At 56.5% G+C, this 115,343-nt stretch carries 106 protein-coding genes and 1 pseudogene (1 of these 107 running past the window's edge); 41 read left to right on the forward strand and 66 right to left on the reverse strand.

The genetic code is table 11. The annotated features are described in order from the left end of the window. The 22 genes from LRM19_RS15155 to LRM19_RS15260 all read right to left on the reverse strand — a co-directional run. On the reverse strand, nt 1-237 hold a 237-nt coding region (locus LRM19_RS15155; protein ID WP_271369258.1), incomplete at its 3' end, for a contractile injection system protein, VgrG/Pvc8 family. 65 nt (nt 238-302) lie between these two features. Then, nucleotides 303-1,721 carry a serine/threonine protein kinase gene (locus LRM19_RS15160; protein WP_271369259.1) on the reverse strand — a complete coding sequence of 473 codons (1,419 nt, stop codon included), beginning with the start codon at nt 1,719-1,721 and terminating at the stop codon, nt 303-305. A gap of 24 nt (nt 1,722-1,745) precedes the next feature. Then, the gene (gene tssH, locus LRM19_RS15165; RefSeq protein ID WP_271369260.1) at nt 1,746-4,361 is read right to left on the reverse strand and encodes a type VI secretion system ATPase TssH; all 2,616 of its coding nucleotides are present in this window, start codon (nt 4,359-4,361) and stop codon (nt 1,746-1,748) included. Nucleotides 4,362-4,399: 38 nt separating this feature from the next. Then, nucleotides 4,400-5,443 (reverse strand): type VI secretion system baseplate subunit TssG, encoded by a 1,044-nt coding sequence (tssG, locus tag LRM19_RS15170; RefSeq protein WP_271369261.1) that lies wholly within the window; start codon nt 5,441-5,443, stop codon nt 4,400-4,402. Next, nucleotides 5,440-7,311: a type VI secretion system baseplate subunit TssF gene (gene tssF, locus LRM19_RS15175; RefSeq protein ID WP_271369262.1), complete on the reverse strand. Its 1,872-nt coding sequence runs from the start codon at nt 7,309-7,311 to the stop codon at nt 5,440-5,442. The genes tssG and tssF overlap by 4 nt, the downstream gene beginning before the upstream one ends. Nucleotides 7,312-7,313: 2 nt before the next feature. After that, nucleotides 7,314-7,877, reverse strand: a complete 564-nt coding sequence (gene tssE / locus LRM19_RS15180) for a type VI secretion system baseplate subunit TssE (protein ID WP_271369263.1) — start codon at nt 7,875-7,877, stop codon at nt 7,314-7,316. Then, nucleotides 7,870-8,682, reverse strand: a complete 813-nt coding sequence (locus tag LRM19_RS15185; RefSeq protein WP_136195751.1) for a type VI secretion system accessory protein TagJ — start codon at nt 8,680-8,682, stop codon at nt 7,870-7,872. Before LRM19_RS15185 ends, tssE begins: the two co-directional genes overlap by 8 nt. Before the next feature lie 9 nt (nt 8,683-8,691). Further along, the gene (locus LRM19_RS15190) at nt 8,692-9,690 is read right to left on the reverse strand and encodes a hypothetical protein (protein WP_133294650.1); all 999 of its coding nucleotides are present in this window, start codon (nt 9,688-9,690) and stop codon (nt 8,692-8,694) included. A 16-nt stretch (nt 9,691-9,706) separates the two neighbouring features. Continuing rightward, entirely contained in the window at nt 9,707-10,504 is a 798-nt protein-coding gene (locus tag LRM19_RS15195) for a PP2C family protein-serine/threonine phosphatase (RefSeq protein WP_014884226.1), read from the reverse strand. Next, the gene (gene tagH / locus LRM19_RS15200) at nt 10,501-12,264 is read right to left on the reverse strand and encodes a type VI secretion system-associated FHA domain protein TagH (RefSeq protein ID WP_271369264.1); all 1,764 of its coding nucleotides are present in this window, start codon (nt 12,262-12,264) and stop codon (nt 10,501-10,503) included. Before tagH ends, LRM19_RS15195 begins: the two co-directional genes overlap by 4 nt. Before the next feature lie 81 nt (nt 12,265-12,345). Next, on the reverse strand, nt 12,346-12,753 hold the full coding sequence (locus LRM19_RS15205) for a putative T6SS immunity periplasmic lipoprotein (protein WP_111964764.1): 408 nt from the start codon (nt 12,751-12,753) through the stop codon (nt 12,346-12,348). Then, nucleotides 12,744-13,286, reverse strand: a complete 543-nt coding sequence (locus tag LRM19_RS15210; protein ID WP_021240381.1) for a hypothetical protein — start codon at nt 13,284-13,286, stop codon at nt 12,744-12,746. The genes LRM19_RS15205 and LRM19_RS15210 overlap by 10 nt, the downstream gene beginning before the upstream one ends. Before the next feature lie 56 nt (nt 13,287-13,342). Next, complete coding sequence (locus LRM19_RS15215) at nt 13,343-13,825, reverse strand: Hcp family type VI secretion system effector (protein ID WP_008502640.1); 483 nt, start codon at nt 13,823-13,825, stop codon at nt 13,343-13,345. Nucleotides 13,826-14,185: 360 nt separating this feature from the next. Continuing rightward, nucleotides 14,186-15,685, reverse strand: coding sequence for a type VI secretion system contractile sheath large subunit (gene tssC, locus LRM19_RS15220; protein WP_014884232.1), 1,500 nt, complete (start codon nt 15,683-15,685; stop codon nt 14,186-14,188). Between the two features lie 3 nt (nt 15,686-15,688). Further along, on the reverse strand, nt 15,689-16,213 hold the full coding sequence (tssB, locus tag LRM19_RS15225; protein ID WP_008502644.1) for a type VI secretion system contractile sheath small subunit: 525 nt from the start codon (nt 16,211-16,213) through the stop codon (nt 15,689-15,691). 75 nt (nt 16,214-16,288) lie between these two features. Next, nucleotides 16,289-17,305 (reverse strand): type VI secretion system protein TssA, encoded by a 1,017-nt coding sequence (gene tssA / locus LRM19_RS15230; RefSeq protein ID WP_271369268.1) that lies wholly within the window; start codon nt 17,303-17,305, stop codon nt 16,289-16,291. A gap of 11 nt (nt 17,306-17,316) precedes the next feature. Beyond that, nucleotides 17,317-18,033: a type VI secretion system-associated protein TagF gene (tagF, locus tag LRM19_RS15235; protein ID WP_029740102.1), complete on the reverse strand. Its 717-nt coding sequence runs from the start codon at nt 18,031-18,033 to the stop codon at nt 17,317-17,319. A gap of 16 nt (nt 18,034-18,049) precedes the next feature. Then, on the reverse strand, nt 18,050-21,670 hold the full coding sequence (tssM, locus tag LRM19_RS15240; RefSeq protein ID WP_271369269.1) for a type VI secretion system membrane subunit TssM: 3,621 nt from the start codon (nt 21,668-21,670) through the stop codon (nt 18,050-18,052). 3 nt (nt 21,671-21,673) lie between these two features. Then, nucleotides 21,674-22,912, reverse strand: a complete 1,239-nt coding sequence (locus LRM19_RS15245) for a DotU family type VI secretion system protein (protein WP_045404313.1) — start codon at nt 22,910-22,912, stop codon at nt 21,674-21,676. A gap of 17 nt (nt 22,913-22,929) precedes the next feature. After that, entirely contained in the window at nt 22,930-24,273 is a 1,344-nt protein-coding gene (gene tssK, locus LRM19_RS15250) for a type VI secretion system baseplate subunit TssK (RefSeq protein ID WP_271369270.1), read from the reverse strand. A gap of 28 nt (nt 24,274-24,301) precedes the next feature. Then, on the reverse strand, nt 24,302-24,805 hold the full coding sequence (gene tssJ, locus LRM19_RS15255; RefSeq protein ID WP_249576199.1) for a type VI secretion system lipoprotein TssJ: 504 nt from the start codon (nt 24,803-24,805) through the stop codon (nt 24,302-24,304). A 23-nt stretch (nt 24,806-24,828) separates the two neighbouring features. Then, entirely contained in the window at nt 24,829-25,323 is a 495-nt protein-coding gene (locus LRM19_RS15260) for an SH3 domain-containing protein (protein ID WP_111964770.1), read from the reverse strand. 1,001 nt (nt 25,324-26,324) lie between these two features. Here LRM19_RS15260 and LRM19_RS15265 point away from each other — a divergent pair. Then, nucleotides 26,325-28,613: an FdhF/YdeP family oxidoreductase gene (locus tag LRM19_RS15265; protein ID WP_271369271.1), complete on the forward strand. Its 2,289-nt coding sequence runs from the start codon at nt 26,325-26,327 to the stop codon at nt 28,611-28,613. A gap of 22 nt (nt 28,614-28,635) precedes the next feature. Then, complete coding sequence (locus tag LRM19_RS15270) at nt 28,636-29,532, forward strand: LysR family transcriptional regulator (RefSeq protein ID WP_127731385.1); 897 nt, start codon at nt 28,636-28,638, stop codon at nt 29,530-29,532. On the opposite strand, the gene LRM19_RS15275 is transcribed toward LRM19_RS15270, so the two are convergent. After that, entirely contained in the window at nt 29,511-30,269 is a 759-nt protein-coding gene (locus tag LRM19_RS15275) for a phosphate/phosphite/phosphonate ABC transporter substrate-binding protein (protein ID WP_271369272.1), read from the reverse strand. The two genes, LRM19_RS15270 and LRM19_RS15275, sit on opposite strands and share 22 nt — an antisense overlap. Then, on the reverse strand, nt 30,262-31,233 hold the full coding sequence (locus tag LRM19_RS15280) for a fatty acid desaturase (protein WP_271369273.1): 972 nt from the start codon (nt 31,231-31,233) through the stop codon (nt 30,262-30,264). Before LRM19_RS15280 ends, LRM19_RS15275 begins: the two co-directional genes overlap by 8 nt. 149 nt (nt 31,234-31,382) lie before the next feature. Here LRM19_RS15280 and LRM19_RS15285 point away from each other — a divergent pair, with 149 nt between their 5' ends. Together LRM19_RS15285 and gap are read left to right on the forward strand one after the other, a co-directional pair. Further along, nucleotides 31,383-32,363 carry a GlxA family transcriptional regulator gene (locus LRM19_RS15285; RefSeq protein WP_271369274.1) on the forward strand — a complete coding sequence of 327 codons (981 nt, stop codon included), beginning with the start codon at nt 31,383-31,385 and terminating at the stop codon, nt 32,361-32,363. Nucleotides 32,364-32,441: 78 nt separating this feature from the next. Continuing rightward, a complete protein-coding gene (gap, locus tag LRM19_RS15290) occupies nt 32,442-33,452 on the forward strand; it encodes a type I glyceraldehyde-3-phosphate dehydrogenase (protein ID WP_271369275.1) in 1,011 nt (336 codons plus the stop codon). Between the two features lie 41 nt (nt 33,453-33,493). Here the strand turns inward: gap and LRM19_RS15295 are convergent, their stop codons facing one another. Continuing rightward, nucleotides 33,494-34,681: an MFS transporter gene (locus LRM19_RS15295; RefSeq protein ID WP_271369276.1), complete on the reverse strand. Its 1,188-nt coding sequence runs from the start codon at nt 34,679-34,681 to the stop codon at nt 33,494-33,496. A gap of 115 nt (nt 34,682-34,796) precedes the next feature. On the opposite strand from LRM19_RS15295, the gene LRM19_RS15300 reads away from it, so the two are divergent. After that, nucleotides 34,797-35,753: an AraC family transcriptional regulator gene (locus LRM19_RS15300; protein ID WP_111964777.1), complete on the forward strand. Its 957-nt coding sequence runs from the start codon at nt 34,797-34,799 to the stop codon at nt 35,751-35,753. Nucleotides 35,754-35,855: 102 nt separating this feature from the next. Beyond that, on the forward strand, nt 35,856-37,541 hold the full coding sequence (locus tag LRM19_RS15305; protein ID WP_271369277.1) for an alpha,alpha-trehalase: 1,686 nt from the start codon (nt 35,856-35,858) through the stop codon (nt 37,539-37,541). Between the two features lie 63 nt (nt 37,542-37,604). On the opposite strand, the gene LRM19_RS15310 is transcribed toward LRM19_RS15305, so the two are convergent. Further along, on the reverse strand, nt 37,605-39,707 hold the full coding sequence (locus LRM19_RS15310; protein ID WP_271369278.1) for a TonB-dependent siderophore receptor: 2,103 nt from the start codon (nt 39,705-39,707) through the stop codon (nt 37,605-37,607). A gap of 112 nt (nt 39,708-39,819) precedes the next feature. Beyond that, entirely contained in the window at nt 39,820-40,074 is a 255-nt protein-coding gene (locus LRM19_RS15315) for a GlsB/YeaQ/YmgE family stress response membrane protein (RefSeq protein ID WP_008502662.1), read from the reverse strand. A gap of 208 nt (nt 40,075-40,282) precedes the next feature. On the opposite strand from LRM19_RS15315, the gene ycgR reads away from it, so the two are divergent. Beyond that, nucleotides 40,283-41,014, forward strand: a complete 732-nt coding sequence (gene ycgR, locus LRM19_RS15320; RefSeq protein ID WP_271369279.1) for a flagellar brake protein YcgR — start codon at nt 40,283-40,285, stop codon at nt 41,012-41,014. 37 nt (nt 41,015-41,051) lie between these two features. On the opposite strand, the gene emtA is transcribed toward ycgR, so the two are convergent. Further along, on the reverse strand, nt 41,052-41,663 hold the full coding sequence (gene emtA, locus LRM19_RS15325; RefSeq protein WP_024909815.1) for a membrane-bound lytic murein transglycosylase EmtA: 612 nt from the start codon (nt 41,661-41,663) through the stop codon (nt 41,052-41,054). 106 nt (nt 41,664-41,769) lie between these two features. Between emtA and ldcA the strand changes: the two genes are divergently transcribed. After that, complete coding sequence (ldcA, locus tag LRM19_RS15330) at nt 41,770-42,684, forward strand: muramoyltetrapeptide carboxypeptidase (protein WP_149366598.1); 915 nt, start codon at nt 41,770-41,772, stop codon at nt 42,682-42,684. A 97-nt stretch (nt 42,685-42,781) separates the two neighbouring features. Further along, on the forward strand, nt 42,782-44,515 hold the full coding sequence (locus LRM19_RS15335; RefSeq protein WP_111964781.1) for a potassium/proton antiporter: 1,734 nt from the start codon (nt 42,782-42,784) through the stop codon (nt 44,513-44,515). A gap of 47 nt (nt 44,516-44,562) precedes the next feature. On the opposite strand, the gene dadX is transcribed toward LRM19_RS15335, so the two are convergent. Together dadX and LRM19_RS15345 are read right to left on the reverse strand one after the other, a co-directional pair. Next, complete coding sequence (gene dadX / locus LRM19_RS15340) at nt 44,563-45,633, reverse strand: catabolic alanine racemase DadX (protein WP_271369282.1); 1,071 nt, start codon at nt 45,631-45,633, stop codon at nt 44,563-44,565. Nucleotides 45,634-45,642: 9 nt separating this feature from the next. After that, complete coding sequence (locus LRM19_RS15345) at nt 45,643-46,941, reverse strand: D-amino acid dehydrogenase (RefSeq protein WP_271369283.1); 1,299 nt, start codon at nt 46,939-46,941, stop codon at nt 45,643-45,645. Nucleotides 46,942-47,262: 321 nt separating this feature from the next. On the opposite strand from LRM19_RS15345, the gene LRM19_RS15350 reads away from it, so the two are divergent. Then, on the forward strand, nt 47,263-48,795 hold the full coding sequence (locus LRM19_RS15350) for a SpoVR family protein (protein ID WP_023293929.1): 1,533 nt from the start codon (nt 47,263-47,265) through the stop codon (nt 48,793-48,795). A gap of 44 nt (nt 48,796-48,839) precedes the next feature. Here the strand turns inward: LRM19_RS15350 and fadR are convergent, their stop codons facing one another. Then, nucleotides 48,840-49,559, reverse strand: a complete 720-nt coding sequence (gene fadR / locus LRM19_RS15355; RefSeq protein WP_023336056.1) for a fatty acid metabolism transcriptional regulator FadR — start codon at nt 49,557-49,559, stop codon at nt 48,840-48,842. A gap of 200 nt (nt 49,560-49,759) precedes the next feature. On the opposite strand from fadR, the gene nhaB reads away from it, so the two are divergent. After that, a complete protein-coding gene (gene nhaB / locus LRM19_RS15360) occupies nt 49,760-51,298 on the forward strand; it encodes a Na(+)/H(+) antiporter NhaB (RefSeq protein WP_111964783.1) in 1,539 nt (512 codons plus the stop codon). A gap of 143 nt (nt 51,299-51,441) precedes the next feature. Beyond that, the gene (dsbB, locus tag LRM19_RS15365) at nt 51,442-51,972 is read left to right on the forward strand and encodes a disulfide bond formation protein DsbB (RefSeq protein WP_063408593.1); all 531 of its coding nucleotides are present in this window, start codon (nt 51,442-51,444) and stop codon (nt 51,970-51,972) included. A gap of 115 nt (nt 51,973-52,087) precedes the next feature. Here dsbB and LRM19_RS15370 read toward each other — a convergent pair whose 3' ends face one another. The 3 genes from LRM19_RS15370 to LRM19_RS15380 all read right to left on the reverse strand — a co-directional run bounded on the left by LRM19_RS15370 (nt 52,088) and on the right by LRM19_RS15380 (nt 53,604). Next, entirely contained in the window at nt 52,088-52,528 is a 441-nt protein-coding gene (locus tag LRM19_RS15370; protein WP_024909872.1) for a YcgN family cysteine cluster protein, read from the reverse strand. 93 nt (nt 52,529-52,621) lie between these two features. Then, complete coding sequence (locus tag LRM19_RS15375) at nt 52,622-53,281, reverse strand: fumarylacetoacetate hydrolase family protein (RefSeq protein WP_024909871.1); 660 nt, start codon at nt 53,279-53,281, stop codon at nt 52,622-52,624. 47 nt (nt 53,282-53,328) lie between these two features. Next, nucleotides 53,329-53,604: a YcgL domain-containing protein gene (locus tag LRM19_RS15380; protein ID WP_029742143.1), complete on the reverse strand. Its 276-nt coding sequence runs from the start codon at nt 53,602-53,604 to the stop codon at nt 53,329-53,331. A 123-nt stretch (nt 53,605-53,727) separates the two neighbouring features. On the opposite strand from LRM19_RS15380, the gene minC reads away from it, so the two are divergent. Genes minC through minE form a run of 3 tightly spaced genes read left to right on the forward strand, consistent with a single transcriptional unit; the run spans nt 53,728 to nt 55,544 of the window. Continuing rightward, a complete protein-coding gene (minC, locus tag LRM19_RS15385) occupies nt 53,728-54,435 on the forward strand; it encodes a septum site-determining protein MinC (RefSeq protein WP_248174908.1) in 708 nt (235 codons plus the stop codon). A gap of 23 nt (nt 54,436-54,458) precedes the next feature. Then, nucleotides 54,459-55,271: a septum site-determining protein MinD gene (gene minD, locus LRM19_RS15390; protein WP_023312187.1), complete on the forward strand. Its 813-nt coding sequence runs from the start codon at nt 54,459-54,461 to the stop codon at nt 55,269-55,271. A gap of 3 nt (nt 55,272-55,274) precedes the next feature. Next, complete coding sequence (gene minE, locus LRM19_RS15395) at nt 55,275-55,544, forward strand: cell division topological specificity factor MinE (RefSeq protein WP_008500504.1); 270 nt, start codon at nt 55,275-55,277, stop codon at nt 55,542-55,544. A 74-nt stretch (nt 55,545-55,618) separates the two neighbouring features. On the opposite strand, the gene rnd is transcribed toward minE, so the two are convergent. The 5 genes from rnd to LRM19_RS15420 form a co-directional block, all read right to left on the reverse strand. After that, a complete protein-coding gene (gene rnd / locus LRM19_RS15400; RefSeq protein ID WP_127732801.1) occupies nt 55,619-56,746 on the reverse strand; it encodes a ribonuclease D in 1,128 nt (375 codons plus the stop codon). Nucleotides 56,747-56,817: 71 nt separating this feature from the next. Next, nucleotides 56,818-58,503, reverse strand: a complete 1,686-nt coding sequence (gene fadD / locus LRM19_RS15405) for a long-chain-fatty-acid--CoA ligase FadD (RefSeq protein WP_072253790.1) — start codon at nt 58,501-58,503, stop codon at nt 56,818-56,820. A gap of 202 nt (nt 58,504-58,705) precedes the next feature. Continuing rightward, the gene (locus LRM19_RS15410; protein ID WP_111964786.1) at nt 58,706-59,287 is read right to left on the reverse strand and encodes a Slp family lipoprotein; all 582 of its coding nucleotides are present in this window, start codon (nt 59,285-59,287) and stop codon (nt 58,706-58,708) included. 37 nt (nt 59,288-59,324) lie between these two features. After that, on the reverse strand, nt 59,325-60,020 hold the full coding sequence (tsaB, locus tag LRM19_RS15415; RefSeq protein WP_271369286.1) for a tRNA (adenosine(37)-N6)-threonylcarbamoyltransferase complex dimerization subunit type 1 TsaB: 696 nt from the start codon (nt 60,018-60,020) through the stop codon (nt 59,325-59,327). A gap of 66 nt (nt 60,021-60,086) precedes the next feature. Continuing rightward, nucleotides 60,087-61,997 carry an ATP-dependent DNA helicase gene (locus tag LRM19_RS15420; RefSeq protein WP_023293935.1) on the reverse strand — a complete coding sequence of 637 codons (1,911 nt, stop codon included), beginning with the start codon at nt 61,995-61,997 and terminating at the stop codon, nt 60,087-60,089. Nucleotides 61,998-62,130: 133 nt separating this feature from the next. Between LRM19_RS15420 and LRM19_RS15425 the strand changes: the two genes are divergently transcribed. Continuing rightward, on the forward strand, nt 62,131-62,475 hold the full coding sequence (locus LRM19_RS15425; RefSeq protein ID WP_008500498.1) for a RidA family protein: 345 nt from the start codon (nt 62,131-62,133) through the stop codon (nt 62,473-62,475). 6 nt (nt 62,476-62,481) lie between these two features. On the opposite strand, the gene LRM19_RS15430 is transcribed toward LRM19_RS15425, so the two are convergent. Continuing rightward, nucleotides 62,482-62,664, reverse strand: coding sequence for a YoaH family protein (locus LRM19_RS15430; RefSeq protein ID WP_008500497.1), 183 nt, complete (start codon nt 62,662-62,664; stop codon nt 62,482-62,484). Nucleotides 62,665-62,725: 61 nt separating this feature from the next. Here LRM19_RS15430 and pabB point away from each other — a divergent pair, with 61 nt between their 5' ends. The 4 genes from pabB (at nt 62,726) to LRM19_RS15450 (ending at nt 67,914) form a co-directional block, all read left to right on the forward strand. Continuing rightward, nucleotides 62,726-64,051 (forward strand): aminodeoxychorismate synthase component 1, encoded by a 1,326-nt coding sequence (gene pabB, locus LRM19_RS15435; protein WP_271369462.1) that lies wholly within the window; start codon nt 62,726-62,728, stop codon nt 64,049-64,051. 6 nt (nt 64,052-64,057) lie between these two features. Beyond that, nucleotides 64,058-64,636 carry a CoA pyrophosphatase gene (locus tag LRM19_RS15440; protein ID WP_111964789.1) on the forward strand — a complete coding sequence of 193 codons (579 nt, stop codon included), beginning with the start codon at nt 64,058-64,060 and terminating at the stop codon, nt 64,634-64,636. A 184-nt stretch (nt 64,637-64,820) separates the two neighbouring features. After that, a complete protein-coding gene (sdaA, locus tag LRM19_RS15445) occupies nt 64,821-66,185 on the forward strand; it encodes an L-serine ammonia-lyase (protein WP_023312197.1) in 1,365 nt (454 codons plus the stop codon). A 130-nt stretch (nt 66,186-66,315) separates the two neighbouring features. Continuing rightward, entirely contained in the window at nt 66,316-67,914 is a 1,599-nt protein-coding gene (locus LRM19_RS15450; RefSeq protein ID WP_271369287.1) for a cyclic diguanylate phosphodiesterase, read from the forward strand. Nucleotides 67,915-67,920: 6 nt separating this feature from the next. Here LRM19_RS15450 and yoaE read toward each other — a convergent pair whose 3' ends face one another. Both yoaE and LRM19_RS21230 read right to left on the reverse strand, forming a co-directional pair. Continuing rightward, nucleotides 67,921-69,480: a CNNM family cation transport protein YoaE gene (gene yoaE / locus LRM19_RS15455; protein WP_111964792.1), complete on the reverse strand. Its 1,560-nt coding sequence runs from the start codon at nt 69,478-69,480 to the stop codon at nt 67,921-67,923. Further along, a complete protein-coding gene (locus LRM19_RS21230) occupies nt 69,468-69,677 on the reverse strand; it encodes a protein YoaL (RefSeq protein WP_072015543.1) in 210 nt (69 codons plus the stop codon). Before LRM19_RS21230 ends, yoaE begins: the two co-directional genes overlap by 13 nt. A gap of 266 nt (nt 69,678-69,943) precedes the next feature. Here LRM19_RS21230 and manX point away from each other — a divergent pair, with 266 nt between their 5' ends. From manX to mntP, 5 genes are all read left to right on the forward strand, one after another. After that, on the forward strand, nt 69,944-70,909 hold the full coding sequence (manX, locus tag LRM19_RS15460; RefSeq protein ID WP_271369288.1) for a PTS mannose transporter subunit IIAB: 966 nt from the start codon (nt 69,944-69,946) through the stop codon (nt 70,907-70,909). A 47-nt stretch (nt 70,910-70,956) separates the two neighbouring features. Further along, the gene (gene manY / locus LRM19_RS15465; RefSeq protein ID WP_008500490.1) at nt 70,957-71,757 is read left to right on the forward strand and encodes a PTS mannose transporter subunit IIC; all 801 of its coding nucleotides are present in this window, start codon (nt 70,957-70,959) and stop codon (nt 71,755-71,757) included. A gap of 12 nt (nt 71,758-71,769) precedes the next feature. Then, nucleotides 71,770-72,621, forward strand: a complete 852-nt coding sequence (locus LRM19_RS15470; RefSeq protein WP_028018668.1) for a PTS mannose transporter subunit IID — start codon at nt 71,770-71,772, stop codon at nt 72,619-72,621. A gap of 55 nt (nt 72,622-72,676) precedes the next feature. After that, nucleotides 72,677-73,135, forward strand: a complete 459-nt coding sequence (locus tag LRM19_RS15475; protein WP_111964794.1) for a DUF986 family protein — start codon at nt 72,677-72,679, stop codon at nt 73,133-73,135. Between the two features lie 398 nt (nt 73,136-73,533). Beyond that, nucleotides 73,534-74,100, forward strand: a complete 567-nt coding sequence (gene mntP / locus LRM19_RS15480) for a manganese efflux pump MntP (RefSeq protein WP_047074362.1) — start codon at nt 73,534-73,536, stop codon at nt 74,098-74,100. Here the strand turns inward: mntP and rlmA are convergent. The 7 genes and pseudogenes from rlmA to mgrB all read right to left on the reverse strand — a co-directional run bounded on the left by rlmA (nt 74,097) and on the right by mgrB (nt 79,330). Next, nucleotides 74,097-74,912, reverse strand: a complete 816-nt coding sequence (rlmA, locus tag LRM19_RS15485; protein WP_271369291.1) for a 23S rRNA (guanine(745)-N(1))-methyltransferase — start codon at nt 74,910-74,912, stop codon at nt 74,097-74,099. The two genes, mntP and rlmA, sit on opposite strands and share 4 nt — an antisense overlap. 65 nt (nt 74,913-74,977) lie before the next feature. Next, a complete protein-coding gene (gene ftsI / locus LRM19_RS15490) occupies nt 74,978-76,684 on the reverse strand; it encodes a peptidoglycan glycosyltransferase FtsI (protein ID WP_115875570.1) in 1,707 nt (568 codons plus the stop codon). Between the two features lie 231 nt (nt 76,685-76,915). Further along, the gene (gene cspE, locus LRM19_RS15495) at nt 76,916-77,125 is read right to left on the reverse strand and encodes a transcription antiterminator/RNA stability regulator CspE (RefSeq protein ID WP_001062678.1); all 210 of its coding nucleotides are present in this window, start codon (nt 77,123-77,125) and stop codon (nt 76,916-76,918) included. 13 nt (nt 77,126-77,138) lie between these two features. After that, nucleotides 77,139-77,283 (reverse strand): annotated as a pseudogene (locus LRM19_RS15500) (DUF2627 domain-containing protein). Nucleotides 77,284-77,808: 525 nt separating this feature from the next. After that, nucleotides 77,809-78,798 (reverse strand): MBL fold metallo-hydrolase, encoded by a 990-nt coding sequence (locus LRM19_RS15505; protein ID WP_271369293.1) that lies wholly within the window; start codon nt 78,796-78,798, stop codon nt 77,809-77,811. Nucleotides 78,799-78,821: 23 nt separating this feature from the next. Further along, nucleotides 78,822-79,112: a YebO family protein gene (locus LRM19_RS15510; protein ID WP_111964798.1), complete on the reverse strand. Its 291-nt coding sequence runs from the start codon at nt 79,110-79,112 to the stop codon at nt 78,822-78,824. A gap of 74 nt (nt 79,113-79,186) precedes the next feature. Continuing rightward, nucleotides 79,187-79,330: a PhoP/PhoQ regulator MgrB gene (mgrB, locus tag LRM19_RS15515; protein WP_013096124.1), complete on the reverse strand. Its 144-nt coding sequence runs from the start codon at nt 79,328-79,330 to the stop codon at nt 79,187-79,189. A gap of 161 nt (nt 79,331-79,491) precedes the next feature. On the opposite strand from mgrB, the gene LRM19_RS15520 reads away from it, so the two are divergent. Beyond that, nucleotides 79,492-79,731 carry a YobH family protein gene (locus LRM19_RS15520; protein ID WP_111964799.1) on the forward strand — a complete coding sequence of 80 codons (240 nt, stop codon included), beginning with the start codon at nt 79,492-79,494 and terminating at the stop codon, nt 79,729-79,731. A gap of 61 nt (nt 79,732-79,792) precedes the next feature. Here the strand turns inward: LRM19_RS15520 and kdgR are convergent, their stop codons facing one another. Then, complete coding sequence (gene kdgR, locus LRM19_RS15525; RefSeq protein WP_136195770.1) at nt 79,793-80,584, reverse strand: DNA-binding transcriptional regulator KdgR; 792 nt, start codon at nt 80,582-80,584, stop codon at nt 79,793-79,795. A gap of 179 nt (nt 80,585-80,763) precedes the next feature. Here kdgR and LRM19_RS15530 point away from each other — a divergent pair, with 179 nt between their 5' ends. After that, the gene (locus LRM19_RS15530; RefSeq protein WP_271369294.1) at nt 80,764-82,137 is read left to right on the forward strand and encodes an MFS transporter; all 1,374 of its coding nucleotides are present in this window, start codon (nt 80,764-80,766) and stop codon (nt 82,135-82,137) included. A gap of 50 nt (nt 82,138-82,187) precedes the next feature. On the opposite strand, the gene htpX is transcribed toward LRM19_RS15530, so the two are convergent. The 4 genes from htpX to LRM19_RS15550 all read right to left on the reverse strand — a co-directional run bounded on the left by htpX (nt 82,188) and on the right by LRM19_RS15550 (nt 86,611). Then, nucleotides 82,188-83,069: a protease HtpX gene (htpX, locus tag LRM19_RS15535; RefSeq protein WP_014884290.1), complete on the reverse strand. Its 882-nt coding sequence runs from the start codon at nt 83,067-83,069 to the stop codon at nt 82,188-82,190. A gap of 193 nt (nt 83,070-83,262) precedes the next feature. Further along, nucleotides 83,263-85,311, reverse strand: coding sequence for a carboxy terminal-processing peptidase (gene prc / locus LRM19_RS15540; protein ID WP_025910096.1), 2,049 nt, complete (start codon nt 85,309-85,311; stop codon nt 83,263-83,265). Between the two features lie 19 nt (nt 85,312-85,330). Further along, complete coding sequence (proQ, locus tag LRM19_RS15545) at nt 85,331-86,017, reverse strand: RNA chaperone ProQ (protein WP_028018656.1); 687 nt, start codon at nt 86,015-86,017, stop codon at nt 85,331-85,333. Between the two features lie 96 nt (nt 86,018-86,113). After that, on the reverse strand, nt 86,114-86,611 hold the full coding sequence (locus LRM19_RS15550; RefSeq protein ID WP_008500476.1) for a GAF domain-containing protein: 498 nt from the start codon (nt 86,609-86,611) through the stop codon (nt 86,114-86,116). A gap of 132 nt (nt 86,612-86,743) precedes the next feature. Between LRM19_RS15550 and yebS the strand changes: the two genes are divergently transcribed. The 4 genes from yebS to LRM19_RS15570 all read left to right on the forward strand — a co-directional run bounded on the left by yebS (nt 86,744) and on the right by LRM19_RS15570 (nt 92,496). Continuing rightward, nucleotides 86,744-88,027 (forward strand): membrane integrity lipid transport subunit YebS, encoded by a 1,284-nt coding sequence (yebS, locus tag LRM19_RS15555; protein WP_045908227.1) that lies wholly within the window; start codon nt 86,744-86,746, stop codon nt 88,025-88,027. Next, the gene (locus LRM19_RS15560) at nt 87,996-90,629 is read left to right on the forward strand and encodes a PqiB family protein (protein ID WP_248174493.1); all 2,634 of its coding nucleotides are present in this window, start codon (nt 87,996-87,998) and stop codon (nt 90,627-90,629) included. Before yebS ends, LRM19_RS15560 begins: the two co-directional genes overlap by 32 nt. 77 nt (nt 90,630-90,706) lie before the next feature. After that, nucleotides 90,707-92,149, forward strand: coding sequence for a 16S rRNA (cytosine(1407)-C(5))-methyltransferase RsmF (gene rsmF, locus LRM19_RS15565; RefSeq protein ID WP_442876250.1), 1,443 nt, complete (start codon nt 90,707-90,709; stop codon nt 92,147-92,149). A 107-nt stretch (nt 92,150-92,256) separates the two neighbouring features. Continuing rightward, nucleotides 92,257-92,496, forward strand: a complete 240-nt coding sequence (locus tag LRM19_RS15570) for a YebV family protein (RefSeq protein ID WP_008500472.1) — start codon at nt 92,257-92,259, stop codon at nt 92,494-92,496. Nucleotides 92,497-92,530: 34 nt separating this feature from the next. Here LRM19_RS15570 and pphA read toward each other — a convergent pair whose 3' ends face one another. Then, nucleotides 92,531-93,175 carry a protein-serine/threonine phosphatase gene (pphA, locus tag LRM19_RS15575; RefSeq protein ID WP_271369296.1) on the reverse strand — a complete coding sequence of 215 codons (645 nt, stop codon included), beginning with the start codon at nt 93,173-93,175 and terminating at the stop codon, nt 92,531-92,533. Nucleotides 93,176-93,341: 166 nt separating this feature from the next. Between pphA and LRM19_RS15580 the strand changes: the two genes are divergently transcribed. Further along, nucleotides 93,342-94,283: a VirK/YbjX family protein gene (locus LRM19_RS15580; RefSeq protein WP_133294682.1), complete on the forward strand. Its 942-nt coding sequence runs from the start codon at nt 93,342-93,344 to the stop codon at nt 94,281-94,283. 173 nt (nt 94,284-94,456) lie between these two features. After that, complete coding sequence (locus LRM19_RS15585) at nt 94,457-95,353, forward strand: benzoate transporter (protein WP_271369299.1); 897 nt, start codon at nt 94,457-94,459, stop codon at nt 95,351-95,353. Nucleotides 95,354-95,783: 430 nt separating this feature from the next. Here the strand turns inward: LRM19_RS15585 and LRM19_RS15590 are convergent, their stop codons facing one another. Genes LRM19_RS15590 through yobA form a run of 3 tightly spaced genes read right to left on the reverse strand, consistent with a single transcriptional unit; the run spans nt 95,784 to nt 97,381 of the window. Next, nucleotides 95,784-96,122 carry a YebY family protein gene (locus tag LRM19_RS15590; RefSeq protein ID WP_111964807.1) on the reverse strand — a complete coding sequence of 113 codons (339 nt, stop codon included), beginning with the start codon at nt 96,120-96,122 and terminating at the stop codon, nt 95,784-95,786. Between the two features lie 16 nt (nt 96,123-96,138). After that, a complete protein-coding gene (gene copD / locus LRM19_RS15595) occupies nt 96,139-97,008 on the reverse strand; it encodes a copper homeostasis membrane protein CopD (RefSeq protein WP_271369300.1) in 870 nt (289 codons plus the stop codon). A gap of 1 nt (nt 97,009) precedes the next feature. Further along, nucleotides 97,010-97,381, reverse strand: coding sequence for a CopC domain-containing protein YobA (gene yobA, locus LRM19_RS15600; RefSeq protein ID WP_115875680.1), 372 nt, complete (start codon nt 97,379-97,381; stop codon nt 97,010-97,012). Between the two features lie 137 nt (nt 97,382-97,518). On the opposite strand from yobA, the gene LRM19_RS15605 reads away from it, so the two are divergent. The 3 genes from LRM19_RS15605 (at nt 97,519) to exoX (ending at nt 99,197) form a co-directional block, all read left to right on the forward strand. Continuing rightward, complete coding sequence (locus tag LRM19_RS15605; protein WP_008500465.1) at nt 97,519-97,749, forward strand: DNA polymerase III subunit theta; 231 nt, start codon at nt 97,519-97,521, stop codon at nt 97,747-97,749. Between the two features lie 110 nt (nt 97,750-97,859). Continuing rightward, a complete protein-coding gene (locus tag LRM19_RS15610; RefSeq protein ID WP_271369301.1) occupies nt 97,860-98,510 on the forward strand; it encodes a carbon-nitrogen hydrolase family protein in 651 nt (216 codons plus the stop codon). Nucleotides 98,511-98,534: 24 nt separating this feature from the next. Further along, on the forward strand, nt 98,535-99,197 hold the full coding sequence (gene exoX, locus LRM19_RS15615; protein ID WP_010432611.1) for an exodeoxyribonuclease X: 663 nt from the start codon (nt 98,535-98,537) through the stop codon (nt 99,195-99,197). On the opposite strand, the gene ptrB is transcribed toward exoX, so the two are convergent. Together ptrB and LRM19_RS15625 are read right to left on the reverse strand one after the other, a co-directional pair. Then, nucleotides 99,194-101,254, reverse strand: a complete 2,061-nt coding sequence (gene ptrB / locus LRM19_RS15620; RefSeq protein ID WP_271369302.1) for an oligopeptidase B — start codon at nt 101,252-101,254, stop codon at nt 99,194-99,196. The two genes, exoX and ptrB, sit on opposite strands and share 4 nt — an antisense overlap. A gap of 85 nt (nt 101,255-101,339) precedes the next feature. After that, entirely contained in the window at nt 101,340-101,987 is a 648-nt protein-coding gene (locus LRM19_RS15625; RefSeq protein WP_271369304.1) for a tellurite resistance TerB family protein, read from the reverse strand. Between the two features lie 171 nt (nt 101,988-102,158). Between LRM19_RS15625 and purT the strand changes: the two genes are divergently transcribed. Continuing rightward, nucleotides 102,159-103,337: a formate-dependent phosphoribosylglycinamide formyltransferase gene (purT, locus tag LRM19_RS15630; RefSeq protein WP_271369305.1), complete on the forward strand. Its 1,179-nt coding sequence runs from the start codon at nt 102,159-102,161 to the stop codon at nt 103,335-103,337. 41 nt (nt 103,338-103,378) lie between these two features. On the opposite strand, the gene kdgA is transcribed toward purT, so the two are convergent. The 3 genes from kdgA to zwf form a co-directional block, all read right to left on the reverse strand. Beyond that, nucleotides 103,379-104,020, reverse strand: coding sequence for a bifunctional 4-hydroxy-2-oxoglutarate aldolase/2-dehydro-3-deoxy-phosphogluconate aldolase (kdgA, locus tag LRM19_RS15635; protein ID WP_271369306.1), 642 nt, complete (start codon nt 104,018-104,020; stop codon nt 103,379-103,381). Nucleotides 104,021-104,059: 39 nt separating this feature from the next. Next, nucleotides 104,060-105,871: a phosphogluconate dehydratase gene (gene edd / locus LRM19_RS15640; protein WP_115875686.1), complete on the reverse strand. Its 1,812-nt coding sequence runs from the start codon at nt 105,869-105,871 to the stop codon at nt 104,060-104,062. Between the two features lie 233 nt (nt 105,872-106,104). Beyond that, nucleotides 106,105-107,580: a glucose-6-phosphate dehydrogenase gene (gene zwf / locus LRM19_RS15645; RefSeq protein WP_271369308.1), complete on the reverse strand. Its 1,476-nt coding sequence runs from the start codon at nt 107,578-107,580 to the stop codon at nt 106,105-106,107. 356 nt (nt 107,581-107,936) lie between these two features. Between zwf and LRM19_RS15650 the strand changes: the two genes are divergently transcribed. Both LRM19_RS15650 and pyk read left to right on the forward strand, forming a co-directional pair. Further along, nucleotides 107,937-108,806 carry a MurR/RpiR family transcriptional regulator gene (locus tag LRM19_RS15650; RefSeq protein ID WP_115875687.1) on the forward strand — a complete coding sequence of 290 codons (870 nt, stop codon included), beginning with the start codon at nt 107,937-107,939 and terminating at the stop codon, nt 108,804-108,806. A 140-nt stretch (nt 108,807-108,946) separates the two neighbouring features. Further along, complete coding sequence (gene pyk, locus LRM19_RS15655; RefSeq protein WP_008500455.1) at nt 108,947-110,389, forward strand: pyruvate kinase; 1,443 nt, start codon at nt 108,947-108,949, stop codon at nt 110,387-110,389. A 45-nt stretch (nt 110,390-110,434) separates the two neighbouring features. Here pyk and lpxM read toward each other — a convergent pair whose 3' ends face one another. The 3 genes from lpxM to znuA all read right to left on the reverse strand — a co-directional run bounded on the left by lpxM (nt 110,435) and on the right by znuA (nt 113,807). Further along, nucleotides 110,435-111,406, reverse strand: a complete 972-nt coding sequence (gene lpxM / locus LRM19_RS15660; protein WP_271369311.1) for a lauroyl-Kdo(2)-lipid IV(A) myristoyltransferase — start codon at nt 111,404-111,406, stop codon at nt 110,435-110,437. A gap of 121 nt (nt 111,407-111,527) precedes the next feature. Beyond that, on the reverse strand, nt 111,528-112,847 hold the full coding sequence (mepM, locus tag LRM19_RS15665; RefSeq protein ID WP_045326742.1) for a murein DD-endopeptidase MepM: 1,320 nt from the start codon (nt 112,845-112,847) through the stop codon (nt 111,528-111,530). Between the two features lie 15 nt (nt 112,848-112,862). Then, nucleotides 112,863-113,807 carry a zinc ABC transporter substrate-binding protein ZnuA gene (gene znuA / locus LRM19_RS15670; protein ID WP_127732807.1) on the reverse strand — a complete coding sequence of 315 codons (945 nt, stop codon included), beginning with the start codon at nt 113,805-113,807 and terminating at the stop codon, nt 112,863-112,865. 77 nt (nt 113,808-113,884) lie between these two features. On the opposite strand from znuA, the gene znuC reads away from it, so the two are divergent. Further along, entirely contained in the window at nt 113,885-114,640 is a 756-nt protein-coding gene (znuC, locus tag LRM19_RS15675; protein WP_023312233.1) for a zinc ABC transporter ATP-binding protein ZnuC, read from the forward strand. Further along, nucleotides 114,637-115,343 carry the 5' portion of a zinc ABC transporter permease subunit ZnuB gene (gene znuB / locus LRM19_RS15680; RefSeq protein WP_127731452.1) on the forward strand. The gene runs 79 nt beyond the window's last position, so only the first 707 of its 786 coding nucleotides appear in the window; the start codon lies at nt 114,637-114,639; the stop codon falls past the right edge of the window. Before znuC ends, znuB begins: the two co-directional genes overlap by 4 nt.

Genomic DNA, 115,343 nt, shown 5'->3' on the forward strand with positions numbered 1-115,343 from the left:
GACGGCACTGACCGCCACGCGGGTAATTTTGCCGTTAACATAGCGGGACGTCAGCAGGTTCTGCGTCGGGATGGTCACCGTGACCGGCTGGCCCAGCAGCTTGCTGCGGTCGATGCGCGCGTCCGTGCCGAGCACGGTCAGCGTCAGCGCGAACGACTCGGACATCGCCTCGCGGCCCGTCAGTTTCCAGAACAGAAGCCCCTCCACCGGGAGCTGAACGGTAATTCGGTTGAGCATAATCTTTATTCCATCTAGCTTATGCGATTCAGAAAAGAGGTTCGCATCTGTGACTGAGCGTAATTCTACGGATTCACCAGCCAGGTGCCCGGCCTGGTGATATCCAGCGTCTGGCCACGCGTTCTTCCGTTGCCCTGCAGTTCAATCTTCGCCTCTCCGGCCGGCAGCTTGAGCGACGCATAACCGTTGGTCGCTGGACGGAGCGCTTTTTGCTCGCCGTTCACTTTCAGCGTTTCGCCATCGAGGATGCGGATATAGACCAACGCAATCGGGCTCTCGACAGGCGGTGGCGTCTGCTGTGCCGTCACCTGCTCGCTCACCTTCGCCGTTTCCGGCTTCACGTCTGGCGTGTTCGCGACGGTTTCGGTTGGACGCGTCTCGCCCGGTGTCTGTGCAGCCTGCTCAGGGGCATCGTTACCGCCGCTGAACAGCATCGCCCCGGCGATAACCCCTACCAGCACGCCTGCGGCAACCATGCCCGGGATCTTGTAGCGGCGCCATTCGAGCAGCGAAGCCGGTTTCTCGTCTTCAACCGGAACCAGCATCGTGCCGGGCTTTTTCGCCGTCAGCACGTCGTTGATACCGGCGACCGGCATCTCTATCAGCGCGGCGAACTCGTCGATTGACTGCGGACGATCCTCCATGTGCAGCGCCAGCGCACGGTCGATGGCCTGCAGCAGCGGAATCGAATAGCCCTGCGGCATGATTTCCACCAGAGGTTTGCAGGTATCCTGAATAGAGCGCACCACGCTGACCGGCGGCGGAGAACCCACAATCAGCGTACGCAGCACCGCGCCGAGGGCGTAAATGTCCGTCCACGGGCCCTGCTCGCTTTCGTTGTCGTCGGTGTACTGCTCAATCGGGGCAAAGCCCGGGCGCAGCATGGTTTCCGTTTCGTCGGAGAGATTACCGATGGTGCGGCGCGCGGAGCCGAAATCAAGCAGCACCGGCAGGCCGTTATCCTGGATCTGAATGTTATCCAGAGAGATGTCGCGGTGCAGGTAGCCTTCGTTGTGGATAGTCTTGATCGCGCCAAACAGCATCGGCAGCGTGCGGCGGATCCAGGCTTCGTTAATCAGCTCCGGCTTTTGTTCGCGCAGGCGCGAAAGCGTGGTGCCGCTGTAAAACAGCGTCCCCATGTAGGCCGTGTCGTTTTGCACCCAGAAGCGCAGGACGTGCAGCAGGTTCGGGTGGTTAAAGCGCGCCAGCAGACGGGCTTCCTGAATGAAGCTGTTCAGGCCTGCGGAAAACGCTTTGCCAAAACGCTCGCTGCGCAGCACCAGGGTCATGTCGTCGCCGCGCACGGCGAGCGAGGAAGGCATAAATTCTTTGATAGCGATAGTGCGTTCGAGCTGGTGATCCCACGCGCGATAGACGATGCCAAAACCCCCGCCGCCGATCACCTCTTTGATTTCAAACTCGTTGAAGCGGTACCCGACCGGGAGCGCGTTTGGGACAGTCCGATTGTTATCATTATCCGTCATCTTTTACAGTTCTCTTGATGATTATTACGCGGCAAACTGACAGTGAAACTCGCCCTGCTCGCAGGTGACGTGCAGACGTCGGTACTGCTCGTCGCTGCGGCTGGCGGTAAGTAAGATCTGGCTCATCTGAGGCAGCAGAGTGTTGGTCAGAATAGCGTCCACCATGCGTCCCCCGGACTCCACCTCGGTACAGCGCTGAACGATCTGTTCCACCACGCTGTCGTCAAACTCAGAAATAATGCTGTGATTCTCTTCCAGACGACGCTGAATGCGCTTGAGCTGCAGGCGAACAATCTGCCCCAGCATCTCGTCGCTGAGCGGGTAATACGGCACCACCAGCAGGCGGCCCAGCAGCGCCGGTGGGAAGACCTCCAGCAGCGGCTGGCGCAGGGCACTGCTTAACGCCTCAGGCTCCGGCATCAGGTCCGGATCGGCGCACATGGCGCTGATCAGGTCGGTGCCGACGTTAGACGTCAGAATAATAATGGTGTTGCGGAAATCAATGTGGCGCCCCTCGCCGTCCTCCATCCAGCCTTTATCAAAGACCTGGAAGAAGATCTCGTGGACGTCCGGGTGCGCTTTTTCAATTTCGTCCAGCAGCACCACGCTGTAAGGACGGCGTCGCACGGCCTCGGTTAACACGCCGCCTTCACCATACCCTACGTACCCCGGAGGCGCACCTTTTAAGGTGGAAACGGTGTGCGCTTCCTGAAACTCACTCATGTTGATGGTGATAACGTTCTGCTCGCCGCCGTACAGGGATTCCGCGAGCGCCAGCGCGGTTTCGGTTTTACCGACCCCGGACGGTCCGCAGAGCATAAAAACGCCCACCGGCTTGTTGGGATCGTCCAGCTTCGCCCGCGAGGTTTTCACGCGGCGGGCAATGAGATCCAGACCGTGACGCTGGCCGATAACGCGCTGGTTGAGCGTGTCGGCGAGGTTTAGCACCGCGTCGATCTCGTTTTTCACCATCCGGCCCAGCGGGATCCCGGTCCAGTCGGAGACCACCGCGGCGACCACGTTTTCATCTACAGCCGCAAACAGCAGCGGTTCATCGCCCTGAAGGGCGTTCAGCGCCTGCTGCTGCTCCGCCAGCTGGCTGCGCAGATCGGCGCTATCTTCATCACCCGCCGCGAACAGCGCCGCGCGCAGGCGAATAATTTCCTGCACCAGGCTGCGTTCTTCTTCCCAGCGCAGGGCCAGGGCTTCGCGTTTTGTTTCATACGCGTCGCGTTCTGCGCGTAACGTCGTCACGCGCTCGGCGTCACCGGCCCCCACGCGCGCTTCGCGTTCAGCAATCTCAATTTCCACGTCCAGCGCGGCAAGGTGGCGCAGGCAGTCTTCGAGCTGCGCAGGTGGCGCGCTCTGGCTGACCGCGACGCGGGCGCAGGCGGTGTCGAGCAGCGCAACGGCTTTGTCCGGCAGCTGACGCGCCGGGATGTAACGATGCGACAGCTTCACCGCCGCGCTGACCGCCTCGTCGAGCAGCAGGACCTGATGGTGCGTCTCCAGCGGCGACACGGTGCTGCGCAGCATCAGAATAGCTTTCGCTTCATCCGGCTCGTGCACCTGCACCGTCTGGAAACGACGGGTCAGCGCCGGGTCTTTCTCAATGTACTTTTTATATTCTGCCCAGGTAGTGGCCCCGATGGTGCGCAGCTGACCGCGCGCCAGGGCTGGCTTCAGCAGGTTCGCCGCATCGCCGGTCCCCTGCTGGCCGCCAGCGCCAATCAGGGTGTGGATCTCATCGATAAACAGAATAATCGGCGTGGCGCTGGACTGGACTTCGTTAATGAGCGCCTGCAGACGGGCTTCAAACTCGCCTTTCATGCCTGCGCCGGCCTGCAGCATGCCGATATCCAGCAGCCACAGCTGAATATTTTGCAGCGGCTCCGGGACGTCGCCGTCGGCGATGCGCAGCGCCAGCCCTTCAACAACGGCGGTTTTGCCGACCCCGGCTTCCCCGGTCAGCAGCGGGTTGTTCTGACGGCGACGCATCAGGATATCCACCATCTGGCGGATCTCCTCGTCGCGCCCGACAACCGGGTCAATCTTCCCTTCCCGGGCGCGGGCGGTCAGGTCCTGGCCATACTGGGCCAGCGTCCCCTGTGCAGCCGGTACCGCACCCGCCGGTGCGTCGACGGCGGCAGCGGCCTGCTGCGTCTCTTTGCTGTTGGCGCAGATGGTATCGAACTGCTCAATCAGCACCTCGACGTTAAGGCGGGTAAACTGCGCCGAAATGCTTTTCAGCACGTTGGCCAGGTTCCAGGTTTTCAGCATGCCGATCAGCAAATGGCCGCCGCGAATGCGGCTGACGCCAAACTTCAGCGAGCCGAAGACCCAGGCGCGCTCCACGGCGCTGTCGATATGCTCGGAGAGATCGGAAACGGAACTGGCGCCACGCGGAAGGACATCCAGCGCGGCCACGATATCGCGCGTCAGCTGCTGTTCGTCGAGGGCAAAGTGGCGGATGACCTGCTGCAGATCGCCATCCTGCTGCTGCATCAGCTGATGCAGCCAGTGCACCAGCTCAACGTACGGGTTACCGCGCAGCTTGCAGAACGCAGTGGCGCTTTCCAGAGAGGTAAATAACAGCGTATCCAGTTTGCCGAAAAGCACGGCACGGCTAATTTCTGACATGTTAGTTTCCATTAACAATGATTCGGTATACGGAAGGATTACCGCTCTGCGCGATACACCAGATCGCCGCGCGGGACAGGCTGCGGCTGAATGCCCAGCCAGGTGTTATAGCCTAATCGCCCATGACTGCCGAGCGTGGTGCCCTGCACCGCGTCTTCGCGCAGGATCACCCGCGTTTCCCATTCAAATTCTACCCCAGCGTACTGACGCACCCAGTCGCGCAGCTCGGTGACCCACGCTTCACCCGGCAAAAAGCGGTTGTACTCCTCCGCGCTCAGCGGGCCAATCTCGATGCGAAACTTATGCTGCACGTCGCGGACGGCGACGCCGAGAAAGGCCGATTCACCCATGCGCGGCATGCGGCGTCCTGCTCCCAGCTGCGCCTGCTCGCGCGTGGAGAGGGGCATCCACTGCGGCACGTTGCTAACCAGTTTGACCGGCGCCTTAAAATAGCTGCGCAGGATCTTCTCCAGCCCCTCGGGATCCCGCCCGTGGCGGGTCAGGTGCCCGGCGTGGGTAAAGCGCGCGTGCGAGCTCAGGCTGCCTTTGTTCATCTGCCCCGGCTGGCCCATGCCAATCAGCGACGCCAGATAGCCCTCAAAGCGCTTGTTATCAGCACGATCCAGGGAGACGGTAGGCTGCGCATCCGCCCAGGCGCGGTAAAACAGCAGCGCAAGACGGTGATGGAACAGATCGGCAAACGCGCTGAGGCTGGTGTCCTGATGATGATAAATACGCTCGCGGGCGTACTCGGTCATATGGACCGGCAGCGGGCCGTTCGGGCCAAACAGGCCGAAGCTGAGGATAGACACCTCGTGCAGCCCGCTCTCTTCCCGCTGACGTACGTGGGCCAGCGTCGACGGCGCAAAGCTCATCGACGGCTGCTGGCCGATGCGCAGCGGTTCAAATTTCGGCAGCGACGCGCGTCCCAGCGGGTAGCGCTCGCCGCCCTGGGCATCAATGCGCCTTAAGAGCTGAAACAGATCGTAGCGCCAGGGCGTCTCCCGGACGCCGTGCCAGAACGCGTCCGACAGCCTGGTCAGGCGATGCACGCGCAGCGGTGCAGTGGCAGCGTCACTCATATCAGCGCCCTTTTACCCATGCGCGGCGCCCAGTAGCCAATCTCGCCGCGCTGCTGACTTTTCAGGGTGAACTCCGTAAAGCTGTTGATAGAGACCAGACGGGCAAAGAGGCGCTCCATCACGCTGCCGAAGAGCCACGGACTGGCCCCGGAAAAGGCTCGCTCATCCACCGTCAGGGTAATGCCGATCCCGCGGGCGAACACGACCGGGCCGGGTTCAGGCACGCGGCGGTGAACCTGCTCCAGCACGCAGTGGCGAACGCCCTCCACCTGACGCGCAACGGGCGTTTCGGCCAGGTTGGCATAAAGCCCTAACAGCTGGCGCAGCGCGGCCGCCCCCTCTTCGTTTTCGCTGTCCATCAGGCTGAGGTAGTTCATCTGCAGCTGGCTGATAAGCCGCCAGGTGCTGAACCCTTCCGCCAGCGCCGGACGCGGCGGCGTCGGCCCTTTACGCAGGGTGAGGGATTTCACCGGCATGGAGTCCGCCACAATGAACTGCCCGAGCTCCTGCTGCAGCATTAGCGGCAGGTCGCGGCTGGTGCAGAGCACCTCGGCAGAGATATAGCGCAGGTTATCCTGCCAGGGGGCATGCTGTTCATCCACCAGCGAAACAAACACCTCCGAGCCGATATAGCCGGTACGGGTGCCGTAGCGCAGGGCGTGCTCGGACAGCACGCGCTGCTCGCGTCGCAGCGAAAAATAGGCCCCGTAGTTGCCCGCATCGCCGCTCCAGGTGCTCCAGAACGGACGAAACGTCTGGTCATCACGCTGACCGTCCGCGCTGCCATAAATTTTTTTGACCGCGTAAATTTCATAATCCAGCGGACGAATGTTATCGACCACCAGATGGTATTCATGCTGACCGTCATTCAGCTTCTGACGCGCCGCGACCTTTGGAAACAGGTTGATGACCGGCGTACAGTGCAGCGCCAGATGGCTGGCATCGACCACGCGCTCCAGCTGTTCATCCGACTTATCCAGCAGAATGAAGATGTCGAAGGCTTTTTCGCCTTCACAGCGCTGGATCAGCGTGCTCAGACCGCTCAGGCTGATGAAGCGGAAGCGGGCCGGAAACGCAAAGTACTCCTGAAGCAGGCGATAGCCGTCAAAGTTGCGCAGATCGTCCGGCAGCAGCGCCTGGTCAGGCTCAAAGCCCTCCTGGCGCAGCGCATCTGACGCCAGCAGCTGTCGCTGCGGCTGCGGACTGACCGTCTGACAGACGATCCCGGCGTGGTGCTCCATCACCAGCTCCAGCAGCTTCAGCGCTTCAATGTCCGGACCGCCGAGGAAAAATTCCAGGCGGTCGAAATCCAGGTGCCCGAGGTTTTGCGGGCCGTCGCAGGCAATGCGGATCCGCAGGGCGCTGCCGATCCCCCGCTGGCTCAGTCCCAGCTGCGCCAGCGGCAGATCGGCGGGGACGCCGCCCAGCTCGACCTTGTCGATTTTCAGCGGCAGCAGGTTGACCTCGTGCGCCGTGGTATAGCTGCAGGTCACGCCGGTTTTTTTCAGCGCCAGGCTGTCCATCATGGTGCCACGCGGGACAATAAAGCCTTTGCTCAGGTCGCCCCGGCTGCTGTCGGGCTCAATCTCCGCAATCGCCATCGACGGCGTGGGCGCGAGATAGTTAGGCGCGATCATCTCCAGCAGACGCTGGGAGAAGCGCGGAAACTCCGCGTCCATTTTCATCTGCACGCGGGAAGTCAGGAAGGCGAAGCCCTCCATCAGACGTTCGGTATACGGGTCCGCCACTTCGATGCCGCGCATGCCCAGCCGTCCGGCGACTTTTGGGTAGCGTTCGGCAAACTCGGCCCCCATTTCGCGCAGATAGGCCAGCTCACGGTTGTAATATTCGAGCAGTTTACTTTCCATGATTACCCCGCATCATTCAGTTCAAAATGGCCGTTTTCCAGATCGACATCGGTACGAAACAGAAACTCCAGCGGGTACGGCACGCACCATAAACGCCCTTTGATCTCAATGGAGAGCACGTTGTGCAGATCCAGCGAGGAGGTATCCGACACGCAGCGAACCTGCAGCCCCTGCGGCAAAATGCGCGGCTCAAAATTAATGATGGCCTCGGTGAGCTTGCGCTGAATATCGTGCCATTCGATGTCCGACATTCTTTTCCCGGCCAGCGGCGAGACGCCGAAGTTGACCACCGAGCGGTTCACGTGCGGCAAGGCGCTCAAATCGCCGGAGGCATCGTGGTTGATGGTGTTAAACAGCCACTGCAGATCCCGCAGGACGTTGCGGCGCAGGGCGGCGTGGGTGATCAGATTGCTGTTGGCCGACTCGCGCTTTTTTTCCGGGTCGTCATCGGTGAGGCGATCGAGCAGCGAGGGCTGCATCTTGTCGCGCGCCCCCACCTTCTCCTGCTTGCTGCGGGCTTGCCAGCCGCTGCGCAGCAGATCGCCTTCGCCAGCGGGATTACTCATCGGCTCCATCCGTCGCAAACGTCACGAGGCTCAAGGACAGCAGCGGGCTTTCGCTTTGCTCGCTCAGCCAGGCTTTCTGGCCCCTGCCTTCGTAAAGGGTACCGTCTTCGTCGAGCGCCTGCCATTCGGTGGTGCGGCCTAATTTGACCGCATCAGCGGCATCGGCAGCAAAAGGATAACGCGCCGGGATCTGACACACCTGCTCCGTACCGTCGGTCAGGCGCACAAGCGCGTGACGCCAAACCAGATCGGTGACGCTGGCAGGCGCCTGGAAACGGATCTCCGCGATAGCGTTAAACGGCAGCCAGAAATAGCGGCCGTTCACTATGGTTTCGCAGACCGGGCCGAGACGGGCATCGCCGTCCATCAGCCAGTCAAAAGCCTGCGTCTCCTCGTTTTCGAGGGTGATGTGACCCGCAGTGGCTTGCGCCTGTTCGAGGGCTTCAAGACGCAGCGCATGCGCGCGCTCGCCGTCCTCGCTCAGCGCCGCGGCAAGGGTAGTCAGCCACGGCCACTGGGTTTCAGGCATGGCCGGTCGCGCCTGTCCCGCCATTACCTGCGCGCGCTGCTGCTCGCCCTGAATGGACTGCTCCAGCAGCGTGACGGTAGGTTTCGCCTGAGGCTTCAGCGCCAGCCAGCTTTTCAGCTGGGTAAGAGCCCGCGTCCAGTTGCCGCTGAGGGTTAAAAACTGCACAAACGCAGCGCGAAGGTCGGCATCCGCCGGACGGGCTTTGATTTCAGCTTCCAGACGCGCCAGCGCATCGTTGAGCGACTCGCCCGCCAGGTGTTGATAAAGCGTATTCATAGCCATTCCTTAATTCGCCGCGCGCCATGCGCCGACTGCCGGATCGCGCAGCTGAGGACGCAGGGTGTCAATCAGAACGATATTCAGCGGAGTACCCGGTGCGACCCAGGCGCTCCACGTTTTTTTCACCGCCGCGATCCGCGCCTGCAGTTTTGCGTCATCGCTGGCGATTTCACGGGAAATCTCCACCGCTACGGTGCCGTTGCTCTTCCAGCTGTTCAGGCTGTTATCGTAAGGCAGGATCATCCAGCTCTGGTCGCTGTTTGGGGTGCTGAATACCATGCGCTCTTTGTTGACGGAGGTGATCAGCGCGTTTTCCGGGTCGGCGCTTTGATTTAGTCCGGTCACCGGGAAACCGTGGATGTACGTCACCGCCATCTCTTTCTGTCCGCCGTTGCGGGACTGCGAAACTACGGTGTGTCCGCTCAGCCAGCTGCCGTTGCCGCAGCGGGTGGTGTCAGAATCCGGAATAAAGAGCGCCGGAGCAGAGGCGCCCCCTTCCCAGAAAGTGCGCAGGTGGCAGCCGTCCTGAAGCGTAAACTCCTGCCACGGCGTACGGTCGGCGGCAACGGTGCGGGAAGCCACATTTTGATCTGGCGGCATTAACGTGCCGCTGGCTGTGGCAGCGGTGACGGTTGCGGCAGGCGTGGCCTGCTCCTGTTTCACCACCAGCGCCCAGTCCTGCGCTTTGCCTGCGGTGCCCTGCGCCAGCGTGGTACCTGCCGGATCGTTGAGCGTCCAGCTGAGTTTATTCACTTTGCTGCACTGGTGCTCCAGCAGTGAGCCAAGACGCGGTACAAAGTTCTCCAGCACGGAGACGTCTTTCTTGCCGTTCGCCACAATGCGCAGCGCCACCTCAGGCTTACACCAGCTTTGCGGCGTGTTGTCTTTAATGTTGTCGATCCAGATATCCAGCTTCTGTGCAGGAGACTGCACGATGCGGAAATTCTCAGCCTGCGCGGTGGAGGTGACCGCCAGAAGTGCCAAACCCGATAGCCAAAGTTTCATATCGTTCCTTGTGTGTCTAATCAGTTCCGCAGGGAAGAAATTGTGCTGCGTCAGAGAGGGTGTGCAGCAAAGTGGTGTCCTGAGGGTTGCCCATCCATACCGCCAGGGCAGTATAGTTATCCTGAGCATTCCCTTCCTGTTCACCATTCTTTTGAATGATTTGGTTCATTAAGGTCAGCCACTCCTGCGGCGTATTGACCATATGCAGCGACTGCTTCATTTGCTCTTCGCTGACGCCGTGCCAGAATCCGTCGGTGCAGAGTAAGAATGCATCGCCGTCTTCAACCTGCACCACGTCGCTGTAGCTCGCTTCCGGCCCGCCGTTTTCAATCCCGAGCGCCAGATAGAGCAGGTTACTGTTCAGGTTGTCGGTCTGGTGTCCGGCATCTTTCATCTGCTGCACCAGGCTGTGGTCGGTGGTCACATGCCACAGCCATCCCCGGCGGAACAGGTACAGGCGGCTGTCTCCGGCATGCGCCCAGTAGGCCAGGCCGTAATCACGGTCAATGAACAGACTGACCAGCGTCGTGCCCATCCGGCGATAGTCCTGAACGGCCTGCTGCTCGCTGAGGATGGTGCGGTTCGCCGTCTGCACGTAGTCGCGGATGTGCTGCGCATTAAGATGTTTGTCGCCATCGAAGCGGGAGATAATGCTGTTGCGTGCCAGCTCTGCAGCTACCTCACCGCCCGGCAGGCCCGCGATGCCGTCGCAGACGACAAAGCAGGCTGAACGTTCCCCTATGGTTTCTCCCGTCTGATCCTGGTTGCTGGCGCGCGTCCCCTGGCGGGAGAGAGAAGCCGTTGCGATATTCATTTGTCTTCCGATCCGCTCTGTGAGTCTTTGTACTGATTCACCTCCATGTCGTACGCATGAAGGAAGGCCTCGCCGAACAGGGTGTGGAAGTCATCCTCAATCTCGCCCGCCGTCTCGCCATAGCTGCGAACAAAATAGTCCCACAGGGCGGCTTTACGGCTGCCCGGCAGCGCCAGACGCGAGGTCATGCCGTTCTGCTTCGCCTGCTCTTCCAGTTGCTCCGGGTTAAAGGACTGCAGCATCGCGGCAATGATGGCGCGGATGCCGGAGATCATGCCCAGCTGGTGCGCCTGCAGATCGATCAGCGCGTCGCGCACGGATTTGGTCGGCGGCATAAAGCCCGGCATCGGAGTGCCGAACATCTGGATCAGCACGGTTTTGCCGGTCGGCAACAGCTTGAAAGGGTTGTTGGCATCGTCCAGCACCATAGTCATATCGGCTTTTACGCCGCGCTTGAGGATGGAGCGCGAGGAAAGCAGCGCCACCGTTCCCTGAGAGAACATACCGAGGATCTGTCCCAGCTGACGCATATTTTCACGGTCAAACTGCGGAACGGGCTGCATTTCGCTCAGGCCCATGCCTTCCAGCAGCGCCTCCAGAAGCTCGCCCTGCAGCACTTCGCCCTTCTCGCCGCTGTTTGCCGTGGCGGCTGGGGCGGCGGCGTTATTGACCGGGTCGATGCGCAGACGGCCCTTAGGGGCCTGGGCGCTGCTGCGGGCAACGGCCTGCGGCGTAGGCATGGTGAAGCCTGCGTAATCCGGTCGCGCGGGCTCTTCTTCAGCGCGCGGTTCTTCCTGCGGCTCAGGGGCGAACAGCGGAGAATCGGCCAGCACGTCCTCTTCCTGCTCAGGCTCCGGCACTGGCGCAGGCTTTTCGGCGACTATGTCATCCGGATGGGTTAACGGCGCGCCGCCCATCAGCCCGAGCGGGTCGTCATTACGCGCGGCTGGCGCGCTGGCCTTGCCGCCAAACAGGGCCAGCGGATCGAGCTCATCCGTCGCCTCGTCTTCTGGCTTAGCGGGGCTCGTCTCTCCCGGCGGCACCAGCGTTGACGGGGTGACGTCATCAAAAATACTCTCTTTATTGAACAACGCTTCGTCGCTGAACAGCGTGTCCGGGTCAACGTTCTTACGCTCAAGTTTTGGATCGCTGTCGTTGAACATCGCCAGCGGATCTTCAGCGTTACGCTCCGGGGCCGCTGGCTGGGAGAATGGATCGTGCGATGCAGCTGGCTGCGGTTTTGTACGGTTGCTGGAGATGCTGTCGGAGATGGAGAACTCCTGCATCAGGCTATCCCAGATTTCCGTTGGCACGGCGGTCGGCTCGGCCTTCCCGCGCGGTGCGGTGCTCGCCGGCTTCGGGTGCGGAGCGGGCGCGGACGCGGCTGCCGGACGCGCCTGCTGATGCATGCTGGCCGCCATGCGGCTCACGGGCTGCGTATCGTGGATCAGTTCGGTCACTTCGATACGGTAGTCATCAATACCGAGAATGTCGCCATCCTGCAGCTCAACCTGACGCCCTCGCTCCAGCGGAATGTCATTTAATACCACGCGGGTGACGCTGCCACGGTTGGTCACGCGGCATTCGCCCTGGGCGTCAACGTGAACAATGGCCTGCAGACGAGAGATGGTGCGGTCATTGTCCGGCAACACCAGATTGTTATCCGTACCGCGCCCAATGGTGCCGCCCGGGGCGTAAAAATCACAGCTGCTTTGCGGCGGCTGATGACCGGGTTTTGTAGAAATAATCGTGAATCGCATGGCGTATTCCTGCTGGTATGATTAGCGCTCAAACGCTGCCGCTCTCGGGGCGAGAACGGCGGCGTTTGGGGTTAACACATTCTATTCAGTCTGCGTAAGCTTAAACTGGCCTGAAGGACCTTCCTGTAAGGTGAAGCGGGCCGCATAGCGAACAGAATCGTTTTTCCCTGACACCTTCAGGGCAACATCATATTCTCCGGCTTGCCACGCAATCCCCTGCCACTGGTGACACTGTTGGGTCGTTAACGTCACTTCAGGGCTAAACGTTGACGGCGGCGATACCGCTTTCCACTCATTTCCCGCGCGTTTCATTATGGTGGGCGAATGGCTGGTGACAGGCGCGTCTAACCCGGAGTTAGCGGGAATAGCAAAGCAGGGTTCGTTGTTCTTTAGCGTAACCGAAAGCGACTGATATTGTGCAGGATGAGATACACAGGCACTCACCGTTAATGCGATTGCTACAACACTGAGTAACTGTTTCATAACCATACCCGCCGGTCTTTAGGATTTTGAATAAACAACGATAATACCTGCAGGTATTTATCCTTCAGGTCGGGCCCGATAATTCCCTCAAAACCTGCAATGTTTCGGAAATCACCCAGACCGTAATTTATCAAATAATAAAAATCAGAAATGATAGAAGCCTGCTGCTCCATACCAAAGTCCGATAGTTTTTTATCGGGGGGCAGAGAATAATTATAACTTGCTGCCCAACTGAATGCGCCTCGGGTTCGAACATTCATTCCAATCTGATGCTGCAATACATGCACCATTTCGTGAATAAACCAGTGTTTATATCGCGGAACCTCTATTGAAAAGTCATCCCGATAATGCGGCTCGCGAAAATAGAGCTCACCATTGGGGGTCATCGCGACATCTGTCGACTGCATATTAAACGGCAAATAGCTTTTATTATGGACTTTAACTTCTGAATACTTTATTGCGTCACCAAAAACCGAGCGCGCCAGTGCTATTTCGCCAATGGTGAGAGGACGGGCGCCTCCTTCCTGCAAACTTGCCATGCTATCTTCCTTCCCGGTTGATAATGACCGGGGAAACTCCCCGGCCACATACGCAATTACGCTTCTTTGTTTTCTTTGATGTTCCAGCCAGCGCTGCTTTCAGCACCCTTACCACCAGACGTGGTCTGCTCCCAGTACTGCTGTTTCACTTTCGCAGCCTGGAACGCATAGGTCACACCAACGGTATCGCCGTTGTCTGCACCGGTGTACTGAACAGAGGTGACCAGCACATCTTCCAGCGTGATGCGGGAGTATTCCACCTGCTGGCCGCCGGCTTTACAGACGGACAGCTCAACTTTGGTCAGGTGTTTACCGCTGGCGCAGTGTTTCAGGATAGCGGTGGTGGATTTGTCGATCAGCGCGTTAACGTGCAGGTCGTTAAAGTTAACTTTACCGGCACCGCCGCCACCGCCAACGCTCATATTACCTGGCTGGGAAGCACCCCAGGAGAAGGAGGTAATATCAGTCCAGCCGGTGTGGTTAGAATCTTTAGATTCGCCCGTAACACCCTCGACCTTCAGAAACATATCAATAGCCATAATATCTACTCTTCGTGGATGAACAATATTGCTTTCGAAAAAGCACTTATATGGCAAACAGGAAAGCATGGGGCTGAATAAAACCGTCCATATTTTACCTCTGCCTCATGTCAAATGACCCGTGTCATTTGACAGTCTTACATTCCCCCGCAATAACGGAACGAATGTGAAGTCATTATTACCGTGCGTTATTCTGGAACTTGTTAAGGACGGCATTAACAACTTAGCCGTCTTTCTTGCCGGGTGGCGCTGTGCTTACCCGGCCTACATTGAGAAAAAATATCAATGGGTTGCACGTTTCATCGTAGGCCCGTGCAAGCGTGGCGCCGCCGGGAAAAACTCACAAAACGCATGTTGCTCTTACGCGTCTTTCGTCTTCAGCGACGGCAGTTTAGATACCAGACGCAGAGAAACGGTCAGACCTTCCAGCTGGTAGTGTGGGCGCAGGAAGAACTTCGCGGCGTAGTATCCCGGGTTGTCCTCAATCTCCTGCACCTGCACTTCTGCAGCCGCCAGCGGTTTACGGGACTTGGTCTCCTGGGAGGAGTTAGCCGGGTCACCGTCGACGTAGTTCATCACCCAGTCGTTCAGCCAGCGTTCCATCTCTTCGCGCTCGCGGAAAGAGCCGATTTTGTCGCGCACGATGCACTTCAGGTAGTGCGCAAAACGGCAGCAGGCGAACAGGTACGGCAGACGAGAGGCCAGACGCGCGTTGGCGGTGGCATCCGGGTCATGGTACTCGGCCGGTTTCTGCAGCGACTGCGCGCCGATGAAGGCGGCAAAGTCGGAGTTTTTGCGGTGAACCAGCGGCATAAAGCCGTTTTTCGCCAGCTCGGCTTCACGACGATCGCTGATGGCGATCTCGGTCGGGCACTTCATGTCTACGCCGCCGTCATCGCTCGGGAAGGTGTGGCACGGCAGGTTTTCCACCGCCCCGCCGGACTCCACGCCGCGAATCGAGGTGCACCAGCCGTACTCTTTGAAGGAGCGGTTGATGTTAGCGGCCATCGCATACGCTGCGTTCGCCCAGGAGTAGCTGTTGTGGTTCGCGCCGTCGGTCTGCTCTTCAAAGTCAAAGCTGTCGACCGGGTTGGTGCGAATGCCGTACGGCAGGCGCGACAGGAAGCGCGGCATCACCAGACCCAGATAGCGGGCATCTTCGGATTCACGCAGCGAACGCCAGGCGGCGTATTCGGTGTTCTGGAAGATCTTGGTCAGGTCGCGCGGGTTAGCCAGCTCCTGCCAGGACTCCATCTGCATCACGCCCGGTGCGGTACCGGTGATAAACGGACAGTGCGCCGCAGAGCCGATGCGCGCCATTTCACCCAGCAGCTCAACATCCTGCGGGCTGTGGTCGAAGTAGTAGTCGCCGACGATGCAGCCAAACGGTTCGCCGCCGAACTGACCGTACTCCTGCTCGTAGATCTTCTTGAAGATCGGGCTCTGGTCCCAGCCCACGCCCTTGAAGCGCTTCAGGGTACGGCCCAGCTCCTGCTTGGAGATGCTCATAAAGCGGATCTTCAGCATCTCGTCAGTTTCAGTGTTGTTCACCAGATAGCTCAGACCGCGCCAGGCGCTCTCCAGCTTCTGAAACTCTTCGTGGTGAATGATCTGGTTTACCTGCTGCGAAAGCTGCTCGTCGATACCGGCAATCAGGTTCTGAATGGTACGGTAGGTATCGTTCGAGAAGGTGACGGTATTTTCCAGCGCCTGCTGCGCCAGGGTTTTGACTGCGCTTTCGACGGCGGAACGCGCCTGGTCGGTTTTCGGGCGGAACTCTTTGTTCAGCAGCGCGCTGAATTCATCCTGGCTGAACGCCTGACCCGCCTGCTGCTCGTGTTGTTGAGTCTGGTTGCTCATCGATTATTCCTCGCTACCTTTCGCACTTTCGTCATTTTTCGGCAACTGGCTCAGGGATTTGAGCAGCGTCGGATCCTGCAGAATTTTTGCGATCAGCTCTTCCGCACCGTTTTTACCGTCCATATAAGTCAGCAGGTTGGAAAGCTGGGTACGCGCTTCCAGCAGCTTGTTCAGCGGCTCAACCTTGCGGGCCACCGCATCAGGCAGGAAGTCGTCCATGCTGTCGAAGGTAAGATCTACGTTGAGCTTACCTTCGCCGGTCAGGGTGTTATCCACCTGGAACGCCACGCGCGGCTTAAGCGCCTTCATGCGTTCGTCAAAGTTGTCGATGTCGATTTCGAGGAATTTACGCTCGTCGACGGCCGGCAGGTTTTCAACCGGTTTGCCGACCAGATCGGCCATGACGCCCATCACAAACGGCAGCTGAATCTTACGTTCTGCACCGTAGATCTCTACGTCGTACTCGATCTGCACGCGGGGGGCACGGTTACGTGCGATGAATTTCTGCCCACTGTTACTCATTGCCATGATGTTCTCCATCAAAGATGCGCGGTGAAGGTGAAACGGCAGGCTCCATGCCTGTCGTCATAATGCCTGGACGCGCTATTCGCGGCGCCCAAAGATGTTTTCCAGTTGGTTAACGCCGTCTGGCGCCAGGTCGCGAATAATGTCCATAAAGTTGAGTTCTGACAGCCGCTGCACCCGTTCAATCATCAGCGGTGCGGGGTGGCTCGGTTCGTACTGCGCAAAATACTGTTTTGCTTTTTCCAGCATCAGCTGCGCGTCGGCGCGGCTGGTGACCTGCACGCTGCGCCAGTCGGTGACCGGCTGAGCGGGCTGCGCTGCGGACGACGGCTGCTCTGCCTGTGGTTCTGCATGCGCCTCACGGTTCGGCAGCAGCTTGCTGATGTCGGTTACCTGACACGCGCTTGCTACCAGTCCGACGGTTTTAAGCAACTGCTCCATCTCGGGCACGCCGCTTTCACCGAGATGCCCGGTGAGCAGCTCGCGAATGGCCAGCAGCCGTTCGTTGATGACGATAACCGCTGCGGTCCCCGGCTGGTCGCCGCGGGCCAGCTCGTCAATCAGCCGTGGACGCCCGCCGGGATAGTCCGGGCATTCGGTTTTACTGCCGTCCAGCAGGGCCTGAGCATCCCGGAGCGAAATTTCATCGCCGTTTGAACGCAGCAGCGAGGCGTTTCGTACGGCGATGGTGAGGTCGGACTTATCGCTCAGCCCCGCAAGGGCGTTAATGCGGTAGAACGGGTCGGTTTCGCCATACTCTTCCAGCAGCGGATAGAGCGTCTCCCAGTAGCGGGCGATCGCCTCCTGCACCAGCAGCAATCCGTCCGCGTAGCCCGCAAGCCCGCGACGGCGCGTCCAGGCATGGGTTAACGCCAGCAGGACGCGAAGATCTTTGGTGCGGGTCAGCAGGCTGGTGGCGTATTTTTCCACCGTGTTCCAGTCAGCTGGTTCTGCCGGAATAATGGTGTCGCCAAACTGCTGTTCCGCTTTCCCAAGACTTGCCTGATTCATGCTCTGGAATTCGGCGTCGTACTCCAGGTTTTCGCCACAGGGTTTTTCGGGGCTTATTGGCGCGAGAAATTCTTCGATATTCATGAGATCCCTGCTTATTCAAACATAGGCGGATAGAGACCGTGACGGCCCGGACGAGCGCCCCCTGCCGGGTCGAACAGCAGGGTGAAAAGCTGCCCGGTAAAGTTACCGCTGTGCACGTGGGTGTACAGCGGGTAGCCGTCGCAGCGGTTGGTCCACCAGTAGCTGGTCTGACGCAGAGGATCAAAACATTCAGCCGCCTGAGGCCAGCCCAGCGTGCTCTGCCCGTCCTCGTCATAGCCAATCACATCAAGTATGTCGGAACGCTTTTGCGGCTCGACCGGCTGCGGCGCCGGAATGGTCATCAGCATTTCGTCGAGCTGCGAGGCGGAAAAACTGTTGCGCACCGCGTGCAGCCCCAGGCGCCCAATCTGCTGATACCAGCTTTCGGCCTGGCTGAGCAGGCTGGTCGACCATTCGGACGGCGCGAAGCTCAGCTGAAGGCAAACAGGATACTGTCGGCCAACGCTGTCGCGGCCGGGCAGCAGACAGCCCATCTGGATCATCTGGCTGCCCAGCATGGGCGGTACCACAAAATTCCAGACTGGCGCTTTTTGAAACTGGCGCTCGCCGCTGCGCTGCTCTTCCTGCTGCCAGGCCAGCAGACCGACCTGGAACCAGTGTGACCACTGGCGCTGTAAAGTGTCAGGAAAGCGACGCTGCAAAAAATCTCCGGCGCTGGGTAACTTGCCATACCAGCTGTAGCGGTTCATCGCAGGGGTATTCGTCATACGGCTGTCCTTGCGGTTATGGGCATGAGAAACGGGGAAGCTGGAACGGGTTACGAATGCTGTTTGGCGCAAACTCCAGCGTGACCTGATGTCCGTCGACGTTGAAGGTGGCCTGACGGCTGAGGCTACCCGCCCCCGGGCTGGTGCTCGCCTTATCAAAGAAGCGGTTCAGCGCCCAGGAACCGTTGGTCACCAGCGTCGCCGTGCTGCCGTTAGCCAGACCCAGCTGCATGCGCACCTGGTTGGTGCCGCCCGGCCCCGGCCAGTTCATGATCTGCACGGCCTGCGGGCCGTGGCTGTAGCGCAGCAGCTGGCCGTCAACGTCCAGCGTCAGGTTCAGAATGGAGTTATCCATTCGCACGGTGCGAACCGTAACCTTGAAAGACGGTGTGGTTGCGCCGTTAGCAAAGAAGGCGTCGCGAATCGACTGGGCCTGCTGGAACGGTCTCAGCAGCCCTTCACTGCCCGGCAGCGTTTTACCGTCGATGCCCGGCATAAAGCGCCAGTTTGCCTGGGTGGTGTCCACTTTGCTGGTCAGGTTATCGCGAAAGAAGGTATCCATCAGCCCGGTCCCCGGCGCAAACATGCGCGCGAGATCGTCAGGGGTGACCTCGGTGCTGGCGCTGCGCACCAGCGGGTAGCGACCGGCAATTGCCTGGCGGCAGAACCCGCCCACTTCAACGTTAATCCGCTTCCGTACGTTTTCCAGGTCACGACGCTGGGTATCGCTGCTGGCGCCCACCGCCATGTTGCTGAACATGGTTTGCAGCCCGCCCGGCAGACGACCAGCGCTGGCCTGCAGGCGGCTGATCGCCTCCCCGCCCGGCGCCGGCATGCCGCTGTTGGCCGCATCCTGCACGGCGGTCAGGTAGCGATACAGCTCATCCACCTGCTTGAGAAAATCGTCAAACACGATGGTCTTCCCGCCCTTCTCCAGCGGCTGGGCCAGCTCAATCATCGGCGCGTAGTGGTCGGTCACCAGCTGTTCCGGCGCCTGGGTAACCGCGGCGGCCTGCGTCGGCGCATTGTCATTATTACTAAACAGCGCTTCCAGCGTGCGGGTGGCGCGGTTGCTTTGCGCCTGTGCTTTACCCGCATCTTCCGGCGCTGGCGTATCGCGGGAGAGCGTCAGGACCTGGCTCAGGTTCTGCACCAGACGGCGCAGCGGCGAGTTGGCGCCCGAGAGCAGGCGCGCGGTGTTGATGCGCTGGGAAAGATCGGCGCTGTTATTGAGCTGAATGTCGGCGAGGAAGCGATCCCAGTTTGCGATAAAGTCGCGCATGTAGAGCTGGCGCACGGCGTTGTCGATCTGCTGTTTATCCTCCTGCGCCGTCGCGGCCCCCAGCACCCAGGCGTCGTCCTCGTGCAGAGCGGTGGTTACGCTGTCAATCTGGCCGTTAAAGCTTTTCCAGTAGCCGTCCGGCGTATAGAGCCCCGGTACGCCTTCGCTGACCGGCTTGCCGCTTTTACGGGAAAATACCAGCTCGCTCTGCGGCCCGCCCAGGTCGGAAAGGGAAACCGGCTTCAGGTTGTCATCATGCTCCAGCAGGCGCTTGAGGCGACCGTACACCCGCGTGGAGAGCGGCTGCTGGCCGATCATCGCCCTTTCGCGGGCAACCAGCGATTCGTCCTGCGCGTACGGCGAGGCCTGAATCTTCGGCTCCAGCAGCTGCGTCAGGTGCCATTCAAGCTGCTGCAGCTGCGCCTTCGTGACGTTCTGCGGCAGATTCCGCTGCAGGTTGAGCATCACCCACGAATGCAGGAATTTACCGTCGTAGTGCTTCGGCTGATAGAGCATCTGATAGGCTTTCAGCGCTTCATAGCTGTATTCCACATCGCTGCCGTTGTCGTTACGAAGCCAGGTGGTGATGTGCATGGCAACGGCAGGGAGCAGCATCTGATCCAGCGCTTTCTGGTACAGCGACTGCGAGGCGTCGCTGACGTCATCCCCGCGATAGAGTCCCATACGGCGGGATACCGGCGGATCGTTGACATCAAACGCGTCGCTTTTCGGCAGATCCACCAGGCTATTCAGCAGCGGCAGCAGATCGAACAGGTCACGCTGGGTCTGGCTCTGTAAGGCTTTGCTCTGCTGGTCCAGCAGCGGCACCTTCGCATCCACCTCTTCCAGGTAGGCCTTGTTTTTGGCATAGCTGGTCAGCCACAGACCGCCGAGGATCACCAGCAGGGCCAGCAGCGCCGCGTAGCCGGACCAGATCACCGCCCGGTTGCGCAGCTCCCACCAGCGGTTTTCGCCTGCGATCCCGGCTTCCTGGAAGATGACGTTTTGCAGCAGGTTCTTAATGAAGAAACTCTGGCCTTTTGCCCCCGGGATAGGCGCTTCTTTGCTGACCGAATCCCAGTTATCCGCCTCTCCCCCTTCCGGCAGCGACAGCGCGCGGTTCAGTTCGCCCATCACGCGGTCGAACGGCATGCCTTCCTGCGTCCCGCTGGCGAAGTAGATCCCGCGCGGAGAGAACTCGGTTTCGAAGTTGGAGCGGGCGAAGACGGTGCTCAGGTAGTCCGCCAGCAGCGGACGCAGCGCGGCGAACTCCTGCGGGAAGAGATACGCTTCCGCGCGGGTCTTCGCGTCATGCTCTTTCAGCATGGTTTCCGGCAGCCCGGCATCGAGGCGCTGCTGGAGCAGAGAAAACTCCTGCTGGAAGTTGCCCATCAGGTCGTAATCGGCGTGTTTGGTTTGCTCCCACGGCAGCGTAAAGCCCCAGATCTGGTCGCGCTGCGCTTTATCGTAGTCGGCAAACCAGGCGCGAAAGCCTTTAAGCAGGTCGGCCTTGGTCACCATCACGTAGACCGGGAAGCGGATACCCAGCTGTTCATGCAGCTCGGACAGGCGCTGGCGCAGGTTCACCGCCTGCTGGCGGGACGCCTCGGCAGACTGGGTCAGCAGGTCCGAAATGCTGATCGTGACGATGACGCCGTTAATCGGCTGGCGGCGGCGGTACTTGCGCAGTAACCCCATGAACTGCAGCCACTCACCGGCATCCTGCGCCTGCTCGCTCTCCTGGGTGGTATAACGACCCGCGGTGTCCAGCAGCACGGCCTCGTTGGTGAACCACCAGTCGCAGTTACGCGTGCCGCCAATACCCCGCAGCGCGGTCTTACCGAAGCGGTCGGCCAGCGGGAACTGCAGCCCGGAGTTGACCAGCGCCGTGGTTTTACCGGATCCCGGCGCGCCGATAATGACGTACCACGGCAGCTGATAGAGATATTGCGTGCTGAAGCGCTGCGTCCACTGGGCGCCCTGGCCCGCTTTGCTGAAGTGCGCTTTTTTAAGCATCTGCGCGGCTTCATCAAAACGGCTGGCGAGGATCTGCTCCTCGCTGTTCAGCCGCTTCTGCGGATCCGCGGCTTCCGGGCTGGCGGTATTCTCCTTGAGCTTGTCCATCAGCTTGCGGTTCAGCCAGGCATTGTACAGGCGCGGCAGAATGTGGCCCTGTGCCCAGAGCAGATAGACCACGGCAATGCTGATAATACGGTTCTGTTCTGATTCAAGCGGTCGGGTGTCCACGATGGACAACAGAGGACCAATCATCCAGATCACCGCCGCCAGCGCCGTTACGCCGAGGAAGCTCCACAGAATGCGGTTGGTCAAAATGGAAAGAAGTGTAGTCAGCATTCCTTAGTTTCCTTGCGGCAATCCGTTCAGCTCGGCCTGAGTGTTTTCAGGCGACACCAGCAGAGTAATTTCCACACGGCGGTTACGGGCGCGGTTTTCAGGCGTCGTGTTCGGCGCTACCGGGTTAATCTCGCCCCGCCCTTCCGCTTTCACGCGGCCAGGCTGAGAGAGGCTTCCCTGCAGCATTTTTTGTACCGAGCGGGCGCGTTCCAGAGAGAGTTCATAGTTGGAGGCAAAGCGCGCGCTGCGGATCGGCACGTTGTCGCTGTAGCCCACCACCAGAATTTTGCCGCTGACGTTATTCATCGCCTGCGCAATGCGGTTGATGACCGGTTCATAGCGGTCGCGCACGACGGTCGAGGCAGAGGCAAACAGCCCGTCGCCTTTCAGGATAACGACGCTGCGATCCGCTTCGTCTTTCACCGCCACCAGGCCAGCCTCGATTTCAGGCTTCAGGAAACCGCGAAGGTTAAGCACCGCCGGTAGCTGACGGGCCGGTTGCTGAATAGTGGTTTCCGGCAGCTGGGACTGGTAAATCTTCGCCAGCACCGGGTTGGTGCTGTCGCCAAGACGCCAGTTAAGCACGATATAGAAGAGACAGGCGATAAACCCGGCCAGCGCCACGCAGGCCCACAGGGGAACCATCGGCCGCCAGAGCTTACGCAGCACGGGACGATCTTCCGGATGGGGAGAAAGCGGCGGCGGATAGCTGCCGCGCACGCCGCGGATCATCTGCCACAGCCGCTGCTTGATGGTCTCAAGCTGGGTGCGGCCGTTATCCAGAACCCGATAGCGTCCCTCGAAGCCCAGCAGCAGGCAGTAGTTGATCATCTCCAGCAGCAGAATGTGCTCGCGCGGGTTCTGCGACAGGCGCGCCAGCAGCTGGAAGAACTTCTCGCCGCCCCAGGTTTCGTTATGGAACGTCACCAGCAGACCGTTGCTGGACCAGACGCCGCTGCTGCCCCAGGGGGTGAGCGCGGCGGCCTCGTCGAGCGCCGTACACAGGCAGTAACGTGCCCCGACGATCACTTCGTAGGGCAGCCCTGCCTGCTGGCAGCGGACTTCAAAACGGCGAATTTCATCGATCAGGCGCTGGCGTAACGCCACCTGATCGTCATGGGAGACCGAATGACGGATCTGCGGAATCGCATTGAGCAGCGGATTGGCGGCCGCCACCAGCTGATTGTTGCTACTGGCCCCGGTAAACGCGGCATCACTGCCGGTGTCCTGTCGTTCCTGCATATTAAGCGCTCGCTTTATTATTCTGTCGGGCTACGGATGGCCCAAAACTCCATATCCAGCCCCGGGAACTCCCCTGCAAGGTGCAGGGCGAATGCGCCGGACTTATCCATCTCGTGCCACAGCTCGCTGCCCTTCTCGAGCTCGAAGTAGCTGTAGCCGGCATGCCACGGGATTTGCGGCGGCGCGACCGGCATGGCCCGCAGCATAATGCCCGGCAGCTGAAGCTGAACCAGATCGCGGATTTTCGACACCGGTGCGACCTTCATCTGCGCCGGGAAATGGGTTTGCAGGTGTTCGCCCGGCACGTTGGCTTTTACCGCCAGCACGAAGCCGAACTCACGCACCATGCTGGTTTCAGGCACCGTGGCGATGTTCAGGCCGTGAGAGCGTTCGTTAAGCGGGATCTGAATCGCGTGGTCTTCCATCACCAGCGACAGCCCCTGACGCAGCATCAGCATCAGCTTGCTGAAGCAGTTTGCCAGATCGTCATGATCGTAAATCGGCAGCACGCTTTCGGCGGTCCGCTGCGACGTCCAGGTGGCAAGTTCGGTCGCAAACGGCAGCCAACCGCGCCAGAGCGTTTCCGGATGCAGCAGCGGGAGGGTTTTTAAATGAGACACCTCGCCCAGATGACGATTAACCAGCGACAGCAGCGTGAACTCAATCAGTTCAGAAGTATTAAAGCGACCGGGCTGGCGCAAACGACCGCCAATTTGCTGGCTGCGCTGTACCAGCAAGCCGTGCAGATCGTTGATCATGCTGTAGATCTGCGGGCTGTTGTTGGCATTGAGCATCGGCGGGATGTAGCTGTTGTCGAGCCGCACGTGGTTGTCGTTACGTTTCTCCGTCACAAACGCCACGCCGATGGCGGTCCATTCTGCCGTGAGGTCTTTTTCCAGCATCAGGGTCAGACGCAGGCGGCCAAACTGAACGGTGGCATCTCCCACCGACATTGCGTTGTCGTCTTCCACCTCTTGCTCGAAAGCGATAAAGCGCGCCAGCGAGGCAGGCTCTTCGCTGAAAATCACCTCTTCTCTCTCGCCACGACGAACCGGCAGCGCGAGCACCACCTTTTCGTTAGTGAGATTGTCAGGAATTTTCAGCGGTACAGGGCCGTTGCGCCCGTTACGGACCTGGAAAAAGGTGCCGTCCGGCAGCAACCCACTGCAGTAGCTCAGGGCTATGCATCCCTGACGAAGCATCGCTTCATCCAGTTCAACGTCAAGAAAGCCCCAGAGATACGATCGCTGCAGCGCGCCCCATTCACGAACATGGTTGAGCAGATAGCTTTCAGTCCGCTGAAAATGGTGTGGACGCAGGAACATGCCTTCGGTCCAGACGACCTTTTCTGCTTTCGTCATGATGATGTATTTCCTGTTTTGAAGCGCGTTACTGGCTGATGACCCGAATGCCGTTCACGTCGAGAAAAACGTTGGCCTGGAGTTCATCTGCGGACCATTTCCAGAACTGGTAGATATGATTTTCGCCAGGCACGGGCAGAGGAAGTGAAACGCGCCATTTTTTGCCATCCAGCACCTGATACTCCGCCATCACGCCTATGTAGCGGGCCTCCGGAGAGCTTTGCCCGCTGAGGGTTTTAGACAGCTGTCCCGGCATCAGGAAAAACACGTCGCTGTTCAGCAGATTCGCGCCAAGCGTGGCTGACGCGTTGTTCTGCAGGGAGTAAAAGTCGCTGGACATGAAATCCGCATCGGATTTCAGCAACAACACCCGGACCTTAAGCGGCGCAGATTCATTGATTTGTGGATGAGCCTGAAACTGCAGATTGTAGCGGGAGGGGTCGCTGTGTGAAGACGACGTACAACCACTGACCAGGGCGAAAATCACCGCGTAAAAGAATAACCACAGCCTATGAAAATTTTTATTATTCATAAAAATGCGCTCATGAAAGCCGTTTAGTTCAGGATCCAGGTACCATTAGCGCTGTCTTTGCAGGCTTTGCTGTTACCATCGACATCGACACAGGTCGCTTTTTTACGCGTCTTCGGACGAATAGCCTGTTTACGCACGGCGGCGTCGTACAGGTCGGCCTTGATCACGGCGCGCATCGGGACGTAACCAATCAGCTGCTCGTTACCTTCATCGGCAAGCGCCATCCAGTAGTGTTCAACCTGACCCAGCACCACGTACGTTTTTCCGGTATCAAGAGTGCGGATAACTTTACCGCCGAAGTCAGGGCGGCTCATCAGAGAGGCCGGATACATAGCACGATACGGCTCGTTGACCGGCGTGAACTCCGCCGGCGGGGTAACAGCGTGACGGTGGGTTAAGGTGACGCCGTTGACCTGACTGGTCTCGATCGTATCGTCGTTGATCACAGGTTTCTGCGGCGCTTTACAGCCCGCCACCGCCATTACAAACAGAAGTGAAAACAGTACGCGCATTTTCATATGCTTTTCCGTAGCGATATTTCGATGATGAAGATAAGGGGGTGAAGTTTGACTTAAGTGCTATTGTTAAAATAGCCAGGATATTTTCGGGGCGTTACTATTTTAAGGGCATAGCTACCGCACGAGCCCTTCAGAATAAGGCCCAGCGTCTTCCTGACATATTTTGACAAACGGTAAGCAAGTTTACATGAGCTTTGCCTCAATTCAATATTTACCGTTGCGTAACTGTTGCTAAATGAAGCAGTCGGAAAATTATAGGATTAATCCTATGAAAAAACCCGACATAGCCCAAACCCTCTTATTTTCCTACCAGAATACACTGCAACTTAATGTTTTATATACCAAAAATACAAAAGAGAAATACTTTCATTAACGCAATACCACTATTATCGCCACTACCATAATTAGTAGAATTTGCGTATTGATGAGGTCAGCAGAATATATCAACGATGAATTATTTGTTGCACTAACAGGGTATCTTTAATATCGATCGGACTCTAAGAGTCGAATGTAACTATTTCACTTAGGTTGCAGAATGTTAATTTCACGACTAAAAATAACTTTATATTTCTCGTTATGGCATTTGTCCCGTCAGGCCTAAATTTTATCCATTAATCATTAAGCCTGAATTAACCTTCCTGACCTTATCGCAGCCGAAAATGCCCGCGATAGCCCGCCAGCTGTGAATGTTTTTTATTGTCACCGCTCAAAGGCTTCATTCGAAACTTTATTGGTGCTACATCTTCTCCTGCTCGCCCCATCTATCTTGCTTACCGTGCGATAGATAAGATTTATTATTAAAATGATAAAAAATCGTTATAATTTCTTTAAATGTTTCAACACCAGACCCTATAAACAACTGTAATAAAAAGAATTTAAGTTAAAGCATCTTTTCGTACCGCACGCGCGTCGCCATCCGGTCGTCATTGCTTTCGCTTATCGCTCTTTGCAGCGCTTTTAGGGGTTCAGACGTTGTGTGACCGAACAAATCAGGAGTGGGTATGAACAAGAAAAGACGCTCGGTGCCGGGTATCAGACACTATGACGGTCCTGCCGGCGGCTGGGGCGCATTGAAAGCGACGGCCATTGCAGTACGTACCCAAATGGATACCCTTGATGCCCCCGCGACGCTGCTGCGCACCAACCAGCCTGACGGCTTTGACTGCCCGGGCTGCGCGTGGCCGGATAAAGAACACAAATCGACCTTCCAGTTCTGCGAGAACGGCGCCAAAGCGGTGACCTGGGAAGCCACCAGCAAACGCGTTACCCCCGCGTTTCTGGCCGAAAACAGCGTCTCCTCGCTGCTGGCAAAATCGGACTTTGAGCTGGAAGGTTACGGTCGACTCACGCATCCCCTGCGCTATGACCCGGCAAGCGATACCTTCCGGCCCGTCGCCTGGGACGAGGCGTTTGAACGCATCGGCGAAGTGCTGCGCGGGCTTGAACCGGACCAGGTTGAGTTCTATACCTCCGGGCGGGCCTCTAACGAAGCGGCGTATCTGTTCCAGCTGTTCGCTCGCGAATACGGCACCAACAATTTCCCCGACTGCTCTAATATGTGTCACGAGGCCACCAGCGTCGGTTTGCCGCGTTCGATTGGCATCGGGAAAGGCACCGTCTCGCTGGATGATTTCGACAAGACCGAGCTGGTTATCTCCATCGGTCACAACCCCGGCACGAACCATCCGCGAATGATGGGCACCCTCCACGAGCTGGCCCGCCGCAACGTGCCGATTATCGTCTTTAACCCGCTGCGCGAGCGCGCCCTCGAACGTTTCGCCGATCCGCAAAGCGTGATTGAAATGGCAACTTACGGCTCTACGGATATTGCCTCAACCTATTTCCAGGTGAAGGCCGGAGGCGATGCCGCCGCGCTGAAAGGCATTGCCAAACACCTTCTCGAAATGGAGGCCGAGCGCGGTGGCATGCTGGATCATGCATTTATTGCCGAACACACCCAGGGCATTGAGGACTTCGCCGCCGATATCGCACAGACCCGCTGGGACGAGATCGAACGCGAGTCAGGTCTCAGTCAGGCGGCCCTCAAAACGGTAGCCGACGCCTATGCGAAATCAAATGCCACCATCATTACCTACGGGATGGGCATTACCCAGCACAATAAAGGCACGGCGAACGTCCGCCTGATCGCCGACCTGCTGCTGCTGCGCGGGAATATTGGCAAGCCCGGTGCGGGAATATGCCCCCTGCGCGGTCATTCAAACGTTCAGGGGAACCGTACCGTCGGGATTAGCGAGAAACCCACGCCGGCCTTCCTGAACCGTCTGAAGGACGTGTTCGGCTTTGAGCCGCCGTCTCACCATGGACACGATGCGGTGCAGGCCACGCAGGCGATGATCGACGGCCGCGCGAAGGCGCTCATCTGCCTCGGGGGTAATTTTGCGGTGGCGATGCCCGATCACGAACGTGGTTTTCCAGCGATGGGTAACCTGGATTTGAGCGTGCACGTCGGCACCAAGCTGAACCGCACCCATCTGCTGGTGGGCAAAGAGACCTTTATTTTCCCGTGTCTTGGCCGTACCGAGCTGGATGTTCAGGCTACCGGTCGTCAGTCCATTACCGTCGAAGACTCGATGTCGATGGTCCATGCCTCATCCGGCAAGCTGAAACCCGCCTCACCGTTACTCCGTTCGGAACCGGCTATCGTCGCCGGCATGGCGAAAGCCACACTGCCGGAAACCCGCGTGGACTGGCTGATGCTGATTGAGGATTACGACCGCATCCGCGATCTGATCGAGCAGACCATCCCGGGCTTTGAGAACTACAATGCGCGGATCCGCGTTCCCGGCGGCTTCCGTATGCCGCTGCCGCCCACGCAACGCATCTGGCCAACGGCGACGGGAAAAGCGATGTTCTCGGTGTTCGACGGCGTTCACGAGAACGCCAGCGGCGAAGGTGAGCATGTTATGCGGCTAATCACGCTGCGCAGCCACGACCAGTACAACACCACCATTTACGCCCTTGACGACCGCTACCGTGGCGTATTTGGCCGCCGCGACGTGTTGTTCATGAACGAGGACGACATGGCGCAGTCAGGGCTGGAACATGGCGACCGCGTGGATATCGAAACCGCCCTCCCCGGCAGCGTTCAGCGTCTGAAAGACATTACCGTGGTGGCGTACAACATCGCGCCGGGGACCGTCGGCGCCTATTATCCGGAGGCCAACGTGCTGGTACCGCTGGATTATCTGGATAAGGACAGCGGTACGCCGTCGTATAAATCCGTTCCGGTTCGCATCACCCTGCGCTCTAAAGAGATCCGCATGCTGTAAGGTAGTTCGCGCAGAGAAAAAGATGGATATTAAACAGTTAAAATATTTAATCGCGCTCGACGAGACCCGCCATTTTGGCAAGGCGGCCTCGCAGTGCAACATCACCCAGCCGACCCTCTCCATGCGCATCCGCAGCCTGGAAGAGGAGCTGGGGCTGGTGCTGATTGTTCGAGGACAGCGCTTTGAAGGGTTTACGCCGGAGGGTGAACGCATACTCGCGTGGGCACGCGCGCTGCTGGCCGCGCACGACGGGCTGCAGGCGGAAGCGGCGCTGTGCAAAGGCCAGGTGGTGGGCGAACTACGTCTCGGGATGGTGCCGCTGGCGAGCGTGGATCCGATGATCTTTATTCGCCTGCTGACCCAAAAATATCCGGAGCTGACCTACAGCCTCTATTCCATGTCCTCCGCACAGATTGCCGACGGCGTCAGCCGCAATCAGCTTGAGCTGGGAATTTGCTACCTCAACAGCATCGACACCAGCCTGTTCGATATTATCCAGCTACCCAAAACCAAGATGGGCCTGCTGCACGACGTCCGCCATTTCCAGCTCGGCCAGGAGACGTTGACCTGGCGCGATCTGACAGATTTTCCGCTGGGGTTTCTGACTAAAGGGATGCATTACCGGGCGCATATGGAGGCCAGCTTTAAGTCTGCAGGCATCGAACCGGCGTCCGTTTTCGAGAGCGACTCCACGTTTCAGATCATCCAGGCGGTGCAAAGCGGCGTATGCTGCGCCGTGATGCCGCTGAATAACGGTCTGGAAGATCTGAACAGTAATTTCAGGATTGTCCCCATCGCCGACGCGAATATTGAGGCCCCTGTCGGCCTGATTATGCGCAGGCAGAAGCCCGTCTCCTCGCTGGCGCTGCGCTGTTTTACCGACGCGCAGGAGATTTATCACGCCAACAATGAGGCGTAGGCCTGGCGCGTCACCACGCTAAAACCGTCAATCAGCACCGCGCCGCGCACGGCCCGATATTCCGGCAAACTCACCAGCGCGCGGAGCGCATCGCGAAGGGCGTTCAGGGTCTCAGGCGAGGCGTGGGGCGAGGTAATGAGCGGCAGCCCCGGCGTCAGAGGGGTATGGTCAATCACCGCCAGCCCCGTCAGTCTTTCCGGCTCGTGACGCTGCAGTAACGCCCATGTCACACAGTCGATGGCCGCGATATCCCCTGCCCCGCGTTTGACATCGATCAGCGACTGGCGATGGCTGCCGCTGAAGGACGTTTGCGCGAAAAATGGAGTGTTGCTCACCAGGGGAGCGACTATTTTTCGCAGCGCATTGTAGCCGGACTGCGAATCCGGAGAATTACATACCGCACGACGTCCGCGAAAATCCGCCAGCGTGAGATGCCGATCCTCCTCGCGTACCACCAGAAAGCTGCGGTACTGGAACCCTTCGCAGCCCGGGGCCGCGTAGTGAAAACAGCCGACCACCTGCACGTCCGGAAGCTGCGTGACCAGCGGATAACCGCAGGTCTGGCTGAGGACAAGCGCAGGCTGTCGCCAGTGGGTCAGCAGATCGGACTCCGGCCAGCCGGGATCGCGATCGACGGACGCACCGCGGGCAGCCAGCAGCCCTTTTACCGCCAGCCAAAGCGCAAGGGTGTCGGCGCGATCCACAGCATACATGGGAAACGCCAGCAGGTTACTCATACCCTTCCCCCTGTTGTTTTCCTGGGTGAACGGTGACGTCGACGGGTCTCACCCAGAACTGACGCAGCCATTCACCGTAGCCTCTGACGAGAAAACCGTGGTTTCGCTGCTGGTACGCCTCCCGGTTTTGCTGGTAGATCGCCTTCAGCCCGTACCAGGGTACGCCCGGCAGATCGTGATGCACTGAATGGTAGTTGAGATTCAAAAACAGTATCCGCCAGAATAACCCGGCCTCGTTAATGACGGAGCGCGCCAGCGGATCGTCCGCCGCGCGATGTTCGAAAAACGATCGGATCTTGGTCAGCGCCAGCGCCGGATAGCTGACTGCCAGCACGAACCAGAAGGGAGAAAAACCGACGTGCGTCATCCAGGCGAAGAGTGCCACCAGCAGCAAAAGGTGCACCAGCCACATCATCATTGCGCGCAGGTGAAGGTGACGAAATGCCGCCGCGGCGCTGCCCAGCGTCTGAAGGATATCCAGCAGCGGTGCCAGCATCAGCCGTCCGGCAAAGGTATTCCGGGCCCTGATAAGCCGTTTCTGCCAGGGAGAAAAGCGCGCCCAGCTCTCGTCGGTAAAATAGTACGACTCCGGGTCATCCACCGGATGGGTCAGGCTATGGTGCCGATGATGGGCGAGATGGGAGTCCCGGTACAGGCCGTACGGATACCAGACCGCCAGCGGGAGCGTGCCAAACAGCTGGTTCAGCCAGGCAAAACGGGTGGGATGCCCGTGGATCAGCTCATGCTGCAGCGACATGTACCAGGCGGTAAACCCGATGAGCAGCAGCGTGGCGGGCAGCAGGCCCAGCGTTTGCCAGAACGCCAGCGTGGTAAACCAGCCTGCATAAATAGTGATAATCAGCAGCCACGTGGGCAGCTCGCTTCGCCATAAAAAACCCGATGCGTGGTGGCGGATTTGTTCGCGTTGTTGCGGATGTAAATAGAGGGAGCTTCGTTGACTCATTCCTTCAGACGCCGTTTCGCCAGAGATAATTCTCTGACGATCGGGGAAAACGCCTGAAATAACAAAGAACATTAATCGCTTTGCTTTGCCAGAAACGTGGGGGTCATGCGCTCCTTGACTTATTCTGCAATAAAGGTACTTTTCAGGACATGAAAAAGATCCTGATTATTGTTCCCGACGGCGGCATGCTGTTTGAAGCCGCCGGTATCGCCGACATTCTGATGCAGGCCAACCGGCTGCATCCGGAAGGGCTTGCGCAGCCCCGCTACCGGATTATCATCGCCACCACGCAGCCTCACCAGGTGATCCACGGCCAGTCCGGCCTGAATTTGCTGGCGGACTATCGCCTGCCGGAGCTGGATCCGCGTGAACCGCTGGATACCATTATCATCACCGGACGCGGCATGAACGAGCAGGAGAGCACGGCCGTTGTGGACTGGCTGCACCTCGCTGCGCCGCACGCCCGGCGGGTAGCCTCTATCTGCGGCGGCGCGATGCTGCTGGCCCAGACCGGCCTGCTGGACGGTCGCCGCGCGACCACCCACTGGCGGCTGCTGGAGACAATGCAGACACAGTATCCGTCAATCCGGGTCGAAGGCGGCCCGCTTTACATTCAGGACGGCCCCATCTGGACCTCCGGCGGCGTCAGTTCCGGGTTCGATCTGACCCTGGCGCTGGTGGAGGACGACTACGGATTTACCCTCGCCCGCGACGTCGCGCAGGATATGGTGATGTACCTGCGCCGTCCCGGCGGGCAGCTGCAGTTCAGCCGCTACAGCCTTCAGCAGCCCAGCACATCCGGTCCGATAGGCGAACTGCAAACCTGGATCCTGCAGAACCTCACCGCCGATCTGTGCGTGGAAAATCTGGCCGAGAAAGCGGCAATGAGCCCGCGTAACTTCACCCGCGTGTTTACCCGCGACGCGGGAGTCTCTCCCGCCCGCTATGTGACCGAAGCGCGCCTGGCCGCGGCCCGTCAGCTGCTTGAACAGACCCATGACTCCCTTGAGCGCATTGCCGAGCAAAGCGGGTTTGGCACCAGCATTAACTTGCGCCGCATCTTTGAGAAACAGCTTCACCTCACGCCCGGCGAGTACCGCCAGCGCTTCCACTGCCGCAAGATGGCGTAATCTGATCCTTTTTTGTCGTTTACGCCAACCTGCCCGACGCCTACAGTGACTCCAGACAACAGAGATAAGGAGTGCACCATGGTTAAGGTCGGTATTAACGGTTTCGGCCGTATCGGACGTAATTTCCTGCGCGCGGCGCTGGGCAACCCGGATCTGCAGATTGTGGCCATTAACGATCTGACGGACAGTAAAACCCTCGCCCATCTGCTGAAACATGATTCCCTTCTGGGCACGCTGCCCGCGCCCGTTGAAGCGGGTAACGGTGCGCTGCAGGTAGACGGCCAGCGGATCGCCGTATTTAGCGAACGCGATCCGGCGAATATCCCGTGGCGTGAAGCTGGAGTAGACGTGGTGATTGAGGCCACCGGCTTCTTTACCGAGCGGGAGAAAGCGGCGGTGCATATCACCCACGGCGGCGCTAAGCGCGTCATCATTTCCGCTCCCGGGAAAAACGACGACCTGACGATTGTGATGGGCGTCAACCATGAGCAGTACGATCCCGCCAAACACGCGGTGGTGAGCAACGGGAGCTGCACCACGAACGGTCTGGCGCCGGCCGCTCAGGTGCTGCACCAGCAGTTCGGGATTGAGCATGGCCTGATGAACACGACGCACGCCTACACAAACAGCCAGGCGCTGCACGATCAGCCGGAAAAAGATCTGCGCGGCGCACGCGCGGCGGCGCTGTCGATTGTGCCTTATTCAAGCGGTGCGGCGAAAGCGCTGGGGAAAGTGATCCCTTCCCTTGACGGCAAACTGACCGGGTACTCCCTGCGCGTGCCGGTGCCAGTGGTGTCGATTGTGGATTTAACGGTAACGCTGAGCCGTCATGTAACCGCCGAAGAGGTGAATGACGCATTCCGCAACGCGGCCGCCAGCGGGCCTCTTAAAGGCATTCTGGGCTATAGCGATGAACCGCTGGTCTCCAGCGACTACCAGGGCGACCCACGCTCCTCAATTATCGACGGGCTTTCCACGCTGGTGATAGGCGGGAACATGGTGAAGATCCTGGCGTGGTATGACAACGAGTGGGGCTTCTCTAACCGCCTGGTGGATCTGGCGGTGCTGATGGATAAGAAAGGGCTGTAAGCCTGATGCCGGGTGGCGCATGCGCCCACCCGGCAAATAATTCAATCCGCTTTCACTTTCACGCCCATAAACACAATCACCATCGCCGTTACTAACAGGAAACCGCTTCCCGCGAACACGCCGCTGGCACCGTTGAGGTCAAAGACCGCCCCGCCCCCGGCCGCACCGGCACTGATTGCCAGCTGAATTGAGGCCACCAGCAGCCCTCCTGCACTTTCGGCTTCATCCGGAACGGTAGTGGCAAGCCAGGTTGACCAGCCCACCGGAACCAGACCAAATGCAAAGCCCCACAGCGCGACCAGCAGCCCGTCCAGCATCGCCAGATGACCAAAGGCGACCATCATGAGCGCGAGAATGCCCATCGCAAACGGTACCAGCGCCAGCGTCAGGCGCAGATTGCGTGCCAGCAGATGCCCTGCAACAGAAGTGCCCACAAAGTTGGCGATACCAAAGCCCAGCAGGATCAGAGAAATGGTCTCCACGCTCGCCTGGCCCACCGTCTCCAGGAACGGACGCAGGTAGGTAAAGAAGGCGAAATGGCCGCTGAAGATCAGAATGGTCGCCAGCATGCCGCCGATCATTCCCGGACGACGCAGCACGCGGAACAGCGTACTCAGGCTGCCGCTGCTCTCCGGCTTCATGGACGGCAGCAACCAGAGCTGCCACAGCAGCGCCAGCATGCTCGGCAGAATGCAGAGTATAAAGACGTTGCGCCAGCCGATCAGGCTGCCCAGATAGCTGCCGAGCGGCGCCGCGACCACCGTGGCTATCGATACGCTGGAGAAGATCACCGCCAGCGCTTTCGGCACTTTATCTGCCGGAACCAGACGCATCGTGGTCGCCGTCGACATCGCCCAGAATCCCCCGATGGCTACCCCCAGCAGCAGACGCCCCATCAGCAGGACGTGCAGGTTGGGCGCAAAGGCCACCAGCAGGCTGGAGATAATTTGCAGCACCGAGAAAAACATCAGCACCCAGCGGCGGTCAATACTTTTGGTGGCTGGCGTAATCAGCAGCCCGGTGACCAGCGCCACCAGCGCGGTGGCGGTGACGGCCTGTCCGGCCATCCCCTCGGTTACGCCCAGGCTCGCGGCCATGGGCGTTAACAAACTCGCCGGCAGAAATTCTGCCGTAATTAAACCAAATACCCCCAGCCCCAGAGAATAGACGGCCCGCCAGGCGGGTTTAGCAGGCGCTACCGCCTCGCTCGCCGCGACACATGAACTCATCTGTTGATCTCCCGTTATAAAAATGTGACTAGTGTCGCAAAAGAATAGAAGGTTCACCCTGGACGATCTATGACATATAATCTCCACTTATTGATTATTCGTCCGGAGTTGTGCCATGACCGTACAGTCACCCGATCTGATCAGCGAACTTTTACGCGGCATGCGTCTTTCAGGCGTGAAATATCGGCGGATCCAGGCCAGCGCGCCGTTTGGCGTCGCGTTTCATCAGGCGCCCGGCCGGGCACAGTTCCATTTTGTGAGCCACGGTAGCGCCCTGCTGCGCATGGAGAGCGGTGCAACGTTCGAACTGAGCGGTGGCGACGCCCTCTTTATTCCCGGCGGGAATTCCCACGCGCTGCTCTCTGACGAGCAGGCCACCATTACGCCCATCAACGCCTTCCCGAGCGAGCCTATCTGCAGCTCGGTGTGTGCTATCACCTGCGAGCCCTGCCCGGAAAGCGAGAATACCCTCATCTTTAGCGGGTGCATGGATTTTGAGCTGGGCGGGATGCAGCCGCTGATCAAAGCGATGCCGGAAGTGATGATGGTCAGCCGGCTGATGTCCACCTGGCCGGAAATTCATCCGCTGCTGGCGGCGATGGAGCGGGAATCCGCGGCGCGTCAGGCCGGGTATGCCGGGATCCTTGCGCGCCTTGCCGACGTGGTGGCGGCATTAATCGTGCGCGGCTGGGTTGAAGGCGGCTGCGGTAAAGCCACCGGCTGGGTGCAGGTTCTGCGCGACCCGCGCCTGAGCCGTGCCATTTACGCCATGCACCAGCAGCCAGGCCTGAACTGGAGCGTCGCGGATCTGGCAAAAGAAGCGGGCACGTCCCGCTCCGTGTTCGCCGAACGGTTTCTGGCCGCGACGGGAACCACTCCGGCAAAATATCTCAGCGAGCTGAGAATGCGGCTGGCGATTCAGTACATTCGGCATGAAAATCAACCCATTGAAACCGTCGCGCTGCGGCTGGGATACGGCTCTCTGGCGGCCTTCAGCCGGGCATTCAAGCGCATTATTGGACATGCGCCGGGCACGCTGCGGGAAGCCAGCCAGACCGCGGAAGAGGTCTGAAAGACCGGCAATATTTAACGCGAAGCGGGCAATATTCGTCTAAGGTTTTCAGGTGATTGACAACAGCGGTCACGCTGTTTAGTGAAGACAGGAGACGAACTGATGATAAGACCTCGTACACTACGCCCCGCGTTTTTGCCCCTTGCGCTAGGCGGCGCGCTGCTCGGCGTAACGACACTGGGATATGCCGACGATAGCCCCGCAGCCCAGACAACCTCACCCGATATTTTGCTGGGCCCTCTGTTTAACGATGTGCAAAGCGCCAAACTGTTTCCCGATCAGAAAACCTTTGCTGATGCCGTCCCCAAAAGCGACCCGCTGATGATTCTGGCGGACTACCGGATGCAGCACACGCAGTCCAGCTTTGACTTACGCCACTTTGTCGAGATGAACTTTACGCTCCCTGCGGAAGGGGAAAAATATGTTCCGCCTGCTGGACAAAGTTTACGTGAGCACATTGACGATCTCTGGCCCGTGCTGACGCGCACCACCGATAAAGCCAGCAACAAATGGGATTCCCTTCTGCCGTTACCGAAACCTTACGTTGTGCCAGGCGGACGTTTCCGCGAGGTTTACTACTGGGACAGCTATTTCACCATGCTGGGCCTGGCAGAGAGCGATCATTGGGACAAAATCAGCGACATGGTGGATAACTTTGCCTATGAGATTGACACCTTCGGCCACATTCCCAACGGCAACCGCAGCTATTACCTGAGCCGATCCCAGCCGCCGTTCTTCTCGCTGATGGTGGAACTGCTGGCAACCCACGACAGCGATGCGCTGAAGAAGTATCGTCCGCAGATGGAAAAAGAGTATGCCTACTGGATGGACGGCGTTGATGCCCTTCAGCCGGGCCAGGCCAACAAGCGCGTGGTGAAGCTGGACGACGGCGCTATCCTCAACCGCTACTGGGACGACCGCGATACCCCGCGTCCGGAGTCCTGGCTTGACGATGTGAATACTGCCAAAAGTAACCCTAACCGACCCGCGACCGAGATCTATCGTGATTTACGTTCCGCCGCGGCCTCGGGCTGGGACTTTAGCTCCCGCTGGATGGACGACCCGCAAAAGCTCGGCACCATCCGGACCACCAGCATTGTTCCCGTGGATCTGAACGCCCTGATGTTTAAGATGGAGAAACTGCTGGCGCGGGCAAGCCAGGAGAGCGGCGACGCCGCCAGCGCAAGTAAATACGAAGCGCTGGCTACGGCGCGTCAAAAAGCCATCGAGAGCCACCTGTGGAATGATAAAGAGGGCTGGTACGCGGATTACGATCTGAAGAGCAAGAAGGTACGCAATCAGCTCACCGCCGCAGCCCTGCTCCCGCTTTACGTGAAGGCGGCGGCGCAGGATCGTGCCGATAAAGTCGCCGCGGCAACCTCGTCGCGCCTGTTGAAACAGGGCGGGATAGCGACAACCACCGTAAACAGCGGCCAGCAGTGGGATGCGCCAAACGGCTGGGCCCCCCTGCAATGGGTGGCTGCGGAAGGGCTGCAGAATTACGGGCAAGAGAAGGTCTCGATGGACGTGACCTGGCGCTTCCTGAAGAACGTTCAGCATACTTATGACCGGGAAAAGAAACTGGTTGAGAAGTATGACGTGTCGACCACCGGTACGGGCGGCGGCGGCGGCGAGTATCCGCTGCAGGACGGCTTCGGCTGGAGCAACGGCGTGACGCTGAAAATGCTGGATCGGGTCTGCCCGAAAGAGAAACCTTGCGACAGCGTGCCGGAGAATCGGCCTGCGGCGAATGATGAGGCTGCGCCGGTAAAAGCGACGGCGCAGTAAGGGAGTAATGCCGGGTGCGGCTACGCCTTACCCGGCCTACATTTTGAACTCACAGGGAGTTACCTAGAAGCTGTAACTCGCCCCTAGCTGATACGTCCTGTCACGCCCAATCCAGCAGTTGGTCGCATCGTAGCAGGTCAGCGTCTCTTTGTTGGTGATGTTCTGCGCGCTGGCCTTAAGCGTCAGCCCTGCCAGCGAAGGCAGGATCTCGCCCATCCGATATGAAGCCGCCAGATCGTACTGGGTGGAGCCGCCCAGCTTACCCGCGTCGTTTGCCGGAGAGATTTCCATCGGACCGGTGTAGCGGGCGCCTGCGCCCAGCATCAGCCCTTTCAGCGCGGTGTTTTCAAAGGTGTAATCCCCCCAGAGGTTGAAGGTATTCTCCGGCACCTGCGTTGGACGTTTACCTTTGTACTTGTCATCTTCCCTGTTGATCGCGTGGGTGTACGCGTAGTTGGCAATCAGCGTCAGGTTGTCCGTCGGACGGCTAATGGCGGAGAGCTCTGCCCCTTTAGATTCCACTTCCCCGGTCTGACGATAGTTCAGGAAGCCCGGATCGGAGGTAACGACATTTTTCTGACGGATGTTAAACACCGAGGCGGTAAAGGTGGTAGCGTAGTCGGCCAGCAGATATTTTACCCCACCCTCCACCTGCCTGCTGGTGGTTGGCTTAACGTCTTTCGCCACAAGCGTGCCCTGCGGCGACACCGGCGCAAAACCTTCGGAATAGCTGATAAACGGCGAAATTCCGCTATCGAAGGCGTAAAGCGCGCCCAGACGTTTGGTGACGCGATCCTGCGACACCCAGGCCTTATCACCGTTTTGCAGGTAGTTGGTGGTGACGGAGCGGTAATCATCGTAGCGCAGGCTGCCCAACAGATTGAGGCCGCCAAACTCTACCTGATCCTGTAAGTAATAGCCGTTCTGCTGATAGCTGAGGCGGTTTTTCTGGGCAGTGTAGAGCCCCAGCGCGCTTTCCTGGATCTGCGAATAGTCTGGCTGACGCATATCCATACCCGGGGTGGCCGACGCGTAGCGGTAGTGGAAGTGGGAGTTCAGCTTCTGGTAGTCAAACCCGGCCAGCAGGTGGTGTTTCCACTCGCCCAGCGCAACGGTTTTGGTCACCTGGTTGTCAATGTTGAAGCTCTGCAGATCTTCATCCGTGGTGTAGGCAAAGCGGTTGAGCTGATACGCCTCGCTTCCCGTCCCCGTTGCATAGACGCTGCGCTGATGGGTATCGACATCAAAATAGCGCGCCTTCTGATTAAAGCCCCAGCCGCTGTCAAATTCATGTTCAAAGCTGTAGCCCAGCATCCACTGACGCTGCTTAAACCCGCTCCACTCATCACCAGCGTAGTCGCGCTTGCCCGCGTATTTCGAGCGCAGGTAGGCGAGCGGCAGCGGGTTAGACGGCGTCAGGCTCGGGGTGTTTTGCGCCAGCGCGTCCAGGGTGAGGCGGGTTTTGCTGTCCGGTTGCCAGGTGACGGACGGCGCAACCAGGTAGTTTTCATACCGGGTGGTGTGCGGCTGATCGTCGTTTTCCGTGGCTTTGCCCAGCAGACGGTAGTTCCAGTTGCTGTCGGCAACCTGCCCGGTTGAATCGAGATAGCCCTCTTTCAGATTACGGTTTCCGGTGTTAACGCCGATTTCGGTTCGGGCTTCACGCTGCGGTTTTTTGCTTTGAATATTCACCAGCCCGCCCGGTGAACCGCCGCCGTAAAGTACCGATGAGGGGCCTTTCAGGATATCAACGCTGTCAATCAACAGCGGATCGATTCGCGCTTTGGTATTGCCGGTAACGTTATAGGGCAGCTGCAGCCCGTTGTAGAACTCCTGGTCGACGGTAAAGCCACGAATTTTGTATTCGCTCATGTATGACGTATTCCCCCGCACCTCGGTTGAGACGCCCGGAGCATAGCGCAGGATTTCATTCACGGAATTCGCATGACGCTTTTCTATTTCCGGCGCAGAGACGGTCGTGATGACCTGCGGCGTTTTACTTTCGGCAACGGCCGATTTCGTGGCGCTGTTCGTCCAGGCCGGCAGCGCGCTGCCCTGCTCTGAGCCGGTGACGACGATAGTGGATTCTTCGGCGAATGCCGGAACATGCAGTGCGAGCGTGACGGCGCCTGCCAGGGCGCATAGCGTAAAACGTGAGGTATTCATAATGTCGTCTTGTTGTTAGATGCAATACGGAACGACAATTATTATCATTTAGATTAACAAATCAATACGCAGGCAAAAAAACGGCCCTCCTCAGAGAGCCGTTTATGTGAATTTATGCTCGTCGCAGTAACCTGAATATGCCCAGCACCACAATGGCACCCACGACAGCGACCAGAAAACTGTGCAGGTCGAAACCACTTATGTTGCCTCCAAAACCAAACATCGTCGCCAGCCAGCCGCCCACAACCGCACCAACGACCCCGAGTACACAGGTCAAAATAAAACCGCCGCCATCGTTTCCCGGCATGATCAGTTTAGCGATAGCGCCAGCAATAAGACCAAAGATAATCCAGGCGATGATACCCATAGCGATGCCCTCTTGCAGGTTTAACGCGTGCGCAGAAAACCTTCTGCACAGCTAACTTAAGTATAGGTCATCGCCGGAAAACCATTTTCATCTCACCGACTTATCTTTGGTTAAACAGGCAAAAAAAACTCACCGGTTTGTATTAAGTTTCATTGCAGATTGCCGATAACGCTAAGACAGTCTGTCATCAATCAAGGAGCCATCCGGCGTGAGTCATTACAGTGAGCAGTTCCTCAAGCAAAATCCGCTGGCTGTATTAGGGGTATTACGCGACCTGCAAAAAGGTGAAGTGCCGCTGCGCATCAGCTGGTCGAATAATCAGTTCATCAGCAAGATCCTTGACGCCTCGCAGGATCGGCTGGTGATTGATTTAGGCAGTCAGGAGTACGAAAACCGCGCGGCGCTGAAAGCGGAGAACATCGCGGTGATGGCCGAAACGCAGGGGGCCAAAGTGGAGTTTGTCCTGCCGCGACTGGAACTAAGCGAATACCAGGGACTTCCGGCTTTTGTGACCCCCCTTCCGACCAATCTCTGGTTTGTTCAGCGTCGTGAATATTTCCGCATCAGCGCCCCGCTCCATCCCGCCTATTTTTGTAAGGCCAAAATGCCGGACAAAAAAGAGATCCGCTTTCGCCTCTTCGATCTGTCGCTTGGCGGCATGGGCGCACTGATGGATACGCCGAAACCCGACGGGCTGGTAGAGGGCATGCGGTTTACGCAAATTGAACTGGATATGGGTGGCTGGGGTCGCTTCTATTTCGATGCGCAGCTGATTGCCATCAGCGACCGCACCGTCGTGGACAGCAAAAACGAAACCATCACCACGCCGCGTCTGAGCTTCCGCTTCCTGAACGTCGGGCCAGGCGCAGAGCGTGAGCTTCAGCGTATTATCTATTCCCTGGAGCGGGAGGCGCGGGAACGCGCAAATAAAGTCCTGTGAAGAAATCGGGCAGCGTGACCGCCGCCCGTCTGCGGCATTACATGGCATCCATCGCTTTCTGTACCTTCCAGATATAACGAGGCGCCTGTGGTGCCGGATGATTTTTCGCCACATGTTCAAAGAATTCGTCTTTGTCCATGCCGTTAATCTCTTCAATCGCCTCTTTTCGGTCAGAAGAGAAGGTTCTGAGCAACGCGCCGGCACCGTTAACGTAAGACACCACCAGCGCGTACTGCATCACCTCCGGATCCTTAATGCCCTTCAGCACGCCATGCTCCATGATGCTCAGATAGGCCGTGCCCATTGAAATGTTGCGTTCCGGGTTCTTCAGCTCGCTGGTCGACGGCTGGCCGCTCCAGCCCATATAGCGGTAAACTTCTTTCCCCGCCGTTGACGCTTTAAGCTGCATCAGGCCCACCGCGTTGGATTTGCTGACGAGGGTGGGATTACCGCCTGACTCCACCGCGATGATCGCCGTGATGAGGCGCGGACTGACGCCCCAGGCCTTCCCGGCTTGCTCACTGATCGGCATCCACTGCATGGCCCGCTTCACCGGCACTTCCGGATTCCAGGGCGGGTTTTGATAATCATGTTTTGAACTACAGCCAGCGAGCAACACAATCAAAAAAGCAAACCATCTCAATTTCACGTCATCTATCCTTATAGCCGGTCATTGCGGTGCGCCGCTCTTGAAGCAGGCGGCGAATAAGCGGCATGATATAGACAATTAGTTTCTCATTCAGCAAGGATTTGCCATGTCTCAGTTTCATCTCATCGCGCCGTCGGGCTACTGCATTAACCAGGAAGCGGCGCAGCGGGGCGTTCAGCGTTTACTGGAGTCGGGCCACCAGGTAGAAAATCAGACAATTATCCCCCGCCGCCAGCAGCGTTTTGCCGGTACCGAAGCGCAGCGGCTGAATGATATCAATAGTCTGGTGAGCCTGACGGGCGAAAACCGGATTGTGCTGGCGGTGCGCGGCGGATATGGTGCGAGCCGGTTACTGGAGAGCATTGACTGGCAGGGGCTGGCACAGCGTCAGCAGCAGGATCCGCTGCTGATCTGCGGCCACAGCGATTTCACCGTCATCCAGCTTGGGCTGCTGGCGCTGTATGACATTATCACCTTCAGCGGCCCAATGCTGGCCGGTAACTTCGGCGCACCGGAGCTGGATGCGTTTACCGTGGAACACTTCTGGCGTGCGCTGCGCAATTCCACCTACAGCGTGGAGTGGCAAGGCAATGGACCACACTGGGAATGTGAAGGTCAGCTCTGGGGCGGTAACCTGGCCATGCTGGTCTCGCTTATCGGCACGCCGTGGATGCCGCAAATCGAGGACGGCATTCTGGTGCTGGAAGATATCAACGAACATCCGTTCCGCGTCGAGCGCATGCTGTTGCAGCTCTATCATGCCGGTATTCTTGAGCGCCAGTCCGCAATTGTGCTGGGCAGCTTCAGCGGCTCAGCCCCGAATGACTATGACGCGGGTTACTCCCTGGAAACCATGGTTGAGTTCATTCGCTCGCGGCTGGATGTTCCGGTCATCACCGGTCTGGATTTCGGCCATGAGCAGCAAACCGTGACCCTGGCGCTGGGGGCGCACGCCTCCCTGATCCACAATGATTCAGGCAGTCGGCTGACCATCAGCGGCCATCCTGTCATAAAGGCATAAAAAAGCCGTTATACCCCCTTAATAAAACGCTGTTGCCGTCGTTAATATGTTAGGGTTTTAGTAACAGCGTTAACATTGAGGTGGGAGTAAGAGAACATTGGATGCCGCAGCGATAATCAGCCTTTTCATTCTGGGTTCGGTCCTTGTAACCAGCAGTATTTTATTAAGTTCATTTTCATCGCGTCTCGGCATACCTATTCTTGTCATTTTCCTCGCCATCGGCATGCTGGCCGGCATTGATGGTATTGGCGGTATCCCATTCGATAACTACCCTTTCGCCTACATGGTGAGTAACCTTGCGCTGGCGGTGATCCTGCTGGACGGCGGGATGCGCACCCAGGCAAGCTCCTTCCGTGTGGCGTTAGGGCCCGCGCTGTCGCTCGCGACGGTTGGCGTGTTGATAACCTCCGGCCTCACCGGAATGATGGCCGCATGGCTTTTCCATCTCAACATCATGGAAGGTTTGCTGATTGGCGCGATTGTTGGCTCAACCGATGCGGCAGCGGTGTTTTCCCTGCTCGGCGGAAAAGGGCTTAACGAACGCGTCGGCTCCACGCTTGAAATTGAATCCGGCAGTAACGATCCGATGGCGGTGTTTCTCACCATCACGCTGATTGAGATGATTCAGCAGCACGAGACGGGCCTGAGCTGGATGTTCGTCTGGCATATCCTGCAGCAGTTCGGGCTGGGGATTGTTATTGGCCTGGCGGGGGGATACCTCTTACAGCAAATGATCAACCGCATCTCCCTGCCCGCGGGGCTTTACCCCCTGCTGGCGCTGAGCGGCGGCATTCTTATTTTTGCCGTTACCACCGCGCTGGACGGCAGCGGCATTCTCGCCGTCTATCTCTGCGGTTTCCTGATGGGCAACCGACCGATCCGTAACCGTCATGCCATTTTGCAGAACTTCGACGGCCTGGCCTGGCTGGCACAAATTGGCATGTTCCTGGTGCTGGGCCTGCTGGTTACGCCTTCGGACCTGCTGCCGATCGCCGTTCCGGCGCTGCTGCTGTCCGCGTGGATGATCTTCTTCGCCCGTCCGCTGTCGGTATTTGCAGGACTGCTGCCGTTTCGCGGCTTCAACCTGCGCGAGCGGGTCTTTATCAGCTGGGTGGGCCTGCGCGGCGCGGTACCGATTATTCTTGCGGTCTTCCCGATGATGGCCGGTCTGGATAACGCCCGGCTGTTCTTTAACGTGGCCTTCTTCGTGGTGCTGATTTCGCTGCTGTTCCAGGGAACCTCCCTCGGGTGGGCGGCGAAGAAAGCCAAAGTCGTGGTGCCTCCCGTGGGCTGGCCGGTCTCTCGCGTGGGGCTCGATATTCACCCAGAGAATCCTTGGGAACAGTTTGTCTATCAGCTGAGCGCTGACAAATGGTGCGTGGGGGCATCGCTGCGCGATTTGCACATGCCGACTGAAACGCGCATTGCCGCCCTGTTCCGCGATAATGTCCTGCTGCACCCTACAGGCAGCACCCGCCTGCGCGAAGGGGATATTCTCTGCGTGATTGGCCGCGAGCGCGACCTGCCCGCGCTGGGCAAACTGTTCAGTCAGTCGCCTCCGGTGGCGCTGGACCAGCGTTTCTTCGGCGATTTTATTCTGGAAGCCAGCGCCAAGTTTGCCGATGTGGCGCTGATTTACGGCCTGGATGAAGGGCTGGAGTACCGCGACAAGCAGCAAACGCTGGGGGAAATCATTCAGCAACTGCTGGGGGCGGCCCCCGTCGTCGGCGACCAGGTGGAGTTCGCCGGGATGATCTGGACGGTTGCGGAGAAAGAAGATAACGCGGTCAGAAAAGTCGGCGTCAGGCCGATGGAAGATGAAGCGGAGTAGCGGTTTTTTTGCCGGGTGGCGCTAGCGCCACCCGACACTAATACTCGTTACACCGTCACAACCGGCACTCTCGGTGCCAGCGCGCACATCAATTCGTACCCCACCGTACCCGCAGCGGCAGCAACGTCATCAATCTTAATTTCGTTACCCCACAGCTCGACCGGTGAACCGATGCCCGCCTGCGGGCATGGCGTCAGGTCAACGGCCAGCATATCCATTGATATGGTGCCCACCGTTCCCGTGCGAACCCCATCGACCCAGACAGGCGTGCCGGTCGGCGCGATGCGCGGGTAGCCGTCGGCATAGCCGCCCGCCACGATACCAATCCGCTGCTCGCCCTTTGCCCGGTAGCGGCTGCCGTAGCCCACCGTGTCGCCGGCCTTCAGGGTTTGCACGCCAATGATTTCGCTGCGCAGGGTCATCACCGGCTTCAGGCCGCTGTTGGCGATGTCCTGCCACTGGCCCGAGGGTGACGCACCGTAAAGAACGATCCCCGGACGCACCCAGTTGTAGTGTGCCTCAGGATGCCAGAGCGTGGCCGCCGAATTTGACAGCGAGCGCGGGCAGTCCAGCCCTTCTGCCGCCTGCTCAATGCGGACCATGGCATCGGCAATGCCGTCCGGTTTTTCCGCGTCGGCAAAATGGGCCATCAGCGTCATTTCACCCACGTTTTTCATGGCGCGCAGCTGCTGCCAGACCGTATGCACGCGCTCAGGCTGGAAGCCCAGGCGGTTCATGCCGCTGTTCACCTTGAGGTAAATATCCAGCGGCGCGTGGAGTTTCGCATCCTGAATCGCCTTAATCTGCCAGTTGCTGTGAACGCTGGTGGTCAGCCGATATTTATCCAGCAGCGGCAGATTGTCCGCGTGGAAGAAGCCCTCCAGAAGCAGTATCGGCCCTTTCCAGCCGCGCTCGCGCAGCAGAATGGCCTCTTCCAGATTCAGGAGCGCAAAGCCGTCGGTGGCGCTCAGGGCGCTCCAGATACGGTCAATACCGTGGCCGTAGGCATTCGCTTTCACCACAGACCAGACGCGCGAACCAGGCGCCGCCCGGCGAACAATTTGCAGATTATCCTTCAGGGCCTGCAGGTTCAGCTGGGCCAGAACAGGACGGGACATGACAACTCCTTAGCTATGCGCGCCGTGCAGGTGCTGTGGACGCGACGGCGTAAACCCCGATTGATAGCGCGCGGCGCTTAAATCGTCAAACGGAATTGCCGGCGTGCGCCCTGAAATCAGGTCGCTCAGCAGCTGGCCCGATCCGCAGGCCATCGTCCAGCCAAGCGTGCCGTGTCCGGTATTGGTCCACAGGTTTTTAAACGGCGTGCGGCCCACGATCGGCGTGCCGTCCGGGGTCATCGGACGCAGGCCGGTCCAGAACGTCGCCTGCTCAACAAAACCTCCTCGCGGGAAGAGATCGCCCACGACCATCTCCAGCGTTTCACGACGCGGTTTCAGCAGCTCGGTGTTGAAGCCGACGATTTCCGCCATGCCGCCTACGCGGATGCGGTTATCGAAGCGGGTAATGGCGATTTTGTAGGTTTCATCCAGAATGGTCGACACCGGAGCGCCGCTCTCTTCTTTTACCGGAATGGTCAGCGAGTAGCCCTTCAGCGGGTAGACCGGAATATCGAGAATACCTTTCAGCATGGCGGTGGAGTATGAACCAAACGCCATCACGTAAGCATCGGCTTTGATCACCTCTTCGCCACACTTCACGCCGTAAATTTTTTCCCCTTCCGACAGCAGCTTGTCGACAGAGGTGTTGTACCGGAATTTCACCCCTGCCTGCTCGCACATCTGCGCCAGACGCTGCGTAAAGAGCTGGCAGTCGCCGGTTTCGTCATTCGGCAGGCGCAGGCCGCCCGTCAGCTTATGCGCAACTTCCGCCAGCGCCGGTTCAACCTGGCCTAGCTGGCTGGCTTCCAGCAGCTGGTAAGGTACACCGGCATCTTCCAGCACGGCGATATCGCGAGTGGCATTTTCGTACTGCTGCTCGGTGCGGAACAGCTGCAGCGTCCCGCCCTGGCGGCCTTCATACTCAATACCCGTCGACGCGCGCAGCGCTTTCAGGCAGTCGCGGCTGTATTCCGCCAGGCGCACCATGCGCCCTTTGTTCTCCATGTAGTGGCGGGTGTCGCAGTTGCGCAGCATCTGCCACATCCACTTCAGCTGGAACTGCGTGCCGTCAAGGCTGATGGCCAGCGGCGCATGGCGCTGAAACATCCATTTAATCGCCTTCAGCGGAACGCCCGGTGCAGCCCACGGTGCCGCATAGCCGGGAGAGATTTGCCCGGCGTTCGCCGCGCTGGTTTCCAGCGCAGAGCCTGACTCACGATCGATAACGGTGACGTCATGTCCCGCCTGACTTAAATACCAGGCGCTGGTTACCCCAACGACACCACTTCCCAGTATGACAACACGCATAGCCACTCCATTATGTGCAAAAGAACAATCTTCTAATTACAGATTGATAACCTAGCTGAAAATATTATTCAACATACGACTTTTTTATGGTGACTTACCTCACACATCCCCCAGCATCAGGGGATAGTGCTAATTTGGGATCTCCTGCTGCGCGTTATTTTTAACCAGCATAAAATGCTGATGGACACCGTTTTTTTGCCGTATCAAAAACGCGAAATCGCAAAGAAAAAATTTCTGCCCCAGCACGCTTTTTAACACGTTGATCTATGCTTGAAAGGAGGCTCTCCAGACAGAGAGAGCACCCACAACGAGGGCGCGCTAATGGCTACTATTGATTCCCTGAACAAGGACAACACACGTCTGAGCGATGGACCCGACTGGACCTTCGAGCTGCTGGATGTTTACCTCGCCGAGATCGACCGGGTCGCAAAACTGTACCGCCTGGATACCTATCCCCATCAGATTGAAGTCATTACGTCCGAACAGATGATGGACGCCTACTCCAGCGTCGGGATGCCGATTAACTATCCGCACTGGTCTTTTGGTAAGAAATTCATTGAAACGGAGCGGCTGTATAAGCACGGGCAGCAGGGTCTGGCGTATGAGATCGTCATCAACTCCAATCCGTGTATCGCCTATTTAATGGAAGAGAACACCATTACCATGCAGGCCCTGGTGATGGCGCACGCCTGCTACGGGCACAACTCCTTTTTCAAGAATAACTATCTGTTCCGCAGCTGGACGGATGCCAGCTCCATCGTCGATTACCTGATATTCGCCCGTAAATACATTACCGACTGCGAAGAGCGCTACGGCGTGGACGAAGTGGAAAAACTGCTCGACTCCTGCCACGCGCTGATGAACTATGGCGTGGACCGCTACAAACGTCCGCAGAAAATCTCCCTGCAGGAGGAGAAAGCCCGGCAGAAAAGCCGCGAAGAGTACCTGCAGAGCCAGGTGAACATGCTGTGGCGCACCCTGCCGAAGCGTGAGGAGGAAAAAACGATCGCCGAAGCGCGTCGTTATCCGTCCGAGCCGCAGGAAAACCTGCTCTATTTTATGGAGAAGAACGCCCCGCTGCTGGAGCCGTGGCAGCGTGAGATCCTGCGTATCGTGCGCAAGGTGAGCCAGTATTTTTACCCGCAAAAGCAGACGCAGGTGATGAACGAAGGCTGGGCGACCTTCTGGCACTACACTATCCTCAACCATCTGTACGACGAGGGGAAAGTCACCGAGCGGTTCATGATGGAGTTCCTCCACAGCCATACTAACGTGGTGTTCCAGCCGCCCTACAATAGCCCGTGGTACAGCGGGATTAACCCGTATGCCCTTGGCTTTGCCATGTTCCAGGACATTAAGCGTATCTGCCAGTCGCCGACGGAAGAAGACAAGTACTGGTTCCCGGATATCGCCGGGTCAGACTGGCTGGAAACGCTGCACTTTGCGATGCGCGACTTTAAGGATGAGAGCTTCATCAGCCAGTTTATGTCGCCGAAGATCATGCGTGACTTCCGCTTCTTCACCGTGCTGGACGACGATCGCAACAACTATCTGGAGATTTCAGCAATCCATAACGAAGAGGGATACCGTGAGATCCGCTCTCGCCTTTCCTCCCAGTACAACCTGAGCAACCTTGAACCGAATATTCAGGTATGGAACGTCGATTTGCGCGGTGACCGCTCCCTGACGTTGCGCTATATCCCGCACAATCGCGCGCCGCTGGATAAAGGGCGTAAAGAGGTGCTGAAGCATGTGCATCGCCTGTGGGGCTTTGACGTGCAGCTGGAGCAGCAGAATGAAGACGGCAGCGTCGAGCTGCTGGAACGCTGCCCGGCGCGGTTGAACACGCTGTAGTGCCACCCGACGAAAAAAAACCTCTCATACGAGAGGTTTTTCTTTTAGCGGGTCTGAATCGCTAAATCACCCGGCAGCGTTTTCTGCATACGGTGCCAGATTTCACCGGAATCGTGACCGTAGCGGCGCACCGTCTCATAAACCTGATCGTGCAGGCCTTCGGTACAGAGCTTGCTCAGCTTATGGTAGAAGCCCAGCGCCAGGCTGCGGGCTTCCGGATTGGCAAAGTAGTGGCGGCCAATGCGGGTATAGAGCCCTTTCATACCGTTGAGGATCAGGCCATAAACCGGGTTGCCGGAGGCAAACGCCAGGCCGCGAAACACGTTGTAATCGAGGGTGGCAAAGGCATCGGCATGATCTTCCACCTCGTTCGCGCTGGCCAGCACCGCAAGGGCGTCTTCCGGATGCTGACGGAAAGCTGTACGAATAAAGATCGTCGCGATGTTGGTGCGAACGGAGAGCAGATTATCAATGAGCTGCGGCACGCTTTCATGGTCGAGACGCGCCAGCGTTTCAAGAATGTTCAGCCCGGATGTTTCCCAGAAGTTGTTTACTTTCGTAGGCTTACCATGCTGGATCGTCAACCAGCCATCGCGCGCCAGCCGCTGAAGCACTTCACGCAGCGTGGTGCGAGTGACGCCAATCAGTTCAGAGAGTTCGCGTTCAGCCGGAAGAATGGACCCCGCAGGGAAACGATTATTCCAGATGCTTTCAATGATGTACTCTTCCGCGAAACCCGCCGGGCTCTGCGCCTTAATGACCATAGTGAGATTTCCATTACACAGCTTTAGCAAATTGGACTCATCATACCAGAGGCAGCCAGTGGCAGGTAGCGCGGCAAAGAGAGAAAAGAGGGATCGCCGTTTCATTTTTGTGAAATTTACAATGCCGCCTTATCCGCCTCCAGGCCGCATTTTTTGCGTATACTGATGCTTTGTCTTACTTGACGGGAAGGACGTCTGTTGTGGAAATTTCTTTTGGGCGCGCGCTATGGCGCAATTTTTTAGGTCAGTCTCCTGACTGGTATAAGCTGATACTGCTGGTTTTCCTGGTCGTTAATCCCATCATTTTTAGTGTGAATCCCTTTATCGCCGGCTGGCTGCTGGTGGCAGAGTTTATCTTCACCCTGGCCATGGCGCTAAAATGTTATCCCCTGCTGCCGGGCGGATTGCTGGCGTTTGAAGCCGTCGTCATCGGCATGACCAGCGCCGAGCATGTCAAAGCAGAGCTGGCGTCAAATCTCGAAGTGCTTCTGCTGCTGATGTTTATGGTGGCGGGCATCTACTTCATGAAACAGCTGCTACTGTTTATCTTCACGCGCCTGCTGCTCAGCATTCCGTCAAAAATGTTCCTCTCGCTGGCGTTTTGCCTTGCCGCCGCCTTCCTGTCGGCCTTCCTGGACGCGCTGACAGTGGTCGCGGTAGTGATAAGCGTAGCGGTGGGGTTTTACGGGATTTATCACCGCGTGGCCTCCTCTCGTCCGGGTGAAGATTTGCAGGATGACAGCCACGTCGATGCGCATAACCGTGACGTGCTGGAACAGTTCCGCGCGTTTCTGCGCAGCCTGATGATGCACGCTGGGGTCGGTACCGCGCTGGGCGGCGTGATGACCATGGTGGGCGAGCCGCAAAACCTGATCATTGCCAAAGCGGCGGGCTGGCACTTCGGTGATTTCTTCCTGAGAATGGCCCCGGTCAGCGTACCGGTGCTGATCTGCGGGCTGGCGACCTGTCTGCTGGTGGAAAAATTTCGCCTCTTTGGCTACGGGGCCCAACTCCCGGAGCCGGTACGTCAGGAACTGCATAAATTCGATCTGCAAAGCCGACGCCAGCGGACCCGCCAGGAGACGCTGCGCCTGATTGCTCAGGGGATCATCGGCGTCTGGCTTATCGCCGCGCTGGCGCTTCATCTTGCCGAAGTGGGGCTGATAGGCCTGTCAGTCATTATTCTCGCCACCACCTTTACCGGCGTGACGGACGAACATGCCATCGGTAAAGCGTTTACCGAAGCCCTGCCGTTTACCGCCCTGCTGGCGGTGTTCTTTGCGGTCGTGGCGGTGATTATCGACCAGCATCTCTTCGCGCCGATTATTGCCTTTGTATTACAGGCGTCACCGGATGCTCAGCTTTCGCTGTTTTACCTGTTTAACGGCCTGCTCTCGTCAATCTCAGATAACGTCTTTGTCGGGACGGTCTACATCAACGAGGCCAAAGCCGCTATGGAGCAAGGCGTTATCAGCGCCGGACAGTTTGAGCTGCTGGCAGTGGCGATCAATACCGGCACCAACCTTCCGTCGGTGGCGACGCCAAACGGCCAGGCCGCCTTCCTGTTCCTGCTGACCTCCGCTCTCGCGCCGCTCATACGTCTTTCTTATGGCCGGATGGTGTGGATGGCGCTGCCCTACACGCTGGTGCTCACGATCGTGGGATTGCTTTGCGTCAAAATTACCCTCATTCCCTGTACGCAATGGTTGATACAAGCGGGTATACTTGCGGCGCAGTAAACTATGCATCTCGGGCAGTTCGCTGCCCGTTTGCCTTTTCGCACGATAAACATCCAATTACGTTTTATTTCGCCAGGTACAGGTGGCGCGATAAACGAATTCGTTTACACTGCGCTTTCTAAGCATGTTCCAGGGAAATGATTATGTTGAGATTTTTAAACCAGTGCTCCCGCGGTCGCGGAGCGTGGTTGTTAATGGCCCTGACCGCCTTTGCGCTGGAAATGGTCGCGCTGTGGTTCCAGCACGTAATGGGACTGAAACCTTGCGTGCTTTGTATTTATGAACGCTGCGCGCTGTTCGGCATTATGGGGGCGGGCCTGGTGGGCGCAATTGCGCCGAAGTCGCCGCTTCGCTATGCCGCTATCGCGATCTGGCTGTACAGCGCCTGGAAAGGCATTGAACTCTCCTGGCAGCACACCATGATGCAGCTGCATCCGTCGCCGTTTATGACCTGCGATTTTGCCGCCCGCTTCCCGAGCTGGCTGCCGCTGGATAAATGGCTGCCGCAGGTGTTCGTTGCATCCGGTGACTGCTCCGTTCGCCAGTGGGAATTCCTGACGCTGGAGATGCCGCAGTGGCTGGTGGGCATTTTTGCCGCCTACTTCATCGTGGCGCTGCTGGTGCTGATTGCCCAGCCGTTCAAACCGAAGAAACGCGATCTATTTGGGCGCTAAGTTGCCCGGCGGCGCTTCGCTTGCGCGGGCCTACGGTTTTGTAGGTCGGGTAAGCGCAGCGCCACCCGACACAACCGCGCATAATAAAAAACCCGCTTCGGCGGTTTTTTTAATCTCAACGGGTCGGGTGGTTCATGATGTGATCTTCCCAGTCACGCACCTCGGACTCTTTCACCGCAATGTGGCGCACAGAGATACGCTCGCCGTGCATCGCCGCTTTTGAACCGGTTAACAACGGATGCCAGTCAGGCAGGCCTTTCCCTTCCGCCAGCAGGCGATACGCGCAGGTATGCGGCAGCCATTCAAACGTCGGCAGATTATCCCGGGTTAACTTTATGCAGTCCGGCTCAAATTCAAACCGGCGCTCATAGTTGCGGCACTGGCAGGTTTTAATGTTTAGCTGCTTGCAGGCAACGTTGGTGAAGTAGATTTCATCCGTATCTTCATCCATCAGCTTGTGCAGGCAGCACTGCCCGCAGCCGTCGCACAATGATTCCCATTCCGCGTCAGTCATGTCGTCGAGAGTTTTGCTTTGCCAGAAAGGGATGTCGTTCATCAGGATGTCCACACGTCAAAAGAAAGCGCACCTTATAACGAGTCTGGCACGTTGTTGCAAGTTTTGCCGCCCTCTTCAGGCGGCAAGAGGAGATTACAGCACGCGGGTTTTCAGCGACAGACCGTTAAAACCGACCTCCAGCTCGTCACCGCTCACGAGCGGACCAACGCCTTCCGGCGTGCCGGTCAGGATCACATCACCCGGTTTCAGGGTAAAGAAGCGGCTCATGTAGGCGATCAGCGGCACAATCTTATGGATCATGTCTGCCGTGGTGCCCTGCTGGCGGATCTCGCCGTTAACCTTCAGGCTGAGCGGCGTATCCTGCGGATCGCCGGTAAATTCGCTCACCGGCACAAACGCCGAGATCGGGCAGGAATTATCAAACCCTTTGGCTTTTTCCCACGGCTGCCCTGCTTTCTTCATTTTGCCCTGCACGTCACGCAGGGTCAGATCCAGCGCCACGCCGTATCCGGCAATCGCTTTCTGAACATGTTCTTCTGAGGCCTGGCGAAGCGTTGCACCAATCAGCACGGCAAGTTCCACTTCGTGATGCACCGAGCCGAGCCCCTGCGGCAGCGCCAGCGGCTGGCGGATATCGCAAAGCGCCGTTTCAGGCTTAATAAACAGAACCGGCTCTTCTGGCGTCGCGCTGCCCATCTCCTGAATATGTTTTGCATAGTTGCTGCCTACGCAAACCACTTTGCTGACGGGATAATCCAGTAATGCGCCTTGCCAGTTATGATGTTGATACATGGTCGACCCCTAAACGGTTGATGTGTTGTGCGCAAAAACAGTTGAGGCTATTTTTTACCGTTCGCCTCAAGATGCTGTTTTAATAAATTCTCGGGTGGCGGTGGAAGCTGTAAATAATAGCCCTGCTCGGCTAAGGCCGTTTTCACTTTATCCAGATCGGCATTAATCAGTTTCTTACGACCATCAAGCGGCAGCAGCATAGCCAGCTGTGGTCGGCCAAAGTTCTTCATTAATTCTTCAGGCACGCGTGAAAAATCGTCTTTCTTTTCGACATAAAGATAGGTCTGGTCACGGCTTGTACTTCTGTAGATCACACAAAACATGTTTTTACTCTGAATTAATGGGTGGTTGCTTGCCTCAATATACTCCTGACTATAACATGCCTGATACTCTTCGGAATATCGCAGCGAGTGGTTGCGGTTAATAGCAAATTGAGTAAGGCCAGGATGTCAAACACGCCCATCGAGCTTAAAGGCAGTAGCTTCACCTTATCAGTGGTACATTTGCATGATGCAAAACCCGAGGTTATTCGTCAGGCGTTAGAAGACAAAATCGCCCAGGCTCCCGCCTTTCTGAAGCACGCCCCTGTTGTTATCAACGTCAGCGATCTTGAGGCGCCGGTTAACTGGAAACTTCTCCAGCAGGCCGTCTCCTCCACCGGACTGCGTATCGTGGGCATCAGCGGCTGCAAAGATTCTGAGCTGAAAGCGGAAATTGAGCGTGCGGGGCTGCCCCTTCTGAATGAGGGCAAAGAAAAAGCCTCGCGTGCGGCCCCCGTTGCCGTCGAAACGCCCCCTCCTGCGGTGCAAAACGTTACTACCGTCACAAAAACGCGAATGATTGATGTGCCGGTTCGTTCCGGTCAGCGCATTTATGCACCAAACTGTGATCTGATTGTTACAAGCCACGTCAGTGCTGGCGCTGAGCTGATTGCAGATGGCAATATTCACGTATACGGTATGATGCGTGGACGTGCGCTCGCAGGTGCAAGTGGCGATCGAGATGCGCAAATATTTTGTACTCACCTGACGGCGGAACTGGTGTCCATCGCAGGTGAATATTGGCTGAGCGACAAGATCCCAGCCGAATTTTATGGCAAAGCGGCTCGCCTGCTTCTGGCAGACGACGCGTTGACCGTTCAACCGTTGAATTGATCCCTTTTTAACAAGGAATTTCTATGGCACGCATTATTGTTGTTACTTCGGGTAAAGGAGGCGTTGGCAAGACCACCTCCAGCGCGGCCATCGCTACTGGTTTGGCCCAGAAGGGAAAGAAAACCATCGTTATCGACTTCGATATCGGTCTGCGTAACCTCGACCTCATCATGGGATGTGAGCGTCGCGTCGTGTATGACTTTGTGAACGTCATTCAGGGCGATGCCACGCTGAACCAGGCGATGATTAAAGACAAGCGCACCGAGAACCTCTACATTCTCCCGGCATCTCAGACGCGTGACAAAGACGCCCTGACCCGTGAAGGGGTGGAAAAGGTGCTCGACGATCTGAAAAAAATGGATTTCGACTTCATCGTCTGCGACTCCCCTGCCGGCATCGAAACCGGTGCCCTGATGGCACTGTACTTCGCTGATGAAGCGATCATCACCACCAACCCTGAAGTTTCATCCGTGCGTGACTCAGACCGCATTCTGGGGATCCTCGCCTCTAAATCCCGTCGTGCGGAAAATGGCGAAGACCCGATTAAAGAACACCTGCTGCTCACCCGCTACAATCCGGGCCGCGTGAACAAAGGTGACATGCTGAGCATGGAAGACGTGCTTGAGATCCTGCGCATTAAGCTGGTCGGCGTTATCCCGGAAGATCAGTCCGTGTTACGCGCCTCTAACCAGGGCGAGCCAGTGATCCTTGATACAATGGCAGATGCAGGTAAAGCTTACGCCGATACCGTTGACCGTCTGCTGGGAGAAGAACGTCCTTTCCGCTTCATTGAAGAAGAGAAGAAAGGTTTCCTCAAACGCCTGTTCGGAGGATAAGTTATGGCATTACTGGACTTTTTTCTCTCGCGGAAAAAGAACACCGCCAACATCGCAAAAGAACGTCTGCAAATTATCGTTGCGGAGCGTCGTCGTAGCGACGCCGAGCCTCACTACCTGCCGCAGCTGCGCAAGGACATCCTGGAAGTGATCTGTAAGTACGTGCAGATTGACCCGGAGATGGTGACGGTGCAGCTGGAACAAAAAGACGGGGATATTTCGATTCTGGAGCTGAACGTGACGCTCCCGGAAGCGGAAGAGTCGCGTCCGTAGGTTTGTGATTTCATAGCCCCGGTAAGCGCAGCGCCACCGGGGGAATATGCCGGGTTTATCACCCGGCATATTTTTTATCGCGGATAGCCTTCCAGCAGCGTATTCAGGCGATCGGCCATCAATTCCCCGCGCCATCCCGCCATCATTTCCGGCACGCCATTCTGCGGCTTCAGCTTCCAGTGCCAGTTCAGCAGCTGGTTAATCTGACGACGTGAGGCGAGCAGTTCCGCGCTCAGTTTGCTTTCGGTTGCAACTGCCTGCACCAGCGCTTTGATGTCCTTGAAAGCCTTGCGATAGCCCGGCATGTCCATCAGGTTCAGCAGCGGTTCCGGCAGCGCATCTTCCGGCAGCTCCTGCGCTTTTGCGACCAGCGCCAGCAGGGTTTTACCGTGGAAACGGATCTCGCTGCCCGAAAGCCCAATGCTGTCAAGCTCGCCGAGGCTGCCCGGCATATAGCGCGCCACCGCCCAGAGATGCTCTTCACGGACGACGAAGTTAACGGCCAGGTCGCGCTCCCGCGCTTTACGCAAGCGCCAGTCTGCCAGCAGCTGCAGGCATGCCAGCTGACGCGTGCGCAGCTGCCAGGCGTTGCTGATGTCGCGCCATGCCTCTTTCGGATCCACCACTTCCTGACGGCGCTGCTGGGTCATTCGGCACTCGTCCAGCGCAGCAGCGAGCCATCCGGAGGCTTCCGCCTCTTTCATCAGCTGTCCGGCGATCGGCAGCAGGTAAAACACGTCTGCCGCCGCATATTCCAGCTGGCGTGCGGTTAGCGGACGCGCCAGCCAGTCGGTGCGGGATTCACTCTTATCCAGCGTCAGGCCCGTATATTCCTCCACCATGGCGGCAAAACCCCACGACAGTGGACGACCGCTGAACGCCGCGAGGATCTGCGTATCAATCAGCGGCTGAGGCATGATGCCAAAGGTGTTCAGAAAGACTTCCAGATCTTCACTGCCCGCGTGCAGGTATTTCGTCACGGCGGTATCGAGCAGAAGGTCACGCATCGGCGTCCAGTCGGTAATGCCGAGAGGGTCGATCAGCGACACGTGTTTACCGTCGTACATCTGAATCAAACCCAGCTGCGGATAATAGGTTCGGGTACGGACAAACTCGGTATCCAGGGCAATGGCAGGAAAGTCGCGCGTCACTTCGCACAGCGAAGCCAGCTCGTCGTTGGTCGTGATCATCTGGTAATTCAAATCGGATTCTCTTTTGTTTGCGCCCATAAAAAACGCCGGCTTAACCGGCGTCTGGACGATTAACGTGAAGCTCAGGCCTTATTGTCTACTTTGGCACGGGCTTCGTCACGTAATTCTCGTCGTAATATCTTCCCGACGTTGGATTTCGGCAGCTCGTCGCGGAATTCCACCAGCTTCGGCACTTTATAGCCCGTCAGCTGACGACGACAAAACGTTATCAGCGCTTCCTCGGTGAGAGAAGGATCTTTCTTGACCACAAATATCTTCACCGCTTCACCGCTGCTGCCGGAAGGCACGCCGACCGCTGCCACTTCGAGTACGCCGCTGTGCTGCATAACCACGTCTTCGATCTCATTCGGATAGACGTTGAAGCCGGAGACCAGAATCATATCTTTCTTGCGATCGACAATACGCAGGAAGCCTTCCTCATCCATCACCGCGATGTCACCGGTATGCAGCCAGCCGTCTTTGATGATTTCGTCGGTCGCGTCGGGACGCTGCCAGTAGCCCAGCATCACCTGCGGACCTTTGACGCACAGCTCACCCGGCTCACCCGGCGCAACTTCATTATCGTTATCGTCGACCAGTTTCGCTTCAGTGGAAGGAACGGGCAGACCAATGCTTCCGCTGTGATAGTCGATATCATGCGGGTTAACGCTGACCAGCGGCGCGCATTCCGTCAGGCCATAGCCCTCCAGCAGATACTGACCGGTGAGCTTCACCCAGCGCTCGGCAACCGCCTGCTGGACCGGCATGCCGCCGCCCGCAGAGAGGTGCAGCGTGGAAAAATCCAGCTGCTGGAACTCTTTGTTATTAAGCAGCGCGTTGAACAGAGTATTTACCCCGGTCATGGCGGTGAACGGGTATTTCGCCAGCTCTTTCACCAGCCCTGGAATATCGCGCGGGTTGGTGATCAGCACGTTTTGACCGCCCAGCTCAATAAACAGCAGGCAGTTCATGGTCAGTGCGAAAATGTGGTACAGCGGCAGCGCCGTAATGACCAGCTCTTTGCCGGGATGCAGCAGCGGCCCGTAGGTTGCGTTGACCTGCTCAAGGTTCGCCAGCATGTTGCGGTGGGTCAACATAGCGCCTTTCGCCACGCCGGTGGTGCCACCGGTATACTGCAGGAAGGCGAGATCTTCTGAGACCACTTCCGGCTTGACGTACTGCATCCGATAGCCCGCATGCAGCGCGCGGCGGAAGGAGATAGCGTCCGGCAGATGGTATTTTGGCACCAGACGCTTGACGTATTTGACGACAAAGTTAACCAGCGTGCCTTTGGCGGTAGAGAGCTGGTCCCCCATGCGCGTCAGGATGACGTGTTTCACCTGGGTTTTGTCGACCACTTTTTCCAGCGTATGGGCAAAGTTAGACACAATGACAATCGCGACCGCGCCGCTGTCGTTAAGCTGATGCTCAAGCTCACGCGGGGTGTACAGCGGGTTGACGTTAACGACAATCATCCCGGCACGCAGGATACCGAACAGCGCCACCGGGTATTGCAGCAGGTTCGGCATCATCAGCGCGACGCGATCCCCTTTTTGCAGCCCCAGCCCTTCCTGCAGGTACGCCGCAAACGCCCGGCTGCGCTCCTCCAGCTTACGGAACGTCATCACCTCGCCCATATTCACGAATGCGGGCTGGTCCGCGTAGCGCCTTACCGAATGCTCAAATAATTCCACCAGGGATTGATAACGGTCAGGATTGATCTCAGCAGGAACATCTGCGGGATAACGGTTAAGCCAAACCTTCTTCAATGCATCACCTCTGAAATGAGTGTTCGTCGTCATCACAACCCCGATAATAAACAGTTTGTTAACATTATATTAACTCAGCGTACCAGTTTATTAATTGTTCAGATTTAAGGTTGCGAAGCGCGTCACTCTTTTTTTTCGTTTTATCCGTAAAAAACAGAGACAGCGGCTGAGCCGCTGTCTCTTTTGTAACAATAACAGTAAGTTACTCAGTAACGATCGTCTGTACCTGTGCAGGTCCCGGGTTATACCAGCCCCAGCCCGGGTAGCCGTAACGATAAGGATGCGGACCCCACATCCACGGATCGATCGGCTGAGGCGGCATGATCACCTGCTGTGCTAACCGCCAGCGCTTATATCCGTTGACCTGCATGGTCATAAATTTATACGGCGTGCTGCCGATTTTGCCCTGTACGGCGCCGGTAATCGGCCCGACAACGGTCACCAGCTGTCCGCGAAAATCGACCGGATCGAGGAAACCACTCACGTCCGCGTAGATACGCCCGCGAGAGGCCTCGCCCAGTACAGGCCGCGCGCCGCTGTCCAGCGGAACGGTTGCGATCTCCAGGCGGGTTTTCCCCTGCTGGTTTTGTACGTCTATCACCTTACCGCCAAAGCGCGCTTCCTGGCCGACGTACAGCTCAGGGGCATTCATCACCCGAACCAGATCCTGCTGTGGCGTCGGGCTGGTGCCCTTAATCGCATCAGGAACGGAAACGCATCCGCTCAGTGCTATGGCAACTGCGCCTGCCATAATAAGGCGTACTACTTTAGTCTGGACCGCCATGATGCGACTCCTTTTTCTCAGTTCCTGTTACTGAGATTCACTCGCGGCCCGGAAGTTTCTTCCACGCAACGGTGTTTCGCAAATAAACCGGCTCCGCGTGTTCAACGGCCACGGTTTTGCCTGCTGCGAGCAGCTGGCTGGCAATCGGAAGCATATCTTCCGCAGCCGGCAGAAGCATGTTGCCGTCCACCAGCGTCAACCCGGTGTCGTTCGCCATCTCAGGCCACGCTGGCCAGCCGGTGCCGACGGTTGCCCACTCGCCTGACAGCTGCTTCAGTCGTTCAGTGATCGCTTCCGGCTTAAGCACGGCTTCCGTCTCTTCACCGTGCCACACGCCCTGCTCGTCGCGGGTGTATTCGGCCCAGTAAACTTCGCCCATGCGGGCATCAATCGCGGCCAGCACGCGCGTTGCCCCGGTCATGCGCCATGCTCCCTGCGCCATGGTGGCGAGGGTAGAGACGCCGATCATCGGCAGTTCGGCGCCCAGCGCCAGCCCCTGCGCAATGCCAATCCCGATACGTACGCCCGTAAAGCTTCCGGGGCCACGGCCAAAGGCCAGCGCGTCGAGGTCGGTTAAGGAGGTGTTGCCCTGGGTTAAAATGGCTTTTACCAGGGGCAGAATGCGTTGGGTGTGTTCCCGGGGGCACTCTTCGAAATGGGCAGAAACAGCACCGTCGTTCAACAGAGCGACAGAGCAAGCCTCTGTCGCGGTATCAATAGCCAGAATTCGCATCAGTCGTCGCGCTCTCGCAAGGGTCAGTCACAAAATGGCGCGCATCTTAGCATACTCCGGGGTAAATTACTCCGCCGTTGGATTTGCCAGGAAACGCACCGCGCGTTTTATGTCCCGCGTCCGCGGCGCGGGCGGCAGGCTTGCAAGGAAGGTTGCCCCGTAAGGACGCATCACCAGCCGGTTATCGCAGATGACCAGCACGCCCCGATCGGTGACGTCACGGATTAGGCGCCCTACCCCTTGCTTAAGGGTAATGACCGCATCCGGGAGCTGAACCTCGTCAAACGGATCGCCGCCGCGCAGGCGGCAGTCTTCCATCCTCGCCTTGAGCAGCGGATCGTCCGGGGAGGTAAACGGAAGCTTATCAATGATCACCAGCGAGAGCGTATCGCCGCGCACGTCCACCCCTTCCCAGAAGCTGCTGGTGGCTACCAGCAGGGCATTTCCGGCGCTGACAAACTGCTGGAGCAGCTGGCCTTTGCTGGTTTCGCCCTGCAGCAGCACCGGCAGCGTCATGGTGGCTCGGAACTGCTCGGCGAGGTCGCGCATCATAGCGTGAGAGGTGCAGAGCATAAAACAGCGGCCGTTGTTGGCCTCGATCATCGGTTTTAACATCGCGGCCAGATGGCGCGCCGCACCCGGCTGGTTCGGCAGCGGCAGATTACGGGGAACACAGAGCAGCGCCTGCTTTTCGTAATCGAACGGGCTGGGCAGGAGCAAGGATTCCGCCTGCTCAATGCCGAGACGCTCGGTGAAGTGATGCAGATCGTCATTCACCGACAGGGTTGCCGAGGTGAAGATCCAGCTTCCCGGCTTTTGCGCCATCACCTCTTTAAATTTATCCGCCACCGTCAGCGGCGTGAGCGCCAGCGTGAAATGCCGCGAAGTGCATTCATACCAGTAGCTGTACCCCGGCTGATTGATCTCTTTAAGCCGTTTGAGCCGCCCGCGATACAGCGTGGCGCGCTCGAAGGCCGCGTCCAGCAGGGCGGAACGTCCAAGCGACAGTTTCGCCACGTCGTAGCAGAGTTCAAGGGCATCATCGAGCAGCAGCAGCGCGCGCTGGATGTTTTTGTCCGCCAGCAGCTCGCGCAGGTTGCCGCGATAGCCCGGCTCGCCGAGCTGTAAACGGAAATCCTGCGCGCTCTGCGCCAGGCGGTCGGCGCACTTCTGCAGCTGCTGGGTATCTTTGAGTTCGGTCCGGTAGGCAATGGTGAAATCTTTCGCCAGATCCTGCAGCTGGCGGCTGGAGAGCGACTGGCCGAAATACTGGCTGGCGATATCCGGCAGCTGGTGGGCTTCGTCGAAGATCATCACGTCCGCCTCCGGAATCAGCTCACCAAAGCCGCTGTCCTTTACCACCATATCCGCGAGGAACAGATGGTGGTTCACCACCACCACATCCGCATCCATCGCCGTTTTGCGCGCTTTCACTACAAAGCAGTCTTTATACAGCGGACAGTCGCTGCCGAGGCAGTTGTCGTTAGTGCTGGTCACCAGCGGCCAGGCAGGTGAGTCTTCCGGCACGCTCGCGCAGGTGCTGATATCGCCCTCTTCCGTCTGGTTCGCCCAGGCGCGAAGAATAATGACGTCGCTTAGGGTTTGCACCGGCAGGTCGCCGCCCGCCAGCGCCTGCTGCTCAAGGCGTTCCAGGCAGAGATAGTTGGATCGCCCCTTCAGCAGGGCCAGACGGCCTTTGTATTTCAGCGCCTTGGCCACCGTGGGCAAATCGCGGCTGTAGAGCTGATCCTGCAGCGCCTTCGATCCGGTGGAAATGATCACCTTCTTTTTCGCCCGCAGCGCCGGAGCAAGGTAAGCATACGTTTTACCCGTGCCGGTTCCGGCTTCGACCACCAGCGGCTGAGCCTTATCGATGGCGCGTGCAACGGCGTGCGCCATCTGGCGCTGAGGTTCACGGGGTTTGAAGCCGGGAATAGCCTGCGCTAATTGACCTTCAGGGGAAAAATCGTCTGCCACGGTGCTCTCTCACTGTATTTTTGCACAGGGATTATGTCAGCCCATCCTCTCCTGTGCCACCCCAAATAGTGACGACACGAGAACAATATGGCAGTCTTGCCGCCTGACGACGAAAAATAACGAGGAAACGTTTATGACAATTGTGCGCATTGATGCCGAAGCCCGCTGGTCTGATGTGGTTATCCATAACCAGACGCTCTACTACACCGGCGTACCGGCTAACCTGGATGCGGATGCGTTCGAGCAAACGGCTAACACTCTGGCGCAGATTGATGCGGTGCTGGAAAAACAGGGCAGCGACAAATCCCGCATTCTGGATGCGACGATTTTCCTGGCAAACAAAGATGATTTCGCGGCAATGAATAAAGCCTGGGATGCGTGGGTTGTGGCGGGTCACGCGCCTGTACGCTGCACCGTACAGGCCACGCTGATGAAGCCGGAATACAAGGTAGAGATTAAGATTATCGCGGCGGTTTAAGCCCGATTACTCTTCATCTTCATCCTCGAAACGCGCCACGATCCGCTCGCCGGTATGCGTGGCGCGCAGTTCTTCCGCCACCTGGGAAATCGCCTGTCCGCTGCTCATCCCCTGGGACATCAGTTCCTGAATTCGCTCAACCGCTTTCTGCTGCTGTTCATGGCTCAGAGAAGGTAAACCTGCAAACATCGTCAACTCCTGCTAAATTATTCGCGCTAATTATTTCACGCTGCCCGGTAGTATGCCACACATGAACATGCGCTTCCCCACTGTTATTACCCTGCCCTGGCGAACAGACGCCGCTGAATACTGGTTTGCCCGCCTGAGCCATCTTCCGTTTGCGATGCTGCTGCACTCCGGTCATGCGGACCACCCCTACAGCCGCTTCGACATTCTGGTGGCCGATCCGCTAAAGACGCTGACAACCGATGACCTGTCCTTAACTGGCGATCCGCTGGCGCAGCTTCAGCAAGCCATTAACGCGCTGGGCTTATCAGCCGCGCCGAACCCGGACTTCCCTTTTCAGGGAGGCGCGCTGGGCCTGTTTGGCTACGATCTGAGTCGCCGTTTCGAAGCGCTGCCCGAGCATGCGCAGGCTGATATTCCCCTGCCCGACATGGCCGTGGGGCTGTACGACTGGGCGTTAATTGTCGATCACCTGAAAAAAACGGTTTCCCTGCTGAGCCATCGTGACGTGCAGGCGCGTCTGGCGTGGCTTGAATCGCAGCAGCCTGCACCGGCACAGACGTTCACATTGACCTCCGGCTGGCGCTCAAATATGAGTGCAGCGGAGTATGCCGAAAAATTCGCTCGCGTTCAGGCGTACCTGCATAGCGGCGACTGCTATCAGGTTAACCTCGCCCAGCGTTTCCAGGCGACGTATCAGGGGGACGAGTGGCAGGCTTTTTCCCGTCTTAACGCCAGCAATAAGGCGCCGTTTAGCGCGTTTGTGCGTCTGGAACAGGGTGCAATACTCAGTCTTTCACCCGAGCGATTTATTCATCTGGCCGAGGGCACGATTCAAACCCGTCCTATTAAAGGCACCTTGCCGCGTCTTGCCGATCCCGACGCCGATCGCCAGCAGGCGGAAAAACTTGCCGCCTCGCCGAAAGACCGCGCCGAGAACCTGATGATTGTGGATCTGATGCGTAACGACATCGGCCGCGTCGCCGAACCGGGCAGCGTGCGCGTGCCGGAACTGTTTGTCGTCGAGCCTTTCCCGGCAGTCCATCATCTGGTCAGCACCATAACCGCGCGTCTGCCCGCCTCTCGCGCCGCCTGCGATCTGCTCCGCGCCGCGTTTCCGGGTGGCTCCATCACCGGCGCGCCCAAAATTCGCGCCATGGAAATCATCGACGAACTGGAACCGCACCGCCGCAACGCCTGGTGCGGCAGCATCGGCTATATCAGCCTGTGCGGCACCATGGATACCAGCATCACCATTCGCACGCTGACCGCCTGCAGCGGAAATCTCTACTGTTCGGCCGGGGGCGGTATTGTTGCCGACAGCCAGGTCGACGCGGAATATCAGGAAACCTTTGATAAAGTTAACCGTATCCTGAAACAACTGGAGTAATCACGGGTGGAAAAAGAGAACCTGACGCTGGATGATTTTTTATCTCGATTTCAGCTACTAAGACCGCAGGTCAACCGCGAGGCGCTGAATCAGCGTCAGGCGGCCGTGCTGATCCCGGTCGTGCGTCGCGCGCAGCCGGGCCTGCTGCTCACCCAGCGTTCTCCCCATTTACGCAAGCACGCGGGTCAGGTCGCCTTTCCGGGTGGCGCAGTAGACAGCTCCGACGCCTCGCTGATTGCCGCCGCGCTGCGTGAAGCGCAGGAAGAAGTTGCCATTCCGCCTGAGACGGTGGAGGTCATTGGCGTGCTGCCGCCCGTAGATAGCGTCACCGGTTTTCAGGTCACGCCGGTGGTAGGTATTATCCCGCCGGACCTGCAGTATCACGCCAGCGTCGATGAAGTCTCTGCAGTGTTTGAAATGCCGCTTGAAGAGGCGCTCCGGCTAAGCCGTTATCATCCGCTGGATATTCATCGACGAGGGCATGACCATCGGGTCTGGTTGTCCTGGTATCAGCATTATTTTGTCTGGGGCATGACGGCGGGCATTATTCGTGAACTGGCGTTGCAAATCGGCCTGAAGCCTTGACTATACTTTACATTCCATCCTTTTTCGCAGGTTTGCGATCCGCGTCGCGCTATTAGCAAAACCCATCGTCAACCATTAGTTTAATTCATGTGAATAGTTAAGCCGAGGTCGGTGTTCCCTCTTACACTATGCGCAGTTATAACATCGTTACTGGAACCCCGGTAACCCTGTCAGGAGTGTGAAAGTGATTAGTATATTCGACATGTTCAAAGTGGGAATTGGCCCTTCGTCTTCCCATACTGTTGGCCCGATGAAGGCCGGTAAACAGTTCGTCGATGATCTGGTCGAAAAAGGATTACTGGAAAGCGTTACCCGTGTCGCCGTGGATGTTTACGGCTCGCTGTCATTAACGGGTAAAGGCCACCACACCGATATCGCCATTATTATGGGTCTGGCAGGCAATATGCCGGATACCGTTGATATTGATGCCATCCCGGCATTCATCCGCGACGTGGAAACACGCGGCCGCCTGCTGCTGGCAAACGGCCAGCAGGAAGTCGATTTCCCGCAGGATGACGGCATGCGTTTCCGTAGCGACAACCTGCCGCTGCATGAAAACGGCATGACCATTCACGCTTACAGCGGTGAAAAAGAGATTTACAGCAAAACGTACTACTCCATCGGCGGTGGCTTCATCGTGGATGAAGAGCATTTTGGCAAAGATAGCGTCGGCGACGTCAGCGTACCGTACCCGTTCAAATCGGCTACCGAGATGCTGGGGTACTGCAAAGAGACCGGTCTTTCACTGTCCGGCATGGTGATGCAGAACGAACTGGCCCTGCACAGCAAGAAAGAGATTGAAGACTATTTTGCCAACGTCTGGCAAACCATGCGCGCCTGTATCGATCGCGGGATGAACACCGAAGGCGTTCTGCCGGGTCCACTGCGCGTGCCGCGTCGTGCCTCCGCCCTGCGCCGTATGCTGGTGACCACGGACAAGTTTTCCAACGACCCGATGAACGTGGTCGACTGGGTAAACATGTTTGCCCTGGCGGTTAACGAAGAAAACGCCGCCGGTGGACGCGTCGTGACGGCGCCAACTAACGGCGCGTGCGGTATCGTTCCGGCAGTGCTGGCGTATTACGATCACTTTATTGAGCCCGTGACGCCTGATATCTACATCCGCTATTTCCTGGCGGCAGGTGCCATCGGTGCGCTGTACAAAATGAATGCCTCCATCTCCGGCGCTGAAGTAGGCTGTCAGGGTGAAGTCGGCGTGGCCTGCTCCATGGCGGCGGCGGGTCTGGCAGAGCTGCTGGGCGCAAGCCCTGAGCAGGTCTGCGTGGCGGCTGAAATCGGTATGGAGCATAACCTCGGTCTGACCTGCGATCCGGTCGCGGGCCAGGTGCAGGTGCCGTGCATCGAGCGTAACGCAATTGCTTCCGTGAAAGCCATCAACGCCTCACGTATGGCGATGCGCCGTACAAGCGAACCTCGCGTATCGCTGGATAAGGTGATTGAAACCATGTACGAAACCGGTAAAGACATGAACGCGAAATACCGCGAGACGTCCCGTGGTGGCCTGGCCATTAAGGTGCAGTGCGACTAATACTGCCTTTCGCCCATCTGCAACGGATGGGCGAATTTCCCTCTTCTTCCTCGTCTCCTTCAGCTTTCCCCACTACACTTTCACTGTTGCGTCCGGCTTTTGTGGCTGGTGGCTTATCAGGCGACCGTTCATGCAAACTGCACAAACGATCATTAAAAACTATCGCCGAAAACGCGTTATCGTCTGTGTGACGGTTGCGCTCCTCACGCTCATCCTGACGTTAGGCATTCGCTTTATTTCGCAGCGCAATGTTAACCAACAGCGGATCCTCGATTTTACCAGCCACACCGTTCGCGCCCTTGATAACGTCCTGCTTTCTTTAGAGAACCGCCGCAGCGTGCTGCAGCCCCTGGTGGGGCAGCCCTGCCCGCAGGCGCACCTCGCGCTGCGAAAGCAGGCAGCCATTTTGCAGACGGTACGCTCCATCGCCCTGATTAAAGACGGTATTCTGTACTGCTCGAGTATTTTCGGCAGCCGCAATGTGCCTGTGCGCGACTTCCTGAAAGAACTCCCCGCCAGCACGACGAAGCTGATTTTATCCGCCGACCAGTGGCTGCTTAAGGGAAGCCCGATATTGATCCAGTGGTATCCCGTCTCTCAGGACGGTGAAGCAGGCATCATCGAGATCATTAATATCGATCTGATCGCCAAAATGATTCTGGAGCCCCAGCGCCCGCTCATCAATGACGTGGCGCTGACCGTAGGCGATCGCTTTCTGCGCTATGGACAACGCGTCAGCGACAGCCTGACGTTTGATGAGGAAGGCTCGCTTTTCCAGCAATCATCAACCCGAAATCCTTTCACCATTACGGTCAGCGGGCCAGGCCCTGGAGAGTTAGCCTTAAAAAGCCTGCCAGCCCAGCTGCCTCTCGGGCTTATGCTGAGCCTGCTGCTGGGCTATCTCGCCTGGCTGGCAACGGCAAACCGGATGAGCTTCACGTGGGAGATCGATATGGGGATTGCGGGCCGGGAATTTGAGCTTTTCTGCCAGCCGCTGGTGAATGCCCGTACCCAGGCGTGCACTGGCGTGGAGATCCTGCTGCGCTGGAATAATCCGCGTCAGGGATGGATCTCTCCGGAAGTGTTTATTCCTCTGGCAGAAGAACATAACCTGATTGTCCCCCTGACCCGCTATGTGATCGCCGAAACGGTGCGCCAGATAGGCTACTTTCCCGCCAGCGCCGGTTTTCACATCGGCCTTAACGTCGCCGCCAGCCATTTCCGTGACGCGGTGTTGATACAGGACCTGAACCGCCTCTGGTTCAGCGCCCGTCCGCGCCAGCAGCTGGTGATTGAGCTAACGGAACGGGATGCGCTGCTGGATGCGGATTATCGCATCGTGCGCGAACTGCATCGCAAAGGGGTGAAGCTCGCTATCGACGATTTTGGCACCGGTAACAGCTCTCTCTCCTGGCTTGAAAAGCTGCATCCTGACGTGCTGAAAATTGACCAGTCCTTCACCACAGCCATTGGTACAGACGCCGTGAATTCAACGGTGACGGATATGATTATTGCGCTGGGCCAGCGGCTGAATATTGAACTGGTTGCTGAAGGGGTCGAGACAGAGGAGCAGGCGCGCTATTTGCGTCGCCATGGCGTGCCTGTTCTGCAGGGCTTTTTCTATGCGCGGCCTATGCCGCTACGGGATTTTCCTAAGTGGCTGGCGGGAAGCGCGTCCCCGCCAGCGCATCATAACGGGCACATCGTGCCCTTAATGCCGCTGCGCTAAGCCGGCTTACTCATCTTCGTCGTGGGCAGATTGTTCTTTAACAATGCGCACCATATCAACGCGATAGTCGTTGGCTTCAACGATCGTAATGTGCAGCGGCGAAAGCTCGATCACATCTCCGACGCGAGGGATTTGCCCGTTAACCGCGATAACCAGACCGGCAACGGTCGCGATGTCTTCTTCATCGTTGATGACGTTTTCCAGCCCCAGCGTATGCGAGAGCGCGTGCAGGTCGGTGGTACCTTTAACCAGCCAGCCTTCACCGTCGGCAACGATCTCTGGCGTTTCGTCTTCATCCGGGAATTCACCGGCAATCGCTTCCAGCACGTCCAGCGGCGTGACCAGCCCCTGCACCACGCCAAACTCGTTGGTAACGATAACAAAGCTACCGCGAGCGCGGCGCAGCACCCCGAGAAGGTTGATCGGATCCAGCGTTTCCGGTACGACAATCGCAGGCGATGCGGCAGCAACGGCTTCCACGTTGACGCCCTCTTCCAGGGCCACCAGCATCTCTTTCGCCCGCACCACGCCGATGATCTCATCCAGCTCGCCGCGACAAACCGGGAACAGGCTGTGCGGTGAAGAGAGCAGCTGCTGGCGAATTTCATCCACGCTCAGGTTAGCATCGACCCAGCTGATTTCACCGCGCGGCGTCATGATGCCGCGCAGCGAACGGGAGGCCAGAGAGAGCACGCCGTTAATCATGTAGCGTTCCTGTTCCACAAACGCCCCTTCAGGCACCGGAACCGGGTTGTGGTTTTCGGAATCAGACTGAACGTTCACCTGACGGCGACCGCCCATCAGGCGCAGAATGGCATCTGCGGTACGGGCGCGCAGCGGCTGATTCGACTGCTGCTTAATAAAGTTACGACGCGCAATCTGGTTGAACAGCTCGATCAGGATCGAGAAGCCAATCGCGGCGTACAGGTAGCCTTTTGGAATATGGAAGCCAAAACCTTCCGCCACCAGGCTCAGGCCGATCATCAGCAGGAAGCTCAGACACAGCACGACCACCGTCGGATGCTGGTTCACGAAGCGCGTCAGAGGCTTTGAGGCCAGCAGCATGACCGCCATTGCAATAACGACAGCCGCCATCATTACCGGCAGATGGTTCACCATGCCGACCGCCGTGATCACCGCATCCAGCGAGAAGACGGCATCAAGCACCACAATCTGCAGCACCACCACCCAGAAGCTGGCATAGCCTTTACCGTGCCCATCATCGTGCTGACGGTTTTCCAGCCGCTCGTGTAGCTCCGTCGTCGCTTTGAAAAGCAGGAATATCCCCCCGATCAGCATGATTAAATCACGCCCTGAGAAGGTGTAATCCATGACGGAGAACAGCGGTTTGGTCAACGTGACCATCCAGGAGATGACGGAGAGCAGCCCCAGTCGCATGACCAGCGCCAGCGAGAGACCAATCAGACGCGCTTTATCACGCTGTTTTGGCGGCAGTTTGTCCGCAAGGATGGCGATAAACACCAGGTTATCAATGCCGAGAACAATCTCGAGCACTACCAGCGTGAGCAATCCCACCCAGATTGACGGGTCCATTAAGAATTCCATGACAAGCTCCTGCTAAAGGAATGACGAAACGGTGCCCCACTCAACGTGGGCAAAACAGAGGTAGACAGAGTCGATACGTGGCGAGGATCGCCGGTGAATAAGGCGCGAAATGGCCTGGCAGATGACTGACGTCGGTGACGGTCCATATAGTGGGCTGTAGCCCTATACTCCTGAACAATTAAACGGAGGCTAAACATATCAGAGACAATGTGTTTTTAGCAAAGATTTACGTTCCTTTGCAAAGTTCTGTAACACAGCGGCTTTACTCTACGGATAAATCTCTAACGCGAGGCTAAATTACGGATCTTCATCACATAAATTATTTTTTCACTATCTAAAATAATTCGCGGAAGTCTTAGTTTTTTTGAACTCTAACCCTTATCTGAATCGATTCGGTTCGCCAATACGATTCTCAGTACGGCTGCCTGGCAGGCGTATTAATGATAATAAAAGGAGGTAGCAAGTGACCATTGCTATTGTCATAGGCACACATGGTTGGGCTGCTGAGCAGCTACTCAAAACGGCAGAGATGCTGTTGGGCGAGCAGGAAAACGTCGGCTGGATCGATTTCGTTCCCGGTGAAAACGCCGAGACGCTGATAGAGAAATACAACGCTCAACTCGCGAAGCTGGATACCAGCAAAGGCGTGCTGTTTCTCGTTGATACATGGGGCGGCAGCCCGTTCAATGCCGCCAGCCGCATTGTCGTCGATAAAGAGCATTATGAAGTCGTCGCCGGGGTTAACATCCCCATGCTGGTGGAAACCCTCATGGCGCGAGACGACAATCCGTCCTTCGATGAGCTGGTTGCGCTGGCCGTTGAAACCGGTCGCGAAGGGGTAAAAGCCCTGAAAGCACAGCCGGTTGAAAAACCTGCCCCTGCGCCTGCTGCGACACCAAAAGCAGCTGCACCGGCAAAACCAATGGGCCCGAACGATTACATGGTGATCGGCCTTGCGCGTATTGATGACCGCTTAATCCACGGTCAGGTTGCCACGCGCTGGACCAAAGAGACCAATGTTCGACGCATCATCGTGGTCAGCGACGAAGTGGCCGCTGATACCGTACGTAAAACCCTTCTGACTCAGGTTGCTCCTCCTGGCGTTACCGCGCACGTCGTGGATGTCGCCAAGATGATTCGCGTTTACAACAACCCGAAATACGCGGGCGAACGCGTGATGCTCCTGTTCACTAACCCGACAGACGTTGAGCGCATTGTTGAAGGCGGCGTGAAAATCACCTCCGTTAACATTGGTGGTATGGCATTCCGTCAGGGCAAAACGCAGGTCAACAACGCCATTTCAGTCGATGCGAAAGATATCGAAGCATTCAACAAGCTGAATGCGCGCGGTATTGAGCTGGAAGCCCGTAAGGTTTCCACGGACCAGAAACTGAAAATGATGGATTTGATCGGCAAAGTTGGGAAATAAGCCCGCGCCGGTTTTTCACATAATGCTTATGTAATAGGAGAAGTACAATGGAGATTACCACTCTTCAGATTGTGCTGGTGTTCGTGGTCGCATGTATTGCGGGTATGGAATCCGTACTTGATGAATTTCAGTTCCACCGTCCTCTGGTGGCCTGTACGCTGATTGGGGCCGTTCTGGGTGACATGAAAACCGGTATCATCATCGGTGGTACCCTGGAAATGATCGCCCTGGGCTGGATGAACATCGGTGCGGCGGTTGCGCCCGATGCCGCGCTGGCCTCTATCATTTCTACCGTTCTGGTTATTGCCGGTCACCAGAGTATCGGTGCAGGTATCGCCCTGGCGATCCCGCTGGCAGCCGCAGGCCAGGTGCTGACTATCATCGTTCGTACTATCACCGTTGCCTTCCAGCACGCGGCGGATAAGGCGGCCGAAAACGGCAACCTCACGGCACTGTCGTGGATCCACGTTTCATCCCTGTTCCTGCAGGCGATGCGTATCGCGATCCCGGCGGTTATAGTGGCGATCTCTGTCGGTACCAGCGAAGTGCAGAGCATGCTAAACGCCATTCCTGAAGTGGTCACCGGCGGTCTGAATATCGCGGGCGGTATGATCGTGGTCGTCGGTTATGCGATGGTCATCAACATGATGCGCGCAGGCTACCTGATGCCGTTCTTCTACCTCGGCTTCGTGACCGCTGCCTTCACCAACTTCAACCTGGTTGCACTGGGTGTTATTGGTGCGGTAATGGCGATTCTCTACATCCAGCTCAGCCCGAAATATAACCGCGTCGCGGGTGCCCCAGCGCAGGCTGCTGGTAACAACGATCTCGATAACGAACTGGACTAACAGGTGAGCGAAATGGTTGATATGACAAAAACTACCACCGAGAAAAAACTCACTCCGGGTGATATTCGCGGCGTGTTCATCCGTTCTAACCTGTTTCAGGGTTCATGGAACTTCGAACGTATGCAGGCGCTCGGCTTCTGCTTCTCCATGGTTCCGGCGATCAAACGCCTGTATCCGGAAAACAACGAAGCGCGCCGTCAGGCGATCAAGCGTCACCTGGAATTCTTTAACACTCATCCTTACGTTGCGGCTCCGGTTCTGGGCGTAACGCTGGCGATGGAAGAACAGCGTGCAAACGGCGCAGAGATCGACGATGGTGCCATCAACGGTATTAAAGTCGGCCTGATGGGTCCGCTGGCCGGTGTCGGTGACCCTATCTTCTGGGGTACCGTGCGTCCGGTCTTCGCAGCGCTGGGGGCAGGTATCGCGATGAGCGGCAGCCTGCTTGGCCCACTGCTGTTCTTCATCCTGTTTAACGCCGTGCGTCTGCTGACCCGTTACTACGGTGTGGCCTACGGCTACCGTAAAGGGGTGGACATCGTTAAGGACATGGGCGGCGGCTTCCTGCAGAAACTGACTGAGGGGGCGTCAATCCTGGGCCTGTTTGTCATGGGAGCACTGGTTAACAAGTGGACGCACGTGAACATCCCACTGGTGGTATCGACCATCACCGGTCAGGATGGTCAGACCCGCGTCACCACCGTGCAGACGATTCTGGATCAGCTGATGCCGGGCCTGGTGCCGCTGCTGTTAACCTTCGCCTGCATGTGGCTGCTGCGTAAGAAAGTGAACCCGCTGTGGATTATCGTTGGCTTCTTCATCATCGGTATCGCGGGCTACGCTGTCGGCCTGCTGGGTCTCTAAGTTTCAACGCTATTGGCCGGGGGCTTGCCCCCGGTTTTTTTTATCTGGAGGATGAATGACTGTCACGGACATCGTACTGGTTCTATTTATTGCTGCCCTTCTGGCTTACGCGATCTATGACGAGTTCATCATGCCGCGCCGTCACGGCGAGACGCTGCTCTCCCTTCCCCTTCTGCGACGCGGGCGCGTGGATGCGTTTATCTTCGCGGGTCTCATCGTTATTCTTATTTACAATAACGTCACCAGCCATGGTGCAATATTAACCACATGGTTATTATGTGCGCTGGCATTAATGGCTGTTTATCTGTTCTGGATCCGTACGCCGAAAATCATTTTTAAATCACGCGGATTTTTCTTCGCCAATGTATGGATAGAATATAACCGTATTAAAGAGATGAATTTGTCGGAAGACGGCGTGCTGGTGATGCAATTAGAACAACGCCGCCTGCTTATTCGGGTGAAGAATATTGACGACCTGGAAAAGATATACAATTTACTCCTGAAAACTCAATAGCTTAGATATATAGCAACGGCTATATTCTGCGTTTGTCTTGCGCAAGAAATATAGCCGTTGCTATATCCCATTCGTTAATTTGATCTCTATTTGTTAACGATATCTTCACGCTTAAAGACAAATGAAAATCGTTATCAACAAACGTTTTAAATAATGCCTCCTCATTGTTGTTTTATATTCTCAAAATATGTTAAGGTTGCGCCCGTCGTTGGGGAGTAGCCGATTTCCTGTTTACAGGAAATGTACGTGTCAACATACTCGTTGAAAAACGTGGCGCGTACGGATCGCTTACTGCACATCTTATGTGCATTGGGATCAGGCGAGACCATAGATACATCAACTGCTGTTTACTGGGGGCAGTGATGTGTCATATGGATATCCCCGGTCTGGACGCTGTTATGAATATCTCCGCTACGATCCTCCTCGCTTTTGGCATGTCCATGGACGCATTTGCTGCATCCATCGGAAAAGGCGCCACGCTTCACAAACCTAAATTCTCAGAAGCCCTGCGTACCGGCCTGATTTTTGGTGCGATCGAAACGCTGACCCCGCTTATCGGCTGGGGACTTGGCATGCTCGCCAGCCAGTTCGTGCTGGAGTGGAACCACTGGATTGCCTTCGTCCTGCTGGTGTTCCTCGGTGGCCGAATGGTGATAGAAGGTTTTCGCGGCGGTGATGATGAAGACGAGGAGCCGCTGCACCGCCACGGGTTCTGGCTGCTGGTCACCACGGCAATTGCCACCAGCCTTGATGCGATGGCTGTCGGCGTCGGTCTGGCATTCCTGCAGGTCAATATTATCGCCACCGCGCTGGCTATCGGCTGTGCAACCCTGATCATGTCCACGCTGGGCATGATGGTCGGACGGTTTATCGGCCCGCTGTTGGGTAAACGCGCCGAGATCCTGGGCGGGATTGTGCTAATTGGCATTGGTGCCCAGATCCTCTGGGCACACTTCGCCGGTTAATCTTCGCGCTGCCAGACGTGGATGCTGAAATCCGTCTGGCAGTGAAATATTGAATGTGCAGCTAACGTTTCCCATACTTCCGGTTTTGCCCGCCATGCGAACGGCGTCATCTGCAGCAACGCGGTGGCCTCTTCCCCTGTGAGCGACATATCATACGCCACGGTTTGCTCCTGCTTCAGGCTAAAACCGGCCAGCTGTTCAGAATGAGGGGCATGCAGACGTACTTCGTCGTAGATCAGACCTTTCAGCTCCATCAGATGACGCGGGCCCGGCGTCACGGTGATCACCCATCCGCCCGGTTTCACCACGCGAGCCAGTTCTTCCGCTTTGCAGGGCGCGTAAATGCGGATAACAGCGTCCATTCTGGCATCGTCAAACGGCAGCCGGTGGCTCGATGCCACGCAGAACATCACTTCCGCGTAACGCTTTGCCGCCGCACGAATGGCCACTTTCGACACGTCCAGACCGAATGTGTTTAGACCCTTCTCACGGGCAACCTCTGCAAATCGTGCGGTGTAGTACCCTTCCCCACAGCCAATATCCAGCATGGCGGTGGCTGAAGCAGGCAGGATGTCATTCACCATATGCGCGACGGCCTCCCGCAGCGGCAGATAGTGCCCGGCATCAAGAAACGCGCGACGCGCCTGCATCATCTCAGCACTGTCGCCTGGATCGCGGGAACGCTTATGCTGCACCGGCAAAAGATTCACATAGCCTTCTTTTGCCATATCAAACTGATGCCCCTGCGGACAGGTATAACTTTTATCTGAGTGCGTCAGGGGCGCGTGGCAAAGAGGACAGCTGAAGGACATGGTGACTCCGGAGCATAATCAAAGGGCGAAGTGTACCGCTATTCGCCCTGGTTATAAACGCCCGGTTAACGCATAACGATTAGGTGATCGGAACCCGCCGGTAGCCCGTCAGGTTTCACATTTTCCAGACGCAGCACGTTACCCATAATTTCACTGAAGACAGGCGCGGAGACGGCCCCGCCGTAGTAGGCGCCATTTTGCGGATCGTTAATGACCACCACCAGGGCAAATCGCGGATCGCTGGCAGGCGCAACGCCGGCAGTATAGGCGACGTATTTATCGACGTACTTCCCGCTATCGTCAATTTTCTTCGCCGTACCGGTTTTCACCGCCACCCGGTAATCACGAACGGCCGCCTTCACGCCCCCGCCGCCGGGCAGCGCGACGCTCTCCATCATGTGCTCCACCTCGTGCGCAATCTCTTCCGGCATGACGCGGTGCCCGATAACGGGTGGATCGATACGCGTAATCGAAAGAGGTCGCTCGAGCCCGAAGCCGCCAATCGTGGCGTAGACGTGAGCCAGCTGGAGCGGCGTTACCATCAACCCGTAGCCGAAGGCAAAGGTCGCCCGGTCGAGCTGGCTCCAGTATTTACGCTGGGGCAGCAGCCCCGCGCTCTCCCCCGTTAAGCCAAGCCCCGTATTCGTACCAAAACCAAAGTTTCGATAGGTATCAATAAGGTGCTGGACAGGCATCGCCAGCGAAAGTCGGGACACGCCGGTGTCGCTCGATTTTTGCAGGATCCCGGTCATCGTCAGTTCAGGATAATAGCCCACATCGCGGATACGATGCCCGTCCAGGGTATACGGATGAGTGTCAATCACGCTGTCGGGCTGAACCAGACCCTGCTGCAGGGCCGTCATCAGCACCAGCGGCTTGACGGTCGAACCGGGCTCGAACGTATCGCTGATCGCGCGGTTGCGAAAATCATTTATCGTCGCACCTTCCCGATTATTGGGATTGAAATCCGGATAGCTCGCCATCGCGAGTATTTCCCCGGTTGGGATATTAATGAGCACCGAAGCACCCGACTCGGCCTTATTCCAGGCCACGGCATTATCAAGCGCATCTTCAGTAATGGTCTGCAGCCGCTCGTCAATACTCAACTGAATGTTATGCGCTGGCGAGGGTGCCACTTCCGTCAGGTTTTCAACCACGCGACCGTAGCGATCTTCCCTTACCTGCCGAACTCCGGCCTTGCCGGTCAGCTGCGCGTTAAAGCTTTTTTCCACGCCTTCAATGCCCTGCCCGTCAATATTGGTGAAGCCAATCAGGTTCGCTGCCACATGGCCTGCAGGATAAAAACGGCGGGATTCATCGCGTAAATTGATGCCGGGCAGATTCAGCTTATCGATCCACTTTGCCTGTGCGGGATCGACCTGGCGGGCAAGATAAATAAAACGCCCCTGCGGGTTGGCGTTAATTCGCGCCGAGAGTGTGCCCAGGGAGAGATGCAGCGCATTTGCCAACGCCTGCCAGCGTTCATCAACGCCAACGCCTCCTTTTGCCAGCACCGTTTTAGGATCGGCCCAAACGGCCTGGACAGGCACGCTCACCGCCAGGGGTCGACCTGCGCGATCCATTATCATGCCGCGCGGCGCATCAATCGTCAGCTGGCGGAGGGATCGCATATCTTCCTGCTTTACCAGATTGTCAGGCTTGATGATTTGCAGCCAGGCAACACGGCCCAGCAAAAAAGCCAGACTACAAAAAATCGCTAAGCAGAGCAGTGCAAAACGCGCCGGCGTGAAATTGCCAGCGGTCGTAATCATTTTCTTCTTCACCTGAACCCCAGGACTGTAAAACAACGCCCTGATTTAACGGGAAAAGATGCGTTATGGGTGGCAAAACAGTGCTACTAACCTCGCAGCTTTGCAACAAGTTACTAACAAGACCGCGAATGGTAATATTTTGAAAGATAAGGGACATAAAAAAGCCCCGCGGTATGCGAGGCTTTATGTCTGAGAGTGAAGTGCTAAGCGCTTCAGTCAGCAGCGGTTCGATCAGATAGCAGTTACGTTAACTGCAGCTGGGCCTTTCTGGCCGTCCTGAATTTCGAACTCAACGTTCTGGCCTTCAGCCAGAGTTTTGAAGCCGTTACCCTGGATTGCAGAGAAGTGTACGAACACGTCTTTGCTGCCGTCAGCAGGAGTAATGAAACCAAAACCTTTAGACTCGTTGAACCACTTAACTTGACCTTTAATCTTTGCCATTTTGCAAAATTCCTTAGAGTGTTTTCTTAGCCCGCAGGCATTAACTGAGATAAAACTGAGACATTACTGCATGAGGCACTAATATAAGGTTCGGCAGAGAAGCGGTATTCAACGACAACGTGTTTACTCAGGACTTCTTTACTGAAAATGCCACACATAAACAGAACTGTACCTCGTTTGACCCAAAACGTGTTATCACACACTATGTTTAATATGGCAAGCCATTTTTAAACATGTCTCGATCCGCCGCACAAATTCGAACAGTGCCTGTCAGGTTTTGCACAATTATGCGCATCACGTACAGACAGCCCTGCTGCGTAACAAAGACCCAGCATTGCTTGCACAACCGCTGTAATCTAAGACTTTTTTAACATAGCTCAATCATTACGAACCGTCCAGCAACCGGGAAAAGAAATCTTACGTCTTGATTGAGTTAGAACAATTTGTGAAAACTTATGCTTAAATCATTGTAACGCGACCAAATTGTTTCAGAGAAAAAACACTGTTAAAAAACCACTTCCGTCTGTATTAAAATGCACCAGTTAATAAACAGCGTTATGCACCAAAATAATGAAATTTTTATGACTCTGCATCAAAAGAAGGCAAGCAAAACGTTTCGATAAAAATAAAACATTCCTGCGAGCGTTTACATCAAGAATATATGCAACAATTTAACGCTTCGTTTATAAGGATAAATATTCACCAATTTTCAGTATCCTGAAAGAATGATTAACTGGTGCTAAATTATCGAGCGCGTTAGTTAACTCCTGCACAGGTTCATCTAGCGCTTCATCTGCCAGTTCAAATACGCCCCAGTGGATGGGAAACGTCAGTGGACAGCCCAGCTGCTGCCACAATGCCACCGCAGATTGCGGATCCATATGATTGACAGCCATGAACCATCGTGGGGCATAGGCACCAATCGGTAACGCGGCAACATCTATCTGGCCCAGGCGTTCAGGAATCAACAGCAGCTCAGGTGAATAGCCTGTATCACCGCTGAACCAGAAACGGTGATGCCGTCCTTCCATCACCCAGCCGCACCACAAGGAACGATTGCGGTTCCATGGCGTGCGCATGCTCCAGTGCTGTGCCGGTACGGCGGTCAGCGTCATCCCCTGCCAGGTGAAACTCTGCCACCAGTCAAGCTCAACTACGCGTTTTGCTCCCCGACGACGAAACCAGTCGGCCAGACCCAGGGGAACAAAAACACTAACGTCGGGAAAGCGCTTGAGAATTCGGCGAATGGTCGTGTCATCAAGATGATCGTAATGGTTATGGGAGATGACGACCGCATCAAGCTGATGAAGTTGCTCGACAGACAGTACGGGAGGCGTTTTGCGCTGTGGTCCCAGGAAAGGGAGCGGAGAAGCGCGCCGTGAAAACACCGGATCGGTAAGGATGATATTACCGTCCAGCTGCAGCAACACGCTCGCGTGTCCGAGCCACCACACCCCATCTCCATGAGGTTGCGTGAGCTCTACAGGTTGCCACCAATGTTGGATAAAATCTTCATAACCCAGCGCAGGTGGTTTCGGTAAACCGGCCTCTTTACGCGCTTTACGCCAACGGTCAATGTCGCCGGGTTGATGTCTGACAGGGAGGGTATTACGAAAACCGTTCGGGGTATGATGTTTCAGGGAGGGGTCATACCAGGGGTTTTTCCAGACCACAGCCACCTCCCAGGACAAAAAGATTAACGCTCAGCCACCAGGCGGATAAAGTCATCTTCGTCTTTGTTTTCTTCGACGACCGCGTCTTTCGGCGCGTCTTTCTCTTCCGGTTCGTTAGCCTCACACAAACGACGGAGCAGCGCATTCTGACGTTTTTGCTGATCGAGCAGCGCTTCCAGCAGTTCGATCTGCTCGTTAGTCCGGGAGCTGGCTCGGTTCACGAAAAACCAAATGACCAGACCCACGAGCAGAACAACCAAAGAAATCATCAGGGATGCTATATTCAGCAGCCCTGAATTCAGTAACTCACCCATTTCACCACCTCAATAAAAACGTCTATTTTACCACTGGCGCGAAGGAAGGAAATCACGTTGAGAAAAAATGTCTCTTACCACGGAATAAACTTGTTGATTGCGCAAACGCCGCTAAAAAACTGTACATCCTGATCGCACATCACATTGATCGTCTGCGTCCATAACACCACGCACGCTATCAGCACGATAACCAGAATCACCCAGCGTATTTTTTTCACTCCACACTCCGTCTTAAAACCTGATGTAGCGAGGTTATCACGCTTATCTTAAACAAGGACTAACTGTGCCTCTATCACGCTTTTTTTCAGAATCATTCACTTGTTTCATCACGTAAACACATTACGCTAGCATTACGATAACAACGATAAAAGAGGTAATGATGCGCTTTATTGTTCGAACAATTATTGTACTCGCCCTTGTCTGGATTGGCCTTCTGTTATCGGGCTATGGCGTGCTCGTGGGGAGCACCGAAAACGCAGCCGGGTTAGGCATTCAGTGTAAATATTTAACAGCACAAGGAATGAGCACAGCCCAGTATCTGCATACTGACAGCGGGATCGTTGGCTTAACCCACTGCCCTGTACTGCGTAAAACATCCGTCGTGATTGATAATGGCTAATCAGTCTGATTATGACGCAAAAAAACGCCGCATCAGATGCGGCGTTTTTTACGAAGAGGGATTAAAACGGGTATTCGTGATATCCCATCTGTGCAGAAATTTTACGTGCGGCAGTGTGCAGAATAGCCACATACTCATGCAAACGCTCTTCAGAGAAGCGTAAGGTTGGGAAGGAGATACTTAAGCCCGCAATCACCACGCCAAAGCGGTCAAACACCGGAACGCCTATGCAGCGCAGCCCCTCTTCCTGCTCTTCATTATCTTCGCCATACCCCTGCTGGCGTACGTGATCCAGCACCGTTAACAGTGCGTCTGTGCTGGTAATGGTTCGTGAGGTACTTTGCTTGTATTCAACGCCTTCGAGGATCTGCTTCACTTCCTCACGATCGCGCCACGCCAGCAGAACCTTACCAATTGCGGTACTGTAGAGCGGGTTGCGACGACCAATGCGCGAATACATGCGCAGATTGTACATGGAGTCGATTTTATGGATGTAAACAATACTGTCTTCATCCAGCGCACCGAGATGGATGGTCTCTTTAGTCAGACGAGAGATTTCGCGCATCTGAATATCAGCGCTGCGGATCAGGTCAACATTTTGTAGCGCGCGGGCACCCAGTTCAAACAGCTTCAGCGTCAGAGAATATTTTTCAGATTCGCCTTCCTGGGCGACATAGCCCAGCGACTTCATGGTTTGCAAAAAGCGATATACGGTGCTTTTAGACATCATCACGCGCTGCGACAACTCTGTAATACCTATTTCACGCTCTTCTCCCAGCGCCTGTAAGATGCCAAACACCTTCAGCACGGAAGAAACAGAATCTGGCTGTTTATCCAAATCCGCAATAGCCATTTACCACCTCATAGAGAGTGTTTTATAAAAATCAGAACCGGTTTTTATTATAAGTTCCCGTCATGTCACCTGCAATCAATCCGCGTTTACTTCGTTACAAATCTGCGACATATCGCGGCTGTAACAATGCTAAAATAGTTATCCTGAGAATAATTTCACGCTGAGCTTTTTTAATCTTAATGGAAAAGACCCTTTCCGATGGCCTGCCTTTACCCCAGCGGTATGGCGCGATAGCCACCATCATTATCGGTATCTCAATGGCCGTCCTTGACGGCGCAATCGCGAACGTTGCCTTGCCAACCATCGCCAGCGACCTGCACGCCTCTCCCGCCAGTTCGATATGGATAGTTAATGCCTACCAGATTGCGATCGTGGTTTCCCTGCTCTCGTTCTCTTTCCTGGGCGATATGTTCGGTTACCGTCGGGTGTATCAGTGCGGTCTGGTGGTTTTCACCTTTATGTCGTTGTTATGCGCCCTTTCAGATTCACTGCATACCCTGACGCTTGCCCGCATAGCGCAGGGTTTTGGCGGCGCGGCGCTCATGAGCGTAAACACGGCGTTGATCCGCTTAATTTATCCGCAACGCCATCTGGGGCGCGGCATGGGGATAAACTCGTTTATTGTCGCCGTCTCTTCCGCCGCCGGACCAACCATTGCGGCGGCGATCCTTTCCGTTGCGTCATGGCAATGGCTGTTCGCCATTAACGTGCCGCTGGGTATTGTCGCCATCTTCTTTGCCCTGCGCTTTCTACCCGCTAACGGCCCTAAAAGCACCATGCCGCGCTTCGATGTGGCGAGTGCGGTGATGAATGCCCTGACCTTTGGCCTGCTGATTACGGCGCTGAGCGGCTTTGCGCAGGGACAGTCCCTGATGCTTACCGGTGTGGAGCTTATCGCCCTGCTGGCGATCGGCTTCTTCTTTGTTCGCCGCCAGCTCACTCTCCCTGTGCCTTTACTGCCCGTTGACTTGCTACGTATCCCCCTGTTTTCCCTCTCCATTTGCACGTCCGTCTGCTCGTTCTGCGCCCAAATGCTGGCCCTGGTTTCTCTGCCCTTCTTTCTGCAGAGCGTGGTCGGCCGTTCAGAAGTGGAGACCGGCCTGCTGTTAACCCCCTGGCCGCTGGCGACCATGGTGATGGCTCCGCTGGCAGGTTACTTAATTGAACGCGTCCATGCCGGTTTACTGGGAGCATTGGGGCTTGCGGTGATGGCGACAGGCCTTTTCGCGCTGGCTCTGCTACCGTCATCGCCAACCGATCTGGACATCATCTGGCGCATGATCCTGTGCGGCGCAGGGTTTGGCCTGTTCCAGTCCCCTAACAATCACACCATCATCACCTCCGCGCCGCGCCATCGCAGCGGAGGTGCCAGCGGCATGCTGGGAACCGCGCGCCTTCTGGGACAAAGCAGCGGCGCAGCGCTGGTCGCCCTGATGTTTAACCTCGCCGGGCAAAACGGCAACCATGTTGCGCTTCTCACCGCGGGAGCCCTTGCCTCGCTCGCGGCGGTCGTCAGCGGCCTGCGTGTGACCCAGCCCAGAGTTCAGGCATAAAAAAAGCCGGGCGGAGTGTTCTCCTGCCCGGCTTATTAAGGGTCTTAGCGTTACTTCAGGTATTCCCCACTGCGCAGCGCTTCGATACGTTTATCCAGCGGCGGGTGAGACATAAACAGCTCGCTCAGCGATTTGGACTTACCGTTAATGCAGAAGGCCATCATGCTGTTCGCTTCCTGCGGCTCATAGCTGGTTTTCAGGCGCTGCAGCGCGGCAATCATCTTCTCACGACCAACCAGCTTCGCCGAGCCGGCATCCGCGTGGAATTCACGGTGGCGGGAGAACCACATGGTGATGATGCTGGCCAGAATACCGAATACCAGCTCCAGAACCATCGAAACGGCGAAGTAGATCAGCGGGTTGCCGTTGCTCTCTTCACCTTCGTCACGGTTTCCGCCCATAAAGCCTGCCGCGATCTGCGCCAGAATACGGGAGATGAAGATCACGAAGGTGTTTACCACGCCCTGAATCAGGGTCATGGTCACCATGTCACCGTTGGCGATATGGCTGATTTCGTGGGCAATAACCGCTTCGGCTTCGTCACGGCTCATGTTCTGCAGCAATCCGGTGCTGACGGCAACCAGTGACGCATCGCGACGGGCGCCCGTGGCGAAAGCGTTAATGTCCGGGGCATGGTAAATCGCCACCTGCGGCATGGCGATCCCTGCCTGACGGGATTGCTGAGCCACCGTATTCATTAGCCACTGTTCCATATCGTTACGCGGCTGTTCAATAACCTCACCACCCACCGATTTCAGTGCCATCCACTTCGACATCAGCAGGGAGATGAACGAGCCACCAAAACCAAACAGCAGCGCCATAATCAACAGACCCTGAACGCTGCTCGACTGAATTCCTGTCAGGCTTAGCACGAGCCCGAAAACCACCATAACCGCCAGGTTGGTGAGCAGGAAGAGCGCGATTCGCATCATAATTTTCTTTTTACCTCAGTTTAACAAAACGCACTATGCGATTACCCACATCGTATGGGTATTGCGGCTATTTTCAAGCATCAAACGGGCGTAAGTCACCAGAAAGACACAACTTTACACAATTGGAAATCTGACTGACGGAAGGATGCAGAACAAAAAGAAACAGGCACAATTTCTTGTGCCTGTCAGGAGGTTATTTTGCCGGAGCGGGCTGTACGGCAGGTTTCTCTTTTTCCTGATTCGCCAGGTCGAGAGCGATATGCACCGTCTCGTCCAGATACGGATCCGGCTCCTGGTAATCTTTTGGCAGATCGTCCAGTTTCTTGAGAAGAGGCTTACCTTCGCGCTTGAAGCGATCGTTGATACGCGCCAGGCGAGTTGCATCGTCTTCGTTGTTCTCTTTCTCACGCTGTGCGTAATTCAGAGAAACAATATTCCGCTTATCTTTCAGGGCATTGAATCGTGCAATATCCTTCATGATGTACTGGAATTCCGGATCCTTCGCGATGCGGTCGTTATGCGCTTTCAGCAGTTCAGGGCCAAACTGGGTCATATCACCCGCCTTCACGTAAGTCGCGGCATTGATGCTGTCCCACGGCAACGCGTTATCTTCAAACTTCTCGCCGGTTTCCGTCTCCTGGGTGCCAGTCGGCATGATGATGTCCGGCGTGACGCCCTTACGCTGCGTACTGCCGCCGTTCACGCGGTAGAATTTCTGAATGGTGTACTGAACCGAGCCCAGCGCAGGCCATTCCGGACGCAGCATCTGATCGTAAATACGATTCAGAGAGCGGTACTGCTGAACGGTGCCTTTCCCGAAGGTTGGCTCACCGACGATCAGCGCGCGGCCATAGTCCTGCATTGCAGCGGCAAAGATCTCAGACGCGGAGGCACTGAAGCGGTCAACCAGGACCACCAGCGGGCCTTTGTAGTAGACCACACCGTCGTTGTCGGCATCTTCACGCACTTTACCGTTGTTATCGCGCACCTGAACCACCGGGCCAGATGGGATGAACAGGCCAGAGAGTGAAACCGCTTCCGTCAGCGCACCGCCGCCGTTACTACGCAAGTCGATGATGATGCTGCTAACGTTCTGCTTTTCAAGCTTCTGCAGCTGAACTTTCACATCGTCAGTCAGCCCCACGTAGAAGCCAGGAATATCCAGGACACCTACCTTCTCTTTACCCACGGTTTTCACCGACATTTTCACCGCGCGGTCTTCCAGACGGATACGCTCGCGGGTCAGGGTAACAATACGGGTTTTGGTGCCTTTACCGGCAGGCAGAATTTCCAGACGTACCTTGCTGCCTTTCGGACCTTTGATCAGCGCAACCACGTCATCGAGACGCCAGCCGATCACATCGACCATGTTCTGGCCGGTTTGTCCAACACCCACAATGCGATCGCCTACGCTAATCGCTTTGCTTTTGGATGCCGGGCCACCCGCGACCATTGAATTGATCACCGTGTAATCATCGTCCATCTGCAGAACCGCGCCGATACCTTCCAGAGACAGGCTCATTTCGGTATTGAACTGCTCAGTGTTGCGCGGAGAGAGGTAGTTGGTGTGCGGATCGATTTCGTGCGCAAAGGCGGTCATCGCGAGTGAGAAAACATCCTCGCTGTTGGTCTGCGCCAGACGACGAATAGCAAATTTATAACGACGCGTCAGCGTGTCACGGATCTCTTTTTCGTCTTTGCCGGTCAGCTTAAGGCTCAGTTCGTCGTATTTAACTTTGCCGTCCCAAAGCGCATTCAACTCGGCTTCATCTTTTGGCCAGGGCGCTTTGCTGCGATCCAGATTAAAGGTGTCGTTGCCGGTGAAGTCCATTGGACGTTCCAGCACTTTCAGCGCGTACTGATAGCGTTCAAAACGACGCTTTTGCGACAGGTTGTAGAGATCGTAGAACAGATCCAGCTTGCCTGAACGCAACTCGTCACCCACCTCGGATTTGCGCTTAGCGAACTGCTCGACATCGCTGGCGAGCAAAACGTTATGGCTGTAATCCAGCAAGTTCAGATAGCGGTCAAAGATTTTGGCCGAAAAGGCCTGATCGAGATCGAACTGACGATAGTGCGAGCGGGTAAAACGTGAGGTCACGCGCTCGCTCACCGTCGCGTGCTGCGTCTCTTCCTTGAGTACCGGAATTTGATCAACACGCGTGATATCGTCCACTGCAAAAGCGTGACCTGTTATAGCAAACAGACCCGCCAGCGCGGTGAGCTTAAAAAAAGTGTTCATGCCAGGCTTGGCCTCCGTTTCAGAACAACAAGTGTTCTGCGCGTACAATCATTGACATACCAGAAGTCAGCTGTACACGAACGCCATCTTTGGTGATTTCCAGTACGGTGGCGTCCATAGCATTGTTACCCGCTTTTACCTTCAGCGCCTGACCCACGCTCAGGGCGTTAATGTCAGAAACCGGCGTATGGCGCGGCTCTTCACGAGGGGCACGCGGGGCTTTTGCTGCTGGTTTGTCTGCACGCGGTTTGCGATCGTTATTATCGTTACGGCGCGGCGCAGGGCGCGGTTTACGCTCACGACGAGGCGCTTCTTCCTGGCCGTTTGCCGCGGCGGCTTCGCGTTTTTTCGCCTGCTGTTCTGCACGTTGTGCCTGAACGCGTGCTTTGGCTTCTTCAAGCTGCTTGCGCGCGTGCTCAACGTGCTGCTCGTCCAGCTCACCGCAAGGGTTGCCGTCGAGGTCCACGCGGGTAGCGCCTGGTTTGATACCGTACAGGTAACGCCAGCTTGAAGTATAAAGACGTAAGGCGGAACGCAGCTGAGTTTTGCTGAGGTTCATTTCCCCTTCAACACGCGCCACCAGATCCTGAAAAATACCGACTTTCAGGGGACGAGCTTCACCTTCCGCGCTGAAGCACTGCGGGAAACGCTCGGCCAGAAATGCGATAACTTCTTTACTGCTATTCAACTTAGGTTGATTTTCCATGAAATTTCCTGATTACAACGGACGTTGCCAACAAGCGCAGGCATGAACAGGCGTCATTATAATGACGCTATCAGTAAATGCTACGTTATCCGTTGATTATCCTGCGACGCTCGCAAAGAATTTTTGATAATCGGTTGCAGCGAGTACGTTTTCCAGATTCGCCACCAGCTCGCGCAGCCCCTGTTCGTCCTCGGTTGTAAAGCGACTGAAGACCGTACTGTCGATATCCAGAACGCCAATAATCTGATTTTTGACCACCAGCGGCAAAACGATTTCAGAATTACTGGCAGCATCACAGGCAATGTGTCCGTCAAACGCATGGACATCTTCCACACGCTGGACCTGATTCTCTGCTACCGCCGTGCCGCATACGCCACGCCCTACCGGAATACGCACGCAGGCCAGTTTGCCCTGGAACGGACCGAGCACCAGCGTTTCACCTTCCAGAAGGTAAAAGCCAGCCCAGTTTACGTCAGAGAGACGTTCAAACAGCAATGCGCTAGTATTTGCCAGAGTGGCTAAGAAGCTGGTCTCACCCGCCATCAATGCCTTAAAATCGCGGTTCAGATCCGCGTAGAATTCTGTTTTGTTCATTATTCAATCACTTAGTTGTCTTACAAATTTACCGCATAGCCTATTAAAATAAGCATTAAATGCGCTCATGCTCAAGATGAATCCGTTCATGAGTTATTATAACTTTCAACAATACTTATTTGTGCGCAGCTGATGGCCTTAAAAACAACCAAAATTACGCCGACGAGAAAGATAACTGTCCATACGGTAAGCGAAGCTTTGCCTCGTGCACATTATCAGCGTTGCCCCCAGTGCGATACGCTTTTTATGTTGCCGAAGATGAAATCGCACCAAAGTGCCTTTTGTCCCCGCTGCGACGCTAAAATTCGCGATGGTCGCGACTGGTCGTTGACCCGCCTCGCCGCCATGGCCGTCACCATGCTGCTGTTGATGCCCTTCGCCTGGAGCGAACCGCTGCTGAAACTCTACCTGCTTGGCGTGCGCATTGACGCCAACGTGCTGCAGGGTATCTGGCAGATGACCCGTCAGGGCGATCCCATCACCGCCGCCATGGTGCTGTTCTGCACCGTTGGCGCGCCGCTGGTGCTGGTCGCCGCCATTGCCTATCTTTGGTTTGGCAATATTCTCGGCATGAACCTTCGCCCGGTGCTGCTGATGCTGGATAAACTCAAAGAGTGGGTGATGCTGGATATTTATCTGGTCGGCGTGGGCGTTGCGTCAATAAAGGTACAGGACTATGCCTTTTTGCAGCCCGGCATCGGACTCTTTGCCTTCATCTGTCTGGTATTGCTGAGCATCCTGACGCTGATACACCTGAACGTTGAGCAGCTCTGGGAGCGATTTTACCCGCAGCGCCCCGCCACCCGTCCCGATGAAAATCTGCGCGTCTGTCTGGGTTGCCACTATACCGGGTTACCCGACCCGCGCGGACGCTGCCCGCGGTGCCACATTCCATTAAGGCTGCGTCGAAACAACAGCCTGCAAAAATGCTGGGCGGCGCTGATCGCCTCCCTGGTGTTTCTGATCCCCGCCAATATGCTGCCTATTTCCATCATTTACGTGAATGGCGGACGACAGGAGGATACTATCCTCTCCGGGATTATCTCCCTTGCGCACAGCAATGTCGGGGTGGCGGCGATCGTTTTTATTGCCAGTATTCTGGTTCCCTTTACCAAAGTGGTGGTGATGATTACCCTGCTCATCAGCATTCACTTAAAGTGTGAACAAGGCTTACGAACCCGCATTCTGCTTCTGCGATTCGTCACCTGGATTGGCCGCTGGTCAATGTTAGATTTGTTCGTAATTTCGCTGATGATGTCTCTCATCAATCGCGACCAGTTACTTGCTTTTACAATGGGACCCGCGGCTTTTTATTTCGGCTCTGCGGTGATATTGACTATTCTTGCTGTGGAATGGCTGGATAGCCGCTTACTTTGGGATGCACATGAGTCAGGAAACCCCCGCTTCGCCGACTGAAGCGAGAATTAAAACAAAACGCCGCATTTCGCCATTCTGGTTGCTGCCCGTCATCGCCCTGATGATTGCAGGCTGGCTTATCTGGACGAGCTATGAAGATCGCGGTAGCACCGTCACCATTGATTTCCAGACCGCCGACGGCATCGTCGCCGGGCGAACGCCCGTTCGCTTCCAGGGGGTTGAAGTGGGTACGGTTCAGGACATCTCTCTTGGAAAAGGGCTGAACAAGATTCAGGTGCGGGTCAGTATTAAATCTGACATGCAGGATGCCCTGCGCAGCGAAACGCAGTTCTGGCTGGTGACGCCAAAAGCCTCTCTGGCCGGTGTGTCCGGGCTGGATGCGCTCGTGGGCGGTAACTATATTGGCATGATGCCGGGTAAAGGAGAGCCGCAGGATCACTTTGTTGCCCTGGATACACAGCCGAAGTACCGCCTCAATAACGGCGATTTAATGATCCATCTGCAGGCGCCGGATCTCGGTTCTCTGAACAGTGGCTCACTGGTCTATTTCCGCAAAATCCCGGTTGGCCGTGTGTACGATTACGCGATCAACCCAAATAAACAGGGCGTCACCATTGACGTGCTGATCGAGCGTCGCTTCACCAATCTGGTGAAAAAAGGCAGCCGCTTCTGGAACGTGTCCGGCGTGGACGCGGATCTCAGCCTGAGCGGTGCGAAAGTGAAGCTGGAGAGTCTGGCCGCGCTGGTTAATGGTGCCATTGCCTTTGACTCGCCGGAAAACTCAAGCCCTGCCACCGCTGATGATTCATTTGGATTGTACGCTGACCTGGCGCACAGCCAGCGCGGCGTGATCGTCAAACTCGCCCTGCCCGATGCTAAAGGGCTAAAAGCGGGTTCAACACCGCTGATGTATCAGGGATTGCAGGTTGGTCAGCTCACCAAAATGACCCTCAACCCGGGCGGCTCGGTCACCGGCGAAATGACGGTCGACCCGAGCGTGGTCGATCTCCTGCGCGAGAAAACGCGTATCGAAATGCGCAGTCCAAAGCTCTCTCTGAACGATGCCAGCCTCAGCACGCTGTTGACCGGCAATACGTTTGAGCTCATCCCCGGCGAAGGTGAACCCAGCAATAGCTTCGTGATTGCCCCGGCTGATAAAGCCCTGCTGCAAAAGCCGGGCGTAGTGACGGTCACGCTGAATGCGCCAGAAAGTTACGGTATCGAAGCCGGACAGCCGTTAATTTTACACGGCGTGCAGGTTGGTCAGGTGCTGGAGCGTAAGCTCTCAGCGAATGGCGTGACTTTCTCGGTCGCTATCGATCCGCAATACAGCGACCTGGTGCATGGCGACAGCAAATTCGTGGTGAACAGTCGCGTCGACGTGAAGGTGGGTCTGGACGGCGTGGAGTTCCTCGGCGCCAGCGCCAGCGAATGGGTTAACGGCGGTATCCGCATTTTGCCGGGGGATAAAGGCCCCGTTCGCGACAGCTATCCGCTGTATGCCAACCTGGAGAAAGCGGTTGAAAACAGCCTGAGCGATCTTCCTACCACCACGCTGACCTTAAGCGCCGAGACGCTGCCGGACGTACAGGCGGGTTCCGTGGTGCTGTATCGCAAGTTTGAAGTCGGGGAAGTGATCACCGTTCGCCCGCGTGCGGACGCGTTCGATATCGAACTGCATATCAAGCCGGAGTACCGCAAGCTGCTGACGCCAAACAGCGTCTTCTGGGCCGAAGGCGGCGCGAAAGTTCAGCTTAACGGTAACGGGCTAACCGTACAGGCCTCTCCGCTGTCACGCGCGCTGCGGGGGGCGATTAGCTTCGATAACCTCAGCGGTGCGGGCGCGAATCTGCGTAAAGGCGATAAGCGTATTCTCTTCCCGTCCGAGACCGCCGCCCGCGCGGTGGGTGGGCAGATTACCCTGCACGCCTTTGATGCCGGCAAGCTGGCGGAAGGCATGCCAATCCGCTATCTGGGCATTGATATCGGGCAGATCCAGAAGCTGACGCTGATCACCTCGCGCAACGAGGTGCAGGCCACTGCCGTGCTCTACCCGGAATATGTGCAGACCTTCGCCCGCACCGGCTCGCGCTTCTCGGTGGTCACGCCGCAGATCTCGGCCGCTGGCGTTGAGCACCTCGACACCATTTTGCAGCCGTACATCAACGTTGAGCCAGGCCAGGGCAATGCCCGCCGTGATTTCGAGCTGCAGGAAGCCACGATCACCGACTCGCGCTACCTTGGCGGCCTGAGCATCGTGGTGGAAGTACCGGAAGCGGGCTCGCTGAACATCGGCACTCCGGTACTATTCCGCGGTATTGAAGTGGGTACGGTCACGGGCCTGACGCTCGGTACGCTCTCCGACCGCGTGATGGTGGCATTACGTATTAGCGAACGTTACCAGCACCTGGTTCGAAATAACTCGGTATTCTGGCTGGCATCCGGCTATTCGCTGGACTTTGGCCTGACGGGAGGCGTGGTGAAAACCGGCACCTTCAACCAGTTCATTCGCGGCGGTATCGCGTTTGCCACGCCGCCGGGAACGCCGCTGGCGCCAAAAGCGCAGCCGGGTAAACACTTCCTGCTGCTCGAGAGCGAACCAAAAGAGTGGCGCGAATGGGGAACCGCCCTGCCGCGTTAATCTGACAGGCTCCGGTGTCAACGCACCGGAGCCTTTATGCTACACTGCGCACCTGAATTTTTCCCTGTGGTGTGCCCGTGGCTCAAAACTCCGTATTTCTTCCTGAACAATTCCTGGCGCAGATGCGCGAGGCGCTTCCTTCTCACCTGTCGTTAGACGATTTTATCGCCGCCTGCCAGCGTCCGTTACGCCGGAGTATTCGCGTCAACACGCTGAAAATCAGCGTCGATGATTTTCTGGCGCTGGTCGCTCCGTACGGCTGGCAGCTTACGCCGGTACCGTGGTGCGCTGAGGGGTTCTGGATAGAACGCGATGACGAAGCTTCACTGCCGCTGGGCAGTACCGCTGAACATCTGAGCGGTCTGTTCTATATTCAGGAAGCCAGCTCGATGCTGCCGGTTGCCGCCCTGTTCGCAGAGGGCAACGCGCCCGATCGCGTAATGGATGTTGCCGCCGCGCCCGGCTCAAAAACCACCCAAATTGCCGCCCGTATGGGTAATCAAGGGGCGATCCTCGCCAACGAGTTTTCCGCCAGCCGCGTGAAGGTGTTGCATGCCAACATCAGCCGCTGCGGTATTCATAATGTTGCCCTGACGCACTTCGACGGACGCGTGTTTGGCGCCGCCCTGCCGGAAGCCTTCGACGCCATTCTGCTGGACGCCCCCTGCTCAGGCGAAGGGGTGGTGCGTAAAGATCCCGATGCGTTAAAAAACTGGTCAGTTGAGAGCAACCTTGAGATCGCGGCCACGCAGCGAGAGCTGATCGACAGCGCATTCCATGCCCTGCGCCCCGGCGGCACGCTGGTTTATTCGACGTGCACCTTAAACCGCGATGAGAACGAAGATGTCTGCCTGTGGCTGCAAGCGCAATATCCGGATGCAGTCGAGTTTCTGCCGCTCGACGATCTGTTCGCCTCAGCACAGGAGGCTGTCACCCCGGAGGGATTCCTCCATGTTTTCCCGCAGATTTACGACTGCGAAGGGTTCTTTGTGGCGCGTCTGCGTAAAACGCAGGCGGTGGCTCCCCTGCCCGCACCTAAATTCAAGGTCGGTAACTTCCCGTTTGCCCCCCTTAAAGGTCGAGAAACGGCACAGCTTGAAGCCGCCGCTAAAAAAGCGGGACTGGTCTGGGATGAGAGCCTGCGCCCCTGGATGCGTGATAAAGAGATATGGCTGTTCCCGGCACAGATCGAGCCGCTCATCGGAAAGGTCCGTTTTTCCCGAATCGGGATCCGCCTGGCGGAAGTGCATAATAAAGGGTATCGCTGGCAGCATGAGGCCGTAATCGCCCTTGCCGGACGCGACAATACCTTTGCCCTGACGCATCAGGAAGCCGAAGAGTGGTACCGTGGTCGCGATGTCTATCCGGAGAGCACGCCATCAGGCGATGAAGTGATTGTAACGTATCAGGGATACCCGCTGGGCCTGGCAAAAAAGGTCGGCTCAAGGCTGAAAAACAGCTATCCACGCGAGCTGGTTCGGGACGGTCGGCTGTTTACCGGTAACGATCGCACGGATTGATAAAAAGCGCATTTTTTTACTGGCGATTTTGCTCTCTTTGTCTACGATCAAAAATGGGTGGCCACACTGGTCATACCAGATTTTTGACAACCGACCCGGAGAGCACTATGACGAAAACCAGCGTGCGTATTGGCGCTTTTGAGATCGACGACGCAGAGCTGCGCGGCGAAGCACAAGGCGATCGAACGTTAAGTATTCCCTGCAAATCCGACCCGGATTTGTGCATGCAGCTTGATGCATGGGATGCAGACACCAGCGTCCCGGCAATACTTGATGGCGAACATTCAGTCCTTTACCGTGAGCATTACGATAGTAAAACCGATGCCTGGGTCATGCGTCTTGCCTGACCTAAAGAGAACCCGCCCGAAGGCGGGTTATTTATTACTGCAGCTGCGCCAGCGTAAAGTAACCGTCAAATACGGCACCCGTATCAATGTAGTGGAGATTGTCAAAATCATACCTTCTGTCGACGGGCGTATGTCCGAACCAGAAATGATCCGCGCCGCTGATGCCCTCTCCTTTACCCACCATAAACCCCATCAACCGATCGCGGTTCCATAAGATGCGCTGGTCACTGACCGGTTTTTGCCAGCGGTATTCCGCGGCCGGATAATCAGCATGGGCAATCACATTAAGACCGTTCGCACAGGTTATCTCGATGATATGAGGTAAGTCGCGACAGGCGTCAAGCAACGACAGCGCAAGCTGTTGCCGATCGCGTTCAAGATGCGAAAACCACATTCCGCCATTCATCATCCAGAGAGAAAAATCGTTATTATCCAGACCGTCGAGCGCCATTTGCTCATGGTTTCCCCGCACGGCACGAAACCATTTTTCATTAATTAACTGCAGGCATTTAACGCTATCAGGGCCACGATCGATCATATCCCCGACAGAAATAAGTAAATCCTCATACGGATTAAAATGACGGCGTTTAAGTTCATCCATAAGCCACTGGTAGCAACCGTGTATATCGCTGACAACCCAGACGTGACGCCACATTCCACCTTCAATTCGCTGATACATAGCACCTCCTTTAAACAGTATAGCTGCCGCAGAAAAGTCGACGGACAGGCGTGGTCATCACGAAATCAAACAAACGGTAAACCAAACAGAAATAAAGATCCTCGCGCTATTAATCCCCTTTTCCTGGCTCTTTAGAATAAGGGCAGAAAAAAAGAGGGGTCTTCACGTGTCTAATACGCACCTGCATAACGATGTTTTCTATCCGCATCGCACAAATATTATTTCCGAGCTGGTGAACGGCAAACGCGTTCCGGGGCCGATCTGGCGCAAACGCGAATATCGCCTGAAGTTCCTGTTACGTTCGCTGGTGTTCTGGTCTTCTACACATCGCATGCTGGAAACCCTTTCGGGTCGCGACGATTTTGACAGGCTGCTGGCCTCTCAAATTACATTGCCGAGCAAGACCCACCGGCAGTACCTGATGCGCGGCCTGACGGCTAACGATCGCGCCGACGCTATCGTTAACCATTATTACTGGATTGACAGCCTGAAAGAGAGCGGTCTCGCCCAGGCCCTGACCAGCCCGCAGGAACAAGCCGTTGCGCAGTTCCATGCAAAAGACGGTGTAACCTATACGGTCAATGCTTCCTCTGCGGGGAAAGCCGAGCGCGAAGGCGAAAGCACGCTGTGGCTACGCGACAACGAGGACACGCTGCTGGCCAGCCTGACCTTTAGCGTCGCGCGCAGCAATGGTCAGCAAGTCATGGTGATTGGCGGGCTTCAGGGACCCCGCCGCTGCGTATCGCGAGACGTCATTAAACAGGCCACCCGCGCCTGTCATGGTCTTTTCCCCAAACGGGTATTGATGGAAGTCCTCTTCCAGCTGGCTGCGCAGTCATCCGTCCGGGCGATTTTTGCCGTCAGCGATGAGGGTCACGTTTTCCGCGCGTTGCGGTATCGCCTGAGCAAAGGTCGCCATTTCCATGCCAGCTACGATGAATTTTGGGCATCGCTGGACGGTAAAAAGCTCTCGGCCTTCTGCTGGCAGCTGCCGCTACAGATGGAGCGTAAATCGCTTGAAGAGATCGCCAGTAAAAAACGTGCCGAATACCGCCGCCGCTTTGAGCTGCTTGATGAAATAGAGGTATCCGTTAAGTCCCACTTTTAGCCTGGCTGGCGTCTTCGCTCACTGGATAGTGGATGCAATCTATTTATAGGATGAATAATAAAGCAGCGTACTATTGCGCAGGGCGAGTGCGCTCAGTTAGCATTGCGCGAAATGATACCGGCGAATGCGTTGGAAAAAGCGCAATGTGGGCGCAAAAATGAGGGACTTCGGTAATGATCTATGACTGCTTCTTATATTACGATGAAGATATGCTTCTCGAAATCAGGCTGAACACGCTAGCGGACGTTGTCGATCGCTTCGTTATCGTTGAGTCAACGCATACCTTTACCGGTAAAAAGAGGCAGCTGCATTTTGACATTAATAAATACAGTCAGTTTAAAGATAAAATTATCTACGTTGTGCATGATAAAGAACCGATTACGAAAGCCGCTGAAGAATCACATCCGGCCCGAGAGGTGATCCCGGGTTTGCCAGAGGGAATGGTAGTGGATGCGTGGGCAAATGAAGCCGCGCAGAGGAATGCCATCATGCAGGGTTTGTCCCATGCCAGCGATGATGATTTGATTTTAGTTTCCGATGTGGACGAGATATTTTCACCTCAGGTAGTAGCATCGATAAACCCCAAAAAGCTCTGCACAACTATTTATCAGAATTTTTATAATTATCAGTTTAACCTGCAGGTTTTTAATACAGATAACACGCCAAGAAAATGTAAATTACCGAGAGCCACCCAGTATAAAAATCTCGTTAACTTCTTTGGCGGTGAACCTGAATCATTCAGGAATCTTAAACGCACCCGAAGTGTTAAAAACTGGTCCTGGCTAAAGTGGAACTGGTTCAAGATTAACAACCGCATCATTGAAAATGGTGGGTGGCATTTCTCATGGGTGATGACACCCGAGCGCATCTCAGAAAAAATGTCGACCATTTCCCATACTGAATACGATCTCCCTGAGTTTAACAACCCGGAACACATCATGAAGGTCATTAAAAACGCGGAAGATATCTGGGGGCGGGACAGGACGTTAATCAGGCAAGAGCTAACGGTTGAAAACTTCCCTGAGTACATTGTCCAACACAAAGACAAATTCAGCGCGTTCATTATTTAACTTAAGGGTTGCCCTTTCGAACGTCAGAAGGCGGTCGCTCGGCCACAAAATTTTAACAAAGATCCCAAAAAAACCCTGGACGCACGCGGTCCTGAGTATGTTATGGTTTAGACAGGATATGGAAAGTTCGAGAAAGTTTCGGATGATGTCGAGTCAGCACCGAAAAATGCTTTAAAAAACATACAGATAAAAAGAGACCGAATACGATTCCTGTATTCGGTCCAGGGAAATGGCTCTTGGGAGAGAGCCGTGCGCTAAAAGTTGGCATTAATGCAGGCTAAGTCGCCTTGCCTTTTAAGAATAGATGACGACGCCAGGTTTTCCAGTCCACAGCTAAAGCGGTCGGAAAAAAAGCGCCAGAGCATCATTAAATGTGAAAAACCGCAGTGCTTTCGCAAGCATCTGCGGTTTTTTATTGGAAACCCGAACGTTAGCAGAGCTTGTCGGCGCGCTCGATAAACGGTGCCAGACTCATTTTTTGTCCCGGATGCGACGGGTCATCGATCTGAATAATGCTAATCGGCTGTCCGCTGCTCTTTCCGCTGGCTACCTGCTGCTCTGCGATATCATTCAGCGGATATTGCACCAGCGTGCTCGGGTTGATCGCATACAGCGCATGGCCCGGACGGCAGGTCAGCATCACCTCTTCGCGATTGAAAGCCCATTTGTCCTTACCCACTTCAAAACGGCTGACGGTGATAACCTGCGGTGCGGCAAGCGCGCTCCCCGTACAGGCCAGCAAGATGAGAGAAAGTACTGTCTTTTTCATATGATATTTAACCTTATCAGAAGGGTTCCCAGGTGGCGAACAGACTGACCGTTGCCAGCACCAGCGCTCCCAGCACCACTTCTGCCTGCGTCATCCTGATAAAAATCTGTTGTGCTCGCCCGCTCTCCGGACGAAACCGTGGCACCAGAAAATACCGATTTGCCAGCGCAATTACCACCATCAACGCCACCAGCGCACATTTGAACAACAAAAACTGTACGTAACCAGCCTGCCAGGGAATATGGACACCCAGTATCATGAGCGCATTGATCGCTCCGCTGAGCAGCACGCCCGCGACGGCGTAATGGCCCACGCGCGAAAAGCGCATCATGGTATAAATGGCGGCATTCTGCCAGCGTCCTTTGGCCAGACGCATGCAGAACAGCAGAGGCAGTAATCCGCCAAGCCAGGTTGCGGCGCAGATCATGTGAAAAGCATAATTAAGACGCTGCAACGCCCCCATCGGACCGTCGTTCATTGCCGCGTGCCCTACCCCAGCCAGCAGGATAAGCTGGCCCATCGTAAGCAACAGCAGCCGCGAACCTTTCAGCGGTGCGAGCCATGCTGCGCCGACCGTGGTCGCAGCGAGTATGATTTGCCACAGCCAGACGCCGCCAAACTGCGTCCTCATTACGCCGTACCAGACCTGCGGGGCAAACACATCTCCCCAGCCGTTACCCATCAGTCCGCCCTGAAGCATAAACATCACGAGCGCTGCCGCCAGGCTCATTAAGGCCGCCACTTTCTGCTGCAGCTGAAATCGCCGGGACATCAGGCGGTGGAGAGAGGAAGGCGCAAACCAGACGCTGTAAAGCGCGTTGCCAAAAACAAGCATCAGCGCCCCGAAATGGATAAAGCGCAACCCGATATAACACAGCGCCAGCATGCTATTTCACGCTAAAGTGATAGCTGCCTTTGGTTTTATGGCCGTCTACGGAGACGACATGCCAGTCTACCTGGTACGTTCCTGACGTCAGCGTTTGTTCCAGCGGAACGGTGAGTTGCGCCTTGTTCTTTTCGTCGCGCGTGGCGGTTCCCGTTTTGATGACCTGCTTTTGCGCATCCGTTACCACCACACCGCTAAACCCCGGTTCGATGCCTTCTGAAAAATTCAGCGTAAGTGCCTGCGGAGCGCTCACCACGCTGTCCGCTGCCGGGCTCTGCTGTTTAAGATGTGCATGTGCCAGCGCGGAGGGCGCCATCATTGTCGAGGCCACAAAAACCAGTGCGCATACCGCGCGGGAGGCGGAGAAACCCATCGCAATCATTCCTTTTTGTTATGTCTGTATGCTAAAGAATAACGCTGTATAATAAACGAGTCGAGGATCATCCTGCCTCCGCTTGTCATCGTCGTGCAATCGCGGTAACGTTGCCGCCGCAGAAAAAGGAGAAGGTAATGAAGATCAATCTGGCCGCCCTTCCGCAGGACGAGATGGATAAAGTGAATGTCGATCTCGCTGCCGCTGGCGTCGCGTTCAAAGAGCGTTACAACATGCCTGTCGTGGCTGAAGTCGTTGAACGGGAACAACCCGCCCATCTGCGCGACTGGTTTCGCGAAAGATTAATCGCCCACCGTCTCGCCTCGGTTAACCTCTCCCGTTTACCGTACGAACCTAAAGTTAAATAAGCTTAACGAGTCGTTACACTTCCTTACACGGAATCTGGCAGGATAAGAAAACCCTGATAAATTTAGGTGTATTCTTAAATCCCTGCGACTCAGTGTATAAGGAAGTCACGATGTCACATTGGAACATAGCGGCAGCCCAGTATGGCGGGCTGCATCAGAGTGTGAATGACCATGTTACGCACCACCTGCGCTTCATCGCCGAAGCCGCACGGCAGGGGTGCGATCTGCTGGTCTTCCCTGAACTCTCCTTAACGGGTTCTGGCGCGCCGACGCTACCTCCCCCACCCGATGACGCGCAGCTGGAGCCGCTGCTTAACGCGGCACATTTTTACCAGATTACCGTTATTGCAGGACTCCCCCTGGAACAGGATGGGCAGAGACAGAAAGGTCTTGTGCTGTTTTCGCCTGCTTGCCATCGCATTTTGCGCTATCCGCAAGGGCGCGGAGCCAGCCTGGTGCCGGGGGACAAGCACCTTAGCATCATTGATGCACATCCCGATTCTCCCAATCTCGATCCCAGAGCAACGCTTGTTACCAGCTGCCAGTCGGTGGGGGATAATCGCTGGCGGCAGTCCATCAGTAACCTGCAGCGCTTCGCGCATAAATATGCTATTGCGGTGCTAATGGCGAATGCCTGCGGCGGCAGCGCGCTATGGGATGATAAAGGCCAGCTGATCGTCCGCGCGGATAAGGGCGAGCTTCTGGTGACCGGCACGCTCGGCGGAGAGGGTTGGCAAGGCGATATCATTCCTTTAGGCTAGGCGTTTTAAGCTCAGGAGTTTTCAATGCTGCGCGTCATCGATACCGAAACTTGCGATCTTCAGGGCGGAATAGTGGAAGTGGCCTCTGTCGACGTGGTTGATGGTAAAATCGTCAACCCAATGAGCCATCTGGTGCGTCCCGATCGCCCCATCAGCCCCCAGGCGATGGCTATCCATCGCATTACAGAATCGATGGTGGCGGATAAGCCCTGGATTGAAGAGATCATTCCGCACTACTACGGTAGCCCGTGGTACGTCGCGCATAACGCCAGCTTTGACCGCCGGGTGCTACCTGAAATGCCGGGCGAATGGATTTGCACAATGAAGCTGGCGCGTCGTCTCTGGCCGGGCATTAAATACAGCAATATGGCGCTGTACAAGTCCCGCAAGCTCAGCGTTCGTACCCCTGAGGGGCTTCACCATCACCGCGCCCTGTATGACTGCTATATCACCGCCGCGTTGCTGATTGATATTATGAATATCTCAGGCTGGACACCGGATGATATGGCGACGATCACCGGACGCCCCGCGTTACTGACCACATTTACCTTTGGTAAATATCGCGGGAAGCCGGTGTCTGAGGTAGCGGATAAAGACCCGGGCTATTTGCGCTGGCTGTATAACAACCTCGACAGAATGAGTCCGGAACTGCGCTTAACGCTGAAACATTATCTGGGCGACGCTTAACCCTCCGCACGGCCTGGCAGCGTGTCCTGCGCCAGGCCAATCAGGAAGGCATATTCCAGGGCAACCCCTTCGTACGATTTAAATCGTCCCGATTTCCCGCCGTGTCCGGAGTCCATATCGGTACACAGCAGCAGCAGATTGTCATCGGTTTTCAGCTCCCGCAGCTTTGCCACCCATTTTGCCGGCTCCCAGTACTGCACCTGAGAATCATGCAAACCGGTGGTGACCAGCATGTGCGGGTAGGCTTTCGCCTCCACGTTGTCGTACGGGCTGTACTCTTTCATATAGCGGTAGTACATCTCATCCTGCGGATTTCCCCACTCTTCAAACTCCCCGGTGGTAAGAGGGATTGATTCATCGAGCATGGTCGTGACCACATCGACAAACGGTACCTGCGCGACAATCCCCTTAAAGCGGTCGGGACGCTGGTTGATAACCGCCCCCATCAGCATGCCGCCCGCGCTGCCGCCCATGCCAAAGCAGAGTTGCGGATCGCCATAGCCCTGCTCAATCAGCGCATCGCAGACGTCGAGATAATCATTGAAGGTGTTTTTCTTTTTCAGGAATTTCCCGTCTTCATACCAGTGCTGGCCCAGCTCACCGCCGCCGCGAATATGGGCTATGGCGAAAACAAAACCGCGCTCGAGCAGGCTTAACCGGCTGCTGCTGAAATCGGCGTCCATGCTTGAGCCATACGACCCGTAGCCGTAAACCAGGATCGGGTTTTTGCCTTTCTGGAAATGGGCTTGGTGATAGACGAGCGAGACGGGGACCTCAACGCCATCCCGGGCGGTGACCCAGAGGTGCTCGCTGCGGTAGTTTTCAGACTCAAAACCTTTTACCTCGGTCTGTTTAATCACCTGGCGCTGCCCGGTATCCATGTCCAGCTCAAACAGGGTGTCCGGTGTGGTCATGGATGAGTAGCCGTAGCGCAGCCGCGATGATTCGGGTTCGGGATTGAATCCAATCCACGTCACATAGGCCGGGTCGTCGAACGCAATCCCGACCACTTCCCGCGTTTTGCGGTTGATTTGCCGGATACTGGTCAGCCCGCGCTGGCGCTCTTCCACCACCAGCCAGTCGGTAAACAGGGTGAACCCTTCCAGCATCACCTGATCACGCGCGGGGATAAGCACCTCCCACTTGCGTTCATCGCGCACTTTGGTTTTATAGAGACCAAAGTTTTTGCCCTCACGATTGGAGCGCAGATAAAAGCTATGCTGGAAGTGATCCAGGCTGTACTCGTGATCCTTGCGGCGCGGCAGGAAACAGAGCGGCTGGGCGTCAGGCAGTTCGGCATCCAGCAGCAGAACTTCCGACGTCGTCGCGCTGGCAAGGAAGATAATCACATAGTGGCGCGAGGAGGTTTTATGCAGGCTGACATAGAACGTTTCGTCTTTCTCTTCATAAACCAGCTCGTCGTCTGCGGAGTCCGTTCCCACGGTGTGCCGCCATACCTGATAAGGCAGTAGCGTCGAGGCGTGCTTTTTGACGTAGTAAACCGTCTCGGAATCATTCGCCCAGACAAAATCCGGGGAGACGTTTTCCAGCATTTCCGGATACCAGTTGCCGCTCTCCAGATTGCGAAACCGCAGGCCGTACTGGCGGCGGGAGAGATAATCCTCCGCCAGCGCCATCACCGCATTGTCAGGCGAAATGGACATACCGCCCAGGGTATAAAACTCGCTGTGTGCAGCGCGCTGGTTGGCATCCAGCAGAATATCCCACTCGTCCCATTCGGCGCTTAATACCGACTGACGCTGATAAATGGGATACTCATTGCCGGGCTCGTAAATATGGCGATAGCGATAGCCGTTTTTGGTCCAGGGCGCGGAGATATCGCGCTGAGGAATACGCTGCACCATTTCATTCAGCAACTGGTCCTGAAGCGTCTGCTGGCTGGACATGACCTTGCGGCCATAGTCGTTTTCCTCGTGCAGGTAGTCGAGCACCTCTGGCCGGGAGCGCGAATCGTCCCGTAGCCAGTAATAGTTGTCTATACGCGTATCGCCATGCGTGGTGATCGCATAAGGTATACGTCGGGCTTTCGGTGGCATGTCATCTTTCTTTTTTGTTTTACACCCTATAAGGTTGGCAAAACCCACGCATGATGCAAGCGAAACAGGGTCGCAACGGCGAGAACTATCCCTGTAACGCCTGTTTTTGTTCCCGGATATCCCGCTCAATGCCTTCGCGCACGTCTTGTGGGATCTTTAACGCTTCGCCCAGGGCGTTAAGGTAGCTCCGCTCCATAAAGTGATCGATATCGATGGCGGCACAGCTGAGGAAATAGAGTTCAAGCGCCTCTTCCTCATTTTTCACGCTTTGCGCCAGACGCTGCGGCTCCAGAGGCTGTTCGATGGCCTGCGCCACCAGCGTTCTGCCCTTCTCTTCAACGCCGGCTTCACGCAGTTGCTGCTCGATCGCCAGTCGTTCCCTATCGTCGATATGTCCGTCACTTTTCGCGGCAAAGACCAGCGCCAGGATCAGCCGTTCGGTACGCAGATCCAGCGGCGAGGTGTGCTCGCCGTAATGCGGTTCATCGCTGTGCGCGGTCCTAACCCTGTCCTTGTATTTGTTCCACAGGACGGTACCCGCAATGGCGCCCCCACCGGCCAGCAGTGCGCCTGTCCCGTACTTTGCCAGCAGCTTGCGCGAGGATTTATTCGCGACCAGCAGGCCTGCCAGCCCGCCGAGCGCCCCGGGTACCAGCAGTTTGCTCAGGTCCCGCTCGCCAGACGATGTTTTCTGCCCTAACAGGGATTGCAATTGATTTAGCCAGCCAGACATAGTTTTCCTCACTTAACGGTGAATATGTTCCACAGCGTAAGCGAGCAGGCGTCAGGAAATGTCTGGACGGGCTAAAGAAGCGCAAATTTCTTCTCCCCCTCACCTGGCGTGTACAAGACAGACGCAAACGTTTTCGTTTATACTGCCCGCAACTTTTTCAGGGGGATTGTTATGATTCGTTTAGGAACTGCGCTGCGACCTGCGGCGACGCGAGTGATGCTGTTGGGATCGGGCGAGCTGGGGAAAGAGGTCGCCATTGAGTGCCAGCGTTTAGGCGTGGAAGTCATTGCCGTGGACCGTTATGCCGACGCCCCAGCCATGCACGTCGCCCATCGTTCTTATGTGATTAACATGCTGGATGGCGATGCCCTTAGCGAGCTGATTACGCGCGAGAAACCTGATTTTGTCGTGCCGGAAATTGAAGCCATTGCCACCGATACGCTGATCGCGCTTGAGCAGGAAGGCCAGCGCGTGGTGCCCTGCGCGAAAGCCGCAAAGCTGACCATGAACCGCGAAGGCATTCGTCGCCTGGCGGCAGAAGAGCTGGGATTGCCCACGTCGAGCTATCGTTTTGCTGGCGATAAGGCGGCATTCCTGCAGGCTGTAGACGAGATTGGCTACCCGTGCATCGTTAAGCCGGTGATGAGCTCCTCCGGTAAAGGACAGAGCTTTATTCGCGACAGCAGCACGCTGGAAAAGGCGTGGGAGTACGCCCAGCAGGGCGGCCGCGCCGGCGCCGGTCGCGTCATCGTCGAAGGCGTCGTGAAGTTTGATTTCGAGATCACCCTGCTGACCGTCAGCGCCGTTGACGGCGTCCATTTCTGCGACCCGATTGGCCACCGCCAGGAAGATGGCGATTATCGCGAATCCTGGCAGCCGCAGCAGATGAGCGCCCTGGCGCTGGAACGTGCTCAGGAGATCGCCCGTAAAACCGTCCTGGCGCTGGGCGGCTATGGCCTGTTCGGCGTCGAGCTGTTTGTGTGCGGTGATGAGGTGATTTTCAGCGAAGTCTCCCCTCGCCCGCATGACACCGGCATGGTGACGCTGATTTCGCAGGATCTCTCCGAATTCGCTCTGCACGTGCGTGCCTTCCTCGGCCTGCCCGTCGGGGGTATCCGTCAGTACGGCCCGGCCGCCTCGGCGGTGATCCTGCCGCAACTAACCAGCCAGAACGTCACGTTTGATAACGTCGACGGGGCGGTGGGTGCCGGGTTGCAGGTACGTTTGTTCGGCAAGCCGGAGATTGATGGAACCCGGCGTCTTGGCGTGGCGTTAGCCACCGGGGATAACGTTGACGACGCCGTGGCGAGAGCCAAAGCGGCCGCAGCAAGCGTTAAGGTAACGGGATAAAAAAACGGGCCGAAAGGCCCGTTTTTCATGCGACGAGAGACTTACTGCTTCGCGCCTTCTACCGCTTCGCGAGCCAGTTTGGTGATGCGCTCCCAGTCGCCCGCTTCCAGCGCATCCGCCGGAACCAGCCATGAGCCACCGATGCACAGGACGCTTTTCAGTGCCAGGTAGTCACGGTAGTTGGCAGGAGAGATGCCGCCCGTCGGGCAGAAGCGTACCTGAGAGAATGGACCCGCAATCGCCTGCAGCGCTTTGGTGCCGCCGTTCGCTTCAGCCGGGAAGAATTTAAACTCTTTCAGACCGTAGTCCATGCCCAGCATCAGTTCGGAGACGGTGCTGATACCCGGGATCAGTGGAATAGTGCCTTCGGTCGCGGCTTTCAGCAGCGACTCGGTCAGCCCCGGGCTAATGGCAAACTGTGCGCCCGCTTCGGTCACTTCAGCCAGCTGTTTTGCGTTCGTCACGGTACCCGCACCGATGATGGCGTCCGGCACTTCTTTGGCAATCGCGCGAATGGCATCCATCGCGCAGGCGGTGCGCAGGGTCACTTCCAGAACGCGAACGCCACCCGCAACCAGCGCTTTCGCCATCGGTACAGCGTGCTCCAGCTTGTTTACCACGATAACCGGCACGACAGGGCCAGTGGTCAGGATTGATTCTGCACTTGTTTTCCAGTTTTTCATCAGAGTTTTCTCTCGCCAGATCGTTAAAATCAAGTCGTCTTAAAACGTAATACAGGTAGCGCCCTGCTCCGCACCGGAGAGTTTCTCACGCAGCGCGCTGAACATTTCGCGTCCGGTCCCCACGCGCGATGCGCTCAGGTCAGGAATATGGGGCTGACGTGCCGCCAGCTCGGCGTCATCGACCAGCAGGGTTAACTCACCTGTCTGACCGTTCACGCGGATCGTGTCACCGTCACGCACTTTCGCCAGTAAACCGCCGTCGTAAGCTTCAGGCGTCACGTGGATGGCTGAAGGCACTTTACCGGATGCCCCAGAGAGGCGTCCATCGGTTACTAACGCAATTTTGAAACGGCGGTCCAATAATACACCAAGTGGGGGCATAAGTTTATGTAATTCTGGCATCCCGTTAGCTTTAGGCCCCTGGTGACGCACCACCACCACGCAGTCTTTATCAAGCAGGCCGGCGTCAAAGGCGGGTAATACGTCGTGCTGGCTTTCAAACACCACCGCCGGCGCTTCGATAATCTGGTTCTCTTCCGGTACGGCAGAGGTCTTCATCACCGCGCGACCGAGGTTACCGCTGAGCACTTTGGTGCCACCGTGAGGAGAGAAAGGTTTGTCGATAGTGGCGATAACCTGCGCATCAAGAGACGCGCTCGCCCCATCACGCCAGTCCAGCTCGCCGTTGTTCAGCCACGGCTCCTGGGTGTAGCGCTGCAGGCCAAAGCCAGCCACGGTATTAACGTCTTCATGCAGCAGACCGCCCTTCAGCAGCTCGCGCATCAGCAGCGGTACGCCGCCAGCGGCCTGGAAGTGGTTGATGTCCGCCGGGCCATTCGGGTACAGGCGTGCCATCAGCGGCACCACGGAAGAGATCTCGGAGAAGTCATCCCAGTTAATCAGAATGCCCGCCGCACGCGCCATAGCCACCAGGTGCATGGTGTGGTTGGTTGACCCCCCGGTTGCCAGCAGCGCGACAATCCCGTTGACGATGACTTTTTCATCGACCATTTTTCCCATCGGCATCCATTCGTTGCCGTTTCCGGTCAGACGCGTAACCTGACGGGCCGCGGCCTCGGTCAGCGCCTTGCGCAGCGGCGCATCCGGCTGGATAAAGGACGAGCCCGGAAGCTGCATCCCCATAAACTCCACCACCATCTGGTTAGTGTTAGCCGTACCGTAGAACGTACAGGTCCCCGGCGCATGATAGGACGCGGCTTCCGCCTCCAGCAGCGCCTGACGGTCTGCTTTCCCTTCCGCGTACAGCTGGCGGATACGCACTTTTTCTTTGTTCGGCAAGCCGCTTGCCATTGGACCGGACGGCACGAAGATAGCAGGCAGATGCCCAAACGACAGCGCCGCCATCACCAGACCCGGGACAATCTTGTCGCACACGCCGAGATAGAGCGCGCCATCAAACATGTTGTGTGAAAGACCCACCGCCGCGGACATGGCAATCACTTCGCGGCTCAGCAGGGAGAGCTCCATACCGTCCTGACCCTGCGTTACGCCGTCGCACATGGCGGGTACCCCACCCGCGACCTGGCCCACCGCATTCACGCTGTGCAGCGCTTTACGGATGATATCCGGGTAAACCTCATAGGGCTGGTGCGCGGAGAGCATATCGTTATAGGCGGTAATGATGGCGATATTGTTACGCAACATGCTTTTCAGCGACGCTTTATCGTCAGGCTGGCAGGCGGCGAAGCCGTGCGCCAGGTTACCGCAGGCCAGCTGAGATCGGTGGACGGTGTTGCTCTTTGCCTGCTCAATCCGGGCGAGGTAGGCCGAACGGGTCTCTTTCGAGCGCTCAATAATGCGTTGTGTTACGCGTAACAATGTCGGATTCATAAAAGCTCCTCTCATTTATCTGTCCGGGCTCGGGAGTTTACAAAGTCGCTGGCAGTTGTTAACAACGCTGAAACGCTTGCTGTCCGGAGCTCAGGGGCAAAATCACTTCCGGCAGTGTAATAAAAAAAGCTCCGCGGGTGAATCCACGCGGAGCTTAAAAGTTGAAAATTGTGCCACTAGCTGTGTTAGATCATGTTACCGGTAAAATAACACTTTCGGGCTAGCGGATTATCTTACTCAAACTCGTTCCAGGAGCGGCCATCGCGGGTGATCATCGCCACCGACGCGACAGGTCCCCAGGTGCCCGCCTGATACGGTTTTGGCGCATCCTGATCGGCAGCCCAGGCTTCGGTGATGGAGTCGACCCATTTCCATGCTTCTTCCACTTCATCGCGGCGTACGAACAGCGCCTGAATACCGCGCATGGTTTCCAGCAACAGACGCTCGTAAGCATCGGCCAGGTGCGTCTGGTTGAAAGTTTCGGAATAGCTCAGATCCAGCTTGGTGGTCTGCAGGTTGTGTTTATGATCCAGGCCCGGCACTTTGTTCAGGATCTGGATATCCACGCCCTCGTCCGGCTGCAGACGAATAGTCAGTTTATTCTGCGGCAGTTCCTGCCAGGACTCTTTGAACAGGTTCAATTCCGGGTTCTTAAAGTAGACAACCACTTCGGAGCATTTGGTCGGCAGACGCTTACCGGTGCGCAGGTAGAACGGAACACCCGCCCAACGCCAGTCGTCGATATCCACGCGGATCGCCACGAACGTCTCGGTGTTGCTGGACTTGTTCGCGCCCTCTTCTTCCAGGTAGCCTGGCACTTTTTTGCCTTGCGCAAACCCGGCGGTGTACTGGCCGCGAACGGTCTTCTCGCGCACGTTGGAGCGGTCGATGCGGCGCAGCGACTTCAGCACTTTCACTTTGGCGTCGCGGATGCTGTCAGCCGTCAGGTCAGACGGAGGAGACATGGCAATCATGCACAGAATCTGCAGCAGGTGGTTCTGGATCATGTCGCGCATCTGACCGGCCTGGTCAAAGTAACCCCAGCGGCCTTCAATCCCCACCTCTTCCGCCACGGTGATTTCCACGTGATCGATAGTGCGGTTGTCCCAGTTATTCACAAACAGGGAGTTAGCGAAACGCAGCGCCAGCAGGTTCAGAACCGTCTCTTTACCGAGGTAGTGGTCGATACGGTAGACCTGGCATTCTTCAAAGAACTCGCCCACCTGGTCGTTGATTTCGCGCGAGGTTGCCAGCGACGTACCCAGCGGCTTCTCCATCACGACGCGCGCCGGTTTGGCGTTCAGTTTGGCTTCGCCCAGACCTTTGCAAATGGCGCCGAAGGTGCTTGGCGGCATGGCGAAATAGTTAATGGTGACACGGTTTTTCTGATCCAGCATCGCGCCCAGGCGGGCGAATGCGCTGACGTCATTCACGTCCAGGTTGCAGAAATCGAGGCGTCCACTCAGGGTATCCCACAAACTTTCATCAATTTTTTCTTTCATGAAAGTTTCGAGCGCCTCGCGGACGACTTTGGTATAAGCGTCCTTGTCCCAGTCGGCGCGCCCTACACCCAGGATACGGGTATCCGGATGAATTTGGCCCGCTTTCTCCAGTTGATACAGGGAAGGCAGCAATTTTCGGCGTGCAAGATCGCCTTTCGCGCCGAAAATGACCAGGTCACATGCCTGGGCTGTTTGCGTTACCGCCATGTCATTCTCCTCAGTTGGATCACCTGGTACTTCTGCCAGGTATCGTTGTAATTTTATTACAATGCACTGTACTGCTTTTACGTCATTCCCGAAACCATTAGCGCTTATCGTCGCGTGCGATACCGCGATTTTTCACCCTTCGGATGATTTCGACGGCTTAATGACGCAACAACCGTCGTTTCTTTGCGCAACAGGGTCATAGCAAAACCCGACATCGATCAAGTAATGAAAAAAAACAACAACATTATCTTGTCGATTGTTACCCTTAATGGAAGCCACAAGGGTAATATCGGCTAAATCGAATCTCGATTTCATCAATTTATGAAATCGTTTACACCCATGAGCGTCCTGTTAACATGAACATGCTGGAAAAAATCCAGTTTCAACTGGAACACCTTAGCAAATCCGAGCGGAAAGTGGCCGAGGTCATTATGGCATCCCCCGCTCAGGCGATTCATTCAAGCATCGCCGCTCTGGCACAGGAAGCGGGTGTTAGCGAACCCACGGTCAATCGCTTTTGCCGCAGTCTGGAAACGCGCGGCTTTCCTGATTTTAAACTGCATCTGGCACAAAGTCTGGCTAACGGCACCCCTTATGTTAATCGTAATGTGGATGAAGACGACAGCGTTGATGCCTATACCACGAAAATTTTTGAGTCGGCCATGGCTTCGCTTGACCACGTCCGTCAGTCTCTGGACATGAGCTCCGTGAATCGCGCGGTGGATTTACTCACCCAGGCCAAGCGAATTGCGTTCTTTGGGCTCGGGTCGTCGGCGGCCGTCGCGCATGACGCCATGAATAAATTTTTCCGCTTTAACGTTCCGGTTATTTATTCCGATGACATTGTGCTGCAACGCATGAGCTGTATGAATTGCAGTGAAGATGACGTCGTGGTACTGATTTCGCATACCGGCCGCACCAAAAGTCAGGTAGAGCTGGCGCAGCTGGCCCGTGAAAACGATGCCATGGTGATTGCCCTCACTACAGCCGGCACGCCGCTGGCGCGTGAGGCAACGCTGGCAATCACCCTCGACGTGCCGGAAGACACAGACATTTATATGCCGATGGTCTCCCGACTGGCCCAGCTCACCGTGATTGACGTGCTTGCGACCGGTTTTACCCTACGTCGCGGGGCAAAATTCCGGGATAACTTGAAGCGGGTCAAGGAAGCGCTGAAGGAATCGCGTTTTGATAAAGAATTGCTTATAAAGAGCGATGTTCCCTGATAGTTGATAACGAATACGTCACGAATAATGACGATGTAACGATTTACGGCATTCGGTCCCCTCGCCGCTGCCTTGCAGCAGATGAAGGCCGATTCAATGTTCACGCAACACCAAAGTTGTTTCAGTCAACGGAGTATTACATGTCCAGAAGGCTTCGCAGAACCAAGATCGTAACCACCTTAGGCCCGGCCACCGATCGCGATAATAATCTCGAAAAAATTATCGCCGCCGGTGCCAACGTGGTGCGTATGAACTTCTCTCACGGTACGCCAGAAGACCATAAATTACGTGCCGATAAAGTGCGTGAAATTGCAGCAAAACTGGGCCGCCACGTTGCTATCCTCGGCGATTTGCAGGGTCCAAAAATCCGTGTATCGACCTTTAAAGAGGGTAAAGTTTTCCTCAATATCGGCGACAAATTCCTGCTTGATGCCAACCTGGGCAAAGGCGAAGGCGATAAAGAGAAAGTTGGTATCGACTATAAAGGCCTGCCGGCTGACGTGGTGCCTGGCGATATCCTGCTGCTCGACGACGGTCGCGTACAGCTGAAGGTGCTGGAAGTTCAGGGCATGAAAGTGTTCACCGAAGTCACCGTTGGCGGCCCGCTCTCCAACAATAAAGGCATCAACAAACTGGGTGGCGGCCTCTCAGCAGAAGCGCTTACCGATAAAGACAAAGCGGACATCGTAACTGCCGCGCTGATCGGCGTTGACTACCTGGCCGTCTCCTTCCCGCGCTGCGGCGAAGATCTTAACTATGCGCGTCGCCTGGCACGTGATGCAGGCTGCGATGCTAAAATCGTCGCTAAAGTTGAACGCGCGGAGGCCGTTTGCGATCAGGATGCCATGGACGATGTGATCCTCGCCTCTGACGTTGTCATGGTTGCGCGTGGTGACCTGGGCGTGGAAATCGGCGACCCTGAGCTGGTCGGTATCCAGAAAGCGCTGATTCGTCGCGCACGTCAGCTGAACCGCGCGGTGATCACCGCCACTCAGATGATGGAATCGATGATCACCAACCCAATGCCAACCCGTGCGGAGGTCATGGACGTGGCCAACGCCGTGCTGGACGGTACGGATGCGGTGATGCTCTCTGCGGAAACCGCTGCGGGCCAGTATCCGGCAGAAACCGTGGCCGCCATGGCGCGCGTCTGCCTGGGCGCTGAAAAGATCCCAAGCATCAACGTCTCTAAACATCGTCTGGACGTGCAGTTCGACAACGTGGAAGAAGCGATTGCGATGTCTGCGATGTACGCGGCAAACCACTTGAAGGGCGTTACCGCGATCATCACCATGACCGAATCTGGCCGCACCGCGCTGATGACCTCTCGTATCAGCTCTGGCCTGCCAATTTTCGCCATGTCCCGTCACGAACGTACCCTGAACCTGACGGCGTTGTACCGCGGCGTGACGCCGGTTCACTTCGACAGCACCAATGATGGCGTAGCTGCAGCGCACGATGCCGTAAACCTGCTGCGCGACAAAGGCTATCTGGTGTCCGGTGATATCGTCATCGTGACCCAGGGCGATGTGATGAGCACCATCGGCTCAACCAACACCACGCGCGTTATGACCGTCGAGTAATAACGTTTGTGTTAAAAAGCCCTCTCCGTCTGGAGAGGGCTTTTTTTATTTCCTCGGATAAAGCTCTTTGCGTTTGTAGGGCTCTGTTTCACCCGGTTTACGCGTTTTAAGCAGCTTCAAAATCCACGTGTACTGTTCGGCATGCGGCCCCACCAGGATCTCCACCTCTTCGTTCATTCGACGCGCGATGGTGTGGTCGTCCGCGGTGAGCAGATCGTCCATCGGCGGACGGACCTCAATACTCAGGCGATGCGTTTTGCCGTCATAGACCGGGAATAGCGGGATCACGCGGGCACGACAGACTTTCATCAGTCGACCAATCGCGGGAAGCGTCGCTTTATAGGTCGCAAAGAAATCGACAAACTCGCTGTGCTCTGGGCCGTGGTCCTGATCCGGCAGATAGTAGCCCCAGTACCCCTGACGTACCGACTGAATGAAGGGCTTAATGCCATCGTTACGCGCATGCAAACGTCCGCCAAAACGACGACGCACCGTGTTCCAGACAAAATCGTAGATTTTATTTCCCTGGTTATGGAACATCGCCGCCATTTTCTGGCCCTGAGACGCCATGAGCATCGCCGGAATATCAACGCCCCAGCCGTGGGGGACAAGGAAAATGACTTTCTCGTCATTGCGGCGCATCTCCTCGATGATGTCCAGCCCTTTCCAGTCAACGCGATCGACGATTTTATCCGGCCCTTTCAGCGCCAGTTCCGCCATCATCGCCATTGCCTGCGGGGCAGTGGTATACATCTCATCAATAATTACCTCACGTTCGGCGTCGCTTTTCTCAGGAAAACAGTAGTAGAGATTAATCTGCGCGCGGCGGCGAGCGCTCTTGCCAAAACGCCCGGCCAGACGGCCAATTTTCCCCAGAACCGGGTCTCGGACGGAAGCCGGCAGCAACGCCATCCCCGCAAAGGCGTAAACACCAAGCCAGGCGCCCCAGTTGCGCGGATGGCGGAAGGATTTTTCAAACTCAGGAATGTATTCAATATTGTTTTTTTTGGTTTCCATGCTGGATCCAGGGTCTGATGACGCAAAATTTTATTCAGATAGTGTAGCGAGGCAGTCGTCCCCGCACAAAAGAAAAAGCCGGCGTCAGTGTGCGCCGGCTTTTTTAACAAAAACAGAGGGCTTAGTTTAAGCTCAGCTGCGGTATCACCTCTTTCACCTGCGCCAGATAATCAGTACGATCTTTACCTGTCAGGCCTTCGGTGCGCGGCAGTTTCGCCGTCAGCGGGTTCACTGCCTGTTGGTTGATCCACACTTCATAGTGCAGATGCGGGCCGGTAGAGCGTCCGGTATTGCCGGAAATCGCGATACGGTCACCACGCTTCACCTTCTGGCCCGGTTTGACCAGCAGCTTGCGCAGGTGCATGTAGCGGGTCGTATAAGTACGACCATGACGTACCGCGACATAATATCCGGCGGCACCGCTACGCTTGGCCACCACCACTTCGCCATCCCCTACCGCCAGTACCGGCGTACCCTGCGGCATGGCAAAGTCAACGCCACGGTGCGGCGCGACGCGCCCGGTTACCGGGTTCAGACGACGCGGGTTAAAGTTAGAGGAAACGCGGAACTGTTTTGCCGTCGGGAAGCGCAGGAAGCCTTTCGCAAGGCCCGTACCGCTGCGATCGTAGAACTTACCGTCTTCGGCACGAATCGCGTAATAATCTTTACCTTCAGAGCGCAGTCGGACGCCCAGCAGCTGGCTTTGCTCGCGCTTGCCGTCCAGCATTTCGCGTGACATCAGGACGGAGAACTCATCACCCTTCTTCAGCTTGCGGAAATCCATCTGCCACTGCATGGCTTTGATCACCGAACTGATTTCAGCGCTGGTCAACCCTGCATCACGCGCGCTGGAAACAAAGCTCGCGCCCACGGTGCCTTTCAGAACGCTGTTAACCCAGTCACCCTTCTGCATTTCGCTGGTCATCTTGAAACCGTTTGCAGTGCGATCGTAGGTGCGGGTTTCGCGGCGGGACATTTCCCAGGTCAGACGCTGGAGATCGCCATCCGCCGTTAATGTCCAGGAGAGCTGCTGTCCGATTTTCAGATTACGAAGATCTTTATCCGCAGCCGCCAGCTGGCTGATATTGCCCATGTCGATGCCGTACTGGTTCAGCACGCTGCTCAGCGTGTCACCGGTAGACACTACATATTCGTGGATACCCGCTTCGTTCTCGGTTTTATCGTCCAGTTCATCCTGCGGGATAGCTTCATCTTCCTGAGCCGCCTGGTCGATAGGCTCACTGGCTTCAGGCAGCAAAGAACGGATTTCGCTCTTTTCAAGCTCAATGGTTTTGATGATAGGGGCAGAACTCGGGTGGTACACATAGGGCCGCCAGACGGCGACCGCTAAGGTGAGTACTGTAAGCGACCCCAGCATAACGCGGTGGGGTCGAGGCAGATTGTTAAATGCCAGGGCGACAGAGCGGGCTATCTGTTGCACGTATTCACTTCCTCGTTATTCTCCTTTCAGGCAGCTCGCATACTGGTTCGCCAGTTGGCTGAGGAACTGCGAATAGCTCGCTTTGCTCAACTGGATATTCGTACCTAGCGGGTCAAGGGTTCCCATGCGCACGGATGTTCCCCTGGCCACGGCTTCTACGACCGCTGGCCTGAACTGTGGCTCAGCAAAAACGCACGTCGCTTTCTGCTCAACCAGCTGTGTTCTGATTTCATGTAAACGCTGCGCACCAGGCTGAATTTCAGGGTTGACGGTGAAGTGGCCCAGCGGGGTCAAACCGTAGTGTTTTTCGTAATAGCCGTAGGCGTCATGAAAAACGAAATACCCTTTTCCTTTCAACGGTGCGAGCTCATTACCCACCTGCTTATCGGTTGCGGCTAATTGTGCCTCAAAATCCTTCAGGTTGGCGTCTAGTTTGGCTCGACTTTGCGGCATAAGTTCCACTAATTTGTCATGGATTGCAACCGCTGAAAGCCGCGCTATCTCTGGGGATAACCAAAGATGCATGTTGTACTCGCCGTGATGGTGATCTCCATCACCTTTTTCACCGTCTGCAGCATGGTGGTCATGTTCGTCGCCGTCGTCATCCGCCCCTTTCATGAGCAACGGTTTCACGCCGGGGAGGTCGGCAATCGCGACCTGTTTTTCACCCGCCACCTGTTTTGCTGACTTCTGCATGAACGCTTCCATTTCAGGACCAATCCAGACGACTAAGTCCGCGTTTTGCAAGCGTTTTACATCTGACGGGCGCAGGGAATAGTCATGCTCAGATGCACCATCAGGGAGCAGAACCTGGGTCTCCGTTACGCCGTCTGCAATGGCAGACGCGATGAATCCAAGTGGCTTAAGCGAAGCGACAACCGCAGCGTTAACATCTTGTGCGGTTGTCCCCCAAAGGGCAGCAGATAATGCTGCGAAAAGAAGCGTATTTTTATGTAACATAATGCGACTAATCATCGTAGTGAATGCGTGGAGTGTGATATTATAACATTCGTTGACTTCTTCAAGCTTAAAATGACATGACGACATTGGTTTCTCTTGAAAATATTTCGGTCTCATTTGGCCAGCGCCGCGTCCTCTCTGACGTGTCGCTCGATCTGAAACCCGGCAAAATTCTGACGCTTCTCGGCCCCAATGGCGCAGGTAAATCCACCCTGGTACGCGTGGTGCTGGGTTTGGTCGCACCCGATGAAGGCGTGATTAAGCGTGAGGAAAAATTGCGTATTGGCTATGTGCCGCAAAAACTTCATCTCGACGCCACGCTGCCGCTGACGGTCAGCCGTTTCCTGCGTCTGCGCCCCGGCACGCGTAAAGCCGATATTCTCCCGGCACTGAAACGCGTGCAGGCGGGCCATCTTGTCGATGCGCCGCTGCAAAAACTGTCCGGCGGTGAAACTCAGCGTGTTTTACTTGCCCGCGCGCTGCTGAGCAGCCCGCAGCTTCTGGTACTGGATGAGCCGACTCAGGGTGTGGATGTGAATGGTCAGGTTGCGCTTTATGATTTGATCGACCAGCTACGTCGAGAGCTCGATTGCGCAGTGCTGATGGTCTCCCATGATCTCCATCTGGTAATGGCAAAAACCGACGAAGTGCTGTGCCTCAACCACCATATCTGCTGCTCCGGTACGCCTGAAGTCGTCTCCATGCATCCGGAGTTTATCTCCATGTTCGGCCCTCGCGGCGCCGAGCAGCTTGGCATTTATCGTCATCATCATAATCATCGCCATGATTTACAGGGACGAATCGTACTGCGTCGGGGAAATGGACACTCATGATTGAACTGTTACTGCCCGGCTGGCTGGCCGGGATTATGCTTGCCTGCGCCGCGGGCCCGCTCGGCTCATTTGTGGTATGGCGCAGAATGTCTTACTTCGGTGATACCCTGGCGCATGCGTCCCTGCTGGGCGTGGCTTTTGGTCTGCTGCTGAACGTCAACCCGTTCTACGCGGTGATTGTGGTCACGCTGCTGCTGGCGGCCGGTCTGGTCTGGCTGGAGAAGCGTCCTCACCTCGCCATTGATACGCTGCTTGGCATTATGGCGCACAGCGCCCTGTCGCTGGGCCTGGTGGTGGTCAGCCTGATGTCGAACATCCGCGTGGATCTGATGGCCTACCTCTTCGGTGACCTGCTGGCCGTGACGCCGGAGGATCTCATCGCTATAGCCATTGGCGTGCTGGTGGTGCTCGCTATTCTGCTCTGGCAGTGGCGGCATTTACTGGCCATGACCGTCAGCCCGGATCTGGCGTTTGTCGACGGCGTGAAGCTGCAGCGCGTTAAGCTGCTGCTGATGCTGGTGACGGCGTTAACCATTGGCGTAGCGATGAAGTTTGTCGGCGCGCTGATTATTACGTCCCTGCTGATCATCCCTGCCGCTACGGCGCGTCGTTTTGCCCGTACGCCTGAGCAGATGGCCGGCGTAGCCGTGATCGTCGGGATGATTGCGGTAACGGGTGGACTCACCTTCTCGGCGTTCTATGA

The sequence above is a fragment of the Enterobacter sp. PI-10 genome (assembly GCF_027947695.1).
GTDB lineage: Bacteria > Pseudomonadota > Gammaproteobacteria > Enterobacterales > Enterobacteriaceae > Enterobacter > Enterobacter vonholyi.

Bases quoted from the DNA above. Each gene is read 5' to 3' on its own strand.
- tagF (WP_029740102.1), bottom strand. From the start codon at position 18,033: ATGACGAATACCCCTGCGATGAACCGCTACAGCTGGTATGGCAAGTTA.
- LRM19_RS15450 (WP_271369287.1), top strand. From the start codon at position 66,316: ATGCAAACTGCACAAACGATCATTAAAAACTATCGCCGAAAACGCGTT.
- exoX (WP_010432611.1), top strand. From the start codon at position 98,535: ATGCTGCGCGTCATCGATACCGAAACTTGCGATCTTCAGGGCGGAATA.
- LRM19_RS21230 (WP_072015543.1), bottom strand. From the start codon at position 69,677: ATGTTTAGCCTCCGTTTAATTGTTCAGGAGTATAGGGCTACAGCCCAC.
- ftsI (WP_115875570.1), bottom strand. From the start codon at position 76,684: ATGATTACGACCGCTGGCAATTTCACGCCGGCGCGTTTTGCACTGCTC.
- LRM19_RS15550 (WP_008500476.1), bottom strand. From the start codon at position 86,611: ATGAACAAAACAGAATTCTACGCGGATCTGAACCGCGATTTTAAGGCA.
- tssJ (WP_249576199.1), bottom strand. From the start codon at position 24,805: ATGAATAATAAAAATTTTCATAGGCTGTGGTTATTCTTTTACGCGGTG.
- dsbB (WP_063408593.1), top strand. From the start codon at position 51,442: ATGTTGAGATTTTTAAACCAGTGCTCCCGCGGTCGCGGAGCGTGGTTG.
- LRM19_RS15610 (WP_271369301.1), top strand. From the start codon at position 97,860: ATGTCACATTGGAACATAGCGGCAGCCCAGTATGGCGGGCTGCATCAG.
- minD (WP_023312187.1), top strand. From the start codon at position 54,459: ATGGCACGCATTATTGTTGTTACTTCGGGTAAAGGAGGCGTTGGCAAG.
- tssG (WP_271369261.1), bottom strand. From the start codon at position 5,443: ATGAGTGACGCTGCCACTGCACCGCTGCGCGTGCATCGCCTGACCAGG.
- LRM19_RS15570 (WP_008500472.1), top strand. From the start codon at position 92,257: ATGACGAAAACCAGCGTGCGTATTGGCGCTTTTGAGATCGACGACGCA.
- LRM19_RS15625 (WP_271369304.1), bottom strand. From the start codon at position 101,987: ATGTCTGGCTGGCTAAATCAATTGCAATCCCTGTTAGGGCAGAAAACA.
- tssE (WP_271369263.1), bottom strand. From the start codon at position 7,877: ATGAGTAATCCCGCTGGCGAAGGCGATCTGCTGCGCAGCGGCTGGCAA.
- LRM19_RS15520 (WP_111964799.1), top strand. From the start codon at position 79,492: ATGCGCTTTATTGTTCGAACAATTATTGTACTCGCCCTTGTCTGGATT.
- tssM (WP_271369269.1), bottom strand. From the start codon at position 21,670: ATGCTGACTACACTTCTTTCCATTTTGACCAACCGCATTCTGTGGAGC.
- LRM19_RS15260 (WP_111964770.1), bottom strand. From the start codon at position 25,323: ATGAAAATGCGCGTACTGTTTTCACTTCTGTTTGTAATGGCGGTGGCG.
- LRM19_RS15205 (WP_111964764.1), bottom strand. From the start codon at position 12,753: ATGGTTATGAAACAGTTACTCAGTGTTGTAGCAATCGCATTAACGGTG.
- LRM19_RS15160 (WP_271369259.1), bottom strand. From the start codon at position 1,721: ATGACGGATAATGATAACAATCGGACTGTCCCAAACGCGCTCCCGGTC.
- yebS (WP_045908227.1), top strand. From the start codon at position 86,744: ATGGCCTTAAAAACAACCAAAATTACGCCGACGAGAAAGATAACTGTC.
- rlmA (WP_271369291.1), bottom strand. From the start codon at position 74,912: ATGTCCTTCAGCTGTCCTCTTTGCCACGCGCCCCTGACGCACTCAGAT.
- ptrB (WP_271369302.1), bottom strand. From the start codon at position 101,254: ATGCCACCGAAAGCCCGACGTATACCTTATGCGATCACCACGCATGGC.
- manY (WP_008500490.1), top strand. From the start codon at position 70,957: ATGGAGATTACCACTCTTCAGATTGTGCTGGTGTTCGTGGTCGCATGT.
- LRM19_RS15190 (WP_133294650.1), bottom strand. From the start codon at position 9,690: ATGAAACTTTGGCTATCGGGTTTGGCACTTCTGGCGGTCACCTCCACC.
- LRM19_RS15300 (WP_111964777.1), top strand. From the start codon at position 34,797: ATGACCGTACAGTCACCCGATCTGATCAGCGAACTTTTACGCGGCATG.
- LRM19_RS15590 (WP_111964807.1), bottom strand. From the start codon at position 96,122: ATGAAAAAGACAGTACTTTCTCTCATCTTGCTGGCCTGTACGGGGAGC.
- tssA (WP_271369268.1), bottom strand. From the start codon at position 17,305: ATGAATATCGAAGAATTTCTCGCGCCAATAAGCCCCGAAAAACCCTGT.
- LRM19_RS15380 (WP_029742143.1), bottom strand. From the start codon at position 53,604: ATGTTTTGTGTGATCTACAGAAGTACAAGCCGTGACCAGACCTATCTT.
- LRM19_RS15410 (WP_111964786.1), bottom strand. From the start codon at position 59,287: ATGGCGGTCCAGACTAAAGTAGTACGCCTTATTATGGCAGGCGCAGTT.
- copD (WP_271369300.1), bottom strand. From the start codon at position 97,008: ATGCTGGCGCTGTGTTATATCGGGTTGCGCTTTATCCATTTCGGGGCG.
- tssH (WP_271369260.1), bottom strand. From the start codon at position 4,361: ATGTCAGAAATTAGCCGTGCCGTGCTTTTCGGCAAACTGGATACGCTG.
- pyk (WP_008500455.1), top strand. From the start codon at position 108,947: ATGTCCAGAAGGCTTCGCAGAACCAAGATCGTAACCACCTTAGGCCCG.
- LRM19_RS15310 (WP_271369278.1), bottom strand. From the start codon at position 39,707: ATGAATACCTCACGTTTTACGCTATGCGCCCTGGCAGGCGCCGTCACG.
- LRM19_RS15305 (WP_271369277.1), top strand. From the start codon at position 35,856: ATGATAAGACCTCGTACACTACGCCCCGCGTTTTTGCCCCTTGCGCTA.
- htpX (WP_014884290.1), bottom strand. From the start codon at position 83,069: ATGATGCGAATCGCGCTCTTCCTGCTCACCAACCTGGCGGTTATGGTG.
- LRM19_RS15560 (WP_248174493.1), top strand. From the start codon at position 87,996: ATGAGTCAGGAAACCCCCGCTTCGCCGACTGAAGCGAGAATTAAAACA.
- LRM19_RS15585 (WP_271369299.1), top strand. From the start codon at position 94,457: ATGATCTATGACTGCTTCTTATATTACGATGAAGATATGCTTCTCGAA.
- LRM19_RS15295 (WP_271369276.1), bottom strand. From the start codon at position 34,681: ATGAGTTCATGTGTCGCGGCGAGCGAGGCGGTAGCGCCTGCTAAACCC.
- purT (WP_271369305.1), top strand. From the start codon at position 102,159: ATGATTCGTTTAGGAACTGCGCTGCGACCTGCGGCGACGCGAGTGATG.
- LRM19_RS15530 (WP_271369294.1), top strand. From the start codon at position 80,764: ATGGAAAAGACCCTTTCCGATGGCCTGCCTTTACCCCAGCGGTATGGC.
- znuC (WP_023312233.1), top strand. From the start codon at position 113,885: ATGACGACATTGGTTTCTCTTGAAAATATTTCGGTCTCATTTGGCCAG.
- LRM19_RS15470 (WP_028018668.1), top strand. From the start codon at position 71,770: ATGGTTGATATGACAAAAACTACCACCGAGAAAAAACTCACTCCGGGT.
- LRM19_RS15475 (WP_111964794.1), top strand. From the start codon at position 72,677: ATGACTGTCACGGACATCGTACTGGTTCTATTTATTGCTGCCCTTCTG.
- fadR (WP_023336056.1), bottom strand. From the start codon at position 49,559: ATGGTCATTAAGGCGCAGAGCCCGGCGGGTTTCGCGGAAGAGTACATC.
- tssF (WP_271369262.1), bottom strand. From the start codon at position 7,311: ATGGAAAGTAAACTGCTCGAATATTACAACCGTGAGCTGGCCTATCTG.
- LRM19_RS15245 (WP_045404313.1), bottom strand. From the start codon at position 22,912: ATGCAGGAACGACAGGACACCGGCAGTGATGCCGCGTTTACCGGGGCC.
- minC (WP_248174908.1), top strand. From the start codon at position 53,728: ATGTCAAACACGCCCATCGAGCTTAAAGGCAGTAGCTTCACCTTATCA.
- LRM19_RS15270 (WP_127731385.1), top strand. From the start codon at position 28,636: ATGGATATTAAACAGTTAAAATATTTAATCGCGCTCGACGAGACCCGC.
- LRM19_RS15345 (WP_271369283.1), bottom strand. From the start codon at position 46,941: ATGCGTGTTGTCATACTGGGAAGTGGTGTCGTTGGGGTAACCAGCGCC.
- LRM19_RS15375 (WP_024909871.1), bottom strand. From the start codon at position 53,281: ATGTATCAACATCATAACTGGCAAGGCGCATTACTGGATTATCCCGTC.
- LRM19_RS15430 (WP_008500497.1), bottom strand. From the start codon at position 62,664: ATGTTTGCAGGTTTACCTTCTCTGAGCCATGAACAGCAGCAGAAAGCG.
- LRM19_RS15265 (WP_271369271.1), top strand. From the start codon at position 26,325: ATGAACAAGAAAAGACGCTCGGTGCCGGGTATCAGACACTATGACGGT.
- kdgR (WP_136195770.1), bottom strand. From the start codon at position 80,584: ATGGCTATTGCGGATTTGGATAAACAGCCAGATTCTGTTTCTTCCGTG.
- LRM19_RS15195 (WP_014884226.1), bottom strand. From the start codon at position 10,504: ATGAATATCGCAACGGCTTCTCTCTCCCGCCAGGGGACGCGCGCCAGC.
- pabB (WP_271369462.1), top strand. From the start codon at position 62,726: ATGAACATGCGCTTCCCCACTGTTATTACCCTGCCCTGGCGAACAGAC.
- dadX (WP_271369282.1), bottom strand. From the start codon at position 45,633: ATGTCCCGTCCTGTTCTGGCCCAGCTGAACCTGCAGGCCCTGAAGGAT.
- minE (WP_008500504.1), top strand. From the start codon at position 55,275: ATGGCATTACTGGACTTTTTTCTCTCGCGGAAAAAGAACACCGCCAAC.
- proQ (WP_028018656.1), bottom strand. From the start codon at position 86,017: ATGGAAAATCAACCTAAGTTGAATAGCAGTAAAGAAGTTATCGCATTT.
- yobA (WP_115875680.1), bottom strand. From the start codon at position 97,381: ATGGGTTTCTCCGCCTCCCGCGCGGTATGCGCACTGGTTTTTGTGGCC.
- tsaB (WP_271369286.1), bottom strand. From the start codon at position 60,020: ATGCGAATTCTGGCTATTGATACCGCGACAGAGGCTTGCTCTGTCGCT.
- LRM19_RS15185 (WP_136195751.1), bottom strand. From the start codon at position 8,682: ATGAATACGCTTTATCAACACCTGGCGGGCGAGTCGCTCAACGATGCG.
- gap (WP_271369275.1), top strand. From the start codon at position 32,442: ATGGTTAAGGTCGGTATTAACGGTTTCGGCCGTATCGGACGTAATTTC.
- LRM19_RS15275 (WP_271369272.1), bottom strand. From the start codon at position 30,269: ATGAGTAACCTGCTGGCGTTTCCCATGTATGCTGTGGATCGCGCCGAC.
- tssC (WP_014884232.1), bottom strand. From the start codon at position 15,685: ATGAGCAACCAGACTCAACAACACGAGCAGCAGGCGGGTCAGGCGTTC.
- LRM19_RS15605 (WP_008500465.1), top strand. From the start codon at position 97,519: ATGAAGATCAATCTGGCCGCCCTTCCGCAGGACGAGATGGATAAAGTG.
- zwf (WP_271369308.1), bottom strand. From the start codon at position 107,580: ATGGCGGTAACGCAAACAGCCCAGGCATGTGACCTGGTCATTTTCGGC.
- LRM19_RS15285 (WP_271369274.1), top strand. From the start codon at position 31,383: ATGAAAAAGATCCTGATTATTGTTCCCGACGGCGGCATGCTGTTTGAA.
- tssK (WP_271369270.1), bottom strand. From the start codon at position 24,273: ATGACGAAAGCAGAAAAGGTCGTCTGGACCGAAGGCATGTTCCTGCGT.
- ldcA (WP_149366598.1), top strand. From the start codon at position 41,770: ATGTCTCAGTTTCATCTCATCGCGCCGTCGGGCTACTGCATTAACCAG.
- LRM19_RS15650 (WP_115875687.1), top strand. From the start codon at position 107,937: ATGAACATGCTGGAAAAAATCCAGTTTCAACTGGAACACCTTAGCAAA.
- yoaE (WP_111964792.1), bottom strand. From the start codon at position 69,480: ATGGAATTCTTAATGGACCCGTCAATCTGGGTGGGATTGCTCACGCTG.
- prc (WP_025910096.1), bottom strand. From the start codon at position 85,311: ATGAACACTTTTTTTAAGCTCACCGCGCTGGCGGGTCTGTTTGCTATA.
- kdgA (WP_271369306.1), bottom strand. From the start codon at position 104,020: ATGAAAAACTGGAAAACAAGTGCAGAATCAATCCTGACCACTGGCCCT.
- LRM19_RS15350 (WP_023293929.1), top strand. From the start codon at position 47,263: ATGGCTACTATTGATTCCCTGAACAAGGACAACACACGTCTGAGCGAT.
- lpxM (WP_271369311.1), bottom strand. From the start codon at position 111,406: ATGGAAACCAAAAAAAACAATATTGAATACATTCCTGAGTTTGAAAAA.
- znuA (WP_127732807.1), bottom strand. From the start codon at position 113,807: ATGTTACATAAAAATACGCTTCTTTTCGCAGCATTATCTGCTGCCCTT.
- pphA (WP_271369296.1), bottom strand. From the start codon at position 93,175: ATGTATCAGCGAATTGAAGGTGGAATGTGGCGTCACGTCTGGGTTGTC.
- LRM19_RS15510 (WP_111964798.1), bottom strand. From the start codon at position 79,112: ATGGGTGAGTTACTGAATTCAGGGCTGCTGAATATAGCATCCCTGATG.
- mntP (WP_047074362.1), top strand. From the start codon at position 73,534: ATGAATATCTCCGCTACGATCCTCCTCGCTTTTGGCATGTCCATGGAC.
- LRM19_RS15280 (WP_271369273.1), bottom strand. From the start codon at position 31,233: ATGAGTCAACGAAGCTCCCTCTATTTACATCCGCAACAACGCGAACAA.
- cspE (WP_001062678.1), bottom strand. From the start codon at position 77,125: ATGGCAAAGATTAAAGGTCAAGTTAAGTGGTTCAACGAGTCTAAAGGT.
- tssB (WP_008502644.1), bottom strand. From the start codon at position 16,213: ATGGCAATGAGTAACAGTGGGCAGAAATTCATCGCACGTAACCGTGCC.
- edd (WP_115875686.1), bottom strand. From the start codon at position 105,871: ATGAATCCGACATTGTTACGCGTAACACAACGCATTATTGAGCGCTCG.
- LRM19_RS15425 (WP_008500498.1), top strand. From the start codon at position 62,131: ATGACAATTGTGCGCATTGATGCCGAAGCCCGCTGGTCTGATGTGGTT.
- LRM19_RS15315 (WP_008502662.1), bottom strand. From the start codon at position 40,074: ATGGGTATCATCGCCTGGATTATCTTTGGTCTTATTGCTGGCGCTATC.
- tagH (WP_271369264.1), bottom strand. From the start codon at position 12,264: ATGCGATTCACGATTATTTCTACAAAACCCGGTCATCAGCCGCCGCAA.
- LRM19_RS15215 (WP_008502640.1), bottom strand. From the start codon at position 13,825: ATGGCTATTGATATGTTTCTGAAGGTCGAGGGTGTTACGGGCGAATCT.
- LRM19_RS15210 (WP_021240381.1), bottom strand. From the start codon at position 13,286: ATGGCAAGTTTGCAGGAAGGAGGCGCCCGTCCTCTCACCATTGGCGAA.
- LRM19_RS15370 (WP_024909872.1), bottom strand. From the start codon at position 52,528: ATGAACGACATCCCTTTCTGGCAAAGCAAAACTCTCGACGACATGACT.